The sequence below is a fragment of the Kitasatospora sp. NBC_00070 genome, assembly GCF_045041205.1.
Classification (GTDB): domain Bacteria; phylum Actinomycetota; class Actinomycetes; order Streptomycetales; family Streptomycetaceae; genus Kitasatospora.
Map to the genome: position 1 here is coordinate 5,752,653 of NZ_CP108247.1, position 115,343 is coordinate 5,867,995.

The 115,343-nt window shown below is 73.7% G+C and carries 62 protein-coding genes and 2 pseudogenes (2 of these 64 cut by a window edge); 27 read left to right on the forward strand and 37 right to left on the reverse strand.

Going from position 1 to position 115,343, the window contains the following annotated elements:
- The 11 genes and pseudogenes from OHV05_RS26290 to OHV05_RS26340 all read left to right on the forward strand — a co-directional run.
- Positions 1–529, forward strand: a pseudogene (locus OHV05_RS26290) (type I polyketide synthase); its annotated part reaches 5,507 nt to the left of the window's first position; the annotation flags it as partial.
- Positions 530–794: 265 nt separating this feature from the next.
- Positions 795–2,060: an LLM class flavin-dependent oxidoreductase gene (locus OHV05_RS26295; protein WP_405019835.1), complete on the forward strand. Its 1,266-nt coding sequence runs from the start codon at positions 795–797 to the stop codon at positions 2,058–2,060.
- Between the two features lie 118 nt (positions 2,061–2,178).
- Positions 2,179–2,631: an SRPBCC family protein gene (locus OHV05_RS26300; protein WP_184912946.1), complete on the forward strand. Its 453-nt coding sequence runs from the start codon at positions 2,179–2,181 to the stop codon at positions 2,629–2,631.
- On the forward strand, positions 2,628–4,037 hold the full coding sequence (locus OHV05_RS26305; RefSeq protein ID WP_405019836.1) for an FAD-dependent oxidoreductase: 1,410 nt from the start codon (positions 2,628–2,630) through the stop codon (positions 4,035–4,037). Before OHV05_RS26300 ends, OHV05_RS26305 begins: the two co-directional genes overlap by 4 nt.
- A gap of 106 nt (positions 4,038–4,143) precedes the next feature.
- Positions 4,144–7,365: pseudogene (locus tag OHV05_RS26310) on the forward strand (type I polyketide synthase); the annotation flags it as partial.
- A gap of 87 nt (positions 7,366–7,452) precedes the next feature.
- The gene (locus OHV05_RS26315) at positions 7,453–12,234 is read left to right on the forward strand and encodes a type I polyketide synthase (RefSeq protein ID WP_405021547.1); all 4,782 of its coding nucleotides are present in this window, start codon (positions 7,453–7,455) and stop codon (positions 12,232–12,234) included.
- 43 nt (positions 12,235–12,277) lie between these two features.
- On the forward strand, positions 12,278–27,835 hold the full coding sequence (locus OHV05_RS26320; protein WP_405019837.1) for an SDR family NAD(P)-dependent oxidoreductase: 15,558 nt from the start codon (positions 12,278–12,280) through the stop codon (positions 27,833–27,835).
- Positions 27,836–27,893: 58 nt separating this feature from the next.
- Positions 27,894–28,793 (forward strand): proline iminopeptidase-family hydrolase, encoded by a 900-nt coding sequence (locus tag OHV05_RS26325; protein ID WP_405019838.1) that lies wholly within the window; start codon positions 27,894–27,896, stop codon positions 28,791–28,793.
- A gap of 207 nt (positions 28,794–29,000) precedes the next feature.
- Positions 29,001–30,320 (forward strand): KamA family radical SAM protein, encoded by a 1,320-nt coding sequence (locus tag OHV05_RS26330; RefSeq protein WP_405019839.1) that lies wholly within the window; start codon positions 29,001–29,003, stop codon positions 30,318–30,320.
- Between the two features lie 90 nt (positions 30,321–30,410).
- The gene (locus tag OHV05_RS26335; RefSeq protein ID WP_405019840.1) at positions 30,411–31,667 is read left to right on the forward strand and encodes a pyridoxal phosphate-dependent aminotransferase; all 1,257 of its coding nucleotides are present in this window, start codon (positions 30,411–30,413) and stop codon (positions 31,665–31,667) included.
- Positions 31,668–31,700: 33 nt separating this feature from the next.
- Entirely contained in the window at positions 31,701–32,651 is a 951-nt protein-coding gene (locus OHV05_RS26340) for an ACP S-malonyltransferase (RefSeq protein WP_403046275.1), read from the forward strand.
- A 62-nt stretch (positions 32,652–32,713) separates the two neighbouring features.
- On the opposite strand, the gene OHV05_RS26345 is transcribed toward OHV05_RS26340, so the two are convergent.
- The gene (locus tag OHV05_RS26345; RefSeq protein WP_057230120.1) at positions 32,714–32,962 is read right to left on the reverse strand and encodes an acyl carrier protein; all 249 of its coding nucleotides are present in this window, start codon (positions 32,960–32,962) and stop codon (positions 32,714–32,716) included.
- A 120-nt stretch (positions 32,963–33,082) separates the two neighbouring features.
- On the opposite strand from OHV05_RS26345, the gene OHV05_RS26350 reads away from it, so the two are divergent.
- Positions 33,083–34,663 carry an AMP-binding protein gene (locus tag OHV05_RS26350; protein ID WP_405019841.1) on the forward strand — a complete coding sequence of 527 codons (1,581 nt, stop codon included), beginning with the start codon at positions 33,083–33,085 and terminating at the stop codon, positions 34,661–34,663.
- A gap of 73 nt (positions 34,664–34,736) precedes the next feature.
- Here OHV05_RS26350 and OHV05_RS26355 read toward each other — a convergent pair whose 3' ends face one another.
- Complete coding sequence (locus tag OHV05_RS26355) at positions 34,737–36,260, reverse strand: D-alanine--poly(phosphoribitol) ligase (protein ID WP_405019842.1); 1,524 nt, start codon at positions 36,258–36,260, stop codon at positions 34,737–34,739.
- Positions 36,261–36,693: 433 nt separating this feature from the next.
- Here OHV05_RS26355 and OHV05_RS26360 point away from each other — a divergent pair, with 433 nt between their 5' ends.
- Genes OHV05_RS26360 through mftE form a run of 3 tightly spaced genes read left to right on the forward strand, consistent with a single transcriptional unit; the run spans position 36,694 to position 58,608 of the window.
- Entirely contained in the window at positions 36,694–52,650 is a 15,957-nt protein-coding gene (locus OHV05_RS26360) for an SDR family NAD(P)-dependent oxidoreductase (RefSeq protein ID WP_405021548.1), read from the forward strand.
- Positions 52,651–52,680: 30 nt separating this feature from the next.
- On the forward strand, positions 52,681–57,888 hold the full coding sequence (locus tag OHV05_RS26365) for an SDR family NAD(P)-dependent oxidoreductase (protein WP_405019843.1): 5,208 nt from the start codon (positions 52,681–52,683) through the stop codon (positions 57,886–57,888).
- Positions 57,889–57,891: 3 nt separating this feature from the next.
- Positions 57,892–58,608, forward strand: coding sequence for a mycofactocin biosynthesis peptidyl-dipeptidase MftE (gene mftE / locus OHV05_RS26370; RefSeq protein ID WP_405019844.1), 717 nt, complete (start codon positions 57,892–57,894; stop codon positions 58,606–58,608).
- A 23-nt stretch (positions 58,609–58,631) separates the two neighbouring features.
- Here the strand turns inward: mftE and OHV05_RS26375 are convergent, their stop codons facing one another.
- The 15 genes from OHV05_RS26375 to OHV05_RS26445 all read right to left on the reverse strand — a co-directional run bounded on the left by OHV05_RS26375 (position 58,632) and on the right by OHV05_RS26445 (position 72,795).
- The gene (locus OHV05_RS26375; protein WP_405019845.1) at positions 58,632–59,156 is read right to left on the reverse strand and encodes an ATP-binding protein; all 525 of its coding nucleotides are present in this window, start codon (positions 59,154–59,156) and stop codon (positions 58,632–58,634) included.
- A 364-nt stretch (positions 59,157–59,520) separates the two neighbouring features.
- Positions 59,521–60,297 (reverse strand): hypothetical protein, encoded by a 777-nt coding sequence (locus OHV05_RS26380; protein ID WP_405019846.1) that lies wholly within the window; start codon positions 60,295–60,297, stop codon positions 59,521–59,523.
- A 53-nt stretch (positions 60,298–60,350) separates the two neighbouring features.
- Positions 60,351–60,851 carry a SigE family RNA polymerase sigma factor gene (locus tag OHV05_RS26385; RefSeq protein WP_405019847.1) on the reverse strand — a complete coding sequence of 167 codons (501 nt, stop codon included), beginning with the start codon at positions 60,849–60,851 and terminating at the stop codon, positions 60,351–60,353.
- Positions 60,852–61,017: 166 nt separating this feature from the next.
- Positions 61,018–62,415 carry a mycofactocin biosynthesis glycosyltransferase MftF gene (mftF, locus tag OHV05_RS26390; protein WP_405019848.1) on the reverse strand — a complete coding sequence of 466 codons (1,398 nt, stop codon included), beginning with the start codon at positions 62,413–62,415 and terminating at the stop codon, positions 61,018–61,020.
- Positions 62,412–63,212, reverse strand: a complete 801-nt coding sequence (locus OHV05_RS26395; RefSeq protein ID WP_405019849.1) for a mycofactocin-coupled SDR family oxidoreductase — start codon at positions 63,210–63,212, stop codon at positions 62,412–62,414. Before OHV05_RS26395 ends, mftF begins: the two co-directional genes overlap by 4 nt.
- A complete protein-coding gene (locus OHV05_RS26400; RefSeq protein ID WP_405019850.1) occupies positions 63,206–64,024 on the reverse strand; it encodes a mycofactocin-associated electron transfer flavoprotein beta subunit in 819 nt (272 codons plus the stop codon). The genes OHV05_RS26395 and OHV05_RS26400 overlap by 7 nt, the downstream gene beginning before the upstream one ends.
- A 5-nt stretch (positions 64,025–64,029) precedes the next feature.
- Positions 64,030–64,338: a ferredoxin family protein gene (locus OHV05_RS26405; RefSeq protein WP_403045348.1), complete on the reverse strand. Its 309-nt coding sequence runs from the start codon at positions 64,336–64,338 to the stop codon at positions 64,030–64,032.
- Positions 64,335–65,711: an FAD-dependent oxidoreductase gene (locus tag OHV05_RS26410; RefSeq protein ID WP_405019851.1), complete on the reverse strand. Its 1,377-nt coding sequence runs from the start codon at positions 65,709–65,711 to the stop codon at positions 64,335–64,337. Before OHV05_RS26410 ends, OHV05_RS26405 begins: the two co-directional genes overlap by 4 nt.
- On the reverse strand, positions 65,704–66,642 hold the full coding sequence (locus tag OHV05_RS26415; RefSeq protein ID WP_405019852.1) for a mycofactocin-associated electron transfer flavoprotein alpha subunit: 939 nt from the start codon (positions 66,640–66,642) through the stop codon (positions 65,704–65,706). Before OHV05_RS26415 ends, OHV05_RS26410 begins: the two co-directional genes overlap by 8 nt.
- Entirely contained in the window at positions 66,639–68,597 is a 1,959-nt protein-coding gene (locus OHV05_RS26420; RefSeq protein ID WP_405019853.1) for a mycofactocin system FadH/OYE family oxidoreductase 2, read from the reverse strand. Before OHV05_RS26420 ends, OHV05_RS26415 begins: the two co-directional genes overlap by 4 nt.
- Positions 68,594–70,540, reverse strand: coding sequence for a mycofactocin system FadH/OYE family oxidoreductase 1 (locus OHV05_RS26425; protein ID WP_405019854.1), 1,947 nt, complete (start codon positions 70,538–70,540; stop codon positions 68,594–68,596). The genes OHV05_RS26420 and OHV05_RS26425 overlap by 4 nt, the downstream gene beginning before the upstream one ends.
- Before the next feature lie 3 nt (positions 70,541–70,543).
- A complete protein-coding gene (gene mftC, locus OHV05_RS26430) occupies positions 70,544–71,740 on the reverse strand; it encodes a mycofactocin radical SAM maturase (protein WP_405019855.1) in 1,197 nt (398 codons plus the stop codon).
- Positions 71,741–71,770: 30 nt separating this feature from the next.
- Complete coding sequence (gene mftB / locus OHV05_RS26435; protein ID WP_405019856.1) at positions 71,771–72,040, reverse strand: mycofactocin biosynthesis chaperone MftB; 270 nt, start codon at positions 72,038–72,040, stop codon at positions 71,771–71,773.
- An 11-nt stretch (positions 72,041–72,051) separates the two neighbouring features.
- Positions 72,052–72,162, reverse strand: coding sequence for a mycofactocin precursor MftA (gene mftA, locus OHV05_RS26440; protein WP_403045367.1), 111 nt, complete (start codon positions 72,160–72,162; stop codon positions 72,052–72,054).
- Positions 72,163–72,288: 126 nt separating this feature from the next.
- A complete protein-coding gene (locus OHV05_RS26445) occupies positions 72,289–72,795 on the reverse strand; it encodes a flavin reductase family protein (protein ID WP_403045369.1) in 507 nt (168 codons plus the stop codon).
- 694 nt (positions 72,796–73,489) lie between these two features.
- Here OHV05_RS26445 and OHV05_RS26450 point away from each other — a divergent pair.
- Entirely contained in the window at positions 73,490–74,482 is a 993-nt protein-coding gene (locus OHV05_RS26450) for a LuxR C-terminal-related transcriptional regulator (RefSeq protein ID WP_405019857.1), read from the forward strand.
- Between the two features lie 22 nt (positions 74,483–74,504).
- Here OHV05_RS26450 and OHV05_RS26455 read toward each other — a convergent pair whose 3' ends face one another.
- Genes OHV05_RS26455 through OHV05_RS26490 form a run of 8 tightly spaced genes read right to left on the reverse strand, consistent with a single transcriptional unit; the run spans position 74,505 to position 85,397 of the window.
- Positions 74,505–75,350 (reverse strand): 4'-phosphopantetheinyl transferase family protein, encoded by an 846-nt coding sequence (locus tag OHV05_RS26455; protein ID WP_405019858.1) that lies wholly within the window; start codon positions 75,348–75,350, stop codon positions 74,505–74,507.
- Positions 75,347–75,586, reverse strand: coding sequence for an acyl carrier protein (locus tag OHV05_RS26460; protein ID WP_403045377.1), 240 nt, complete (start codon positions 75,584–75,586; stop codon positions 75,347–75,349). Before OHV05_RS26460 ends, OHV05_RS26455 begins: the two co-directional genes overlap by 4 nt.
- The gene (locus OHV05_RS26465) at positions 75,570–77,483 is read right to left on the reverse strand and encodes an HAD-IIIC family phosphatase (RefSeq protein ID WP_405019859.1); all 1,914 of its coding nucleotides are present in this window, start codon (positions 77,481–77,483) and stop codon (positions 75,570–75,572) included. Before OHV05_RS26465 ends, OHV05_RS26460 begins: the two co-directional genes overlap by 17 nt.
- Before the next feature lie 11 nt (positions 77,484–77,494).
- Positions 77,495–78,517, reverse strand: a complete 1,023-nt coding sequence (locus OHV05_RS26470; protein ID WP_405019860.1) for a 3-oxoacyl-ACP synthase III family protein — start codon at positions 78,515–78,517, stop codon at positions 77,495–77,497.
- Positions 78,514–81,486 (reverse strand): type I polyketide synthase, encoded by a 2,973-nt coding sequence (locus tag OHV05_RS26475; protein WP_405019861.1) that lies wholly within the window; start codon positions 81,484–81,486, stop codon positions 78,514–78,516. The genes OHV05_RS26470 and OHV05_RS26475 overlap by 4 nt, the downstream gene beginning before the upstream one ends.
- Positions 81,486–81,809 (reverse strand): acyl carrier protein, encoded by a 324-nt coding sequence (locus OHV05_RS26480; RefSeq protein ID WP_405019862.1) that lies wholly within the window; start codon positions 81,807–81,809, stop codon positions 81,486–81,488. Before OHV05_RS26480 ends, OHV05_RS26475 begins: the two co-directional genes overlap by 1 nt.
- Positions 81,810–81,837: 28 nt before the next feature.
- Positions 81,838–83,580 (reverse strand): acyl-CoA dehydrogenase family protein, encoded by a 1,743-nt coding sequence (locus OHV05_RS26485; protein ID WP_405019863.1) that lies wholly within the window; start codon positions 83,578–83,580, stop codon positions 81,838–81,840.
- Entirely contained in the window at positions 83,577–85,397 is a 1,821-nt protein-coding gene (locus OHV05_RS26490) for a fatty acyl-AMP ligase (protein ID WP_405019864.1), read from the reverse strand. The genes OHV05_RS26485 and OHV05_RS26490 overlap by 4 nt, the downstream gene beginning before the upstream one ends.
- 249 nt (positions 85,398–85,646) lie before the next feature.
- Between OHV05_RS26490 and OHV05_RS26495 the strand changes: the two genes are divergently transcribed.
- Positions 85,647–88,370: an AAA family ATPase gene (locus OHV05_RS26495; RefSeq protein WP_405019865.1), complete on the forward strand. Its 2,724-nt coding sequence runs from the start codon at positions 85,647–85,649 to the stop codon at positions 88,368–88,370.
- A 194-nt stretch (positions 88,371–88,564) separates the two neighbouring features.
- Complete coding sequence (locus OHV05_RS26500) at positions 88,565–89,521, forward strand: polyprenyl synthetase family protein (protein WP_405019866.1); 957 nt, start codon at positions 88,565–88,567, stop codon at positions 89,519–89,521.
- A gap of 115 nt (positions 89,522–89,636) precedes the next feature.
- Here OHV05_RS26500 and OHV05_RS26505 read toward each other — a convergent pair whose 3' ends face one another.
- The 6 genes from OHV05_RS26505 to OHV05_RS26530 form a co-directional block, all read right to left on the reverse strand.
- Positions 89,637–91,478, reverse strand: coding sequence for an AMP-binding protein (locus OHV05_RS26505; protein ID WP_405019867.1), 1,842 nt, complete (start codon positions 91,476–91,478; stop codon positions 89,637–89,639).
- A complete protein-coding gene (locus OHV05_RS26510) occupies positions 91,475–92,113 on the reverse strand; it encodes a LuxR C-terminal-related transcriptional regulator (protein ID WP_405019868.1) in 639 nt (212 codons plus the stop codon). The genes OHV05_RS26505 and OHV05_RS26510 overlap by 4 nt, the downstream gene beginning before the upstream one ends.
- A gap of 225 nt (positions 92,114–92,338) precedes the next feature.
- Positions 92,339–93,715, reverse strand: coding sequence for an ATP-binding protein (locus tag OHV05_RS26515; RefSeq protein WP_405019869.1), 1,377 nt, complete (start codon positions 93,713–93,715; stop codon positions 92,339–92,341).
- Positions 93,716–93,825: 110 nt separating this feature from the next.
- On the reverse strand, positions 93,826–96,483 hold the full coding sequence (locus OHV05_RS26520; protein WP_405019870.1) for a BTAD domain-containing putative transcriptional regulator: 2,658 nt from the start codon (positions 96,481–96,483) through the stop codon (positions 93,826–93,828).
- A gap of 157 nt (positions 96,484–96,640) precedes the next feature.
- On the reverse strand, positions 96,641–97,627 hold the full coding sequence (locus OHV05_RS26525) for an AfsA-related hotdog domain-containing protein (protein WP_405019871.1): 987 nt from the start codon (positions 97,625–97,627) through the stop codon (positions 96,641–96,643).
- A 232-nt stretch (positions 97,628–97,859) separates the two neighbouring features.
- Positions 97,860–100,463, reverse strand: a complete 2,604-nt coding sequence (locus OHV05_RS26530) for a LuxR C-terminal-related transcriptional regulator (protein ID WP_405019872.1) — start codon at positions 100,461–100,463, stop codon at positions 97,860–97,862.
- Between the two features lie 171 nt (positions 100,464–100,634).
- Here OHV05_RS26530 and OHV05_RS26535 point away from each other — a divergent pair, with 171 nt between their 5' ends.
- Genes OHV05_RS26535 through OHV05_RS26545 form a run of 3 tightly spaced genes read left to right on the forward strand, consistent with a single transcriptional unit; the run spans position 100,635 to position 103,412 of the window.
- Positions 100,635–102,050 carry an MFS transporter gene (locus OHV05_RS26535; RefSeq protein WP_405019873.1) on the forward strand — a complete coding sequence of 472 codons (1,416 nt, stop codon included), beginning with the start codon at positions 100,635–100,637 and terminating at the stop codon, positions 102,048–102,050.
- Between the two features lie 43 nt (positions 102,051–102,093).
- A complete protein-coding gene (locus tag OHV05_RS26540) occupies positions 102,094–102,441 on the forward strand; it encodes a PadR family transcriptional regulator (protein ID WP_405019874.1) in 348 nt (115 codons plus the stop codon).
- Complete coding sequence (locus OHV05_RS26545) at positions 102,438–103,412, forward strand: hypothetical protein (protein ID WP_405019875.1); 975 nt, start codon at positions 102,438–102,440, stop codon at positions 103,410–103,412. The genes OHV05_RS26540 and OHV05_RS26545 overlap by 4 nt, the downstream gene beginning before the upstream one ends.
- 43 nt (positions 103,413–103,455) lie before the next feature.
- Here the strand turns inward: OHV05_RS26545 and OHV05_RS26550 are convergent, their stop codons facing one another.
- From OHV05_RS26550 to OHV05_RS26565, 4 genes are all read right to left on the reverse strand, one after another.
- Positions 103,456–103,911: a universal stress protein gene (locus OHV05_RS26550; protein WP_405019876.1), complete on the reverse strand. Its 456-nt coding sequence runs from the start codon at positions 103,909–103,911 to the stop codon at positions 103,456–103,458.
- Positions 103,912–104,062: 151 nt separating this feature from the next.
- Positions 104,063–105,406 carry a diaminopimelate decarboxylase gene (gene lysA / locus OHV05_RS26555; RefSeq protein WP_405019877.1) on the reverse strand — a complete coding sequence of 448 codons (1,344 nt, stop codon included), beginning with the start codon at positions 105,404–105,406 and terminating at the stop codon, positions 104,063–104,065.
- On the reverse strand, positions 105,403–105,750 hold the full coding sequence (locus OHV05_RS26560) for an Lrp/AsnC ligand binding domain-containing protein (RefSeq protein ID WP_405019878.1): 348 nt from the start codon (positions 105,748–105,750) through the stop codon (positions 105,403–105,405). The genes lysA and OHV05_RS26560 overlap by 4 nt, the downstream gene beginning before the upstream one ends.
- Positions 105,747–106,082: an SseB family protein gene (locus OHV05_RS26565; RefSeq protein WP_405019879.1), complete on the reverse strand. Its 336-nt coding sequence runs from the start codon at positions 106,080–106,082 to the stop codon at positions 105,747–105,749. Before OHV05_RS26565 ends, OHV05_RS26560 begins: the two co-directional genes overlap by 4 nt.
- A 329-nt stretch (positions 106,083–106,411) precedes the next feature.
- On the opposite strand from OHV05_RS26565, the gene OHV05_RS26570 reads away from it, so the two are divergent.
- Positions 106,412–106,954, forward strand: coding sequence for a universal stress protein (locus tag OHV05_RS26570; protein WP_405019880.1), 543 nt, complete (start codon positions 106,412–106,414; stop codon positions 106,952–106,954).
- A 22-nt stretch (positions 106,955–106,976) separates the two neighbouring features.
- Here OHV05_RS26570 and OHV05_RS26575 read toward each other — a convergent pair whose 3' ends face one another.
- Together OHV05_RS26575 and OHV05_RS26580 are read right to left on the reverse strand one after the other, a co-directional pair.
- Positions 106,977–107,777, reverse strand: a complete 801-nt coding sequence (locus OHV05_RS26575; RefSeq protein ID WP_405019881.1) for a hypothetical protein — start codon at positions 107,775–107,777, stop codon at positions 106,977–106,979.
- A 49-nt stretch (positions 107,778–107,826) separates the two neighbouring features.
- Positions 107,827–108,333, reverse strand: a complete 507-nt coding sequence (locus OHV05_RS26580; protein WP_405019882.1) for a SigE family RNA polymerase sigma factor — start codon at positions 108,331–108,333, stop codon at positions 107,827–107,829.
- 230 nt (positions 108,334–108,563) lie between these two features.
- On the opposite strand from OHV05_RS26580, the gene OHV05_RS26585 reads away from it, so the two are divergent.
- The 5 genes from OHV05_RS26585 to kdpB all read left to right on the forward strand — a co-directional run.
- Complete coding sequence (locus OHV05_RS26585; protein ID WP_405019883.1) at positions 108,564–110,417, forward strand: APC family permease; 1,854 nt, start codon at positions 108,564–108,566, stop codon at positions 110,415–110,417.
- 224 nt (positions 110,418–110,641) lie between these two features.
- Complete coding sequence (locus OHV05_RS26590; protein WP_405021549.1) at positions 110,642–112,627, forward strand: APC family permease; 1,986 nt, start codon at positions 110,642–110,644, stop codon at positions 112,625–112,627.
- A gap of 333 nt (positions 112,628–112,960) precedes the next feature.
- The gene (gene kdpF, locus OHV05_RS26595) at positions 112,961–113,050 is read left to right on the forward strand and encodes a K(+)-transporting ATPase subunit F (protein ID WP_057230172.1); all 90 of its coding nucleotides are present in this window, start codon (positions 112,961–112,963) and stop codon (positions 113,048–113,050) included.
- A 2-nt stretch (positions 113,051–113,052) separates the two neighbouring features.
- Positions 113,053–114,714: a potassium-transporting ATPase subunit KdpA gene (gene kdpA / locus OHV05_RS26600; protein WP_405019884.1), complete on the forward strand. Its 1,662-nt coding sequence runs from the start codon at positions 113,053–113,055 to the stop codon at positions 114,712–114,714.
- A protein-coding gene (gene kdpB, locus OHV05_RS26605) for a potassium-transporting ATPase subunit KdpB (RefSeq protein WP_405019885.1) crosses the window boundary here: on the forward strand, positions 114,714–115,343 show its 5' portion. Its footprint extends 1,482 nt past the window's final position; the window shows 630 of its 2,112 coding nt (coding positions 1–630); it begins with the start codon at positions 114,714–114,716; the stop codon falls past the right edge of the window. Before kdpA ends, kdpB begins: the two co-directional genes overlap by 1 nt.

Genomic DNA, 115,343 nt, shown 5'->3' on the forward strand with positions numbered 1-115,343 from the left:
CGCGATCGAGGTGCTGGCGGCGAGCGTGCTGGAGGCGGCCGAGGGCGAGCCGTTCGTGCTGGTCGGCTATTCGGCGGGCGGTCTGCTGGCCCATGTGACGGCCGGCTACCTGGAGTCGGTGCTCGGGCTCGGGGCGGAGGGACTGGTGCTGCTGGACACCTACCGCTCGGACAGCCAGAGCCGGGACGACCTGGACCGGGGCATGGTGGTCAGCATGCTGGAGAAGGAGCACATGTTCGGCCGCTTCGACAGCGCCCGGCTGGCCACCATGGGCCGCTACGTCGAGCTGGTGCCCAAGATCGTGCCGGGCAGGATCGAGGCGCCGGTGCTGTTCGTGCAGTGCCTGGAGGCGTTCTCGGGCCCGGGCGACGTGCCTGCCCAGGTCACGGAGTCGGACGACTGGATGGCGCACCCGTGGGACTCCTCGCAGGACGTCCGGCAGGTCCGGGCCAACCACTTCAGCATGCTGGAGTCCGAGGCGGCCGTGACCGCGGCGGCGATCGAGGACTGGCTCGCCGCGCGCGACTGATCCACTGCTGACCCACCGTCACCGGTCGCGGCCGGCGCCCCGTACGGACTCCATGCGGGCCGCCGGCCGCGTCGCGTCGCGGGGGAAGCCTGGTGGGGGCCGGTAAGGGCGCGGATAGGGGCTCGTAGGGGATCCTGCGAACACCCGTTCCTCCTAGGGTTGATGGTGGCTGATACGAAAGCGAATTGACGGTCAGTCACCACAATCCCTGAACTTCTCAGTCTCCGGCAGCGGCGAGCCACCTGCCGATGAAAAGGAGCCGAGCATGCGCTTCGGACTGCTCTACCTGCAGCAAGTCCCCCGGCCGTGGGCCGAGGACAGCGAGGAGAACGTCCTGCACGAGGCCCTGGAGCAGATCGAACTGGCCGACCGGCTGGGCTTCGACTACGTCTGGGCCTCCGAGCACCACTTCCTCGACGAGTACTCCCACTCCTCCGCCCCCGAGGTGTTCCTGGCCGCTGCGGCCGCCCGTACGGAGCGCATCCGGCTCGCCCACGGCATCGTCTCGCTGCCGCCGGCCGTCAACCACCCCGCCCGCGTCGCCGAGCGGCTGGCGACCCTGGACCTGATCTCCAAGGGCCGGGTCGACTTCGGCTCGGGCCAGGGCAGCACGCAGCACGAGCTGGGTGCCTTCAACATCGACCGGACCACCAAGCGCGAGCAGTGGCGCGAGGCCATCGGCGTGATCACCCGGATGCTCACCGAGGTCCCGTTCACCGGCCACAAGGGCCAGTGGATCGACGTGCCGCCGCGCAACGTGCTGCCGAAGCCGAACCAGAAGCCGCACCCGCCGCTCTGGGTCGCCTGCAGCTCGCCGGAGACGGTCGAGACCGCCGCCCGCAACGGCGTCGGCGCGCTCTCCTTCGCCTTCATGACCGAGGACGAGGCCAAGGAGCGGGTCGCGGCCTACTACGACCTGATCGCCTCCGACGAGTGCGTCCCGGTCGGCAAGGCCGTCAACGCCAACTTCGCGGTGGCGCTGCCCTTCCTCTGTCACGAGGACGAGGAGACCGCCTACGAGCGGGCCATGGGCGGCGTGAACTTCTACGTCAACTCGTTCATGCACTTCTACCTGCAGGGCGAGCACCGCCCCGGCACCACGGTGCTGTCGGAGGAGTTCGGCAAGAAGGCCCCGCTGCCCAAGGAGAACCAGGACCGGATGGACCTGGTGGTCCGCCGCGGCATCGGCACCCCCGAGAAGCTCCGGGAGATGATCCGGGCCCAGGAGGCGGCCGGCGTCGACCAGATCATCTTCCAGGTCCAGCTGGGTGCCAACAAGCACGAGCACATCGTGGAGTCCCTGGAGCTGTTCGCCCGCGAGGTCATGCCGGAGTTCGTCGAGCGCCGCGAGGCGCAGGACCTGGCCAAGGCCGAGCGCCTCGCCGTCCCGGTCAAGGAGGCCCTGGGCCGGATCGAGACCAGCACGGTGGACGTCTCCGACTACCTGATCCGCACCGACATGGAGCTCTTCGGTCCTCCTCAGCAGCCCGCTCCCGACGCCACCCCCACAGCGGCGGAGAACGGCAGCTGATTCCCCGGTCCCCGACGGCCGCCGCTCAACGGCGCGCGGCGGCCGTCGGGGACGCACGTACCAACGGCCCCGGGGGCGGGGGCCGTCCCTGCGCCACTCACAGCTGAGAGGTATTCAGATGTTGCACGCCTTCGACGAGTCGGCCACCATAGCCGGCGATCTCGACGCGATCTGGCGGACGGTGTCCGACGTCGCAGGATGGTCCACCTGGGATCCGCACGTCCTGGAGAGCGGCACCGACACGCCGTTCGAGGTCGGCGGCGGTGGCTGGACCATCTCGCGCATCGTGAAGGGCCGTCGTAGCTACTTCAAGCTGGTCGAGGTCGACCCCGGCCGCGGCTACACCACCGAGTCGCCGATGCCGCTCGGCAAGATGCTGATCATCAACAAGTACGAGCAGGCCGGCCCCGGCCTGGTGAAGCTCAGCCGCCGGGTCGAGGTGCACGGCGGCTTCGCGCCGGTCTACGGCTTCTTCTGGGCGAAGGCGTTCCAGGCGGACACCCGCGCCACCTTCGAGGAGCTGGGCCGCGAGATCAAGCTGCGCGCCACCCGAGTGGAGACGAGCCGATGACCAGAGCGATTGTGATCGGCGGCGGCCTCTCCGGCGTGCTCGCCGCGACGGCCCTCTCCCACCACGTGGACGAGATCACCGTCATCGAGAGCGACAGGTACCCGGACCAGCCCGCCCCCCGTCGCGGCATGCCGCAGGGCCGGCAGAACCACATGCTGACCGCGGGCGGCGCGCACGCCCTCGACCAGCTGCTGCCCGGCACCACGGACCTGCTGTTCGCGGCCGGCGCCCACAAGCTGGCGATGGGCCGCAACATCCTCACCCTGTCCTCCGAGGGCTGGTTCCGCCGGGTCGACGACGACGCCTTCTTCATCGCCTGCAGCCGCAACCTGCTGGACCACGTGGTCCGGCAGCAGGCGCTCACCAACCCCGCCATCACGGTGCTCCAGGAGACCAAGGCCACCGGCCTGGTCGGCACCGCGAGCCGGGTCACCGGGGTCCGGTACGAGAAGGGCACCGAGCCCGAGCAGACCCTCACCGCCGACCTCGTGGTGGACGCGACCGGCAGCCGTTCCAAGACCCCGCAGTGGCTCACCGACCTCGGTGTCGCCGAGCTGTACGAGGAGTTCCTGGACGCCGGTCTGGCCTACGCGGGCCGCCTGTACGAGGCGCCCGCCGACGCGGCCGCCGACTTCCCCGGCGTGCTGATCCAGACCGTCCCGAACACCGGCCGGCCCGGTGCCGGTGCGGCCTTCATGCCGCAGGAGAACGGCCGTTGGATCGTCTCCCTGATCGGCACCGCCGGCGGCCAGCCGCCGACCGGCGAGGACGGCTTCATGGAGTTCGCCCGCAGCGTGGGCCACCCGATCGTCGCCGACCTGATGGCCCGGGCCACCCCGATCGGTGAGATCAAGGGTTCGCGCGGACTGGCCAACCGCCGCCGCTACTTCGAGCGGCTGACGCTCCCCGAGGGCTTCCTCGCCCTCGGCGACGCGGTCACCGTGCTCAGCCCGAACTACGCCTCCGGCATGTCGATGGCGGCCTTCGGCGCCCTGGCGCTGCGGAACCAGCTCAAGTCGCACGGCCTGGAGCCGGGCCTGGGCAAGAAGGTCCAGCAGGACATCGCCAACAAGGTGGCCGGGCCCTGGAAGTCGGCCACCAGCACCGACCGTTGGTTCCCGGGCGTCCGGACCAACATCAAGCTCGGCAAGGGCACCACGGAGCAGAAGATCGCCGTCCGCTGGTCCAGGACCGCCGCCGAGCACCCCGGCCTGCTGAAGGCGACCTACCAGGTCGCCACCCTGCAGACGCCGCAGAACAAGGTGATGACCCTGCCGCTGGTGGGTGCCCTGCTGAAGGGGCCGCAGCTGGCCCCGCTCACCCCGGCCGAGGCCCTCGCGCAGTTCCCGCAGATCGGGAAGCTGCTCGACGCCGTGCCGGCCGACCTCTCCAAGGTCGAGCACTGACGGAGCGTCGGCCCCGGGGCCGACGCTCCGCCGCACCACCTCGCACCACCCGGCTGCACTGATCTTCCGACCACGGACCGCACTAAGGGGATGGCCTTCGGTGAGCACGAGCAACGAGCAGAGGCTTGTCGAGTACCTCAAGCGAACCCTTGCCGAGCTGCGCGATGCCCGCCGGTGCCTCGACGAGGCGGCGCGCAAGCCCGACGACGAGTCGATCGCGATCGTCGGCATGGGGTGCCGCTACCCGGGAGGCGTGACGTCGCCCGAGGGACTGTGGCAGCTGGTGTCCGAAGGGGTAGACGCGGTGTCGGAGTTCCCGGCCGACCGCGGCTGGGACCTCGACGTCTACGACCCGGAGCCCGGAAAGCCGGGGAAGACCTACTCGCGGGAGGGTGGATTCCTCCACGACGCGGGCGAGTTCGACCCCGGCTTCTTCGGGATCTCCCCGAACGAGGCCCTCGCGATGGACTCCCAGCAGCGGCTGCTGCTGGAAGCCTCGTGGGAGGCGATCGAGAGTGCGGGCGTCGACCCGCTGTCGCTGAAGGGCACCCGGACGGGCGTCTTCGGCGGCGTGATGTACCACGACTACGCCCAGGGCCGGGAGCCCGGGACCTCGGCCGCGGGCAGTCTGGTGACCGGCCGGGTGTCCTACACCCTCGGCCTGGAGGGCCCGTCCCTCTCGGTCGACACCGCCTGTTCGTCCTCGCTGGTGGCCCTGCACCTCGCGGTGCAGGCGCTGCGGCGGGGCGACTGCACGCTGGCGCTGGCCGGTGGCGTGACGGTGATGTCCAACCCGGAGATGTTCGTCTTCTTCAGCACCCAGGGCGGCCTGTCCAAGGACGGCCGCTGCCGGTCGTTCGCCGAGGCCACCAACGGCATGACCTGCTCCGAGGGCGCCGGCGTGCTCTTCCTGGAGCGGCTGTCCGACGCCCGGCGGAACGGCCACCCGGTGCTGGCCATCGTGCGCGGCTCGGCGGTCAACCAGGACGGTGCCTCCAGCGGCTTCAGCGCCCCCAACGGCCCCGCGCAGCAGCGGGTGATCCGGCAGGCCCTGTCCGGCTCCGGTCTCACCTCAGCCGACGTGGACGTGGTCGAGGGCCACGGCACGGGCACCGTGCTGGGCGACCCGATCGAGGCGCAGGCGCTGCTGGAGACCTACGGTCAGGGGCGTTCCGAGGACCTGCCGCTGTGGCTCGGCTCGCTGAAGTCCAACCTGGGCCACACCCAGGCGGCGGCCGGGGTCGGCGGCATCATCAAGATGGTCATGGCGATGAAGCACGGCGTGCTGCCGCGCACCCTGCACGTCGACCGGCCGACCACCAAGGTCGACTGGACCTCGGGCGCGGTCCGCCTGCTGACGGAGGCCCAGGAGTGGCCGGAGACCGAGCGTCCGCGCCGGGCCGGCATCTCCTCCTTCGGGCTGAGCGGCACCAACGCGCACGTCATCATCGAGCAGGTTCCCGAGCCCGACCGGGAGGAGCCGGAGACCGAGCCCAGGCCGCTGCCGGCCGTCCCGGTGGTGGTCACCGCGAAGACCGCCGCGGCCCTGCGGGCCCAGGCGGCCCGGCTGGTGCAGCACCTGGAGGCCCGGCCTGAGCTCGCCGTACCCGACCTCGGGCTGTCGCTGCTGACCACGCGTTCGGTCCTGGAGTACCGGGGCCTGGTGGTCGCGGCGGACCGGGCCGAACTGCTGGACGGGCTGCGGGCGCTGGCCGAGGGCGGGGGTGTGTCCGGTCAGGCGAGCGGTGGTCGGACGGCGTTCCTGTTCACGGGTCAGGGGTCGCAGCGGTTGGGGATGGGGCGTGAACTGCACGCCGCCTTCCCGGTGTTCGCTGCCGCCTTTGACGAGGTGTTGGCTGAGCTGGGCGGGTCGCTGCGTGAGGTGGTCTGGGGCTCAGATGCGGACGAGTTGAACCGTACGGTGAACACGCAGAGCGCGCTGTTCGCCTTCGAGGTGGCGCTGTACCGCCTGGTCGAGTCGTGGGGTGTGCGGCCCGACTTCCTGGCCGGTCACTCCGTGGGTGAGATCGCGGCCGCGCACGTGGCCGGGGTGTTCTCGCTCGCGGATGCGGTGAAGCTGGTGTCGGCGCGTGGTCGCCTGATGCAGGAACTGCCTTCGGGCGGTGCGATGGTGGCGATCGAGGCCACCGAGGAGGAGATCCTCCCGCTGCTGTCCGAGGGCGTCAGCATCGCGGCGGTGAACGGTCCGCGTTCGGTGGTGGTCTCGGGTGACGAGGCGACCGTGCTGCGGATCGCCGAGGGCTTCGAGCGGACCAAGCGGCTGAGCGTCTCGCACGCGTTCCACTCGCCGTTGATGGACCCGATGCTGGACGAATTCCGTTCGTTGGTCGGTAAGTTGAGCTTCGCCGAACCGTCGGTCCCGGTGGTGACCGGCGGCACGGTGACCGATCCCGAGTACTGGGTGAGCCATGTCCGGGACGCGGTCCGGTTCGCCGACAACGTCGGCAAGCTGGAGTCCTCGGGTGTCACGCGGTTCCTGGAGATCGGTCCCGACGGCATCCTGACGGGCCTGGCCCAGCAGTCGGTCGGGTCCGAGGACGCGGTGCTGATCGCTACGGTGCGCCGGGACCGTCCGGAGGTCGCCACGCTGGTGGCGGCGCTGGGCCAGCTGCACGTCTCCGGCGGCTCGGTGAAGTGGCCGGCGTTCTTCGCCGACTCGGGCGCCCGGCGGGTCGACCTGCCGACGTACGCCTTCCAGCACAAGCGCTACTGGCTGGAGTCCAGCACCGGTGGCAGCGACTTCGCCGGTCGGGAGGTGGAGCCGGAGGAGGACCCGTTCGAGGTCCTGGTGCTGCGGCAGCGGATCGACGGGCTGCCGGACGGCGACCGGGAGCGGGTGCTGCTGGAGGAGGTCCGGATCCACGTGGCGGCGGTGCTCGGTCATGCCTCGCACGACGAGATCGGGCCCGACCTGGCCTTCCAGGAGCTGGGCTTCGACTCGCTGGCGGCGGTCGAGCTGCGCAAGCGGCTGAGCCGGGTCACCGGCGTACCGCTGCCCGCGACGCTGGTCTTCGACTACCCGAACTCCCGGGCGGTGGCGGAGTTCGTCAACGCCGAGATCGACCCGGCCGGCGGCGCCGCAGTGGCCCCGCTGCTGGGCGAGCTGGACCGGCTCTCCGAGGCGCTCTCGGTGGTCGACCCGGCGGCGGGGGAGCGGGCCAGGATCACCGCCCGCCTGGAGGCCATGCTCCGCAAGTGGAACGACACCCAGGGCAGTTCGGTCGCCGACGAAGAGGACGACCTGCTCGACGAGGCCACCGATGACGAGTTGTTCGCGGTCCTGGACAGCGAACTCGGGATCTCCTGATCCGCACGTACGAACAGCCGGCCGGTTCACGAACAGCTTGAGACCGATTGAGGGCAGATGGGTACCGACGAGAAGCTCCGCGAGTATCTGAAGCGCGCCACCGCGGACCTGCAGCAGACCAAGCGGCACCTCCGCGAGGTGGAGGCCAAGCAGCACGAGCCGATCGCCATCGTGGCGATGAGCTGCCGTTACCCGGGCGGGATCAGCTCGCCCGAGCAGCTGTGGGACCTGGTGGCCTCGGGCACCGACGGGATCTCGCTGTTCCCGGAGAACCGTGGCTGGAACACCGACGAGCTCTACCACCCGGACCCGGCCACGCCGGGCAAGACGTACAGCAAGGAGGGCGGATTCCTCCATGACGCGGGGGAGTTCGACGCCGACTTCTTCCGGATCAGCCCGCGCGAGGCCCGCGAGACGGACCCCCAGCAGCGGCTGATGCTGGAGACCGCCTGGGAGGCCTTCGAGCGCGCGGGCATCGACCCGCTCTCGCTGAAGGGCAGCCGGACCGGCGTCTTCGCCGGGGTGGTCTACCACGACTACTCGGCGGACAGCGGCACCGGCGGCCTGGCCAGCGTCGCGTCCGGCCGGGTCGCGTACGTGCTGGGCCTGGAGGGCCCGGCGATCACCGTCGACACCGCCTGCTCCTCCTCGCTGATCGCGCTGCACTTCGCCATCCAGTCGCTCCGCAACGGCGACTGCACGATGGCGCTCGCGGGCGGGGTCACCGTGATGGCGACGCCGGTCTCCTTCGTCGGTTTCAGCCAGGACCGGGGTCTGGCCCCGGACGGCCGCTGCAAGTCCTTCGCCGGTGCCGCCGACGGCACCACCTGGTCCGAGGGCGTCGGCATGCTGCTGGTCGAGCGGCTCTCGGACGCGCGGCGCAACGGGCACCCGGTGCTCGCGGTGATCCGGGGCTCGGCGGTCAACTCCGACGGTGCCTCGAACGGCCTGACGGCGCCGAACGGTCCGTCCCAGCAGCGGGTCATCCGCGCCGCGCTCGCCGACGCCCGGCTGACGGCCGACGAGGTCGACACCGTCGAGGCGCACGGCACCGGCACCACGCTGGGTGACCCGATCGAGGCGCAGGCGCTGCTGGCGACGTACGGCCAGGACCGTCCGGTCGAACAGCCGCTCTGGCTGGGCTCGTTCAAGTCGAACATCGGTCACACCCAGGCGGCGGCCGGGGTCGGCGGCATCATCAAGATGGTCGAGGCGATGCAGCACGGCGTCCTGCCGAAGACCCTGCACGTCGACGAGCCGTCGCCGAACGTCGACTGGTCGGCCGGAAACATCGAGCTGCTCACCGAGGCCCGGCCGTGGCCGGAGAACGGCCACCCGCGCCGGGCCGGCATCTCCTCCTTCGGGCTCAGCGGCACCAACGCGCACGTCATCGTCGAGGAGCCTCCCGCCGCCCCCGAGAGCGGGTCGACGGCTCCCGAGACGGTGCTGCCGACCGCGCTGGTGCCGGTCAGGGTCTCCGGCCGCAGCGCACAGGCGCTGCGCGGCCAGGCCGCCCGTCTGGTGGAGTACTTGGAGTCCCGGCCCGAGGCTGGTCTGCTGGACCTCGGTTACTCCCTCGCCACCTCGCGCGCCGCCCTGGAGCACCGGGGCGTGGTGGTCGCGGCGGACCGTACGGAGCTGCTCACCGGACTGCGGGCGCTGGCCGAAGGCGAGAAGCCGGCCGGGGTCGTGCAGGGTGTCGCGCAGACCGACGGCCGGACGGCGTTCCTGTTCACGGGGCAGGGGTCGCAGCGGTTGGGGATGGGGCGTGAGCTGCACGCCGCTTTCCCGGTGTTCGCTGCTGCTTTTGACGAGGTGTTGGGTGAGCTGGGCGGTTCGCTGCGTGAGGTGGTCTGGGGCTCGGATGCGGATGAGTTGAACCGGACGGTGAACACGCAGAGTGCGTTGTTCGCGGTTGAGGTGGCGTTGTTCCGTCTGGTGGAGTCGTGGGGTGTGCGGCCTGACTTCGTGTCGGGTCACTCGGTGGGTGAGATCGCGGCCGCTCATGTGGCCGGGGTGCTGTCCCTTGCGGATGCGGTGAAGCTGGTGTCGGCGCGTGGTCGGTTGATGCAGGAACTGCCTTCTGGTGGTGCGATGGTGGCGATCCAGGCCACCGAGGAGGAGATCCTGCCGCTGCTGACCGACCGGGTGAGCATCGCGGCGGTGAACGGTCCGCGTTCGGTGGTGGTGTCGGGTGACGAGGCGACGGTGCTGCGGATCGCGGAGGGTTTCGAGCGGACGAAGCGGTTGAGTGTCTCGCACGCGTTCCACTCGCCGTTGATGGATCCGATGCTGGACGAGTTCCGTTCGGTGGTCGGTGGGTTGGCGTTCAGCCGGCCCAGGATTCCGGTGGTGGCGTCCGGTGACTTCGCGGATCCGGAGTACTGGGTGAGCCACGTCCGGGACGCGGTCCGGTTCGCCGACAACGTCAAGCAGTTGGAGGCGCGGGGCGTCACCACCTTCCTGGAGATCGGTCCCGACGCGGTGCTGACCGCCGCCGGTGCCGACAACCTCGGTGAGGACTCCGACGCCCTCTTCGTCTCCACCCTGCGCCGCGAGCGCGGTGAGGAGCGCGAACTCCTCACCGGCCTCTCCCGCGCCCACGCGCAGGGTGTCGCGGTGGACTGGGCGGCGTACTACGCCGGCCGGGGTGCCGCGCGGATCGACCTGCCCACCTACGCGTTCCAGCGGAAGTTCTACTGGGCCGACAGCATGCCGGTCGAGGCCGCCGCCGCTCCCGCCAGGGCAGCGGACCCGTTGGAGTCGGCGTTCTGGGATGCCGTCGAAGGTACGGAACTCCCGAGCTTCGCCGACCAGTTGGGTGTCGAATCGACGGACCTCGGCAAGGTGCTGCCCGCGATGGCGGCCTGGCGCCGGAACCACCGCGAGCAGGCGCAGGTCGACTCCTGGCGCTACCGGGTGGAGTGGCAGCCGGTGGCCGAGCTGTCGGGCGGACCGCTGTTCGGTGCCTGGCTGGTGGCCGTCCCGGCGGGCCGGCTGACCGACGACCTGGTGGTCGGCGTGCTGGCGGCGGTCGCCGAACGCGGCGCCCACGCCGTGCCGTTCGAGGTCGCCGACGAGGACCGGGCGACGCTGGCCGGACGGCTGGCCGAGGGCGAGCCGGTGCTCGGTGTGCTGTCCCTGCTCGCGCTGGACGACGCCCCGCACTCGGCGCACCCCGAGCTCTCCCGCGGCCTGGCCGCGAGCATCGTGTTCGCTCAGGCGCTCGGCGACGCGGCCCTCGGTGTGCCGCTCTGGGCGGTCACCGCCGGTGCCGTCGCGGTGGACGGCTCGCTGGAGACCGCGGTGCCGTCGCAGACGGCGGTCTGGGGTCTCGGCGCCAGCCTCTCGCTCGACCACCCGGACACCTGGGGCGGACTGGTGGACCTGTCGCCGACCGCCGACCGGTCCGCGTTCGCGCAGCTGCTGGACGCCGTCACGGCGACCGGGGGCGAGGACCAGTTGGCGATCCGTCAGGGCAAGGTGCTCGGCCGCCGGATGGTGCGCTCGCCGCTCGCCGAGCAGTCGGCCGCGCGGGAGCCCTGGCAGCCGCACGGCACGGTCCTGATCACCGGTGGCACCGGTGGTCTCGGTGCCCACGTGGCAAGGGAGCTGGCGGCGACGGGGGCCGAGCACCTGGTGCTCACCAGCCGTCGTGGCCGGGACGCCGCCGGGGTGGAGCAGCTGATCGGCGAACTGACCGCGCTCGGCGCCGAGGTGACGGTCGCGGCCTGCGACGTGGCCGACCGCGCCGCACTCGCCGCACTGCTCGACTCGATCCCCGCCGACCGTCCGCTGACCGCCGTGGTGCACGCCGCCGGGGTGGCCCAGCGGATCGCCCCGCTGGGCGAGTTGACCGTGGCGGAGTTCGCCGAGGTCGGCCGGGCCAAGGTGCTCGGCGCCGCCCACCTGGACGAGCTGCTGGGCGACCAGAAGCTCGACGCCTTCGTGCTCTTCTCCTCGGGCTCCGCCGTCTGGGGCAGCGGTGGCCAGGCCGCGTACGGCAGTGCCAACGCCTTCCTGGACGGGCTGGCCCAGCGCCGGGCGGCGCAGGGCCGTCCGGCCACCGCGATCGCCTGGGGCTCCTGGGACGGCGGCATGGTCGATGCCGAACTCGGCGCCCTGATGCGCCGGATCGGCGCGCCCGCGATGGCGCCGGAGCTGGCGATCACCGCGCTGCGGCGTGCGGTCGGCCAGGACGGGAGCAACGTCGTGGTGGCCGACTTCGACTGGTCGCGGTTCGCCCCGACCTTCACGGTCGCGCGGCCCCGACCGCTGCTGGACGCCATCCCGGAGGTCCGCACCGCGCTGGCCGGTCCGGCGGAGACGGGTGAGGCGGGCGCCGGCTCGGGTCTGGTGGAGCAGCTCGCGGCCCTGTCCGGGCCGGAGCAGAGCCGGACCCTGCTCGACCTGGTCCGAAAGCACGTCGGTGACCTGCTCGGCTACGAGGACCCGGCGACGCTGGAGGCCGGGCGTTCCTTCGAGGATCTCGGCTTCGACTCGGTCGCGGCGGTCGACCTGCGGGAGTCGCTCAGCGCGGCCACCGGCCGGAAGCTGCCCACCTCGATGGTGTTCGACCACTCGACGCCGCTGGCGCTCGCCGAGTACCTGCGCACGGAGCTCGTCCCGGCCGGCGGGACCCCCGCCGTGCCGCTGCTGGCCGAACTCGACCGCTTCGAGGAGGTCGTGAGCGGCCTCTCCGGCGAGGAGATCGAGGCCAGCCACCTCACCTCCCGGCTGCAGGCGCTGCTCGCCCGGCTGAACGAGAGCCTCGGAGCGGGACAGGGCCCGGACGTCGGCGGGCAGTTGGAGAGTGCCTCGGCCGACGACGTATTCGACTTCATTGACAAGGAACTCGGCCTCGCCTGAGCGGGCAACGGGCTTTAGGACCAAAGGACTCGGTGGGACTGAGATGGCGAACGACGACAAGCTCCTCGATTACCTCAAGCGCGTCACTGCCGATCTGCACCAGACCCGGCAGCGGCTCCAGCAGATCGAGAGCGAGGACCTGGAGCCGATCGCGATCGTGGCGATGAGCTGCCGGTATCCCGGTGGGGTGACCTCGCCGGAGGAGCTCTGGCAACTGGTCGCGGAGGGCCGGGACGCGGTGACGCAGTTCCCGGCCGACCGCGGCTGGGTCATCGACCACGACACCGATGCCGACCGGTCCGGGACCAGCTACGTCCGGGAGGGCGGGTTCGTCCACGACGTCGCCGACTTCGACCCCGGCTTCTTCGGCATCAGCCCGCGCGAGGCCCTGACCATGGACCCGCAGCAGCGCCTGATGCTGGAGATCAGCTGGGAGGCGTTCGAGCGGGCGGGCATCAGCCCCGACACCGTGCGCGGTGCGGGCGTCGGCGTCTTCACCGGGTCGGGCATCCAGGACTACGAGGACCTGCTGGACGCCGCGCCCGAGGTGGCCGAGGCGTACATGACCACGGCCAGCGCGTCGTCGGTGATCTCGGGCCGGGTCTCCTACGTGCTCGGCCTGGAGGGCCCGTCCCTCTCGGTCGACACCGCCTGCTCCTCCTCGCTGATCGCGCTGCACCTGGCCGCCGAGGCGCTCCGCCGCAAGGAGTGCACGCTCGCGCTGGCCGGTGGCGTGATGGTGATGTCCACCCCGTCGCCGTTCATCGCCTTCAGCCGTCAGCGCGGCCTGGCCCCGGACGGCCGCTGCAAGGCGTTCTCGGAGTCGGCCGACGGGACCGGCTGGTCCGAGGGCGCCGGCGTGCTGCTGCTGGAGCGGCTGTCGGACGCGCGGCGCAACGGGCACCCGGTGCTCGCGGTGATCCGGGGCAGCGCCATCAACCAGGACGGTGCCTCCAACGGCCTGACCGCTCCGAACGGCCTGGCCCAGCAGAAGGTGATCCGGCAGGCGCTGGCCAACGCCCGGGTCCCCGCCGGTCAGGTCGACCTGGTCGAGGGCCACGGCACCGGCACCACGCTGGGTGACCCGATCGAGGCCCAGGCGCTGCTGGCCACCTACGGCCAGGCCCGGCCCGAGGACCGGCCGCTCTGGCTCGGCTCGATCAAGTCCAACATCGGCCACGCCCAGGCGGCGGCCGGTGTCGGCGGCGTGATGAAGATGGTCATGGCGATCCGCCACGGCCTGATGCCCGAGACACTGCACGTCACCGAGCCGTCCTCGCACGTCGACTGGTCGGCGGGCAACGTCCGGCTGCTGACGGAGGCCCAGGAGTGGCCGGACCACGGCTACCCGCGCCGGGCCGGCGTCTCGGCCTTCGGCGTGAGCGGCACCAACGCGCACGTGATCATCGAGCAGGCCCCCGAGGCGGAGCCCGCCGCCGAGCCGGTGGTGCGGCCCGAGCCCGCGGCCGACGTGCCGGTGCCGTGGCTGCTGTCCGCCCGCAGTGCGGACGCGCTGCGGGACCAGGCCGCCCGGCTCGCCGGACACCTCGGCGGGGCCGACGAGTTCGACCCCCGTGACGTCGCCTTCTCGTTGGCCACCTCGCGGGCGGCGCTGGAGCACCGCGCGGTGGTCCTGGCGGGTGACGGTGCGGCGGCGCTGCGCGGGCTGGCCGCCGTGGCCGAGGGCGGGCAGGCCGCCGGTGTGGTCAAGGGCGTGGTCGGCGACGGCCGGACGGCGTTCCTGTTCACGGGTCAGGGGTCGCAGCGGCTCGGGATGGGGCGTGAACTGCACGCTGCTTTCCCGGTGTTCGCCTCGGCTTTCGACGAGGTGTTGGCGGAGCTGGGCGGTTCGCTGCGTGAGGTGATCTGGGGCGACGATGCCGACGAGTTGAACCGTACGGTCAACACCCAGCGTGCGCTGTTCGCCTTCGAGGTGGCGCTGTACCGGCTGGTGGAGTCCTGGGGTGTGCGGCCGGATCTGCTGGCCGGTCACTCGGTGGGTGAGATCGCCGCTGCACACGTCGCCGGGGTGCTGTCGCTCTCCGATGCGGTGAAGCTGGTGTCCGCCCGTGGGCGGCTGATGCAGGAACTGCCCACCGGCGGTGCGATGGTGGCGATCGAGGCCACCGAGGAGGAGATCCTCCTGCTGCTCACCGACCAGGTGAGCATCGCGGCGGTGAACGGCCCGCGCTCGGTGGTGGTCTCGGGCGACGAGGCGACCGTGCTGCGGATCGCCGAGGGCTTCGAGCGCACCAAGCGGCTGAGCGTCTCGCACGCGTTCCACTCGCCGCTGATGGACCCGATGCTGGCCGAATTCCGCGCCGTGGTCCGGACCTTGCTGTTCACCGAGCCGACGATCCCGGTGGTGGCCAGCGGCAGCGTCACCGACCCCGAGTACTGGGTCAACCACGTCCGCGACGCGGTCCGGTTCGCCGAGAGCGTCCAGTACCTGGAGTCGGTCGGGGTCTCCCGCTTCGTGGAGATCGGCCCCGACGGCATCCTGACCGGGATGGCCCCGCAGTCCACCCAGGCCGAGAGCGCGGTGTTCGTGGCGCTGGCGCGCCGGGACCGCGCCGAGGCGGAGGCGGCGCTGTCCGGGCTGTCCCGGCTGCACACCGCCGGTGTCGGTATCAACTGGTCGGCGTTCTTCGCCGGTTCCGGTGCCGAGCGGATCGACCTGCCCACCTATGCGTTCCAGCACGCCCGCTACTGGATCGACGCCCAGCCCAGTCTCGGGGACGTCACCTCGGCCGGTCTGGACTCGGCCGAACACCCGCTGCTCGGTGCGGCCGTGACGCTGGCCGACACCGACGGTGTGGTGCTGACCGGCCGGCTCTCGATCGGCTCGCAGCGCTGGCTGGCCGACCACGTGGTCGGCGGCTCGGTGCTGTTCCCCGGCACCGGTTTCGTCGAGCTGGCGATCCGGGCCGGCGACCAGGTCAACTGCGACCTGCTGGACGAACTCACCCTGGAGGCGCCGCTGGTGCTGCCCGAGATCGGCGCCGTCCAGGTGCAGGTCGCGGTCGGCCCCGCCGACGACACCGGGGCCCGCAGCGTGACCTTCCACTCCCGCCTGCAGGGCGCGGACGCGGACGTGCCGTGGACCCGGCACGCGACCGGCGTGCTGGTCCCCGGTGCCCGGCGGACCGGCGAGGAGCTGACCCAGTGGCCGCCGACCGGTGCTGTTCCGGTCGAACTGGGCGGTCTGTACGACGGGTTCACGGCCGCCGGGATGGCCTACGGGCCGGTGTTCCAGGGCCTGCAGGCCGTCTGGAAGGTCGGCGACCAGGTCTTCGCCGAGGTCGCCCTGCCCGAGCAGGCGAAGTCCGACGCCGAGCGGCTGGCGCTGCACCCGGCGCTGCTGGACGCCTGCCTGCACGCGGCCGTGTTCACCGGTGCGATCGGTGAGCAGGGCGCCCTGCCGTTCGCCTGGTCCGGTGTCTCGCTGCACGCGGCCGGCGCGGCCGTGGCCCGGGTCCGGCTGACCCCGACCGGCACCGGAGGCGGCCTCGCGCTGGCCGTCGCGGACGGCGAGGGCCGCCCGGTGGCCTCGGTCGACTCGCTGGTGCTGCGGCCGATCTCCGGCGAGCAGCTCGCCGCCGCCCGCTCCGGGGGACAGGACTCGCTGTTCCGCCTGGACTGGGCGCCGGTCACCCTGGACGGCCCGGCCGCCCCGGTGGCGTACGCCGACTGGGCCCTGGTCGCCGACGGTGGCGCGGTCGCCCCGGTGGTGACCCTGGAGATCACCGGCGGCTCGGACGCCGAGGCGGTCCGCACCGCCACCTACCGGACCCTCGAAGTGGTCCAGCGCTGGCTGGCCGAGGACCGGTTCGCCGACGCCCGCCTGCTGGTGGTCACCCGGGGCGCCGTCGCGCTGACGGGTGAGGACGTCACCGACCTGGCCGCCGCAGCCGCTGCGGGCCTGGTGCGCTCGGCCCAGTCCGAGAGCCCCGAGCGCATCCAGCTCGTGGACCTGGACGGGGAGTTGGCCGCGGCGACGGTGGCCGCGATCGTCGCCAGCGGTGAGCCGCAGCTGGTGGTGCGTCAGGGTGTGCTGCGCGCGGCCCGGCTGGCCCGGGTCACGGCGCCCGCCGATGGCGGCGTCGTGCTCGACGGCGAGGGCACCGTCCTGGTCAGCGGTGCCACCGGCGCGCTCGGCGGACTGTTCGTCCGGCACCTGGCCGCCGAGTACGGCGTGCGCAGGCTGCTGCTGGTCAGCCGGCGCGGTGCGGACGCCCCCGGGGCGGCCGAACTGGCGGCTGAGCTGAACGAGTTGGGTGCCGAAGTCGAGTACGCCGCCGTGGACCTGGCGGACCGTCGGGCCACCGCCGAACTGCTCCGGGACCTGCCGCTGACCGCCGTGGTGCACATCGCCGGTGTGCTGGACGACGGCGTGGTCGGCTCGCTCACCCCCGAGCGGATCGACACCGTGCTCCGCCCGAAGGTGGACGCCGCACTCAACCTCCACGAGCTCACCGCCGACCGGGAGTTGGCCGCGTTCGTGCTGTTCTCATCGGCCGCCGGTCTGCTCGGCGCGCCCGGACAGGGCAACTACGCGGCGGCGAACTCCTTCCTCGACGCGCTGGCCGCCCACCGTCGGGCCAACGGCCTGACCGCCCACTCGCTCGCCTGGGGTCTGTGGGACCAGGCCGGCGGCATGGCCGGCAAGCTGGCGAGTGCGGACCGTTCCCGGATCTCCCAGGGCGGCATGTTCGCCCTGTCGGCCGAGGACGGCGTGCTGGCCTTCGACGCCGCGCTGCGCACCGACGAGCCGATCACCGTGCCGACCCGTTTCGACCTCGCCTCCCTCCGGTCGCAGGGCGAGAACCTCGCCGAGGTGTTCCGGGGCCTGGCCCCGGCGACCCGCCGCCGGAAGGCCGGGGCGAAGACCGAGAGCGGCGCGCTGCAACGCAAGCTGGCCTCCCTGCCGGAGGACAAGTGGCCGGGGGCCCTGCTCGACCTGGTGCTCGGTCAGGCCGCCGCCGTGCTGGGCCACCCGGACCCCAAGGCGGTCGACCCGGACCGGCACTTCCAGGACCTCGGCTTCGACTCGCTCACCGCCGTGGAGTTCCGCAACAGCCTCAGCGACGCGGTCGGCCGCCGGCTGCCGGCCACCCTGGTCTTCGACTACCCGACGCCGGTCGCGCTGGCGGCCTATCTGCTGGACGCGGTCCAGGGCGCGAAGGTCGAGATCGCCGCGGTCGCCGCCACGGCCTCGGGGACGGACGACGAGCCGATCGTCATCGTCGGCATGGCCTGCCGGTTCCCGGGCGGTGTCGAGTCGCCGGAGGACCTGTGGCGGCTGGTGGCCGACGGGGTGGACGCGGTCTCGGACTTCCCGGTCAACCGTGGCTGGGACACCGCGCAGGTCTACGACCCGACCGGTGAGCGGGCCAACACCACGTACACCCGCGAGGGCGGCTTCCTGCACGACGCCGACCGGTTCGACCCCGCGTTCTTCGGCATCGCGCCGAACGAGGCGCTGTACATGGACCCGCAGCAGCGCCTGCTGCTCGAGACCTCCTGGGAGGCGTTCGAGCGGGCCGGGATCGACCCGGGCACGCTGAAGGGCAGCTCGACCGGCGTGTTCGCCGGAATGATGTACCACGACTACGCGGCCAACAACAGCACGGGCGCGATCGCCTCCGGCCGGGTGTCCTACGTCTTCGGCCTGGAGGGCCCGGCCGTCACCATCGACACCGCCTGCTCCTCCTCGCTGGTCGCCCTGCACCTGGCGGCGCAGGCGCTCCGTTCGGGCGAGTGCTCGCTCGCGCTGGCCGGTGGTGTGGCCGTGATGTCCACCCCCGAGGTCTTCGTCGAGTTCAGCCGGCAGAAGGGCCTGGCCAAGGACGGCCGGTGCAAGTCCTTCGCGGACGCCACCGACGGCACGGGCTGGTCCGAGGGCGTCGGCATGCTGCTCGTCGAGCGGCTGTCGGACGCGCGGCGCAACGGGCACCCCGTGCTCGCGGTGGTGCGCAGCACGGCGATCAACCAGGACGGTGCCTCGAACGGGCTGACCGCGCCGAACGGTCCGTCCCAGCAGCGGGTGATCCGGCAGGCGCTGGCGAACGCCGGTCTGACGACCGCCGACGTGGACGCGGTGGAGGCGCACGGTACGGGCACCACTCTTGGTGACCCGATCGAGGCGCAGGCGCTGCTGGCGACGTACGGTCAGGACCGTCCGGTGGACCAGCCGTTGTGGCTCGGTTCGATCAAGTCCAACCTGGGCCACACCCAGGCGGCGGCGGGTGCCGGCGGCATCATCAAGATGGTCGAGGCGATCCGCAACGGGGTGCTGCCGAAGACCCTGCACGTGGACGCGCCGACGACGAAGGTGGACTGGACCGAGGGCAACGTCCAGCTGCTGACGGAGAACCGGGACTGGCCGGAGACCGGCCGTCCGCGCCGGGCCGGCATCTCCTCCTTCGGCCTCAGCGGCACCAATGCGCACGTGATCATCGAGCAGGCCCCGGCGGAGGTGGAGCAGCCGGTGACCGTGACGGCCGCCCTCCCGGTGGTGCCGCTGGTGGTCTCGGCGAAGAACCCCGAGGCCCTGCGGGCACAGGCGGCCCGGCTCGCCGAACACCTGGACTCAAGCGCCGAGTTGACCCCGGTCGACCTCGGCTGGTCGCTGGCCACCTCGCGGGCGGTGCTGGAGCACCGGGGCGTCGTGGTCGGCGTCGACCGGGACGAGCTGCTCGCCGGGCTGTGGGCGCTGGCAGATGGGCGGACCAGCCCGGGAGTGGTGAGCGGATCGGGTCGGTCGCGGGGTCGGACGGCGTTCCTGTTCACGGGGCAGGGGTCGCAGCGGTTGGGGATGGGGTGTGAGCTGCACGCCGCCTTCCCGGTGTTCGCCTCGGCTTTCGACGAGGTGCTGGCGGAGCTGGACGGGTCGCTGCGTGAGGTGATCTGGGGCGACGATGCCGACGAGCTGAACCGTACGGTGAACACGCAGAGTGCGCTGTTCGCCTTCGAGGTCGCGCTGTACCGGCTGGTGGAGTCGTGGGGGGTGCGTCCTGACTTCCTGTCGGGTCACTCCGTGGGTGAGATCGCGGCCGCGCATGTGGCTGGTGTGCTGTCCCTTGCGGACGCGGCGAAGCTGGTGTCGGCGCGTGGGCGGTTGATGCAGGAACTGCCTTCTGGCGGTGCGATGGTGGCGATCGAGGCCACCGAGGAGGATGTGCTGCCGCTGCTGACCGACCAGGTGAGCATCGCGGCGGTGAACGGCCCCCGCTCGGTGGTGGTGTCGGGTGACGAGGCGACCGTGCTGCGGATCGCCGAGGGCTTCGAGCGGACCAAGCGGCTGAGTGTCTCGCACGCGTTCCACTCGCCGCTGATGGACCCGATGCTGGACGAGTTCCGCACCGTCGTCAGCGGACTGACCTTCGCCGCGCCGGTGATTCCGGTGGTGGCTTCGGGTTCGTTCGCCGACCCCGAGTACTGGGTGAGTCACGTCCGGGACGCGGTCCGGTTCGCCGACAACGTACGGGAGTTGGAGTCCTCGGGGGTCACGCGGTTCCTGGAGATCGGCCCCGACGGCATCCTGACCGGGCTGGCCCAGCAGAGCGTCGAGTCCGAGGACGCCGTCCTGGTCGCCACCCAGCGCCGGGACCGTTCGGAGGCGGCTACCTTCGTCACCGCGCTCGGGCGGCTGTTCACCGGGGGCGTCGAGCTGGACTGGGCCGCCCGGTTCGCGGGCACCGGTGCCCGCCGGGTCGACCTGCCGACGTACGCCTTCCAGCGGCAGCGCTTCTGGGTCGACACCAACGAGTACCTGGCCGACTCCTGGTTCGGCGGCGACACCACCAACATCTCGTCCGCCGGCCTGCGTTCGGCCGACCACCCGCTGCTCGGCGCCGTCGTCACGCTGCCGGACTCCGGCGGTGCGGTGCTGACCGGGCGGCTGTCGATCGATACCCACGCCTGGATCGCCGACCACGACGTGCTGGGCAACGTCCTGCTGCCGGGCACCGGCTTCGTCGAACTCGCCATCCGGGCGGGCGACCAGGTCGGCTGTGACCTGCTGGAGGAGCTGACGCTCCAGGCACCGCTGATCCTGCCGCCGGGTGCCTCGGTGCAGGTCCAGGTGGCGGTGGGCGAGGCGGACGGTTCGGGTGCCCGGACGGTCACCGTGCACTCCCGCGTCGAGGGCGACGAGGGCGGGGACTGGACGCTGCACGCCGAGGGCGTGCTGACCTCCGGTGCCGCAGCGCCGACGTTCGACTTCTCGGAGTGGCCGCCGGCCGGCGCCACCACCGTCGCCACCGGCGACGCGTACGAGCTGCTGCTCGCCCAGGGCTACGCCTACGGGCCGGTGTTCCAGGGCCTGAAGGCCGCCTGGCAGCGCGGTGACGAGCTGTTCGCCGAGGTGGCCCTGCCGGCCGAGTCGCACGCCGAGGCCGCACGCTTCGGCCTGCACCCGGCCCTGCTGGACGCCGCGATGCACGCCATCCTGCTGGACGCCGGGGACCGTCCCGACGGAGAGCCGGTGCTCCCGTTCTCCTGGAACGGTGTCACCCTGCACGCCGCCGGCGCCAACGAGGTCCGGGTGCGGATCTCGCAGGTCGGCCCCGAGCACAACATCGCCCTCGCCGTCGCCGACGGTGTGGGTGTGCCGGTGCTGTCGGTGCGGTCGGTGGTGGGGCGGCCGGTGTCGTCGGAGCAGTTGTCGGCGGGGCGTGGGGTGGAGTCGCTGTTCCGGGTGGAGTGGCCGGTGCTTCCGGTCGGTTCCGGTACCGGTCCGCTGCCCGCCTGGGACACGTTGACGGCTGATGGTGCGGTGCCCGAGGCGGTGCTGTTGGAGTGCCTGACGCCTGAGGCAGCTGATGTGCCCGGTGGGGTCAGGGAGTTGGCCGGCCGGGTGCTGGGCGTGGTGGGGGAGTGGCTCGGCGACGAGCGCTTCGCCGACTCGCGCCTGGTGGTGTTGACGCGCGGCGGTGTGGTCGCGGTCGACGGTGATGCGGTGGACGTGGTGCAGGCTCCGGTCTGGGGCCTGGTGCGCGCCGCCATCGCCGAGAACCCGGGCCGGTTCGTCCTGGTCGACTGGGACGGCCTGCCGGAGTCGGGCGCCGCGTTGAGCGCGGTGGTGGCTTCGGGTGAGGTGGAGGCCGCGGTTCGGGCCGGCGTGGTGCGGGTACCGCGCTTCGCGAAGGTCGGCGCGGTCGAGGGTGAGCTGCCCTCGGTGGTCGACGGCACGGTGCTGGTGACCGGTGGTACCGGTGGCCTCGGTGCCCTGGTGGCCCGGCACCTGGTGGTCGGGCACGGGGCCCGCAGTCTGGTGCTGACCAGCCGCCGGGGCCTGGAGGCGCCGGGCGCACGGGAGTTGGCGGCCGAACTGGAGGCCCTGGGAGCTGCGGTCGAGATCGCGGCCTGTGACGTGGCGGATCGCGCTTCGGTGCAGACCCTGCTCGCTTCGCTGGAGCGTCCGTTGGTGGGCGTGGTGCATGTCGCGGGTGTGATGGACAACGGTGTGGTCACTTCGGTGACGCCGGAGCGGTTGGATGCGGTGCTGGCGCCGAAGGTGGACGCCGCGTGGCACCTGCACGAGCTGACCGCCGACAGCGAGTTGGCGTTCTTCGTGATGTTCTCGTCGGCCGGTGGCATGGTGCTGGCGGCGGGTCAGGCGAACTACGCGGCGGCGAACGTCTTCCTGGACGCGCTGGCCACCCACCGTCGGGCGGCCGGTCTGCCGGCCACCTCGATGGCGTTCGGCCTCTGGGGCGTCACCACCGGCATGAGCGGTGCCCACTCGCTCGACGACGCCGAGCAGCGGATGGCCAAGCTGGGCCTCCCCGCGCTGCCGCAGGCCGAGGGCCTGGCGCTGTTCGACGCCTCGATCGCGACCGGCGAAGCCGTCCTGGTGCCGCTCCGGATCGACCCCAAGGCCCTTCGCACGCAAGGTGATTCGCTGCACAGCCTGCTGCGCGGACTGGTCCGGGCCCCGGCCCGGCAGACGGCGCGGGCCGGGGCCGGCGGGGGTTCGGCGGTCGGGCAGCAGCTCGCCCGCCTCGACGCCGCCGAGCGCGGCCGGGCCCTGCTGGAGCTGGTCAGGACCGAGGTGGCCGCCGTCCTGGGCCACGCCTCGATCGACGAGGTGGAGCCCGACCGGGCCTTCAAGGAGCTGGGCTTCGACTCGCTCAGCGCGGTCGAGCTGCGCAACCGCCTGAACACGGTGATCGGCATCCGGCTCTCCGCCACCCTGGTCTTCGACTACCCGAGCGCCCAGGCGGTCGCCGACCACATCGGCGAGACCCTGGCCGGTACCGAGGCCGAGTCCGCCTCCCCGGTCGCGGTGGTGACGCCGCTGACCGACGACCCGATCGTCATCGTCGGCATGGCCTGCCGCTACCCGGGCGGCGTGGAGTCGCCGGGCGACCTCTGGCAGCTGGTGCTGGACGGGGTCGACGCGGTGTCGGACTTCCCGACCGACCGTGGCTGGGACCTCGACGCGCTCTACGACCCGGAGCCGGGCAAGCCGGGCCGCACGTACACCCGGACCGGCGGATTCCTGTACGACGCCGCCGACTTCGACGCCGACTTCTTCGGGATCTCCCCGAACGAGGCGGTCACCATCGACCCCCAGCAGCGCCTGCTGCTGGAGGCGTCCTGGGAGGCGATCGAGCACGCGGGCATCGACCCGCTCTCGCTCAAGGGCAGCCGCACCGGCGTCTTCGGCGGCGTGATGTACCACGACTACGGCCTCGGCCCGGAGGCCGCCACGACCAGCGGCGGCAGCCTGGTGACCGGCCGGGTCGCCTACACCCTGGGGCTGGAGGGTCCGGCCGTCACGGTCGACACCGCCTGCTCCTCCTCGCTGGTCGCGCTGCACATGGCGGTTCAGGCACTCCGCTCCGGCGAGGTGTCGCTGGCGCTGGCCGGTGGTGTGGCCGTGATGTCCACCCCGGGCATGTTCATCGACTTCAGCCGGCAGCGCGGGATGGCCAAGGACGGGCGCTGCAAGTCGTTCGCCGAGGCGACCGACGGGACCGGCTGGTCCGAGGGTGTCGGCGTCCTGCTGGTGGAGCGGCTGTCGGACGCGCGGCGCAACGGGCACCCGGTGCTCGCGGTGGTGCGGGGCAGCGCGATCAACCAGGACGGTGCGTCGAACGGCCTGACGGCGCCGAACGGTCCGTCCCAGCAGCGGGTGATCCGGCAGGCGCTGGCGAACGCGGGGCTGACGACGGCCGAGGTCGACGCGGTGGAGGCGCACGGTACGGGTACCACGTTGGGTGACCCGATCGAGGCGCAGGCGCTGCTGGCGACGTACGGTCAGGACCGGCCGGTGGACCAGCCGTTGTGGCTCGGCTCCATCAAGTCCAACCTGGCGCACGCCCAGGCCGCCGCCGGTGTCAGCGGCATCATCAAGATGGTCGAGGCGATCCGCAACGGGGTGCTGCCGAAGACCCTGCACGTGGACGCACCGACCTCCAAGGTGGACTGGACCGAAGGCAACGTCCAGCTGCTGACGGAGCGTCGGGACTGGCCGGAGACCGGCCGTCCGCGCCGGGCCGGCATCTCCTCCTTCGGCCTGAGCGGCACCAACGCCCACGTCATCATCGAGCAGGCCCCGGCGGAGGTGGCCCAGCCGGTCACCGTGGCCGCCGAGCTGCCGGTGGTGCCGCTGGTGGTCTCGGCGAAGAACGTGGACGCGATCCCGGCCCAGGCGGCCCGGCTCGCCGACCACGTCGAGGCCCGGCCCGAACTGGCCCTGGCCGACCTGGGGTTCTCCCTCGCCACCTCGCGGTCCGCGCTGGACCAGCGGGCGGTGGCCGTCGGTGCCGACCGGGCGGAACTGCTCGCCGCACTCCGCGAGCTGGCGGCGGGCGGCGGCAGCGTCAGCCTGGCCCGGCCGGGCGCGCAGGTGGCCTTCCTGTTCACCGGCCAGGGGTCGCAGCGGCTCGGGATGGGGCGTGAACTGCACGCCGCCTTCCCGGTGTTCGCTGCCGCCTTTGACGAGGTGTTGGCGGAGCTGGGCGGTTCGCTGCGTGAGGTGGTCTGGGGCGACGATGCCGACGAGTTGAACCGTACGGTGAACGCGCAGCGTGCGCTGTTCGCCTTCGAGGTCGCGCTGTACCGCCTGGTGCAGTCCTGGGGTGTCCGGCCCGACTTCCTGGCCGGCCACTCCGTCGGTGAGATCGCCGCCGCTCACGTGGCCGGGGTGTTCTCGCTCAAGGACGCGGCCAAGCTGGTGTCGGCCCGTGGCCGCCTGATGCAGGAACTGCCCACCGGCGGTGCGATGGTGGCGATCGAGGCCACCGAGGAGGATGTGCTGCCGCAGCTGACCGACCAGGTGAGCATCGCGGCCGTCAACGGCCCGCGCTCGGTGGTGGTGTCGGGTGACGAGGCGACCGTGCTGCGGATCGCCGAGGGCTTCGAGCGCACCAAGCGCCTGAGTGTCTCGCACGCGTTCCACTCGCCGCTGATGGACCCGATGCTGGACGAGTTCCGCACCGTCGTCAGCGGACTGACCTTCACCGAGCCGAAGACCCCGGTGGTGACCACCGGCAACGTCACGGACCCGGAGTACTGGGTCGGCCACGTCCGCGACGCGGTCCGGTTCGCCGACAACGTGCGGGAGTTGGAGTCGCGCGGGGCCTCCCGGTTCGTGGAGATCGGCCCCGACGGCATCCTCACCGGGCTGGCCCAGCAGAGCGTCGAGTCGGACCGGGCACTGTTCGTCGCGGCCGTCCGCCGGGACCGTCCGGAGAGCACGACGCTGGTCACCGCGCTCGGTCGGCTGCACGCCGCCGGTGTGGCGGTCGACTGGCCGGCCTTCTTCGCCGGCTCGGGCGCCCGCCGGGTGGACCTGCCGACGTACGCCTTCCAGCGGACCCGCTACTGGGTGGACGCGCTGGCCGGTGTGAACGACGTCGCCTCGGTCGGTCAGGACGCCGTCGAGCACCCGCTGCTCGGTGCGGCCGTCGAACTCCCGGACGGTGCGGGCCTGGTGCTCACCGGCCGGCTCGCCACCGGCGCCCAGTCCTGGCTGGCCGACCACGTGGTGGGGGAGACCACGCTCTTCCCCGGCACCGGTTTCGTCGAGCTGGCGATCCGGGCCGGCGACCAGCTGGGCTGCGGGGTGCTGGAGGAACTGACGCTCCAGGCGCCGCTGGTGCTGCCGGAGCGCGGGGGTGTCCAGCTCCAGGTCGCGGTCGGCGCGGCGGACGGGACGGGTGCCCGTCCGGTCACCATCCACTCCCACCTGGAGGGCGACGAGGCGACGGGTTGGACCCTGCACGCCGAGGGTCTGCTCACCGACGAGACCCGGGCACCCTCCTTCGACCTGACCGCCTGGCCGCCGAACGGTGCGACGGCGGTGGACATCGAGGACGGCTACCGGCGACTGCTGGCCATCGGCTTCGGCTACGGCCCGGTGTTCCAGGGCCTGCGGGCGGTCTGGCAGGACGGTGAGTCGATCCTCGCGGAGGTCGCGCTGCCGGTCGAGACGCACACCGAGGCGGCCCGGTTCGGGCTGCACCCGGCGCTGCTGGACGCCTGCCTGCACGCGGCGATCCTCGCCAACGACAGCGCCGACGGGGAGGCCGGCGGCCGGGTGCTGCCGTTCTCCTGGTCGGGCGTCGAGCTCTTCGCGGCCGGTGCGGCCGCCGTCCGGGTCCGGATCTCGCCCACGGGGGAGAACACCGTGGCGCTGGCCATCGCCGACGCCCTCGGCAACCCGCTGGCGTCGGTGCGCTCGCTGGTCTCCCGCCCGGTCTCCGACGCCCAGCTGGCGGCGGGCCGGACGGCCTTCCACGACAGCCTGTTCACGCTGGACTGGACGCCGGTGACCCCGGCCGGACCGGTCGTGCCGGTGTCCGGGGTGGACTGGGAGACAGTCGCCGTCGACGGGTCGGCGGTGTCCGGCACGGTGGTGCTGCGGGTCGACGGCGGTAACGACGCCGAAGCGGTCCGCACCGCCACCCACCGGGTGCTCGCGGTCCTCCAGAGCTGGTCGGCGGAGCAGCGGTTCGCCGCCGCCACGCTGGCGGTGCTCACCCGGGGCGCGGTCGCGCTGCCGGGGGAGGACGTCACCGACCTGGCCGGTGCGGCCGTCTGGGGCCTGGTCCGGGCCGCCCAGCTGAGCAACCCCGAGGGCATCGTGCTCGCCGACCTGGACACCGGGCGGGCCGCGGAGGGCGAGGCGCTCGCCGCCGTCCTGGCCACCGGTGAACCGCAGTCGGTGGTCCGGGGCGGTACGGTCCTGGCGGGCCGGCTGGCCCGGGTGCCGGTCGCCGAGGGCGAGCCGGCCGAGCCGGTCACCCGCTTCGACCGGACCACGGACCGGCCGGTGCTGGTGACCGGGGCGACCGGTCTGCTGGGCCGGCTGGTGGCCCGTCGCCTGGTGACCGAGCACGGGGTCCGCAGCCTGCTGCTGGTCAGCCGGCGCGGCGCCGCCGCCGACGGGATGTCCGAGCTGCGGGCCGAACTGGCCGGGCTGGGCGCCGAGGTGGAGATCGCCGCCTGCGACGTCTCCGACCGGGGTTCGGTGGCCGCGCTGCTGACCGACCGTCGGCTCTCCGGGGTGGTGCACCTCGCGGGTGTGCTGGACGACGGTGCGATCGGCTCGCTGACGCCCGAGCGGATGGACCGGGTGCTGCGCCCGAAGGTGGACGCGGCGCTCAACCTGCACGAGCTGACCAGCGGGATGGGCCTGACCGCCTTCGTGCTCTTCTCCTCGGCGGCCGGCACGCTCGGCAACGCGGGGCAGGGCAACTACGCGGCGGCCAACGCCTTCCTGGACGCGCTGGCCGCGCACCGGCGGGCACACGGCCTGCCCGCCCAGTCGCTGGCCTGGGGCCTGTGGGCCGACGGCGGCATGGCCGGCGAGCTGGCCGAGGCCGACGTCCGGCGGATGGGCAAGGTCGGCATCGGGGCGATCCCGACCGAGCGGGGCCTCGAACTCTTCGACCTGGCAGGGAGCTTGACGGACCCGGCGGTGCTGCCGATCCGGCTCGACCTGCGGACCCTGGCGGAGGCGGGCGACGAACTGCCGCCGGTCTTCCGGGGCCTGGTCAGGGGCCGCCCGCGCCGGGCCGCCGCGGCCGCGGCCGGGGCGGTCTCCGCCGACGGCCTGCTGGCCCGGCTGACCGGCCTGCAGGCGCCCGAGCGGGCCGAGGTGCTGCTCGACCTGGTGCAGACCCAGGCGGCCGTGATCCTCGGTCACGCAGGGGCGCACGCGGTCGAACCCGACCGCGCCTTCAAGGAGTTGGGCTTCGACTCGCTGTCGGCGGTCGAGTTCCGCAACCAGGTCAACGCGGCCACCGGCCTCCGGCTGCCGGCCACGCTGGTCTTCGACTACCCGAACGCCAGGGCGCTGGCCCTGCACCTCGGTGAGGTGCTGGTCCCGGAGACCGGAGCCGACCAGGCCGGTGCCGTCGGCACCGAGGAGGACCGGATCCGCCGCATCCTGCGGGAGATCCCGATCGACCGGCTGCGGATCGCCGGCCTGCTGGACGAACTGCTGGAGCTGGGCGGCGAGTCGGCCGACGGCGAGGGCGGCGCGGAGCAGGACGGCCCGACCGACCAGGACGGCTCGATCGACGGGCTGGACGCCGACAGCCTGATCAGCATGGCCTTCGAGGGCCTCTCCATCGACGACTGAGCGACGACCGGGCAACCGACCGTCGACCGAACGAACACCGAAGGGAATCGGGATAGCGATGGCTCTGGCGCCCAGTGCCAAGGGAAGCGTGCCGTTTCGTGAACACAAGACCTGGTACCGGGTCACCGGAGACCTGAAGTCGGGCAAGCCGGTCGTGGTCGCCGTGCACGGCGGCCCCGGCAGCACCCACGACTATCTGCTGAATCTCGCCGAACTCTCGGCGCAGGGCTGGCCGGTGGTGCACTACGACCAGATCGGAAACGGCGGTTCGACCCATCTGCCGGACCGCGGTGAGGATTTCTGGACCGTCCAGCTGTTCCTCGACGAACTGGACAATCTGCTCGGCGCGTTGGGGATATCCGACAACTACGTGTTGTTCGGCCAGTCCTGGGGCGGGCTGCTGGCGGCGAAGCACGCCGCCGGCCGTCCGGCCGGCCTGCGCGGCCTGGTGGTGGCGAACGCCCCGGCGTCGTACCCGCTCTGGCTGCAGGAGGCCAAGGTGCTGCGCGACCGGCTGCCGCTCGAGGTGAACGACACCCTGCTCAGGCACGAGGCGGCCGGGACCACCGACAGCCAGGAGTACTTCAACGCGATGATGCCGTTCTACCTGCGGCACGTCTGCCGGATGGACCCCTGGCCGAGGGACTTCATGGCCTCCTTCATGGAGGTCTACAACGACCCCACGGTCTACCGGACCATGAACGGGCCGAGCGAGTTCCACGTGATCGGCACCCTGAAGGACTGGGGGGTCACCGACTGCATCGACCGGATCGCGGTGCCCACCCTGCTGATCACCGGCGCCCACGACGAGGCCACCCCGGCGACCGTCCAGCCGTACGCGGACCTCATCCCGGACGTGCGCTGGGAGATCCTCGAGAACTCCAGCCACATGCCGCACCTGGAGGAGCCGGAGAAGTTCCTCGAGGTGCTGAGCAGTTACCTGCACCGGATTCACTGACCCGCAGTCCAGGGGTTGGCGGGCGGGCTAGGGGACGGAACAGGGGGGTCGGCGATTACGGCCCCGGACTAGTCTCCAGAGCTACAGCGAGTCAAGTCCCCGAACCGTCACTGGATTCGCCGGGTTCAAGGTATTCAGGCCGCGTTGCACACCTATGCCGGGGCCCAATCCCCACAGGCGGGCCCATGAGACCGGAGGAATGTCCGAATGTCCCTGCTGACCCTCGAATTTCCGACCACGGAGCGATTCAAAGCATTCGGCCCGAGACACATCGACGAGATCGCCAGCCGCTACGGTCTTCCCGCGCACCTGCAGGAGACCGTCCGGATGATCTCGCAGGTCCTGCCGTTCCGGGTCAACGAGTACGTGCTCTCCTCGCTGATCGACTGGACCAACATCCCGAACGACCCGATCTTCCAACTGGTCTTCCCGCAACCGGGGATGCTGTCGATCGAGGACGAGAAGCGGCTGAGCGTGCTCTCCGGTGACCCGGCGAACAAGCTCCAGCTGCGGGAGACCGTGCAGGACATCCGCTCGCGGCTGAACCCGCACCCGTCCGGGCAGAAGGAGCTCAACGTCCCCCGGCTGGACGGGGTCGAGCTGGCCGGCATGCAGCACAAGTACCGCGAGACGGTGCTCTACTTCCCCGGCCAGGGGCAGACCTGCCACGCGTACTGCACGTACTGCTTCCGCTGGGCGCAGTTCGTCGGCGACGCCGACCTCAAGTTCGCCGCGCCGGACCCGGGCCAGCTCGTCGAGTACCTGAAGGCGCACCCGCAGGTGACCGACGTGCTGGTCACCGGTGGCGACCCGATGGTGATGTCGACCGAGCGGCTGCGCAGCCACCTGGAGCCGCTGCTGGCGATCGACAGCGTCCGGACCATCCGGATCGGCACCAAGTCGGTGGCGTACTGGCCGCAGCGGTTCGTCACCGACCAGGACGCCGACGAGGTGCTCTGGCTGTTCGAGAAGATCGTCGACTCGGGCCGCAACCTCGCGGTGATGGGCCACTTCAGCCACCCGCGCGAGCTGGAGACCGACATCGCCCGGCGGGCGCTGCAACGGATCCGCTCCACCGGTGCGCTGGTCTACGGGCAGGCCCCGCTGATCGGCCGGGTCAACGACGACGCCGACGCCTGGGCCGAGCTGTGGCGCCGGGAGCTCGGGGCCGGCGTGGTGCCCTACTACATGTTCGTGGAGCGGGACACCGGCCCGCACGAGTACTTCAAGGTGCCGCTGGCCCAGGCGGTCGGCATCTTCCAGGCCGCCTACCGTCAACTGCCGGGCCTGGCCCGGACGGTGCGCGGCCCGGTGATGTCCGCCAAGCCCGGCAAGGTCGCGGTGGACGGCATCGAGGACACCCCGCAGGGCAAGTTCTTCCAGCTGCGGCTGCTCCAGGCCCGCGACCCCGAGCTGGTCGGCCGCCCGTTCCGGGCGCACTTCTCGGAGACCGCCTCCTGGGTGGACGAGTTGGTGCTCGCGGACACCACGCCGGCCGACATCCGGGCCGCGGTCCAGGGCACCTGAGCACATCGGGGGAGCGGCGGCGGAACCCTCCTCCCCGTCCGGGCGCACGGCCCGGGCGCGACCGCAGAGAATCAGTGGAAGGAGCTGGCGATGGTCGGCCGGAAAGTGTCACCGAACCTGGACCTCAACAACGACGTGGCGGAGCGCCGGACGCGGGGCGAGTCGATCGTCCACCTGGCCTTCGGCGAGGCGCGGCTGCCGGTCCACCCGGCGCTGAAGGGGCAGTTGGCCGCCAGCTCCGGGGAGAACGCCTACGGGGCGGTGCCCGGCGGCCGGGCGGTCCGGCGGGAGGCGGCGGGCTACTTCAGCCGCCGCAACCTGCCGACCGAACCCGAGCAGGTGGTGGTCGCCCCGGGCAGCAAGCCGCTGCTGATGGCGGTCCAGTTCGTCGTCCCCGGCGACCTGGTGATCCCCAGGCCCGCCTGGAACACCTACAAGCCGCAGGGCCTGTTGGCGGGCAAGCAGGTGTACGAGGTGGACATCCCGGCCGAGTGCGGCGGGGTGCCTGACCCGGTCAAGCTGCGCGAGACCGTCCGGGCCGCCCGCGCGGCCGGCGGCAACCCCCGGCTGGTGGTGCTCACCCTCCCGGACAACCCCACCGGCACCACGGTCTCCCCCGAACTGGTCCGGGAGATCTGCGCGGTGGCGGAGGAGGAGGACCTCTACCTGATCTCCGACGAGATCTACCGGGACGTGGTGCACGACCCCGCCACCCCGGTGCTCAGCCCGGCCGAGGTGCTGCCGGAGCGCACCATCGTCACCAACGGCCTGAGCAAGACCCTGGCGCTCGGCGGCTGGCGGATCGGGGTGGCCAGGTTCCCCGACAACGTCTGGGGCAACAGCGTCCGGGACGGCGTCATCTCGCTGGCCAGCGAGGTCTGGTCGACGCTGGCCATCCCGATGCAGGAGGTCGCCGCGTACGCCTTCTCCGAGCCGCCGGAGGTGCGTGACCGGTTCGCCCGCAGCGCCCGGCTGCACGGGGCGGTGGCCCGGGCGGTGTACCGGATCATGATCGGGGCCGGCGCCACCTGCCGTCCGCCGACCGGCGGGTTCTACGTCTACCCGGACTTCGAGCCCAGGCGCGCGGTGCTGGAGGCCAAGGGCATCACCGACGCCCAGTCGCTGTTCCGGTACCTGTTCGACGAGTTCGGCATCGTGGTGCTGGCGGGCGACAACCTGGGCGACGACGCCGGGGCGCTGCGCTTCAAGGCCGCCACCAGCCTGCTGTACGGCCACACCAGGGAGGAGCAGCAGCTCGCCCTGGACTCCGAGGACCCGCTGTCGCTCCCGCACATCCGGGACGTGCTGACCCGGATCGAGGAGGCCTTCACCAAGCTCGTCGGCTGACCGCTCAACCAACTCTGAAGGGAACAACCCGAGATGAAGGCCGAAGACCGGCCCGGCACCGCGCTGATCTTCCCCGGTATGGGGCCGTCGCAGTTCGCGGACGTGGCGAAGTTCATGCTGCTCAACCCGTTCGCCCGGAAGCTGGTGGCGACCGCCGGGGAGACCCTCGGATACGACCTGCTGGCGCGCTACCGGGCCAGCGAGAGCGACTACTCGGAGTACGCCCAGGTCGCCTTCCTGGTGAACTGCGTCGCCCTGGCCCAGTGGGCCGAGGCCGAGTTGGACACCCGTCCCGAGCTGATCGCCGGGCCGAGCTTCGGCAGCAAGGCGGCCGCCGTGCACTCGGGCTCGCTGGACTTCGCCGAGGCGGTCTGGGCCACCGCCCAGATGGCCCGCTGCGAGGACGAGTACTTCGCGGTCGAGCACCGGGACATCGTCACCCACTCGTTCACCCGTACCCCGGAGGCCAAACTGGCCGAGGTGCTGGCCGAGTTGGACGAGCAGGGGGAGTGGTACGACATCTCCTGCTACATCGACGACGACTTCTGGATGCTCTCGCTGCGGGAGAGCCGGGTGGACTGGCTGCAGACCCGGCTGCGCGGCCTGGGCGGGCTGCCGCTCTACACGATGAACCCGCCGATGCACTCCTCGGCCTTCGGCGCCCTGCGCGACCGGGTCGAGGCGGAGGTGGTGGACCGGCTGACCTTCGCCGACCCGGTGCTGCCGATCGTGGCGGACCAGGACGGCGCGGTGCTCACCACCGGCGCCGGGGTCCGGACGATGATCCTGGACGGCTACGTGAAGCCGGTGCGCTGGCCGGCCGTGGTGGAGACCTTCCGCCGGCTGGGCATCGGCACCGTCCAGGTGTCCGGTCCGGACGGCCTGTTCGGCCGGGTGGGTGCCACCACCCGCAACTTCGAGGTGGTCCCGGTCAACCCGCGGACCGCGATGCAGCCGCGCCGTCGGGTTCCGGCACCGGCGTAAAACGAAATTCCCTCCGGAATCACCAGGATTCCGGAGGGAATTTCGGCCGACGTCCGTGACGGTCAGACAGCCGGAGCACCGAGCTTCGAGATCGCGTTCCACAGGGTTTCTGCGGTGGAGAAGGTCTCGGAGTTCAGGAAGTCGTGGATGAACTCGACCCCGTACGTCTCCTCGAGCGAGGCGAGCAGATCCACGGTGCCCATCGAGTCCAGGCCCAGCTCGCGGAGACTGACGTCGGGCCGCAGTTCGTCACCGGCCTCCAGATACGGCAGGTGCCGACGGATCGTGTTCTCGAACTTCTTGTCCCACATGCTGACTCCGAATGTCGATTCCCGACCTGGGCGGGATTTCCAGGATGTCTTGCGCGTTCGACGATACCCGCGCCGGGAGTGCGGGCCGCAACCCCTTACCACCCCTCTCCTGGAGGCAGAATGAACCTGACCGAAGGGCCTGCGCTGCACGCCCGTTTCCTCCGCGGCCTGGCCCTCTCACCCGACCGCCTGGCGGTCCGGCTGGGAGCCGAGTCGCTGACCTACACCGAGGTGCACCGCCGGGCACTCAGCTGGGCCGGCGCCCTGCTGGCCGGCCCCGGTGAGCCGCCCGAGGTGATCGGGGTGCTGGCCGGCAAGGGGATCGAGGCGTACGTCGCGATCCTGGCCGGCCTCTACACCGGCCGCACCGTGGTGCCGCTGCGCTCGGACTTCCCGGTCGCCCGGACCCGCCGGATGCTCGAGGTGGCCGGGGTGCAGGCCGTGGTGGCCGACCGGTTCGGCCTGGCCAACCTGGTCGAGCTGGCGGCCGAGGGCCTCGACCTGCCGGTGCTCGCCCCGGGCCACGGGGTGGACGAGGCCGGGCGGTTGCGCGGCCTGCCGCTGCGCGGGATCGTCCTGGACGAGCGGGACGCGCTCACCGAGCCCCGCCCGGTCAGCGCCACCGACCGGGCGTACGTGCTTTTCACCTCGGGCTCCACCGGCACCCCCAAGGGCGTGCCGATCAGCCACGGCTCCACCCGGCACTACTTCGACCTGCTGGACCGGCGCTACGACTTCACCGCCGACGACATCTTCTCGCAGACCTTCGACGTCAACTTCGACTGCGCGGTCTTCGACATGTTCTGCGCCTGGGGCGCCGGCGCCACCCTGCTGGCGCTGCCCAACGAGGCGTACCACGACCTGCCCGGCTACCTCACCCAACAGGGCGTGACGGTCTGGTTCTCCACGCCGAGCGCGATCTCGCTGGTGCGCCGCACCCGGGGGCTGAAGCCGGGCTCGCTGCCCGGGCTGCGTTGGAGCCTGTTCGCCGGCGAGGCACTGCGGGCCGCGGACGCCACCGACTGGCAGGACGCCGCGCCGAACTCCACCCTGGAGAACATCTACGGCCCGACCGAACTGACCGTCACCGTCACCGGCTACCGCTGGGACCAGGACACCTCGCCGGAGCTCTGCGTGAACGGGCTCACCCCGATCGGCACCGTGCACGAGGGGCACGACTTCGTGCTGCTCGCGCCGGACGGCGAGCCCTCGCTGACCGAGGGCGAACTCTGCATCACCGGGCCGCAGATGACCACCGGTTACCTCGACCCGGAGGACGACCGGGGCCGGTTCCTGAAGTACCTGGGCCGTCGCTGGTACCGCACCGGCGACCGGGTCCGGCAGCACGGCAACGGGGTGCTGGTCTACCTCGGCCGGCTGGACGCCCAGGTGCAGGTGCAGGGCTGGCGGGTCGAACTGGCCGAGATCGACCACGCGCTGCGGGTCTGCGTCGGGGTGCAGGACGCGGTGGCGGTGACCCGGGAGGGCGCCGGCGGCACCGAGCTGGTGGTGTTCTACGTCGGCGAGAAGTCGCCGCCGGCCGAGCTGGCCCGCCAGCTCCGTGAGGTGCTGCCGCACAGCATGGTGCCCCGGCACTACCGGCACGTCGACGAGTTCCCGCTGAACGCCAACCGCAAGGTGGACCGCGGCCTGCTGGCCCGGCAGGCGGCCGCCGAGCTGACCGCCGTACCGGTGGGCTGAACCCCCACGGCACGGAGTCGGCCCCGAACCCTCAGGAGGTTCGGGGCCGACGGCCGTTGGGGGTGAGGTGCCGTCAGGCGACGCTCGCCGCGAGTACCTTGCGGTCGATCTTGCCGTTCGGGGTGACCGGGAGGCTGTCCACCACGCGCAGCTCGTGCGGGGTCATGTAGGCCGGCAGGGTCTCCTTGCAGAACGCCCGGATCTCGTTCTCGCTGATCTGCTGGCCGTCCTTGGCGGTCACCACGAAGGCGCCGAGCACCGGCTCCTTGTCGGCGCGCGGCAGCACCAGCGCGGCGGCCGCGGTGATCCCGGGGAACTCCAGGATCCGCCGCTCCACCTCGCCCAGCTCGACCCGGTTGCCCCGGATCTGCACCTGGTTGTCGGCCCGGCCGCAGAAGTACAGCTCGCCGTCGGGCCCCTGGTAGGCCAGGTCGCCGGTACGCAGCACCAGTTGACCGGACTTGGGGTTGAGCGGGTCGGGCACCTGGGCCGCCCGGGTGGCCTCCACGTCGTCCCAGTAGCCGGTGAACAGCGACGGGGCGCGCAGGTGGATGTGGCCGACCACGCCGGGCTCGGTGACCGGGTTGCCGTCCTCGTCCACGATGGTCATCTCGGCGCCCGGGTAGGCGAAGCCGATCGACAGCTTCTCCAGGTCGTCGGGGAGCGGGTTGGGCACGTCGGTGAAGGAGGCGGCCATCGACTCGGTGGCGCCGTAGCAGTTGACCAGCCGGGCGTTCGGCCGGGCCCGCTGGAGCAGCCGGAGCTCGGGGAGCGGGAAGTCCTCGCCGCAGAACAGCACCCCGCGCAGCTTCTCCAGCTCGGCCAGGCCCGCGAGTTCGTGCCGCAGCACGCCGCGCCAGATCGACGGCACGCCGTTCACCTGGGTCACCTCGGCCTCGTTCAGGAAGGCCAGGAAGCGCCGCGGCCAGGGCAGCGCGGCCCGCGGCACCGGGACCACGGTGGCCCCGCTGCCCAGCGCCAGGCCGATGTCCAGCAGCGAGAAGTCGAACTGCAGCGGCGAGGTGGTGGCCACCCGGTCCTCGGTGCCGACGATGCCGGCCGTCAGCATGCCCCGGTAGAAGGCCACCACGCCGCGGTGGCTCATCACCACGCCCTTGGGGCGGCCGGTGGTGCCCGAGGTGAAGATCATGTACGCCGGGTCGGTGGCGGACGCCTCCCGGCGGTGCCGCACCCGGGCCACCGGCGGGCGCTCCACGGCCAGCCCGTTCGGGCCGAACCTGGCGGTGCCGACCTCGGCCGGGATGCCCTGCCGGGCGCCGGTCGGGCTCTGCAGGTGCAGGGCCGGTGCGGTGGTCGAGATGATCGAGTGCAGCCGCTTGTCCGGGGTCTCCGGGCTGACCGGGACGAACGCCACCCCGGCCTTGGAGCAGGCCAGGAGCAGCGCGATCGCGTGCCCCGAGGTGTCCGACTCCAGGATCACCCGGTCCCCGATGTCCAGGCCGAGATCCAGCAGGGCGGCGGCGTAGCGGTCGACCCGGTCCGCGAGTTCCCGGTAGGTGGTGGTGACCAGCCCGCCGACCCCGTCGGATTCGACCACGGCGGGTCGTTCCGGAGCGAATGCGACCGGGGCGAGCATGAATTCATGAATTCGCTCGGCAGGCCGCTGCGCGTAATTCTCGGCACTCAAGTTCACGTGAATCAGTCCCCTGTCGGCTAGAGCTATCCAGGGTTTTGGTACCACGGTCGGCCCGCCCCTTGTACACCCGTAATCGCAGTCTGGGGGCCCTAGGGGGCCTTAGGGGCTTGGGTGGGTGTTCGAGTTTCCGTAGTGTGCGTTTCTGTGGCTGCCCGTGCGTGGCCTGCCGGCGAAGACGGATAAAGTGGAGCGTATCTCGATGAGCGAGTCTGGGAGTTTCGTTTCCGGTGACGGGCAGACGCCGGTGGACCGGTCCGAGCTGGTCCGTCGACTGGAGGCGCTGCCGGTTTCCGAGCAGCGCAGGGTGCTGCTGGACCTGGTGGCCGAGCAGACCCGGGCGGTGCTGCGCAGAGTGCGCCCCGGGGTCGAGCCGGTGGTCGAGGCCGACCGCCCGTTCAAGGAGCAGGGCCTCGACTCGCTCGGTCTGGTCGAGGTGCACGCCCGGCTGAACGCGGCCACCGGCCTGGCCCTGCCGGTCACGGCGGGCTTCGACCACCCGACCCCCGCGCTGCTCGCCGAGTACCTGCGGGCCGAGGCGCTGGGTCTGCCGGAGGACGCCGCGGTGTCCACCCTGGCGGCCTACGCGGACGACGAGCCGATCGCCATCGTCGGCGTCGGCATCCGGTTCCCCGGCGAGGTGACCACCCCCGAGGCGCTCTGGCGGATCGTCAGCGAGGGCCGCACCGTCTCCGGTGACTTCCCGGACGACCGTGGCTGGGACCTCGACAACCTCTTCGACCCGGACCCGGACGCACCGGGCCGCAGCTACACCCGCAAGGGTGGATTCCTCTACGACGCCGCCGAGTTCGACGCCGACTTCTTCGGCATCAGCCCGCGCGAGGCGCTCACCATGGACCCGCAGCAGCGGGTCACCCTGGAGGCCGCCTGGGAGGCGCTGGAGCACGCGGGCATCGACCCGACCGGGCTCCGGGGCACCCGGGCCGGCGTCTTCCTCGGGGCCGGCGCGCACGAGTACGGCGTCCGCTCGCACGAGAGCCCCGAGGGCCTGGACGGCTACCTGCTGACCGGCACCGCGCTCTCCATCGCCAGCGGGCGGGTGGCGTACACCCTCGGTCTGGAGGGCCCGGCGCTCACCATCGACACCGCCTGCTCCAGCTCGCTGGTCGCCCTGCACCTGGCCGTCCAGTCGCTGCGCCGGGGCGAGTCCTCGCTCGCGCTGGCCGGTGGTGTGACGCTGATGGGCAGCCCGGCGATCTTCACCGAGTTCAGCCGTCAGCGCGGCCTGGCCGAGGACGGCGTGATCAAGGCGTTCGCCGAGGCCGCCGACGGCACCGCCTTCGGCGAGGGCGTCGGCGTGCTGGTGGTCGAGCGGCTCTCCGACGCCCAGCGGCTCGGCCACCCGGTGCTGGCCGTGGTGCGCGGCACCGGCATCAACCAGGACGGCGCCAGCAACGGCCTGACCGCCCCCAGCGGCGCCGCCCAGCGGCGGCTGATCCGCGACACCCTGGCCACCGCCGGGCTGACGGCGGACCAGGTGGACGCGGTCGAGGCGCACGGCACCGGCACCACCCTCGGCGACCCGATCGAGGCCCAGGCGCTGCTGGCCACCTACGGGCGGGGCCGCCCGGAGGACCGGCCGCTCTGGCTCGGCTCGGTGAAGTCCAACATCGGCCACACCCAGGCCGCCGCCGGTGTGGCGAGCATCGTCAAGGTCATCATGGCGATGCGGCACGGCGTGCTGCCGCGCACCCTGCACGTGGACGCGCCGTCCAGCAGCATCGACTGGTCGGCCGGCGACGTCCGGCTGCTGACCGAGGACCGGGACTGGCCCCGGGACGCCGAGCGTCCCCGGCTGGTCGGCGTCTCCTCGTTCGGCGTCAGCGGCACCAACGCACACGTGATCATCGAGGAGCCGCCGGCCGTCGAGCCCGCCGAGGCCGGTGCCGAGCCCGCCGCGACCCCGCTCCCGGTCACCGTCACGGTCAGCGCCAAGACCGGCCCCGCGCTGCGCGGCCAGGCCGAGCGGCTGCTCGCGCTGGTCGAGGCCGACCCCGAGCTCACCCCGGCCGACCTCGGCCACTCGCTCGCCACCACCCGGGCCACGCTCGCCGAGCGGGCCGTCCTGGTGGCCGAGGACCGCGACGAACTGCTCACCGGCCTGCGGGCGTTGGCGGAGGGCACCGAGATTCCCGGGACGTTCCGGGGCACCGCCCCGGCCGGCCGGACGGCGTTCCTGTTCACCGGCCAGGGCTGCCAGCGACTGGCGATGGGCCGTCAGCTCTACGACACCTATCCGGTCTTCGCCCGGGCCCTCGACCAGGCCATCGGCTACCTTGACCTCCAGCTCGAACTCCCGCTCTGGGACGTGCTGTTCGCCGCCGAGGGATCGCCCGAGGCCGAGCTGCTGCACCAGACCTGCTACGCCCAGGTCGCGCTGTTCGCGGTCGAGGTCGCGCTCTACCGCCTGGTGGAGTCCTGGGGCCTGCGCCCGGACTTCCTGGCCGGCCACTCGGTCGGTGAGATCGCCGCGGCCCACGTGGCCGGGGTGTTCTCGCTGGAGGACGCCGCCACCCTGGTGGCCGCCCGTGGCCGCCTGATGCAGGAACTGCCCACCGGCGGCGCACTGGTGGCGATCCAGGCGAGCGAGGCGGAGATCCTCCCGCTGCTCACCGCGGGCGTCAGCATCGCGGCCGTGAACGGCCCGCGCTCGGTGGTGGTCTCCGGCGAGGAGGACGCCGTCCTGGCGATCGCCGCCCGGTTCGAGCGGACCAAGCGGCTGCGGGTCTCGCACGCCTTCCACTCGCCGCTGATGGAGCCGATGCTGGAGGAGTTCGGCCTGATCGCCGGCATCCTCAGCTACTCCGCCCCGCGCATCCCGATCGTCTCCACCGTCACCGGCCGCCCGGCCACCGCCGAGGAACTGACCTCGCCGGAGTACTGGGTGGGCCACGTCCGGGAGTCGGTCCGCTTCCACGACGCGGTCGAGAGCCTGGCCGCCAACGGCGTCCGCACCTTCCTGGAGCTCGGGCCCGACGCGGTGCTGACCGCGATGGGCCAGGACTGCGTCCCCGAGCAGGCCGCCGACGCGGTCTTCGTCGCCGCCCTGCGGTCCGGCCGGGACGAGGTCAGGGAACTGACCACCGCCGTCGCCCGGGTGCACGCCCGGGGCGGCGCGCTGGACGGCGACACCCCGTACGCGGGTCTCTCCCCGCGCCGGGTCGCGCTGCCCACCTACGCGTTCCAGCACAAGCGCTACTGGCTGACCGCGCCCACCGTGGCCGCCGACGCGGCCGGTCTGGGCCAGGACGTCGTCCAGCACCCGCTGCTGGGTGCGGCGGTCAGCCTGGCCGGGTCGGACACCGTGGTGCTCACCGGCCGGCTCTCGCTGCGGGCCCAGCCCTGGCTGGGTGACCACGTCATCGCGGGCGTGGTGCTGCTGCCCGGCACCGCCTTCGTCGAACTGGCGCTGGCCGCCGGCGACCAGGTCGGCTGCGACCTGGTCGAGGAACTCACGCTGGCCGCCCCGCTGGTGATCCCGGCCGAGGGCGACGTCGCGCTGCAGGTGGTGGTCGGCGTCGCCGACGGCTCCGGCCGGCGCACCGTCGAGTTCTACTCCCGGACCGGGGACGGCCCGTGGGACCGGCACGCCGAGGCCCTCCTCGGCGCCGGCGCCCCGGCCGCCGGGACCGACGAGCTCGCGGTCTGGCCGCCGCAGGGCGCCCGGTCGCTCGACGTCAGCGGTCTGTACGAGCAGATGGCCGGTCAGGGCTACGGCTACGGACCGGCCTTCCGGGCCGTCCGGGCCGCCTGGGAGCTCGGCGGCGAGGTGTACGCCGAGGTCGCCCTCGACCCGGAGGTCCGGGCCGACGGGTTCGGGCTGCACCCCGCGCTGCTGGACGCCGCGCTGCACGCCGCCGACCTGGCCGGACCGGTGCCGGACGGCACCCGGGTGCCGTTCGCCTGGTCCGGGGTCGCGCTGCACTCGGTCGGCGCCACCGCCGTCCGGGTCAGGATCACCCCGAACGGGACCGACGGCCTGGCATTGGCCATCGCCGACCAGGCGGGTCGCCCGGTGGCCCGGGTCGAGTCGCTGGTGCTGCGTCAGGTCTCCGCCGAACAGCTGGAGGCCGGCCGGGCCGGCCGCCGCGAGCCGCTCTACCGGATCGGCTGGCAGCCGCTCGCGCTGCCCGCCGCCGAGGCAGTCCCCGAGGGCTTCGTCCGCCGCCCGGTGATCGCCACCCCCGCCGGCGAACTGCCGGACGTGGTCCGCCTGGTGACCGCCGACGCACTGACCGCCGTCCAGGACTGGCTGGCCGACGAGAGCACCGAGGCCGCCCGGCTGGTGGTGCTCACCCGGAACGCGGTGGTCGCCCGGGACGGCGACCCGATCGACCCGGCCCAGGCCGTGGTCTGGGGTCTGGTCCGCTCGGCCGAGGCCGAGAACCCCGGCCGCTTCGTGCTGGCCGACCTGGACGGCAGCGCCGACTCCGAGCGCGCGCTGTCCGCCGCACTGGCTGCCGGCGAGACCGAACTCGCGCTGCGGGACGGTGAGTTCCTGGTGCCCCGGGTGGCCGCGCTGTCGGCCGACGCGGAGACCGAGGACTCCCCGTGGGACGCCACCGGCACCGTCCTGATCACCGGCGGCACCGGTGGCCTCGGCGGCCACCTGGCCCGCCACCTGGTGGTCAACCACGGCGTCCGGCACCTGCTGCTGACCAGCCGGCGCGGCCCGTCCGCGCCCGGCGCCACCGAGCTGTCGGCCGAACTGACCGAGCTCGGCGTCTCGGTGACCGTGGCGGCGGTGGACGCCGCCGACCGCGCGGCGCTGGCCGCCGTGCTGGCCGAGGTGCCCGCCGAGCACCCGCTGACCGCCGTGGTGCACACCGCCGGTGTGGTGGACGACGGCCTGGTGGGCTCGCTCACCCCGGCCCGGGTGGACCACGTGATGCGCCCCAAGGTGGACGCCACCTGGAACCTGCACGAGCTGACCGAGGATCAAGACCTCAGGGCCTTCGTGCTCTACTCCTCGACCGCCACCGCGCTGGACGGCGCGGGCCAGGGGAACTACGCCGCCGCCAACCTCTTCCTGGACGCGCTGGCGGCCAAGCGCAAGGCCGCCGGACTGCCCGTCACCTCGCTGGCCTGGGGCCTCTGGCTGGGCGGCGCGGGCATGGGCGCCGACCTGGACGAGGCCGCCCTCCAGCGGGCCCGCCGGCTCGGCATGGCGGGGCTGCTCCCGCACGAGAACCTGGCGCTGTTCGACCGCGCGCTGACCACCACCGAGCCGTCCGTCATCCCGGTCCGGATCGACCTGCGGGCGCTCCAGGCCCGTACCGACGGTGTCCCGCAGCTGCTCCGCGGCCTGGTCCGCGCGGTCCCGCGCCGGGCCGCCGCCGGGGTCGGCCGGTCGGCCGACGAGACCCCGCTGGTGCAGCAGCTCGCCGGGCTGGCCGAGGCCGAGCGGGTGGAGACCCTGCTCGACCTGGTCCGCACCCACGCCGCCTCGGTGCTCGGCCACGACAGCGCCGACTCGGTCAGCGCGGGCCGGGCGTTCAACGAGCTCGGCTTCGACTCGCTGGCCGCCGTTGAACTGCGCAACCGCCTCAACGCCGCCACCGGACTGCGGCTGAGCGCCACCCTCACCTTCGACTACCCGAACCCGCGCGCACTCGCCGAGCACATCGCGAGCAAGGTCACCAGCACCCCCGCCACCGCCCCCCGCCGCGAGCGGGCGGCCACCGTGGCCGGCGCCGACGACCCGATCGCGATCGTCTCGATGGCCTGCCGCTACCCGGGCGGGGTCACCTCGCCCGAGGGTCTGTGGCAGCTGGTGGACGAGGGCCGGGACGTCATCGACCGGTTCCCGGCCGACCGCGGCTGGCCCGCCGACCTGTACGATCCGGAGCCCGGCAAGCCCGGCAAGAGCTCCAGCCGGGAGGGCGCCTTCCTGTACGACGCCGCCCAGTTCGACGCGGACTTCTTCGGGATCAGCCCGCGCGAGGCGCAGGCGATGGACCCGCAGCAGCGCCTGCTGCTGGAGGTCTCCTGGGAGACCCTGGAGCGGGCCGGACTCGACCCGCACTCGCTGCGCGGCAGTGACACCGGCGTCTTTGCCGGGGTGATGTACCACGACTGGGGCCTGCGGATGGGCCCGCTCCCCGAGGAGATCGCCGCCTACCACGGCAACGGCAGCCTGGCGAGCGTGGTCTCCGGCCGGGTGGCGTACACCCTCGGCCTGGAGGGCCCGGCGGTCTCGGTCGACACCGCCTGCTCCTCCTCGCTGGTCGCCATGCACTGGGCGATCCAGGCGCTCCGCCAGGGCGAGTGCTCGCTCGCGCTGGCCGGTGGTGTGACCGTGATGTCCACTCCCGACACCTTCATCGACATGAGCCGTCAGCGCGGTCTGGCCGCCGACGGCCGGTGCAAGTCCTTCGGCGCCGGAGCGGACGGCACCGGCTGGGGCGAGGGCGTCGGCATGCTCCTGCTGGAGCGGCTCTCCGACGCCCAGCGCAACGGTCACCAGGTGCTCGGCCTGATCCGGGGCTCGGCGGTCAACTCCGACGGTGCCTCGAACGGCCTGACGGCGCCGAACGGTCCGTCCCAGCAGCGGGTGATCCAGCAGGCGCTGGCCACGGCCGGTCTGACCACCTCGGACGTCGACGCGGTCGAGGGCCACGGCACCGGCACCACGCTGGGTGACCCGATCGAGGCGCAGGCGCTGCTGGCGACCTACGGCCAGGACCGTCCGGCCGAACAGCCGCTCTGGCTCGGCTCGCTCAAGTCCAACATGGGTCACACCCAGGCGGCGGCGGGTGTCGGCGGCATCATCAAGATGGTGGAGGCGATCCGGCACGGCGTCCTGCCGCGCACGCTGCACGCCGAGCAGCCGTCCCCGCAGGTGGACTGGGAGGCCGGTGACATCGAGCTCCTGACGGAGGCCCGGGCCTGGCCGGAGACCGGTCGGGTCCGCCGGGCGGGCGTCTCGTCCTTCGGCATCAGCGGCACCAACGCGCACGTCATCGTCGAGCAGGCTCCCGAGCCGTCGCAGCCGGCCGCCGTCGCGGCCACGCCGGTCGGTGACGCCACCCTCGTCCCGTGGGTGGTCTCGGGCCGGACCGCGCAGGCCCTCAGTGCCCAGGCGGCCGGGCTCCGTTCCTACCTGGAGACCCTGGAGGACGGTGAACTCACCTCGGCCGCGCTGGGGTTGGTCACCGGCCGGGCCGGGCTGGAGCACCGGGCGGTGGCGCTCGGCGCCGACCGCGAGCAGCTCGCCGAGGCGCTGGACGCGCTGGCGGCGGGCGCGGGTGCGGCCGACTTCGTGCGAGAGGGCAAGCTCGCCTTCCTGTTCACGGGGCAGGGGTCGCAGCGGTTGGGGATGGGGCGTGAGCTGCACGCTGCGTTCCCGGTGTTCGCTTCGGCTTTTGACGAGGTGTTGGGTGAGCTGGGCGGTTCGCTGCGTGAGGTGGTCTGGGGCTCGGATGCGGATGAGTTGAACCGGACGGTGAACACGCAGAGTGCGTTGTTCGCGGTTGAGGTGGCGTTGTTCAGGTTGGTGGAGTCGTGGGGGGTGCGGCCTGACTTCGTGTCGGGTCACTCGGTGGGTGAGATCGCGGCTGCGCATGTGGCCGGGGTGCTGTCGCTCGCGGATGCGGTGAAGCTGGTGTCGGCGCGTGGGCGGTTGATGCAGGAGCTGCCGTCGGGTGGTGCGATGGTGGCGATCTCGGCCACCGAGGAGGAGATCCTGCCGCTGCTGACCGGCCGGGTGAGCATCGCGGCGGTGAACGGTCCGCGTTCGGTGGTGGTGTCGGGTGACGAGGCGACGGTGCTGCGGGTCGCTGAGGGTTTCGAGCGGACGAAGCGGTTGAGTGTCTCGCACGCGTTCCACTCGCCGTTGATGGATCCGATGCTGGACGAGTTCCGTTCGGTGGTCGGTGGGTTGGCGTTCAGCCGGCCCAGGATTCCGGTGGTGGCGTCCGGTGACTTCGCGGACCCGGAGTACTGGGTGAGTCACGTCCGTGACGCGGTCCGGTTCGCCGACAACGTCAAGCAGTTGGAGGCGCGGGGCGTCACCACCTTCCTGGAGATCGGCCCTGACGCGGTGCTGACCGCCGCTGGTGCCGACAACCTCGGTGAGGACTCCGACGCCCTCTTCGTCTCCACCCTGCGCCGCGAGCGCGGTGAGGAGCGCGAACTCCTCACCGGCCTCTCCCGCGCCCACGCCCGTGGCGTGGCCGTCGACTGGACCGCGCTGCTGCCCGGGGTGCAGGCCCGTACCGACCTGCCGACCTACGCCTTCCAGCGTCAGCGGTACTGGATCGACCTGGTCGGGGTGGGCTTCGGCGACCTCGGTTCGGCCGGTCTGGAGGCCGTCGACCACCCGATGCTGAGTGCGGCGGTGGTCTCGCCGGACTCCGGCGGTGTGGTGCTGACCGGCAGGCTGTCGCTCGACACCCAGGCGTGGATCGGCGACCACGGTGTGCTGGGCAACCTGCTGCTGCCGGGTACCGGATTCGTCGAGCTGGCGGTCCGGGCCGGTGACCAGGTGGACTGCGGCCGGGTGGAGGAACTCACCCTGGAGGCGCCGCTGATCCTCGCGCCCGGCGGGGCGGTTGCCCTGCAGGTCGTGGTCGGCGCCGCCGACGGCGCCGGCACCCGGTCGGTCTCGGTCTACTCCCGCCCCGAGGGCGGTGCCGACCAGGAGTGGACCCGGCACGCCAACGGTGTGCTGGCGCCCGAGCCGACCGTGCCCGAGTTCGAGCTGACGGCCTGGCCGCCGCCGGGCGCCGACGTGATCGACGTGGCGAACGCCTACCAGCGGCTGACCGACCGGGGCTACGGCTACGGTCCGGTGTTCCAGGGCCTGAAGGCCGCCTGGCGCCGGGGTGACGACGTGTTCGCCGAGGTCGCCCTGCCCGCCCAGTCGCACGCCGAGGCGGCCCGCTTCGGGCTGCACCCGGCGCTGCTGGACACCGCGATGCACGTGGACCTGCTGCTGGACGGGACGGCCGGGGACGAGGGCGAGACGCTGCTCCCGTTCTCCTGGAACGGCGTCTCCCTGCACGCGGCCGGCGCCTCCGCGCTCCGGGTGCACATCCGCCGGGTCCGGGGCGCCGAGGTCTCGGCGATCGGTGTCGCCGACACCTCCGGCCGGCTGGTCGCCACCGTCGAGTCGCTGGTCTCCCGCCCGGTCTCGTCCGAGCAACTCGCGGCGAGCCAGGGCAGGTTGAACGAGATCCTGCACCGCGTCGACTGGCAGCGCAGCGCGCCGCCCGCCGCCGCCCCCGGCACCGTGCCGACGCTGGCCGAGCTGCTGGGCACCGAGGCCGAGGTCCCGGCGGTCGTGCTGCACCGGGTCACGTCGGGCACCGACGCCGACGTCCCGGCCGGAGTCCGGGCGGCCGTCGCCGACGCGCTCGGCGCGGTCCAGAGCTGGCTGGCCGACGAGCGGTTCGACGGCTCGCGGCTGGTCCTGGTGACCGAACACGCCGTGGTGGCGGGGGAGTCCGAGACGATCGCGCTGGCACAGGCCCCGGTCTGGGGTCTGGTCAGGTCGGCCATCGAGGAGAACCCGGGCCGGTTCGCCCTGCTCGACCTGGACGGCTCCGCCGAGTCCGACCGGGCCCTGGCCGCCGCCGCGGCCGCCGGGGAACCGGAGGCCGCCCTGCGGGCCGGACAGCTCCTGGTGCCCCGTCTGGCCAGGCTGGCGGTCGCCGCCGAGCCGTCGCCGGCCTGGGACTCCACCGGCACGGTGCTGATCACCGGCGGGACCACCGGTCTCGGTGCCCTGGTGGCCCGTCACCTGGTGGCCGAGCACGGGGTCCGCCACCTGCTGCTGACCAGCCGACGCGGCGCGGACGCACCCGGTGCGGCCGAACTGACCGCCGAGCTGGTCGGGTTGGGCGCCGAGGTGGCGATCGCCGCCGCCGACGTCGCCGACCGGACGGCGCTGGCCGCCGTGCTGGCCACGGTGCCCGCCGAGCACCCGCTGACGGGTGTGGTGCACGCCGCCGGGGTGATGGACAACGCGCTGGTCGAGTCGCTGACGGTGGACCAGTTCGACCACGTGCTCCGCCCGAAGGCCGACGCCGCCTGGCACCTGCACGAGCTGACCGCTGGTCAGGCCCTCACCGCCTTCGTACTGTTCTCCTCCGCCGGTGGCCAGGTGCTGGCAGCCGGACAGGCCAACTACGCCGCCGCCAACGTCTTCCTGGACGCGCTGGCCACCCACCGCAGGGCGGCGGGTCTGCCCGCCACCGCGCTCGCCTTCGGCATGTGGGCGGTCAACACCGGCCTCGGCGACGTCACCGACGCCGACCTGGACCGGATGAGCCGACTGGGCCTGCCCGCCCTCACCGCCGTTGAGGGCCTGGCGGCCTTCGACACGGCGGTCGGCACCGAGCACCCGCAGCTGGCCGCGCTCCGGATCGACCGGACCGGCGTGCTGGCCCGGGGCGAGGGCATCCCGGCCCTGCTGCGCGGCCTCACCGGCGGCCCGGCCCGGCAGCGCGCCCAGGCCGGCGGCAAGGCCGTCGACGGCAACGCGCTGGCCGAGCGGCTGGCCGGCCTGACCGAGGCCCAACGCGACCGGCACCTGCTGGAGTTGGTCCGCACCCAGGTCGCCGCGGTGCTCGGCCACGCCGAGCTCGACGCGGTCGGCGCCGACCGGGCCTTCAAGGACCTCGGCTTCGACTCGCTCGCCGCCGTCGAACTGCGGAACTCGCTGGGCGGGGCCACCGGCCTGCGCCTGCCCGCCACCCTGGTCTTCGACTTCCCGACCTCCCGCGCGGTGGCCGACTTCCTGAAGACCAAGCTGGCCGGCGACGGCGCGCCCAAGGCCCCGGTGGCCCGCCCGGCCGCCGCGACCGTCGCGGACGAGCCGATCGCGATCGTCTCGATCAGCTGCCGCTTCCCCGGCGGGGTCCGCTCCGCCGAGGACCTCTGGCGACTGGTGGTCGACGGGGTGGACGCGGTCTCGGAGTTCCCGACCGACCGTGGCTGGGACATCGAGTCCATCTACGACCCGGAGCCGGGCCTGGCGGGCAAGACCTACGCCCGCACCGGTGGCTTCCTGCACGACTCCAACGAGTTCGACCCGGAGTTCTTCGGCATCATGCCGCGCGAGGCCCTCGCGATGGACCCGCAGCAGCGCCTGCTGCTCCAGGGCGCCTGGGAGACCTTCGAGTTGGCGGGCATCGACCCGCAGTCGATGCGCGGCAGCCAGACCGGTGTGTACGCCGGTGTGATGTACCACGACTACGGCACCCGCCTCCCGTACGTGCCGGAGGAGCTGACCGGCTACATCGGCAACGGCAGCGCGGCGAGCATCGCCTCCGGCCGGGTCGCCTACACACTGGGCCTGGAGGGTCCGGCCGTCACGGTGGACACCGCCTGCTCCTCCTCGCTGGTCGCGCTGCACATGGCGGTCCAGGCGCTGCGGGCCGGTGAGATCACCATGGCGATCGCGGGTGGTGTCACCGTGATGCCGACGCCGGAGCTGTTCGTCGACTTCAGTCAGCAGCGCGGGCTCTCCGCCGACGGTCGCTGCAAGGCGTTCTCCGGTGCCGCCGACGGCACCGGCTGGTCCGAGGGCATCGGCCTGCTGCTGGTCGAGCGGCTCTCCGACGCGGAGCGCAACGGTCACCCGGTGCTCGCCGTGATCCGGGGCAGCGCGATCAACCAGGACGGCGCCTCGAACGGCCTGACCGCGCCGAACGGTCCCTCGCAGCAGCGGGTGATCCAGAAGGCGCTGGACGCCTCCGGTCTCTCCGCCGCCGACATCGACCTGGTCGAGGGTCACGGCACCGGCACCCGCCTCGGTGACCCGATCGAGGCCCAGGCGCTGCTGGCCACGTACGGCCAGGACCGGCCCGAGGACCGGCCGCTCTGGCTCGGCTCGATCAAGTCCAACATCGGCCACGCCCAGGCGGCGGCCGGGGTCAGCGGTGTGATCAAGATGGCGATGGCGGTCCGCAACGGCCTGATGCCGCGGACCCTGCACGTGGACGAGCCCTCGCCGCAGGTGGACTGGACGGCCGGCGACGTGCGCCTGCTGACCGAGGCCAGGGAGTGGCCGCAGGTCACCGGGCCGCGCCGGGCCGGTGTCTCCTCGTTCGGCCTGAGCGGCACCAACGCGCACCTGATCATCGAGCAGGCCCCCGTGCCCGCCCCGGTGGCCGAGGTGCCGGCCGGCGCCGGGCTCCCGCTGGTGCCGCTGCTGTTCTCCGCGAAGAGCGCGAAGAGCCTGCCCGCCCAGGCGGCCAAGCTGCTGGACCGGATCATCGGGGACCAGGAGCTGAGCCTGCTGGACGTCGGCTTCTCGCTGGCCACCGGCCGGGCCGACCTGGACCACCGGGCCGTGGTGCTGGCCGGGGACCGCGATTCGGCGCTGGTGGCGCTCACCGCGCTGGCCGAGCAGAGCGGACACCCCACCGCCGTCACCGGCGTCGCAGCTCCGGGCGGGCTGACCGCCTTCCTGTTCTCCGGCCAGGGCGCCCAGCGCCTCGGCATGGGACGTGAACTGCACGCCGCCTTCCCGGTGTTCGCGTCGGCCTTCGACGCGGCGCTGGCCGAGCTGGACGGTCACCTGGACCGCCCGCTGCGCGAGGTGGTCTGGGGCGAGGACGCCGAACTGCTGAACCGGACGGTGTACACCCAGACCGCGCTGTTCGCCTACGAGGTCGCACTGTTCCGCCTGGTCGAGTCCTGGGGCCTGCTGCCGGACATCCTGGTCGGCCACTCGGTCGGCGAGCTGGCGGCCGCCCACGTGGCCGGGGTGTTCTCGCTGCCGGACGCGGCCCGGCTGGTCGCGGCCCGGGGCCGGCTGATGCAGCAACTGCCCTCGGGTGGTGCGATGGTGGCGATCCAGGCCACCGAGGAGGAGATCCTCCCGCTGCTCACCGACCGGGTCAGCATCGCGGCCGTCAACGCCCCGCGCTCGGTGGTGGTCTCCGGCGACGAGGCCGAGGTCGAGGCGGTGATCGGCAGCTTCGAGGGTCGCAAGACCAACCGGCTGCGGGTCTCGCACGCCTTCCACTCGCCGCTGATGGAGCCGATGCTGGAGGAGTTCCGGCAGGTCGCCGAGAGCGTCTCGTACCGGATCCCGAGCCTGCGGGTGGTCTCCAACCTGACCGGCACCGAAGCGAGTTCGGTTCAGCTCGGCTCGGCCGACTACTGGGTCCGGCACGTCCGCGAGGCGGTCCGGTTCGCCGACGGGGTCGGCTACCTGGAGCGCGAGGGCGTCACCCGGTACGTCGAGCTCGGCCCGGACGGCGTGCTGACGGCGCTGGCCGGCGGGACGCTCACCGGCGACGGCCACGTGCTGGCCGCCACCGCCCGTAAGGACCGCACCGCCCCCGAGGCGCTGCTCACCGCGATGGCCGAGCTCCAGGTGGCGGGCAACGGCCCGGACTGGGCCGCGTTCTTCGCCGGGCACGGCGCCCGGCGGGTCGACCTGCCGAGCTACGCCTTCGAGAAGCGGCACTACTGGCTGGACGTCCCGGCGCTGCCCGGCGGCGACGTGGCCGGGATCGGCCAGACGCCCGCCGAACACCCGATGCTCAGCGCGGTGGTGGTCTCGCCGGTGGACGGCGGCGTGGTGCTGACCGGCCGGCTGGCGATGGACACCCACCCGTGGCTGGCCGACCACAACGTGCTCGGCACGCTGCTGCTCCCTGGCACCGGCTACGTCGAACTGGCGCTGCGGGCCGGCGAGGAGGTCGGCTGCGACCTGGTCGAGGAGCTGACCATCGAGGCGATCATGCCGCTCACCGCGACCGGCGGCACCGCCGTCCAGGTCGTGGTCGGCGCGGCCGACGCCTCGAACCGGCGCACCCTGGAGGTCTACTCCCGGTTCGAGAACGCGCCGGACTACGTGGACTGGACCCGGCACGTGTCCGGCTTCCTGGCCCCGTCCGAGGCCACCGCGACGGTGCCCGCCGCCTTCGACGTCACCTACGGCTCCTGGCCGCCGGCCGGCGCCGAAGAGGTCGACATCAGCGACGTCTACGACTACCTGACCAGCCAGGGCTACTACTACGGCCCGCGCTTCCGGGGTCTGAAGGCGGTCTGGCGCCGGGGCGAGGACGTCTTCGCCGAGGTCGCCCTGCCGGACGACGTGCGGGAGGAGGCGGCCGGCTTCCGGGTCCACCCGGCGCTGCTGGACGCGGCGTTGAGCGCGACCGACTTCCTCGGCGGCTACCGCCCGCAGGACATCGGCTCCTCGCACCTGCCGTTCGCCTGGACCGGCGTCTCGCTGCACGCCGGCGGCGCCGCCCGGATGCGGGTGAAGCTCAACTCGACCGGCCCCGACGCGGTCCGGCTCGAACTCGCCGACTCCACCGGCCTGCCGGTGGCCACCGTCGAGCAGCTGGTGGTCCGGGCGATCACCCCGGACCGGATCGCCGCCGGTGCGGCGGCCTCCACCGGGCTCAAGCAGCACGACTCGCTGTTCCGGATCGGCTGGAGCCACCTGCCGCTCGGTGCGGCGGGCAGCGCCACCGCGGCCGGCCGGGTGATCGTCGGCGACGCCGCCGGGCTGGACCTCGACCTGCCGGTGTTCGAGAGCCTGACGGCCCTCGGCAGCGCGGCCGGGGCCGGTACGACGACGCCCGAACTGATCCTGCTGCCGGTGCCGTTGGGCACCGGGGAGGTCCCGACGGATGCCCGGGCGGCGCTGGACGGGGTGCTGAGCACCCTTCAGCAGTGGCTGGCCGACGACCGGTTCGCCGACACCCGCCTGATGGTGCTCACCCGGGGCGCGGTCGCGGTCGAGGAGGACGAGCGGATCAACCTCGGCCAGGCCGCGGTCTGGGGCCTGGTCCGATCCGCCCAGCAGGAGAACCCGGGCCGGATCCTGCTGGTGGACCTGGACAGCGGGAACGTGCCGGTCCAGCTCGCCGCCCTGGGCGAGCCGGAGTTGGCGGTACGCGGCGTGGACGTCCGGGTGCCCCGGCTCGCCGGGGTCGCGGAGAGCGGCGTCCCGCCGGTCTCCCCGTGGGACCTGGAGGGCACGGTGCTGATCACCGGTGGCACCAGCGGTCTGGGCGCCCTGGTGGCCCGTCACCTGGTCGCCGAGCACGGGGTCAGGCACCTGCTGCTGACCAGTCGGCGTGGGCTCGCCTCGCCCGAGGCGGCGGCCCTGGCGGCCGAGCTGACCGAGGCGGGGGCGCAGGTCACCGTCGCGGCGGCCGACGCCGCCGACCGGGCGGCCCTGGAGGGCCTGCTGACGGGCGTTCCGACCGCCCACCCGCTGCGCGGTGTGGTGCACGCGGCCGGGGTGATGGACAACGCCCTGGTCGGCTCGCTGACCCCGGCACAGCTGGACAACGTCCTGCGGCCGAAGCTCGAAGCCGGTTGGCACCTGCACGAGTTGACCAAGGAGCTCGACCTCACGGCGTTCGTGCTGTTCTCCTCCTGCGCCGGGCTGCTGGTCGGTACCGGGCAGGCGAACTACGGCGCGGCCAACCGCTTCGTCGACGCCCTCGCCGTCCACCGCCGGGAGCTGGGCCTGCCCGGCACCTCGCTGGCCTTCGGTCTGTGGACCCAGAAGACCGGCCTGGGCGGCGGCGTCACCGAGGCCGACCTGCACCGGATGAACCGGCTCGGGATGCCCGCGATGACCGGCGAGGAGGGTCTCGCGCTGTTCGACGAGGCGCTCGGCCGCAGCGAGGACGCGGTGCTGGTCCCGATCCGGCTGGACGTGCCCGCGCTGGCGGCGGTGGCGGACGAGATCTCGCCGCTCTTCCGCGAGCTGGTGCGCAGTCAGAGCCGGCGCCCGGCCCGCACCACCAAGGCCAAGGTGGCGGCGGTGGAGGCCGAGCCGGCCGGTCAGCTCTCGCTGGAGCAGCGGCTCGCCGGTCTGGGCCGGACCGAGCGGGACCGGTTCCTGCTCGACCTGGTGCGCAACCACGTCGCGGCGGTCCGCCACGACGACCCGGCGGCGATCGACGTCACCCGGGGCTTCACCGAGCTGGGTCTCGACTCGCTGGCCGCGATCGAGCTCCGCAACCGCCTGCAGACCGCCACCGGCCTGCGGCTCCCGGCCACGCTGATGTTCGACTACCCGAACCCCGGCGCGCTGGCCGAGTTCCTGCTCACCGAGCTGCTGCCCGGCATCGCCGACAGCGAGCCGGCGGAGCAGCCGCAGTCGGAGCTGGACGAGGGCGAGTTCCGCCGGGCCCTGGGGGCGCTGCCGCTGGCCGCGCTCCGGGAGGCGGGCCTGCTCGACGCACTGCTGAAGCTGACCGCCCCGGCCACGGCTCCGGCGGACGGCCCGGCCCCGGCGTCGGGAGCGGCCGCACCGGCGGCCGACATCACCACCATGGCCATCGACGACCTGGTGCGGGCCGCGCTCGCCGCCAACTCCAACTGAGACCCGCAGAGCGAAAGGTATCCCCACACCGTGGACGCGTCCGTGGACCAGATAGTCGAGGCACTCCGTAAGTCCATGCTGGACAACGAGCGCCTGCGTCAGCTGAACGGCAGCCTCACCGCGGCGGCCGTCGAACCGATCGCCATCGTCGGGATGGCCTGCCGCTACCCCGGCGGGGTGCAGACCCCGGCGGACCTCTGGCGGCTGGTGGCCGACGGGGTCGACGCCGTGTCGGACTTCCCGGCCGATCGCGGCTGGGACCTCGACGGGGTGTACGACCCGGAGCCCGGCAAGGCCGGCAAGAGCGTCGCCCACGAGGGCGGGTTCCTGCACGACGCAGCCGAGTTCGACCCCGGCTTCTTCGGCATCGCGCCGAACGAGGCGCTCACCATCGACCCGCAGCAGCGCCTGCTGCTGGAGACTTCCTGGGAGGCGATCGAGCACGCGGGCGTCGACCCGCTCTCGCTGAAGGGCAGCCGGACCGGCGTCTACGCCGGGGTGATGTACCACGACTACGGCTTCGGCAGCAGCGACGGCAGCCTGGTGACCGGCCGGGTCGCCTACACCCTGGGCCTGGAGGGCCCGGCCGTCACGGTCGACACCGCCTGCTCCTCCTCGCTGGTCGCGCTGCACATGGCCGTCCAGGCGCTGCGGGCCGGCGAGGTGTCGCTGGCGCTGGCCGGTGGCGTCACCGTGATGACCAACCCGGACATGTTCGTCTACTTCAGCACCCAGCGCGGGCTGGCCAAGGACGGGCGGTGCAAGTCCTTCTCCGAGCACGCGGACGGCACCGGCTGCTCGGAGGGCACCGGCATGCTGCTGTTGGAGCGGCTCTCCGACGCCCAGCGCAACGGGCACCGGATCCTGGCCGTGGTGCGTGGCTCGGCCACCAACCAGGACGGCGCCTCCAGCGGCCTGACCACGCCCAACGGGCCCTCCCAGCAGCGGGTCATCCGGGCCGCGCTGGCCAACGCCCAGCTGACGCCCGCCGACGTGGACACCGTCGAGGCGCACGGCACGGGCACCACGCTCGGTGACCCGATCGAGGCGCAGGCGCTGCTCGCCACGTACGGCAAGGGCCGCTCGGCGGACCAGCCGCTCTGGCTGGGCTCGCTGAAGTCGAACCTGGGTCACACCCAGGCGGCGGCGGGTGTCGGCGGCATCATCAAGATGGTCGAGGCGATCCGGCACGGCGTCCTGCCCAAGTCGCTGCACTCGGCGGACCGCACCTCCAAGGTGGACTGGGAGGCGGGCGGCGTCGAGCTGCTCACCGAGGCCCGGGAGTGGCCGGGGAACGGGCGGGTGCGCCGGGCCGGGGTCTCCTCGTTCGGTCTCAGCGGCACCAACGCGCACGTCATCATCGAGCAGGCCCCGGCCGAGGTGGCCCCGGCCGCCGACGGTGTCCGACTCCCGGACGTGCCCTGGGTGTTCTCCGGCCGGACGGTGGACGCACTGCGCGGCCAGGCGGCCAAGCTGGCCGACCACGTCGAGGCCGACCCCGAGCTCGGGATCGCGGACGTGGGCTGGTCGCTGGCCGTCACCCGCTCCGCCCTGGAGCGGCGGGCCGTGGTGGTCGGCGCGGACCGGGCCGAGCTGATCGCGGGCCTGCGGGCCGTCGCCGAGGGCGCCGAGGTGCCGGGGCAGGCCCGGGCCGGTGCGCAGGTGGCGTTCCTGTTCACGGGGCAGGGGTCGCAGCGGCTGGGGATGGGGCGTGAACTGCACGCTGCGTTCCCGGTGTTCGCTTCGGCTTTTGACGAGGTGTTGGGTGAGCTGGGCGGTTCGCTGCGGGATGTCGTCTGGGGCTCGGATGCGGATGAGTTGAACCGTACGGTGAACGCGCAGAGTGCGCTGTTCGCCTTCGAGGTCGCGCTGTACCGGCTGGTGGAGTCGTGGGGGGTGCGTCCTGACTTCCTGTCGGGTCACTCCGTGGGTGAGATCGCGGCCGCGCATGTGGCCGGGGTGCTGTCCTTGGCGGACGCGGTGAAGCTGGTGTCGGCGCGTGGGCGGCTGATGCAGGAACTGCCTTCCGGTGGTGCGATGGTGGCGATCGAGGCGACCGAGGAGGAGGTGCTGCCGCTGCTGACCGACCGGGTGAGCATCGCGGCGGTGAACGGTCCGCGTTCGGTGGTGGTGTCGGGTGACGAGGCCACCGTCCTGGAGGTCGCGGCCCGCTTCGAGCGCACCAAGCGGCTGAGCGTCTCGCACGCGTTCCACTCGCCGCTGATGCATCCGATGCTGGACGAGTTCCGCGCGGTGGTCCGTGAGTTGACCTTCGCCGAGCCGGTGATTCCGGTGGTGGCCTCGGGTTCCTTCGCCGACCCCGAGTACTGGGTGAGCCACGTCCGGGACGCGGTCCGGTTCGCCGACAACGTCCGGCAGTTGGCCGCCCGGGGTGCCTCCCGGTTCCTGGAGATCGGCCCCGACGGCATCCTGACCGGGCTGGCCCAGCAGAGCGTCGAGTCCGAGGACGCGGTGTTCGTCGCGGCGGCCCGCAAGGACCGATCGGAGAGCACCACCCTGGTCACCGCGCTCGGCCGGCTGCACTCCGCCGGAGTGGCCGTCAGCTGGTCGGCGTTCTTCGCCGACTCGGGCGCCCGCCGGGTGGAGCTGCCGACCTACGCCTTCCAGCGCAACCGCTACTGGGTGGACGCGCTGGCCGGGGGCAGCACCGACGGCGACGTCGCGTCGGTGGGCCAGCAGCGGGTCGAGCACCCGCTGCTCGGGGCGGCGCTCGCGCTCCCCGACACCGAGGGCCTGGTACTCACCGGGCGCCTGTCGCTCGACGGACAGGGCTGGATCGCCGACCACGACGTGCTGGGCAGCATCCTGCTGCCGGGCACCGGCTTCGTCGAACTGGCGACCCGCGCGGCCGAGCAGGCCGGGGCCGACCTGCTGGAGGAACTCACCATCCAGGCACCGCTGATCCTGCCGGAGCGCGGCGGTCTCGCCGTCCAGGTCTCGGTCGGCGCGCCGGACGTGACGGAGCGTCGTTCGCTGCGGATCTACTCGCGGGCCGAGGCCGACGCCCAGGGTCCGTGGACCCTGCACGCCGAGGGTGTGCTCGGCACCGGTGCCCCGGCGCCGGCCTTCGACTTCACCGAGTGGCCGCCCGCCGGCGCCACCGCCGTGGACGTCCAGGACCTCTACTCGGTGCTGCTGGGCCAGGGTTACGCGTACGGGCCGGTGTTCCAGGGCGTCCAGGCGGCCTGGAAGCGTGGTGACGAGGTGTTCGCCACCGTCGCGCTGCCCGCCGGGTCGCACGCCGAGGCCGCCGCCTTCGGCATCCACCCCGCCCTGCTGGACGCGTCCATGCACGCGCTCAGCCTCGGTGAGGGCGGTGAGGACCAGACCCTGCTGCCGTTCTCCTGGGCGGGTGTCACCCTGCACGCGGTGGGCGCCACCGCCGTGCGGGTCCGCCTGGTGCGGCCCACCGACACCACGATCAGCATCGAGCTGGCGGACACCGACGGTGCCCCGGTGGCGACGGTCGAGTCGCTCACCTTCCGTCCGGTCACCCCGGAGCAGCTCGGCACCGGCGGCCCGGCGCAGGCCGGTTCGCTGTTCCAACTGGTCTGGAACCCGCTCCCGTTGACCGCTCTCGGCGCGCCCGACCCGGTGGACTGGGCGAGCCTGGACCCGGACAGCCCGGTGGTGCCGGAGACCGTCCTGCTGGAGATCAGCGCGGCCACCGTCGACCTGCCGGCCGGGACCAGGGTGGCGGCCAACCAGGTGCTCGCGGTGGTCCAGGAGTGGCTGGCCGACGAGCGGTACGCCGACTCGCTGCTGGCCGTCGCCACCCACGGCGGCGTCACGGTGGTCGGCGAGCCCGGCGACCTCACCCAGACCCCGGTCTGGGGTCTGGTCCGCGCCGCGCAGGCCGAACACCCGGGCCGCTTCGTCCTGGTGGACATCGACGACCGGGCCGAGTCCCGGATCGCCCTGGCCGGCGCGCTGGCCACCGGCGAAGCCGAACTGGCCATCCGGGCCGGCGAGGTGCTGGTGCCCCGGCTGACCGCGCTGCCGGTCCCGGCCGAGGCCACCGCCCCCGAGCTGGACCCGGCGGGCACCGTGCTGATCACCGGCGGCACCGGTGGCCTGGGCGCGCTGGTGGCCCGGCACCTGGTGACCGAGTACGGCGTCGGGCACCTGCTGCTGACCAGCCGGCGCGGCCCGGCCGCACCCGGTGCGGCCGAACTGGTCGCCGAGCTCGAGGCATTGGGCGCGGAGGTGACCGTGACCGCCGCCGACGTGGCCGAACGGGCCGCATTGGAGGGCCTGTTGGCCGCCATCCCGGCCGCTCACCCGCTGACCGGCGTGGTGCACGTGGCCGGTGTGGTGCACAACGGCGTGATCGGCTCCTGGACGCCCGAGCTGGTGGACTCCAGTCTCGCGCCCAAGGCCGACGCCGCCTGGTACCTGCACGAGCTGACCGCCGAGCTGGACCTGGCGCTGTTCGTGCTGTTCTCCTCGGCCGGTGGTCTGGTGCTGGCCCAGGGACAGGCCGGGTACGCCGCCGCCAACGTCTTCCTGGACGGGCTGGCCGAGCACCGGCGGCTGGCGGGTCTGCGGGCCACCTCGCTGGCCTGGGGCGCCTGGGCGGTGGACACCGGCATGAGCCAGTACCTCGCCGAGGCCGACCTGCTCCGGATGCGCCGGCAGGGCCTGCCCGCCTTCTCGGCCACCGAGGGCCTGGCGATGCTCGACTCCGCGCTGCGGGTCGGCGACACGGCCGTGGTGGTGCCGGTGCACGTGGACCCGGTCGCCCTGCGTGCCCGGGCCGACGAACTCCCGGCGCTGCTGCGCGGCTTGGTCAAGGCGCCGACCCGTCGGCCGTCCCGCGCCGGGTCGCACCAGGGCGCCGGTCAGACCCTGCCGGAGCAGCTGGCGGGCGTCACCGGTGCCGAGCTGGACCGGGCCGTCCTCCAGGTGGTCAGGACCCACGCCGCCGAGATCCTCGGCCACCCGGGCCCGGACGCGATCGACCCCGACCGGGGCTTCCTGGACATCGGGTTCGACTCGCTCAGCGCGCTCGAACTGCGCAACCGGATGGTCACCGTGGCGGGCCGGAACCTGACGCCGATGCTGGTCTTCGACTACCCGTCGGCCGGCGCGCTCGCGGCCTACCTGCGGGAGCTGCTCTTCGAGACCGAGGAGCAGGGCATCGACGAGGACCTGGTGGACGCCAGCACGGACGAGCTGTTCGACATCCTCGACGCCGAACTCGGCATCTCCGGCTGACCGTTGACCCCCGAACCGGCCCCGTCCCGCTCCGGCCCGCGCCGGCTGGCCGGGCTGACGTGGCCACAGGCGGCACGGCTGGCACCGTACTCGGTGCTGGCCGTGCCGCTCGGCGCGACCGAACAGCACGGCCCGCACCTGCCGTTCACCGTGGACACCGAGGTGGCCGACGCACTGTGCGAACGCCTGGCGGTGGCCCGGGAGTCGGTGGTGGTGGCGCCCGCGCTGCCGTACGGGTCGAGCGGCGAGCACGCCGGCTTCCCCGGCACGCTGTCGATCGGACAGCGGGCACTGGAGCTGCTGCTGGTCGAACTGGTCCGCTCCGCCGACGACTTCGCCGGGGTGGTGCTGGTCTGCGGGCACGGCGGCAACGCCGCCCCGCTGCACCGTGCGGTGGCCCGGCTGCGGGTGGAGGGCCGCCGGGCGCTCGCCTGGTGCCCGTCCGGACCCCCCGACGACAGCCACGCCGGACGCACCGAGACCTCCGCCCTGCTGGCCCTGCGCCCCGAGGCGGTCCGCACCGACCTGGCCGAGCCGGGGAACACCACCGGTCTGGCCGAGCTGCTCCCCGCCCTCCGCACCGGCGGCCTGGCCGCGGTCACCCCGAACGGCGTCCTGGGCGACCCCACCGGAGCCACCGCCCAGGAGGGGCACCGCCTGCTGGACGCCTGGACGGCCACCCTGCTGGCGGCGTACGACGACTGGTCCGCCACGTCCTGACGGCGGTCTGGGGTGGGTGGACCTCAGCTCTTGACGGCCTCTGCGATCTGCAGGGCGGCCTGGGCCGGCGTGAGGTGCGTGGTGTCGACGACCTCGGCCTCGGCGTGCAGCCAGGTGCGGGCCGCCTCGGCGTAGGGCTCGAGGTACTTGAGGCGGAACCAGGAGTTGGGACCGACGACAGTGTCCTCTGCGATGCGCCCGCGGAGGGTGTCCTGGTCGGCGTGCAGGACGAAGTGCCGGACCGGAATGGCGTGTTGGGCGAGGCCCGTGCCGATCTCGCGCCAGTACTGCTCGACCAGGACAGTCATCGGCATCACCAGAGTGCCGCCGGTGTAGTCGAGTACGCGGCGGGCGGTCTCGACGACGAGCTGCCGCCACGGCGGCCAGTGCTGGAAGTTGTCCGTCCCGGGCAGCCCCGGCGTGATGTCCATGAGAGTCTCGCCGACCTTCTCGGCGTCGAACACCCGTGAATCCGGGATCAGGGGCTGCACGAGCGCACTGGTCGTTGTCTTGCCTGCACCGTGGGTACCGTTGAGCCATACGATCATGGGCCCCGATGCTAGCGCTGCGCGAGCGGTGGGAACGGGCGTGGGGTCTTCGAGGACGTGGTCTGTCGTCGATGTCCAGCTTGTTCGCTCGCGCAGGTCGACACGGTGACGGCCTCGGTGAGGTTGTGCAGGAGGTGCCAGGCGGTGGCCCCTTGCTGGGCCGGGACTGGCTGGCAACCGGTGTTCTCTCCTGTGCACGAGAGCGAGACGGAGATGAACCACACCCACAGCAGGGCGGCCACGGGGACGCCGGCCAGCACGGATGCCACGAAGCATCCGGGCAGCTGCCGGCCGGACGTCCTCGGCCGCGCTTCGATCAGTCGGACCGCCGGACGGATTCTCACTCAGGAGAAGCTCCCGCCGGTCACTGGGCGGGCAGGCCCGCCACCACCTGCCGCCAGGCCGGATCGAGGGCGATCGCGGACAGCTCGGGCAGGCCCAGTGGCGGGGCGTTGGTGTAGGACCGCGTTCCGCCCTCCTCGTCCTTGCCCGGATCGTTGTTCGCCGCCACCATCACCTCCGACCCGTCCGGCCACTCCAGCACCGCGCTCCAGTTCTGGTGCCCTGGGGGGTTCGCCAGCTGCCGAACCGTCAGCTGCGTGCCGTCCGGCTGCCGGGTCGCGGTGCAGGTGGGCTTCGCGCAGTTGGTCGTGGAGAGCAGCGGGGTGCGGGAGAAAGTGATGCCGACGCCGCCCCGGCTGGTGCCCTTGGTGACGGCGAAGCCGGCGGCCAGGACCCGGGAAGGCTCACCCGAGGGCCACTGCCCGCCCGGGTCCACCCGGTACGGCGCACTGAGCTGCAGGCCGGACGGAAGCTTCCCCCGCAGCAGCTCCAGCAGCCGCGCCGAGTCGGTCGGCGGCACGGACGGGGTGCTGCTCGGCACCGGGCCGGGCGAGGTGCTCGTCGCGGTCGGCGGGAGCGGAACCGGTCCGGCCTGCGGGCCGAACTGGCTCAGGCCCAGCCCGGTCGTCCCGACCACCAGCACCGCGGCGACAGCCAGTTGGGCCTGCCGGACCCGGCGCAGGTGCCTGCCCCGGCCGGCGGCGCGCTGGACCAGGTCGGGGCTGTGCGGGGAGAACCCCCGCACCGTGAGGTCGAAGGCGTCGTGCAGCTCGTGGTCGGACTGCTGCTCGTGGGACACGGTGCTCTCCGCTCCGTCGTGGGGCGTGGGCTGCGGGTGTGGGTTCGGTGCCGTCATGACCGGCCCAGTTCTGCGAAGTCGTGGCCGAGGACCTGCCGCAGCCGCTCTCTGGCCCGGAGGCTGCGCACCCGCACCGAACCGACGCTCATCCCGGTCAGCTGGGCGGTCTCCTCGACCGAGCGGTCCTCCCAGTAGCGCAGCACCAGCACGGTGCGGTCCTTCGCCGACAGCTGGGCCATCGCCTCCAGCAGTGCCATCCGCAGCGCCGGGTCCTCCACGTGACCGACCGTCTCGGGCAGCGTCCCGGTGGGCGTCTCCCCGGAGCGGCGCAGCCGCCGCTGGGAGATGAAGGTCCGGGTCAGCACCGTGTGCGCGTACCCCACGGGCGCCTCGGAACGGTCGATCCGCCGCCAGGACCGGTACATCTTCGCCAGCGTCTCCTGGACCAGGTCCTCCGCCAGGTGCCAGTCGCCGGTCAGCAGGCACGCCGTGCGGAACAGCTGCCCGCTGTGGGCGTGTGCGAACTCCAAATAGTCCGCGGGTGCTTCCCCCACCAGATGATCCTTCCGATCTCGGTTGTCACAGCACCCACGCCGCAACCCCGGTCGGACGTTACACACCCGGACGAAGAAGCTTTCTCCCCCGTCACTCTTCGACGCCGTCGCCGACCTGGTCGACGTCCGCAGCTGCACGGCCTGCCCCACCCGAAGTGACGGTGAGTCAGTCGGTAGGACGCTGGACCCCGTCGCGCCCCGGCCAGTCGGCCAGGTCGGGCAGCAGCGGGGCGACCGTACGGTGCTGCAGCGCGCCCCACCAGACCCCGGCGCCGTAGGCCAGGTCGTCGGCGATCCGGACCGCAGTCCAGCGGATCGGGTCCATCGGGGGTCGGTCGCGGTACCAGTCCACCGCGTGCCGGGCGAAGGCGGCGGCGAGCAGCGGGCGGCCCGCGCGGGTGGCGGCCAGCAGCGGGACGGCCACCGGCCACCACGAGCGGGTCACCGCGTCACCGAGCAGCCGTCCGGCGCCGAGGTGGCCGCGGGCGGCCAGCTGGAGCGACTCGCGGGCCGGGACACCGAAGGGGGCGAGCTTGCGCGGCAGCAGCGCGGCGGTGCCGGCGGCGATCGCCACCCCGGCCGCCGGGCGGCCGAGGACGAGGGCGGCCCAGGCCGCCGCGCTCCAGAACGAGACCTTCACCGGGGCGACCGCCCGGCCGTGCCGCACGGCCAACGGTGCGGCCGAAGTCCCGTACCCGAAGCGCTGCTTGGCCCAGGCCCGCCAGTCGGGGCGCGGCTCGTGCCGGACCACGGCGCCGGGTTCGTACCGCACCAGTCCGGTGCCCGCTGCGAGCCGCCAGATCAGGTCGACGTCCTCGCCGAACCGCATCCGCTCGTCGAAGCCGCCGAGCTCGCGCAGCGCGGAGGTGCGCAGCACCAGGGCGGCCGACGGCAGGTAGCTGACCCGGCTGCCCGGGCGGACCACGCCGCCGGCCGGCCCGAGGTCGAGCGGGGAGCGGACCTGTTCGTACCGGGCCAGCAGCGAGCTGCCACGGGTGCTGCGAACCCGGGGGGCGACCGCGACCACGGCCGGGTCCTCGAAGTGCCGGAGCAGCGGCTCGAGCCAGCCGGGCTCGGGGGTGACGTCCGCGTCCAGGAAGGCCACCAGCTCCGTACCGGCCTTCCGCCAGCCGGAGTTGCGGGCGGCGGCGGGGCCCCGGGAGTGTTCGTGGCGGACCGCTGCGCCCGGGATCGGCAGCTTCGAACCGTCGTCCACCACCAGCAACTTGGCGGTGTCCGCGACGGCGGCCGACAGCCCGTCCAGGCCGCCCGGCTGGTCCCGGACCGGGACCACCACCGTGACGTCCTGGGCGGTGAGCCGGGCGGACCGGTGCACCGGGTGGGCGATCCCGGCCCGGACCAGCCGGGCGGCGAGGCGGCGGTGGGCGGCGACGGGGGCGACCGGCGCCCCGGCCAGCCAGCCGCCGACCAGGTCGGCGGCCTGGGTGGAGAGCCGGAGCACCCGGTACGGCGAGCCGCCCAGCAGGGTCCGGCCGTCCTCCCAGAGCTGCACGCTCTGATCGGGCGTCAGGTGGAGCTGCGCCGTGCTCGGCGGGGCGCTCATGCGGTGAACCCGCCGTCCGCGTGGACCACCGTGCCGGTGATCGCGGAGGAGTCGGGGTGGCAGAGCCAGCAGACGGCGGCGGCCACCTCGGCCGGGTCGAGCAGTCGCTCGGTCAGCTGGTGCTGCGCGAACTCCTCGACGTCGGCGAGGTCGTAGAGCGCCGCGCTGGCGTCCAGCATCGGGGTGCGGGTCGAGCCGGGGGAGACCGCGGTGGCGGTGACGCCGGTGCCGCGCAGGTCGGTGGCCAGGCCGCGGACCAGGCCCACCACCGCGTGCTTGGCGGCGTTGTAGGCGGCCAGGTGCCAGAGGCCGCGGTGCCCGGCGGCCGAGGCCAGCGCGACGAACCGGCCGGTGCGCGGCTGCGGGCGCCGCAGCAGGGCGGGTACGGCGGCGGCGGCCAGGTTGGCCACGCCGCGTACGCCGATGTCGAGCAGCACGTCCCACTCGGTGTCGGTGGTCTCCCAGAGCGGCCGTCCGCCGGCGATCACGGCCGCCGCCGCCACCGCCGCGTCCAGACCGCCGAACCGGTGCTCGGCCTCCGCGACGGCCGCCCGGAGCGCGGTCACGTCGCGGACGTCGGCGACCACCGGGACGACCGACTCGGGCCAGCGGTCGGCCAGTTCGAGCAGTTGCTGCTTGCTGCCCAGCGGGTAGCCGACGCCGGGCAGGTCCTCGCAGACGTCCACAGCGACCACCCGCCAGCCCTGGTCGGCGAGCCGGGTGACGACGGCGGCCCCGATCCCGCGCGCCGCGCCGGTGACCAGGGCGACTCTGGGGGGCAGATCGGTGTTCAGCACTGGTCGTCCTCCCGGGTGAGGTGAGCGAGATAGCCGTGCTCTCGGAGGTAGCCGAGCAGTTCGTCCACGGCCGCCGCCGGGTCGGCCGGGGTGACCACCCGGGCGGCCGTGCGGGGGCGGTCGGTCTCGGTCAGGGCCCGGATCCGGGTCAGCGGGTCGGCGCCCACCGGGGCGGGCAGCACCAGCGGCCGGGGCCGGTACGGCCGGGCCGGGCCGAGCAGGACCGGCCGGCGGGGCGCCGGCACGGTCACCACGGTGACCGGGATCTCCGCCGTCCGGGCGGCCAGCAGGGCGGGCAGCGCGGCCCGGCGCAGTCGGGCGCTGCCGGGCTCCACCGAACAGACGGCGGGCAGCGGCACCGTCAGCCGTTCGCGCCGGCGGCCGTCGATCCGTCGTACGGCCGTCAACTCGCCGTCCTGACAGCTGAGTTCGGTGAGGCCGAGGGCCTGGGCGGCGCCCAGCCGGGCGGCCAGGAAGGCCGGGGTGGCGCCGGTGCCCCGGCCGGTGGAGCGGCTCCCGCAGAGCAGCAGGGCGGGGACCGCGCCGTGCGCGGCCAGCCCGGCGACCAGCGCACGGGCCTTCGCATCGCTGTCGGCCGGGCCTCGGTGGTCGACCCGGAGCACCCGCTGCACCCCGCAGGCCAGCGCCTGGCGGAGCACCTCCTCCGCGCCGGCCGGGCCGACGGTGACGGCCAGGGTGCGGCCGCCGAGCTCCCCGGCGAGTCGCAGCGCGTGCTCCAGCGCGGCCAGGTCGGCCCCGCCGAGCGGATCGGCGGGGCTCAACGCGGCCACCACGAGCGGCTGTTCGGCCATGTCGGTCAGCCCTTTCGGAACACGACGCCGAGGCCGCCGTCCGGGTAGGTCCAGGAGATCGCGCCCTCGGCGTCGCAGACCTGGTAGCAGGCGCCGCACTCGAAGCACTGCTCGAAGTTGAACAGGATGCCGCCGTCGGCCGTCGGCACGAACAGCTTGGCCGGGCAGACGTGCAGGCAGGACCGGACGGTGCAGGAGTCGCACACGGCGGTGTCGACCGTGATGTGGGCCCGCTCGGAGACCCGGAACTCGGTGCCGCCCATCCGGTCGTCGAAGGAGATCTCGCGGTAGTCCTCAGCCGGCTGACCGGTCATCCGAAGGCCCTCATTCCGGTGATCGCGTCGGCCAGCAGTCGGCGCGGACTGATGCCGTGGGTCCGTACCGCCGTGCGCAGCAGTCGCAGGACGCCCGGCTTGGGGCGGGGGTTGTCCACCTCGAACAGGCCCTGGGCGAGGTCGCAGATCAGCCCCGGGTACTGGCGCTGCATCCGTTCGGAGAGGACCAGTCCGGGGACCTTGCGGAGTTTCCGGTGGTCGGCCAGCACGAAGGACTGCTCGAGCGCCCGGCGGTAGCCCGCCAGACCGGCCTGCGAGGTGTCCCCGACCCCGATCGCGGCGGCGGCCGCGCGGCCCGCGTACATCCCGGCGCCGATCGCGAAGTTGACGCCCTCCAGCCAGATCCCGGCGGCCAGGCACATCCCGGCGGCGTCCCCGGCCACCAGGAAGCCGTCCCCGGCCAGCTCGGGCAGGTGGTCGTAGCCGCCCTCGGGGATCAGGTGCGCGGCGTACTCGACCTGCCGTCCGCCGCGCACCAGCGGGGCGATCGCCGGGTGCGCCTTGAGGTCGGCGAGCAGCTCCTCGGGGCGGACCTTTGCGGCGGCCAGGCCGGGCAGGCCGACCACCACGCCGAGGCTGACCGACTCCAGGTTGGTGTAGAGGAAGCCGCCGCCCGGGATGCCCCGGGTGCAGCCGAGGATCTCGATGTCCTGGCCGTCCCGCCCGGTCAGCCCGAACCGCTGCTCGATGACGTCGCGCGGCAGGGCCAGCGTCTCCTTCACCCCGAGCGTGAGGTGGCGGGCGTTGTCCTGCCGGGGGTGCAGCCCGGCCTCCTTGGCCAGGAAGGAGTTGACGCCGTCACAGGCGATCACCACCCGGGCGGTCAGGTCGCCGTCGGGGCGGTCGGTCCGGACCCCGACCACCGTGCCCGCCGTGGTCCGCAGCAGCCCGGTGGCCACCGTGGCGGGCACCAGGACCGCCCCGGCCGCGACGGCGTGGCCGGCCAGCCAGCCGTCCAGGTCGGAGCGGTGCGCGGTGGCGCCGTTGTAGGGGGCGGTGCCCCAGCGCTGGCTGCGGAAGTCCACGGTCAGGGCCTGATCCGCCGTCATGACCATGGTCGAGCGGCGGGTGACCCAGCGCTCGACCGGCATCTCGTCCCACCACTGCGGCACCAGCTCGTCCAGGATCCGGCCGTAGACCACCCCGCCGTAGACGTTCTTCGAACCAGGGAACGGGCCGCGCTCCAGCAGCGCCACCGAGCAGCCCGCCCGGGCGGCGGCCAGCGCGGCAGCCGACCCGGCCGGGCCCGCGCCGACCACCAGCACGTCGAAGTCGCGCTGCGCCGGCAGCTCCTGACGGAGCACCGAGGCCGAGGCGGGGCCCGCGTACGAGGGAGTGGTGACGTCAGTCACGGGGGGCCTCCGGGGTCAGCCGACGGGCCAGCTCGGCCAGCACGGTCGGGGCGTCGGCGACCACCGCGAGGTCGGCCAGCGCGGTCATCGGGCAGTGCGGGTCGGTGTTCACGCTGACCAGGTGGGCGGGGCGGCCGAGGCCGCCGACGTGCTGGGCGGCGCCGGAGATGCCGAAGGCGAGGTAGAGCTCGGGGGAGACCACCACGCCGGTGGTGCCGATCTGGCGCTCCTCGCCGGTCCAGCCGGCGTCGGTGACCACCCGGGTGGCGCCGACGGCGGCGCCGAGCGCGGTTCCGACCTGCTCCAGCAGGGCGATCGCGGCCTGGCCGGTCAGCTCGCCGGTGCCCAGGCCGGCGCCCGCCGCCACGATCCGGGCGGCCTGGTCGAGCTGCTCCTGCCCGGGCGGCGCGGTGAGCAGCGCGGACTGCTCGGCGTCCGGGCCCACCGACCTGTCCGGCGGCGGGAGTTCGATGATCTCGGGGGACTCGGGCAGCGCCTCGGCGCCGCGCAGGCCGGGCTCCAGGGTGGCGACGAACGGGCCGAGCACGGCGGCGTCCATCAGGGTCCGGCCGTCCGCCCCGATCAGGTCGGCGCCGCCGCTGTGCACCGCGAGGGCGCTGGCCAGCAGCGGCCGGTCCAGGGCGACCGCCAGCCGGGGGGCCAGGTCGCGGCCGTCCGGCGAGGCCGGCAGCAGGACGATCCGACGGTCGGTCAGCAGCGGTGCCAGCGCGGTGGCCAACGGTCCAGGCGGCCGGGTGCCGGTCTCCACCGTCCAGACCCGGGTGGCGGTGGTCAGCAGGCCGGCCGCCGCCTTGGTGTCCTCCCCGGCGAGCAGGACCAGGCCGCCCGCCTCGGCCACCGCCTCGTCGGCCCCGTGCGGCAGGGTGCCGCCCCGGACCAGCAGGACGGCGATCGGCTCGGTGTCGTTCACAGCGCGCTCCCCACTCGGTGTCCCTCGATCACGGCGGCGTGCGCCCGGCGCGGGGCCAGGCAGTCGCCGACCCGGTGGACCTCGAACGGCGCGTCCCGCAGGGCGTGCCAGAGCTCGTCCTGCGGGGACTGGTGCACCGCGCAGACCACCCAGTCGACCACGGTGGTGGCCATCGCCCCGGTGGTGTGGGTGAGCAGGCCGACCTCGACCCGCTCGCCGTCCGGTGCGGTCCCGGCCGACATCACCACCTCGTCGGTGGTCTGCCGGATGCCCTTGGCCTCGGCCCGGACGGTGAAGGTCTCCAGATCGAGGGTGACGCCCAGGTCCTGGCCGACCACCATGCCGGGGGTGGAGATCCGGACCCGGCAGCCCCGGTCGGCGAGCAGCTCGGCGACCGAGGTGGCCTGGTGGAAGCCGAGTTCGTCGACCACCAGCACCTCGCCCTCGGGGGCGGCCCGCCCGGTCAGTACGTCCCGGACGTCCACCACCCTGGTCAGGCCGCCCGCCCAGCGCGGTGGTTGCGGCCGGGCGCCGGTGGCCAGCACCACCGCGTTCGGCAATTCGGCGGCCAGTGACTCCGCGGTGGCCTCCAGGCCGGTCCTGATCTCCACTCCCAGCCGGCGGCACTCGGCCGCCAGGTTGCGCACCACGTCCAGGAACTCGGCCCGCACCGGCACGCTCGCGGCCTCGGCCACCTGCCCGCCGGTGGCCGGCTCGCGTTCGAACAGGGTGACCAGGTGGCCGCGCCGGGCGGCGCTGGCGGCCGCCTGCAGACCGGCCGGACCGCCGCCGACCACCAGCACCCGGCGGCCGCGCCGCCCGGGCATCGGCAGCGGCACCGACTCCCGCCCGGCCCGCGGGTTCTCGATGCAGCCGAGCCAGCGGTTCAGGCCCATCCGGCCCACGCACTCCTGGTTGCAGGACAGGCAGCTGCGGATGTCGGAGGCGCGCCCGGCCCGGGCCTTGGCCAGGAAGTCGGGGTCGGCGATCTGGCCCCGGACCACCCCGACCAGGTCGCAGTGGCCCTCGGCCAGCGCCCGTTCGGCCTGCGCCGGGTCCTTGATCCGGCCCACCCCGATCACCGGCAGGCTGACCGCCCGGCGGATCGCGTTGGAGATGAACAGCGCGTACCCGGCCGGCACCGCCATCGAGGCCTCGATCAGGTACAGCGTCGACGTGGCCACCCCGATCGAGGTGTTGATGTAGTCGACCTGGCCGCTCGCCTCCACCAGCCGGGCCACCTCGACCGCCTCGTCCAGGGTGATGCCGCCCTTGATCAGCTCGTCGCCGCAGAGCCGGACGCCGAGCGCCCGGTCCGGGCCGATCGCCGTCCGGACGGCCGCCACCAGCTCCAGCAGCAGCCGGGCCCGGTTGGCCAGCGGGCCGCCGTACCCGTCGGTGCGCAGGTTGGTGGCGGGGGAGAGGAAGCCGCGCACGATGGAGGAGTGCGAGCACTGCAGCTCGACCCCGTCGAAGCCGCCGGCCACGCAGTTCGCGGCCACCGTGGCGTACCCGGCGACCACCTCGGCGATCTCGGCGGCGTCGATCGCCTTCGGCACCTCGCGGAACAGCGGGTCGGGGACGGCGCTCGGCGCCCAGACCGGCAGCCGGGAGTACATCGCGGACGCCTGCCCGCCGTTGTGGTTGAGCTGGGCCAGGATCGGCACGCCGTGCGCGTGCACCGCCTCGGTGATCCGCCGGTACCCGGCCACCGCCTCCTGGTGGAAGCCGTGGATCAGCTTCTCGTACGGCCAGTCGGTCGGGTGGGTGGAGTGTTCCTCGGTGATGATCAGCCCGGCGCCGCCGGCCGCCCGGGCGGCGTAGTACGCGGCGTGCTGCCCGCTCGGCAGGCCGTCCTCCGCGTAGTTGGTCAGGTGGGCCGAGAAGACCACCCGGTTGGCCAGGGTCAGCGGGCCGACCCGCAGCGGGGAGAACAGGTGGCGGTAGCCGGTCATCGGTGGCTCCCTTCGGGGCCGGCCAGCCGGAGCGCGGCCCGGCGGCCCTCCAGTACGGCCTGGTACACCGTGCGCGGCGCGACGCAGTCGCCGGCCACCGGCAGGTCGGGGCGGTCGGCGGACAGCGAGCGCTCCGGCAGCCGGTGGCCGCAGTCGACCAGCACCGCGCACTCGGCCCGCTCCTTGCGGCCGGTCACCACGTCCTCCAGCAGGGCGTACCCGTCGTGCAGTTCGAGCACCGTGCGGCGCTTGTAGAGGGTCACCCCGGCCTGCTGGAGCCGGGTGTTGGCGGCGGCCAGGTCGCCGGTCAGGGCCAGCTGGGTGCCGACCACCTGATCCTGCGTCACGATCGCGGTGGGCCGGCCGGCCGCCGCGAGCAGCTCGGCGACCGCGACCCCGACGGCGTCGCCGACCGGGTCGAAGACCAGCACCGGGCCCGGGGGCAGGGACCGCGCGGTGGGGTCGGCGGCCAGCTCGGCCGGGCGGACCACGGTGCCGCCGAGCCGGTCGAACCCGTGCGGTCCCGGCACCGAGCCGGTGGCCAGCAGGACCTCCCGGCCGGCGGCCCGGGCGGCGTCGAGCTGCGCCCCGGTCAGCCGGGTACCGGTGGTGGCGGTGACGCCGAGCCGGTCGGTCTCCGCGACCAGCCAGTCGGCCAGCAGGCCGAGCCGCTCCCGGCCCGGCAGCGCGCCGGCGGCCCGCAGCGAGCCGCCCAGCTCGGTGTCCTGTTCGGTGAGTTCCACGGTGTGGCCGCGCAGCGCGAGCACCCGGGCGGCCTCCAGGCCGGCCGGGCCGCCGCCGACCACCAGCACGTCGAGCGGCCGGGCGTCCCGGCCCGCCACCGGCTGGTCCCCGGTCTCGTGGCCGGCCGCCGGTTCGCCGAGGCAGCTGACGATCGGGTTGCGGTTGTCCCGGACCCGGCAGCGCTGGTTGCACAGCACGCAGGGCCTGATCCGCTCGGGGTGACCGGCCCGCAGCAGGGCGACCAGTTCGGGTTCGGCGATCTGTGCCCTGGTCATCTCGACCAGGTCGGCGGCCCCGTCGTCGAGGGCCCACTGGGCTTGGCCGGCCTCGACCACCGAGCCCTGCAGGACGACCGGGACGACGCCCGCCACCGCGGTCCTGACGGTGCGGCAGAGGTCGAGGTTGAAGCCGGGCGGAGTGTGCCCGTCCGGCCGGGTGGCGGAGAGGTTCATCGCGGAGCCCCGGACCACCACCAGGTAGTCCACCAGCGGGGCGAGCCCGGCCGCCAACTCCGCCCCCTGCTCGGGGGTGATCCCGGCCCAGGGGGCGAGTTCGTCGCAGCTCAGCCGTAGTCCGAGCACCCGGTCGGCGCCGATCGCGGCCCTGGTCGCGGCCAGCACCTCGCGCAGCAGCAGGGCCCGGTCGGTGCCGTGCTCGTCGGTGCGCAGGTTGGTCAGGCCGGAGAGGAACTGCCGCAGCAGGCTGTGCTGTCCGGCGTCGATCTCCACCCCGTCCAGCCCGGCGGCCGCGGCCAGCCCGGCAGCCGCCGCGAAGTCCGCGACCAGCGGGCCGAGTTCGGCGGCCTCCAGCTCGGCCGGCAGCTCCCGGCTGACCACGTCGGCCACCCGGGAGGGAGCCCGCAGCACGCGCTGCGAGTACGCCGAGGAGCCCTGCCCGCCCGCGTGCCCGAGACCGGCCAGCACCAGCGTGCCGTACGGGCGGCAGGCCGTCGCCACCGCCCGCCAGCCGTCCGGGCAGTCGGCGGCCAGCGGGGCCCGCTCGTACGGCCAGTCCTCGGCGGTGACGCTCGCGGTCTCGGTGACGATCAGTCCGGCGCCGCCGGCCGCCCGGCGCCGGTAGTAGGCGACGTGCCGGTCGGAGAGCGCCCGGCGGTGGCCCAGGTTGGTCTCGTGCGGACCGAACAGCACCCGGCTGGGCGCGGTCCGGCCCGCGAGCGTGATCGGGTCGGTGAGCAGCATCGGCTACCGTCCGGCGGCGGTGAGGCCGGCCAACGGGCTGGTGTCGCAGGCCCGGTCGGGCAGACCGGCGGCCGGCGGGGCCCAGCCGATCTGCACCGGCACCGGGCCCCGGCCGCGCCGCGAGTGGTCGCCGCTGGGCCGGGGGACGCTGCCGGGCCCGAGCGCCGCCAGCGCGGTCTCGCCGTGGCCCTTGACGCACTCCGGGTCCGGCGCGTCCATCGGCAGGCCGGTGAAGAACTTCGCGGCCATGCAGCCGCCCCGGCAGGAGTCGAAGGCGGAGCAGGACCCGCAGGCGCCGGCGCTCTGCGGCTCGCGCAGCTGGGCGAACAGCGGTGCGTGGCGCCAGACTTCGGCGAATCCACCGGGGGAGCGCACGTTACCGGCCAGGAACTGGTCGTGGATCGCGAACGGGCAGGCGTAGACGTCGCCGACCGGGTCGATCAGGCAGACCACCCGGCCCGCCCCGCACAGGTTGAGGCCGGGCAGCGGGGTCGAGCCCAGCGCGTTGAGGTGGAAGAACGAGTCCCCGGTCAGCACCCGCTCGCCGTTGGCCACCAGCCAGTGGTAGAGGGAGCGCTGCTGCTCGGCGGTGGGGTGCAGCTCGTTCCAGACCTCGGCGCCGCGACCGGCCGGGCGGAGCCGGGTGAGCCGCAGCTGGGCACCGTAGCGGTCGGCGATTTCAGCGAACTCGTCAAGTTGGTCACAATTCTGACGGGTGACCACCACGCTCAGTTTGAAGTCGCGGAAGCCCGCCCCGGCCAGGTTGTCCATCGCGGTGATCGCGGTCCGGTACGAGCCGGCCCCGCGGACCGCGTCGTTGACCTCGGCGGTGGCGCCGTCGATCGAGATCTGTACGTCCACATAGTCACTGCCCGCGAGCAGCCGGGCCCGCTCCGGCGTGATCCGGACCCCATTGGTGGAGAACTTGACCCCGACTTGACGATCCGTCGCGTAGTCGACCAGCTCCCAGAAATCCGGCCGGACGGTCGGTTCGCCACCACCGATGTTCACGTAGAAGACCTGCATGCGCTGCAATTCGTCCAGCACGGACCGGCACTCGGCGGTGCTCAGCTCCCGGGGGTCGCGCCGACCGGAGGAGGACAGGCAGTGCACGCAGGCGAGGTTGCAGGCGTAGGTGAGCTCCCAGGTGAGGCAGATGGGGGCGTCCAGCCCGTGCTGGAACTGGTCGACGAGCTTCATCCGGGTACTCCCTGGTGAGTGGGTGGTCGCTCAGCGCGGCTGGATCGTGCCGGCCTCGGCCAGTCCGGCCAGGGCGGTGAGGTAGGCCCGCCGCTGCTCGGCCGGCACGCCCGCCTGGTCCAGTGCGCCGTGGACATCCGGGTTCGAGATCAGCGCACGCACGGTCTTTACCAACTCGAGAGACTTGAGAAAGGAGAGTCGGCGGGTCGAGAAATCGTAGGCGAGTGCACCGAAAGGCTCGGGTCGCAGGGCGACGCTCGGTGCGCACCGATAGGGCAGGTCCGGATCGAATGACGACACTTTTCCTCGGATCAGTAGACGCCGCACATACCGTCGATGGAGATCTCCTCGACCAGCAGATCCTCTTCCGGGAGGAATTCGAACTCGTCGTCCTCGGAGGGGTCCGGCAGGAATTCCGCCATGATTTTCTCCTCTGTGTGGGCGGCCCGGACATCCCGGCCCTGATGTTCACGCTAATCGCGGGGGAGCCTTGGTCGGCACCCCTGTCCGGTGGCTTAGGGGTGCCCTCCGGGTCGGCCCCGCGGTGCTTACTCCGCCAGGGTGTGGAAGCCCCGGCGGAAATAGACCGCAGGGACTGTTTCGCGCATCCGGACCTCCCTGACCCGGCCGACCAGGATGGTGTGGTCGCCCCCGGGGTGCCGCGCGTAGGCGTCGCACTCCAGCGTCACGGCGGCCGAGTCCAGCACCGGCTGGCCCTTCTCGTTCGGCCTGAAGTCGCTGTCCGAGAACTTGTCCACGCCCCGGGTGGCGAACCGGACCGCGAGGTCGGTGTGCTCCGGCGCGAGCACGTGGATCACCCAGGACTCCGCCGCCAGGAAGGCGGGGTGGCACTGGGCGTTGTCGGCGAGGCAGACCAGCACCAGGGCCGGGTCGGCCGAGAGCGAGCAGAACGAGCTCGCGGTGAAGCCCCACCACCTGCCCTGCCGGTCGGTGGTGGTCACGATGGTGACCCCGCTCGGGAAGGCGGCCAGCGCCTCCCGGAACGTGGTCGGTGCTGCGTCGGTCGGTGCGGCGGCGGTCGCCACGGTGGTCATCCGAGACCTCCCTCGTCTGCGGCCGGACACGCGGCCGAGCTCGACGTTAGGGGTCTCGGTAATCGAACTCGCCCCCTAGCGGACCCCCTTCGGACCCCTGCTGTCCCAGGCGGCCCGGACGCCCGGACGGTCCGGACAGTCGAACGCCCGGGCCGGCGCGACTGCGCGCCCGGCCCGGGCGTGGTGGTACCTGGTGCTGCTCTGGTCGTGCGGTCGGCCACCGCCCCCGGGGTCGTCCGCTCACCGCGTCCGTGCGGATCCGCGGTGTCGCGCCGGAGGGCTAGTGCCAGCCGTCGTCCGGACCTTGCGGGATGACCGTCGGGCTCGGCGACGCGGTGGTGACGGCGGTGACCGTGGCGTCGGACAGGGTGTTCATTCCGCCGTGTCCTATCGCCAGAGAGAAGGTGGGCACCGCCACCGCTACCGCCGCGGCGAGTGTGATGCCCCTGATGGCCATCTTTGTCCTCATGGAAAGCTGCATTTCATCCCCCATACAGAGACTGGCTGACTACTTGCTCAGACTCGTCGCCTTCCGGGTCTGTGCTCTCGGTGGCGACAACGCATAGGCTGCCGACGATCGCATGCCTGTGCCAAGCCGAACCCGATGGCGTAAAGTTGCTTGGCAACAACTTCGCAGGGTTGGGGGGAGACTCGGATGGGCGAGGGGGTGCACGGATACTTGGATTTCGCGGAGTTGGATGATCTGAGTGCTGCTGCGTACGGTCATGCCGTCGAGTTAGGGCGTTTCGACAAGAGTGATATCGCCGGGCGGCTGTCGGTCGACGAGTCCGAACTGGACCGGGTCGAGCAGGTGCTGCTGCTGCTGAAGCTGCTCCAGCCGATGCCCGGACACCCGTCGGTGCTGGTCCCGGTGGGGCCGGACGTGGCGGCGGCGGACTTGGTCGGCGGTGCCGAGAACCAGATCCGCGATCTCCAGCAGGCCGTCACCGACGTCCGCTCCAAGCTGTTGTCGTTGACCCCTCTCTACTTCGAGGGCCGCCGGCTGCGGAACCGGCTGGAGGCCTTCGACGTGGTCAACGACCTGAGCGTGATCCGGTCGATGCTGGACAGTCTGGGCAAGAACTGTCGGCACGAGCTGCTGACCGTCCAACCCGGCGGACCGCGTCCGGCGTTCGTGCTCTCCTCGGCCCGGGACTCGCACGGCCGGATGCTGGAGCGCGGGGTGCACATCAGGACGATCTACCAGCACACCGCCCGCAGTGACCTGGCGACCAAGTCGTTCGTCCGGGACGTCACCGCGCTGGGTGCGGAGTTCAGGACCGCCGACGAGGTGATCGACCGGATCCTGATCTACGACCGGGAGACGGTGGTGCTGGCCCGCCGCACCGAGACCGGCGGGGCGCCCGCCGCGGCGATCGTCCGGGAGTCCACCCTGGTGGAGTTCGTCTGCAAGGTCTTCGAGTACCTCTGGGACGGGGCGACCCCCTTCAACCCGGAGACCGCCAAGGCCGAGGCCATCACCGACGACCTCAAACAGTCGGTGCTGCGGCTGATGGCCAAGGGCTACAAGGACGAGATGGTGGCGCGCCGACTGGGCATGTCGGTGCGCACCTGCCGCCGGCACATCTCCGAGATCACCGAGGAGCTGGAGGCGACCAGCCGGTTCCAGGCCGGCTTCAACGTCGCGATGTCCGGCATCCTGGACCAGTTCAAGGACGAGTTCTGACGCCCGGTCGGCCGACCGGGCGTCAGACACTGTCGCCCAGCGCGTCGGTGATCGCCTCCACGGTGTCCCGGTCGAGCATGCTGGTCAGCTCGGCGTCGTCCAGCTCGCCGAATCCGGCGTCGTAGACGGCGGCGCTGATCCGGTAGCCGTTGCCCAGCAGGAAGGTCCGGAACGCCCACTCCGCCCCGGTGCCGGGGCTGCCGTCCGGCCGGTACACCCGGACCGGCTTGCCGTCCGGGCCGAAGCCGAACTCGGTGAAGCTGAACTGCATGCCCTGGCCGATCGCCTTGCTGTACGCCTCCTTGAGCGTCCAGAGCCGGACCAGGCTGGGGTTGCGCTCCGGCTCGGGCAGCGAGGCCAGCGACACCAGCTCGTACGGGGTGCAGACGTGCCGGCCCAGGCCGCGGCCGTACATCGGCCGGTCGGCCCGCTCGGCGTCGACCCCGATCAGGCCCCGGGTGGTGAGGCCGACCAGCAGCAGGTCGTCGGTGTGGCTCAGGCTGATGTCCACCTGGTCGCAGCCGCGCAGGTACGGCCGCCCGGTCGGCCCGTAGCCGAGCTCCAGGGTGTCCGGGTCGGCCCGCAGCACGGCGGCGCCGGCCCGCTTGAGCAGTACCCGGGACGCGGCGTACCGGTCGCGCACCGAGGGGTGGGCCAGGTCGAGGTAGCGGGACCAGTCCCGGCCGAGCACCGCGCGCAGTTCGTGCGCGGCGGGCAGCTCGGGCTGGAGGTCGCCGAGTTCGGCGTACACCAGGGCGGTGCCGTGCCGGGCCAGGTCGGCCCGGACCAGGTCCCAGGTCTGGTCGCCGGCGACCTCGACGGGCTCGCCGAGTGGGGGCCCGGTAGGGGTGGCTCCGGGGCGGGTCATGCTGCTTCCTCCACGACTGCGTAGATCTCCCGGAGGTTGCGGGCCGCCAGGACGGTGGGGACGGGGAGCCGGCGCCCGGTGCCGGACTCCAGCAGGGTGACGAGTCGGAGCAGGTTCATCGAGTCCCAGCCCGGCAGCGTCGCCAGCTCGGTCTCCGCGTCCTGGTCGGTCAGCTCCAGATCGAGTTCCGTACGGACCAGGCGGAGGAATCCGTCGAGGCTATCGAGCCCAGGCATCTGTCGGCCATCCTAGATCAAGTGTGACATGGACATGAGAAGGGGGTTCCGGTGCGCACTCGAGTCCGTGCCGGAAGAGCACCCCGTCCTCGGTCCGCGCGGTCTCGGTGAACCCGAGCTCCGGGTAGAAGAGCTCCGCGCGGTGGTTCTTGGCGGTCAGGCGGAAGCGGGCCAGGACGGCCGGCAGTCCGGCGGCCCGACCCTCCGTCAGCAGGGCGTTCAGCACCGCCTGTTCGATGCCCCGGGTGAGCACCCGGCAGCTCAGCCAGGCGTTCTCCAGCAGCAGCCCCTCCGGGGTGTGCCGGCCGAGCACCGCGCCGACCAGGCCGTTGCTGCCGAACCGGTCGGCGGCCTGGATCGCCAGCAGCAGCCGGCCGGCGTCCTCGGCCACCGCGGCCGGGTCACCCGGTTGCAGCCGGTGCCCGGTCAGGTTGAACTGGTTGGTCCGCTGGGTGAGTTGGACCAGCCGGGGGTACTCGTGCGGCTCGGCCGGGCCGAGCCGCACCGCCACCCCGAGCTGGTGCAGGAAGTCGGCGTGCGAACCGCTGCGCTCGCGCAGCCGGTGCCGTTCGCCCTCCAGCCGGTACTGCTCCGGTCTGGCCCGGTCCTCGTCGGTCAGCCGGAGCACGTCGAACCAGCCGTCCGCCAGCAGTCGTTCGGTGTGCAGCGCGGGCTCGCCGTCCAACGGCAGTACGGCCACCTCGGGCAGGCCGAACCGGATCTGGGCACGCTCGCCCGGCGAGTCGTCGGCGAACACCAGCGCGTCGGTGCCGATCCCCAGGTTCCTGGCGATCTCGGCCAGATGGCCGTCCTTCGGCAGCCAGTCGGCGTGCACCTGGGCGAAGTCCGGCTCGCGGAGCAGCAGATCGGGGTGCGAGCGGAGCGTCTCCAGCACCGGCTCGCGGTCGTTCTTGCTGCTCACCGCGAGCAGCACGCCCTGCGAGGCGAGCTGGCGGACGGTGCGCTGGAAGCCGCCGAACGCCTCGCCGCGCAGCGTGTCGGCGGCGGCGATGCCGTCCGGCCCGTCCTCGCCGAGCACGCCGTCCCAGAGCGTGTTGTCCAGGTCCAGCACCAGGCACTTGCGGGTCAGCCCGGTCAGCGACCTGGCCAGGTGGCCCACCTCGCGGGCGTACCCGGCCAGCACCGGTGCGGTCCAGCGGACCTGGGCGTAGCAGGCCATCCTGGCGTCCTCGACCGGGCCGGTGCCGGCGGTCAGCGGGTCCAGGTCGAGCACCACCAGCGAGCGGTGGCGCTCGGTCAGCCGGAGCAGCCGGGCGTTGAACTCCCGCCAGACCGCGCCCAGCCGGGCCCGGGAGGCGTGGTCGACCAGCTGCCCGGTGTGCCGGCGCAGCAGCGGCAGGGTGTTCAGCACCAGCAGGCCGGGAGCGATCCGCTCGTGCTCGGCGGCCAGCCCGGCGATCCGCTCCAGCACCCGGTCGGCGGCCTCGGTCAGCTCCTCGACCCGCCAGGGTGAGGGCAGTTCGGCGAACACCGTGTCGGCGTCCAGCAGGCAGAGCGACAGGTCGGGCCGCTCCGGCAGCAGCTGGCCGGCCGGGTCGGTGAGGTCGCGCAGCCAGCCGCCGTGGTCGCCGACCAGCGGGCGCAACAGCAGGCCGTGCCGGGCCAGTTCGGCGGTGAGCGGATCGACCAGGCCGGCCACGGTGGACTGGCCGGTGATCGCGACGGTGACCACCCGGGTGGCCGGATGGTGGTGCAGCACCTCGTCCTGGTCGAGCCCGCCGAGCAGCCGGCCGGCCCGGTCCAGCAGCGCATCCCGGTCGGCCGGACCGGCCTCGTCCAGCAGCTCGGCGAGCAGGGCGGGCACGCGGTGGTACGCCGCGGCCAGCTCCCCGACGGCCCGCAGGCCGCGCAGCCGTTCCATCGGTGTGGTGGTCATCTCCCCGCCTCTCAGACCTTCTCCAGGGCGAAGCCCGCCTTGATCCACTTACTGGACTCCACGGTCACCGCCAGCGCTCGCTGACCAGTCTTCAGGTCCGGTAGCAGACGGGCCAGTTGGAGAAACGGAAGGGCGTTGCCGGTATTCCCGGTCTCGGCCACGCAGCTGACCTCGTGCACACCGGGGACGGCCAGCCGCTCCACGATCCGGGTGGTCATCCGCTCGGAGAGCTGCGGCGGCAGCAGGTGGTCGAGTTCCTCGACCTGCCAGCCGACCTGCTCCAGCAGCTCCCAGAAGATCTCCACGGCCATCACCGGGACCTGCTCCTCGATCGCCTTGTAGTCCTCGCGCAGCAGCGGCCGGTCCTGGTCGCGGTCGGTGAGGCCGTACCAGTCCACGGTCTGGCCGGCCGGGCGGCCCAGGCCGGTCAGGCTGTTCAGCACGGCGCGCACGGCGACCCGCTCGCCGACCGGTTCGGCGGTCAGCACGGCGGCGCCCGCACCGTCGCCGAACAGCAGGTAGTTGACCAGCTCGTCGGTCGGGATCCGGGCCAGCTCGCGGTCGAAGTCCAGGTGCCGGTGGGTCACGTCGCCCCCGATCACCAGCCCGGCCCGGCGGCCCGAGGCGATCAGCGTCCGGCCGAGGTCGAGCGCCTGGACGGCGCCCGAGCAGCCGGCCTGCAGCTGGTAGACCGGCAGGTAGTCCAGGCCGAGCCGGTCGGCCACCTGGCTGGCGGTGGTCGGCAGCAGGGTGTCGGGGGTGGTGGTGGAGAGGATCAGGAACTCGATGTCCGGCGGCTCCAGGGCGGCCGAGTCGAGCGCCTCGGCGGCGGCCTGCGCGCACAGGTCGGCCAGTGACCAGCGGACCTCGCCGGTGCCCAGGTCACGGCCGAAGTGGCGGGACCTGGTGCCGACGAAGATGTCGATCCACTCCTCGCTGACCCCGAGCAGCTTGCCGAGCACGGTGTTGTCCACCGGGTCCCCGGGCAGTGCGGTGCCGACCGAGGCGAGGTAGGCGGTGGCGGCTCCGGTCATGACACCCTCGCCAGGGCGAGTTCGCGCAGGAAGTCCGCCAGCGAGCCCACGGTCCGCAGTGCGGGCAGCAGTTGACGGATCGACACCTCGCCGAGGTGCGGCAGCGCCTCCTGGACCACGTCCTTGAGCTGCATGATCATCACGGAGTCGAATCCCAGGTCCTCGTAGAAGCGGGTCGAAGGCACCACCCGGTCCGGCCGGTACTGGCCGACGGTGACCACGGCCTCGATCACGGCGGCCAGCACCGGGTCGGCCAGCACCGGGTCGACCGGTGCGGTGGCCGGTGCTGCGGCCGGGGCGGGCGCGGGGGCGGCGGGCCGCTCCACCGGCGCCGGGGTGACGGCGCGGTCGTCCCGGCGGCTCCAGTACCGGTTCTCGATGGAGAACACGTACGGGCGGAGCCGCTCCACGGTGCGGTACTCGGCCGGGTAGAGCGCGGCCCACTCCGGGTCGAGACCGGCGCGGTAGAGCGTGGCGACCAGCTCGGCCAGCTGCCGGCCGTCCGCCTCGGGGCCGGGCACCGGGTGCAGGTGCTCGGTGCCCGGGGCCAGCCCGGCCCGGCGGGCCAGCGGGAGCAGGGTGGGCCGGGGGCCGATCTCCACCAGGTGGGTCGGCGCCACCTCGGTGGCCAGTGCGGTCAGCGCGGCGCCGAACAGCACCGGCTCGGTGGCCTGGCCGGCCCAGTACCCGGCGTCCAGCGGCTCGTCGTGCAGCAGCCGGCCGTAGCGGGTGGAGGCCATCGGCAGCCGGGGCGCGGCGGGCCGCAGCCCGTCGGCCAGCGCGCGCAGCCCGGTGGCGACCGGGGTCATCCGGGGGGAGTGGAAGGCCCGGGTGACGTCCAGCCGGCGGGTCCGCAGGCCGCGTCCGGCCAGCCGCTGTTCGGCCCGGTCCAACGCGTCCAGCGGGCCCGAGACGACGCTGTCGGCAGGCGAGTTGACCGCCGCCAGGGTCAGCGTGGGCTCGGCCGCCAGCAGCTCGGCCAGCGCCTCGGGGCCGGCCCCGACCGCGAGCATGCCGCCACCGGCGGGCAGGTTGCGCGTCAACGCGGCGCGGGCGGCGACCAGTTCGGCCGCCTGTGGCAGGTCGAGCGCCCCGGCCGCGACCGCGGCCGCGTACTCGCCCAGGCTGTGGCCGAGCACGGCGGCGGGCTGCACGCCGAGCTCGCCGAGGGTGCGGGTCAGCGCGTAGCCGACCGCGAACAGCGCGGTCTGCGCGTCACCGGTGTCGAACCCGGCCGGGTCGCCGCGCAGGATCAGCTCCCGGGTGGAGCGGCCGGTGTGCCGGGTGAGCGCGGCGTCCGCCTCGCCCAGGAAGTGCCGGTAGGCGGCCGAGTCCCGGTACAGACCGGCGGTCATCGCCGGGTACTGGCTGCCCTGGCCGGTGTAGACGAAGGCCACCACCGGCCTGGTCCAGGAGCGGTGCGCGGGGGTGCCCGCGTCGACGCCGTGCGTGGCGGCCAGCCGGAGCCGCTCGGCCAGTTCGGTGGTGTCACGGGCGGTGACCGCGAAGCGGTAGGGCAGCCCGGTCTTCACCCGGTTGCTGCTGAAGCCGAGCGAGGCCGCCCCGGTGCGCGGCCGCCGGGCGAACGCCTCGGCCTGGTCGGCCAGGTTGCGGCGGAGCGCGTCCGGGGTGTCACCGGTGACGGTGAACACGCCCACCGGCTCGGTCTCGCCGGCCGGGCGGGCGGCCCGGCGCGGGGTGCGCGGCGGTCCGGCCAGCACCATGTGCGCGTTGGTGCCGCCCATCCCGATGCTGCTCACACCGGCCAGGATCTCCCCGGCGGGCAGCCGCATCGGCGACTTCAGCAGGCGCAACCCGCGCTCGGCGAGCCGGAGTTGGGCGTTCTCCCGGTCGGCGTGCCGACTGGCCGGGACAATCCGGTGGTGCAGCGCCAGCGCGACCTTGATCAGCCCGGCGATCCCGGCCGCGCCCTCGGTGTGCCCGATGTTGCCCTTCACCGAGCCCACCGCGCAGGTCTTCTCCCGGGGCACCGCGTGCACCCCGCCGAGCGCCGCGCACTCGATCGCGTCGCCGAGCGCGGTGCCGGTGCCGTGCGCCTCCACGAAGGTGATCTGGTCGGCGGTCACCCCGGCCCGGCGGTAGGCGGCCTCCAGCACCTTCTGCTGGGACCACCGGTTCGGCGCGGTCACCCCGTTGCTGCGACCGTCCTGGTTGACCGCCGAGCCCCGGATCACCGCGTAGATCCGCTGGCCGTCGGCGACCGCGTCCTCCAATCGGCGCAGCACCACCAGGCCGAGGCCGTCGCTGCGCCCGATCCCGTCGGCGTCCGCGCTGAACGGCTTGCACCGCCCGTCCGGGGAGCCGAGGCCGAGCTGGCTGTACATCAGACCGAGGGCGGGGGTGAGCACCAGGTTCACCCCGCCGGCCAGCGCGGTGTCGCACTCGCCGGCCAGCAGCGCGTTGGCGGCCAGGTGCACGGCGACCAGCGAGGAGGAGCAGGCGGTGTCCACCGCCAGGCTCGGGCCGGTCAGGTTGAGGTGGTACGAGATCCGGTTCGCGGTCATCCCGGCCGCGCTGCCGGCGCCCAGCTGCGGGGTGACCCGGGACGGGTCGCCCATCCGGAGCCGGCCCCACTCGCCACCCATCACGCCGATGAACACCCCGGTGTCGGTACCGGCCAGCGCACCGGGCGCCTGTCCGGAGTCCTCCAGCGCCCGCCAGGCGCACTGCAGCAGCAGCCGCTGCTGCGGGTCCATCGCGGCCGCCTCGCGCGGGGAGAGCGCGAAGAAGTCGTTGTCGAAGCCGTCCGCGCCCGCGACGAAGCCGCCCCGGTTGATCCCGGCCCGCGCCGACTCCGGGACACTGTCCGGGAGTTCGTCCGCCTCCCAGCGCTGCGGCGGCACCTCGCCGACGCTCTCGCCGCCGCGCATCAGCAGGTCCCAGTACGCCTCGGCGTCGGGTGCGCCGGGGAAGGCGCAGTCCAGGCCGACGATCGCGATGCCGCTCATCAGAACCGGTCCTCCGGTGACTCGGGTGCCCCGCCCCGGCCGCGCCCGGCGGCCGCCGGGATGGCCGCCGTGAGGTAGCCGACCAGGCTGTCCAGGGTCGGGTGGTCCCAGAGCAGGGTGGGCTCCACCATCAGCCCGAACTCGTCCTCCAGGTCGCCGCAGAGGCTCAGCGCGCCGACCGAGTCCAGGCCGTACTCGGCCAGCGGGACGGTCGGGTCGATGGTCAGCGGGTCGCGGTGCTGGTAGAGCGAGACGCGCTCCAGCAGCCAGTCGCGGGCCGCGGTGGCGGGGTCGGCCGTCTGCCAGGTGGCGGGAGTGGTCATGGCTGGTCTCCTTCGGGTCCGCGGCCGGTCAGCCGGGCAGGGGCGTGTTGTACAGGTCGTAGCTGCGCCGGTCGCTGAACCGCAGTTGGACCTCGTGCAGCAGCCGGGTGTCGCACTCCGGCGGCAGGTCGGCGACCTGGGTGCCGAGCCGCCGGGCCAGCCGGTGCAGGGCCGCCGCCGCCCAGCTCGGGTCGGCCAGGAACGGATCGGCGCCGTCCCGGTTGTGCCACCAGACCCCGAGCACGGCGGCCGCCGCGAGCAGCAGCGCGTACCGGTCGACCAGGGCGAAGCAGGCCGCCCCGCTGGGCGAGGTCCGTTCGGCCGGCTCCAGCGCCAGCACCCGCTGCCGCAGGTCCGCCAACTCCTCGGTGAGCTGCCCGGCCAGGGTGCGCAGCGCCCGCTCGACCGGGGTCCGGCCGCCGATCTGCGCGGCGATCGCCACCAGCGAGCCGCTCAGGCTGTCCCGGCCGCCGGCCAGGCTGAGCGCCTCGTTGCGCAGCGGCGGCAGTTCGCCGCCGAGCTTGAACAGCTCGGCGGGGGCCTCGGGTTCGACCAGCCAGGACCGGGCGGCCAGCCGGGGCAGCTGCGGGATGACGGTCGCCTGGCAGGCGACCGTCCCCGCGTGGCCGAGGCTGAGCACGGGGACGTCCCGGACGTGCTTCTGGAAGATCCCGAAGTTGCCGTCCTTGGTGTAGACCCGGGCGCCGAGCACGATCGACAGGTCGTGCATGGTGTCGTTGAGCACCCGGGGCATCAGGTACTTCAGGGCCGCCGAGTACACGCTGGTCTGCTCCGGCAGCAGGTGCAGCGCGCGGGTCGCGGCGACCGAAAGGCTGTCGAAGAGCAGCAGGTTGACGAAGGCTCCGGTCATCGCCCGGTCGGTCCTGACCGGGTCGAGCCAGGACGACTCGGCGAGCTCGGCACCCCGGTCGTGGTCGAACTGGACGGCGGTGCGCAGGCTGGTGTCCACCGCGGCGAGCGCCGCCGCCGCGATCACCGTCCGGCTGATCTGGAAGGACCGCAGGGCCAGCGTGACGCCGCCGCCGACCGGGCCGAGCAGCGCGCTCTCCGGCACCGGGCACCTGAGGAACTCGACCCCGGTCCACCGGCAGCCGCGCAGCCCGACTGCCAGATGGCGGGGGCCGATGGTGGCCTTCCCGGCGGGCAGCCGGGTCGGGTCGAGCAGCAGGACGGACTGGCTGCGGCTGCCGCCGGTCCGATCGGTCTCGCAGAACAGCACCAGGGCGGCGGCCCGGTCGAGGTTGTTGATCATCGGCTTCTTGCCGCTGAGCAGAAAGGTTTCACCCTGCGTCTGCGCGGTCACCCCGCTGCGGACGTAGTCGTTGCTGTGCGCCGTCTGGTGCTGGGCGATGGCGGCCTTCGCACCGCCGAGCAGCCGGTCCGCGAGCCAGCGCTGCTGCTCCTCGGTGCCGGCCAGCCAGACGTCGGAGGCGGCCATGAAGGTGTGCATCCCGTAGCCCATGCCCAGCCCGACGTCCCGGCGGAACACCGGGCGCATCACCCGGACCAGGGTCTCCAGCGAGTCCAGCCGGCCGCCGAGCCGGACCGGGACGTACTCGGCGTTCAGGCCGACCCGGTCGAGCAGTTCCTCCCCGGCGGCGAACGGCACCGCCGTCCGGTCGGCGGCCAGCAGGGCGCCGTAGCCGGTCGGGTTGGCCGGCTCGGTGGGGTCGCCGAGCAGCTCCTCCAGGGCGGCGATCCTGGCCTCGGCCGACCCCGTCAGGGCGCCGGGCAGCGTGTCCGTACTCACCACGGCCGACCCCCTCCGGCCGGCTCGGCCTCCAGCAGGTCCTCGCCCAGCAGCGCGTCGGTGGCCCGCACCCTGGCCCGCAACGCCGGGTCCAACACCTCGACCTCGCCGCGCAGTTCGCCGGCCAGGAAGAGCTTGCGCATCAGGTTGCGCTGCACCTTCCCGCTGGTGGTGCGGCGGACCACGCCGGGACGGACCAGCAGCACGTTGCCGACCGGGATGCTGAACTCCCGGCTCAGCTCGGTCTGGATCTCGTGCACCAGGGCGCGCAGGTCGAGCCCGGCCGGCAGACCGCCCCGGGCCGCCCGCAACTCGTGCACCAGCACCAGCTGTTCGCGCTCGACGTCGACCGAGAAGGCCGCGCCGACCCCGCCGCCGAGCGCCGGGCTGAGGCCGCGGGCCGCCCACTCGATGTCCTGCGGGTAGATGTTGCGGCCGTTGAGGATGATCACTTCCTTGCTGCGTCCGGTGATGTAGAGCTCGCCCCGGTGCAGGAAGCCGAGGTCGCCGGTGCGCAGGAAGCCGCGCTCGCCGTTCTCCAGACCGGCCCGGAACACCGACTCGGTCTCGGCCGGGCGCCGCCAGTAGCCCTGCGCCACGCTGTCGCCGCGTAGCCAGATCTCGCCGACCGCGCCCTCCGGCTGCTCCAGGCCGACCACCGGCTCGACGATCCGCAGGTCGTAGTCGAGCACCTGACCGCTGCTCACCAGGGTCCGGGTCGGCTGGTCGGCGACCGGCTCGGCCACCTGGTCCAGCTCCAACGCGGCGGCGTCCACCGACAGTTCGGCGAACGGGGTGAGCGGCACACCGCCGGAGACCACCAGGGTGGCCTCGGCCAGCCCGTAGCAGGGGTAGAGCGCCTCGGCCCGCAGCCCGGCCGGGGCGAACCGCTCGGCGAACGCCCGGAGCGTGTCGGCCCGTACCGGCTCGGCCCCGTTCAGCGCCAACCGCCAGTGCGACAGGTCGAGTTCGGCGATCTGCTGGTCGGTCACCCGGCGCAGGCAGAGGTCGTAGCAGAAGTTCGGGCCACCGCCCGCGGTGACCCGGTACTCGTCGATCGCCTGCAGCCAGCGGGCCGGCCGGCGGACGAAGGAGGTCGGCGACATCTGGATCGACATGCTGCCGAGGAACAGCGGGTGCAGCAGGTGGGCGATGAAGCCCATGTCGTGGAAGTGCGGCAGCCAGCCGCCGAACCGGTCCTCGGAGCTGGTCCGGAAGACGTTCTGCAGCGCGCTCTGGTTGGCCAGCAGGTTGCGGTGCGAGACCATCACGCCGCGCGGGTCGGCGACCGAGCCCGAGGTGTACTGCAGGAAGGCCAGGTCCTCCGGGCCGCCGCGGCGCTCCTGCCAGGCGTCGGCGTCGCCCAGCCCGGGGACGTCGCTGGCCAGGCAGGCGACGTTCCGCCGGCCGGTCCTGGACAGCCAGAGCGCGATGTCCGGCGCGCTCGCGGTCTCGGTCAGCACCAGCCGGGCGCCGGTGTCCTGGATCACCGCCGAGGTACGGTCGATCCGCAGGCCCCGCCCCTCGCCGCCCGGCAGCGGCACCGGGACGGCCACCGCCCCGGCGTACAGGCAAGCCACGAACGCCTTCAGGAACTCGGTGGTGGAGGAGTACAGCAGCAGCACCGGTTCGCCCTCGGCGCTCTGGAGTTGCAGCAGCGAGGCGATCCGTCGGGCCTCCCGGTCCAGTTCGCCGTAGGTCAGCCGGTCGGCCCTGGCACCGTCGGCGCCGTCCTGCAGGAAGACGTGGACGTCGCGGTCGGCCAGGTCGGCGGTGCGCGTGCGGACCAGATCGGTGAAGGTGTCGAAGCCAGACATGGGAATCCCCTCGCATCAGCAGCAGGCGCTTCGGCGGGGCCCGGACGACGGGCCCGACATACCGTCAGATCATCCGGTCGACAGCTAAAGGCCCGCTTGCGCGGACGGGAGTAGCTGTCGTGCAACTTCTGGTCACCGGGCCGCGCGCCGGACCGTGCTTAGACTGGATTCCGGTTCGAAGTTGACTACATTCCCGCCGTTCGGCCGAATTCTCGGCGCTCTTTGTCATGCGGGAAAACGGGGGATCCAATGACGCTGATCGACCGTGAAGCAGAACTCGCCGCAATGGATTCAGCACTGGCCGGCACCGCTGCCGGCCAGGCCCGGATCGTCCTGGTCGAAGGGGCGGTGGGGTGCGGGAAGAGCGAACTCGCCGATGCCGTCGCGGATCGGGCCGAGGCCGCCGGGGCCACCGTGCTGCGGGCCCTGGGCTCGGCGGCGGAGCGCGAACTCCCGCTCGGAATCCTGCGCCAGCTGACCGCCTGCACGCCGCCCGGCGTGCTGCCCGAACTCACCGGCGAGCCGGGCCGCGCGAACGTCGGCGCGATGCAGGCCTTCTCCGCCGCCGCCGCCGAACTCGCCGCCATGGCACCGGTGGTGATCGTGGTGGACGACGTGCACCACGCCGACGACCAGTCCTGTGCCTACCTGCTGCACCTGGCCCGCAGCACCCGCTGGGCGCGCATCCTGCTGGTGCTCACCGAGTCGGTGCACGAGCGCGGCGACGACCCGGTGTTCGGCACCGAGCTGCTCCGCCGCCCGAACTTCCAGCGGATCAGGCTGGAGCGGCTGAACGAGGCCGCGGTGGCCCGCCTGGTGGCCGAGCAGCTCGGCCCGGACGCAGCCGGACGGCTGGCCGGCCGGTTCGCCGAGGCCACCGGCGGCAACCCGCTGCTGCTGCGCGCGATGGTCGAGGAGCACCGGGTCACCGGCGCCCAGGAGCCCGAGGTCGGCGGCGCGTACGCGCAGGCCGTACTCACCTGCCTCTACCGCTGCGGCCAGGCGGTCCGCGAACTCGCCGAGGTGCTGGCGGTGTTGGACGAGCTGGCCACCCCCGAGCGCGCCGCCCGGCTGCTCGACCTGCCGCTGGCCACCGTGAACCGCGGCGTCCAGGCACTCAGCGCCGCGGGCATCCTGGACGGCGCACGGTTCCGCTACCCCGCCGCCCGGGCCGCCGTCCTCGAGTGGACGGACGACGCCGCGCGCTCCGAACTGCACCGGCGGGCCGCCGAACTCGCCCACCGGAGTGGGGTGGCCGCCTCCTCGGTGGCCGCCCAGCTGCTCGCCGCCGACCGCACCGACCTGCCCTGGGCGGTGCCGGTGCTGCACGAGGCGGCCGAACAGCTGCTGGCCGACGGCGCGGTCGAACGGGCCTGCGCCTGCCTGGAGCTGGCCGACCGGAGCGGTGCCGACGACGAGCAGCGGGCCCAGTTCCGCACCATGCTGGCCGCGATCGCCGCGCGCTCCGACCCGGGCGCCGCCGAGCGGCACCTGACCGGACCGCTGGAGCTGCTCCGGGCGGGCTCGCTCGCCCCGGCCCGACTGGCCGCGCTGGCCCGGCTGTTGGCCACCCAGGGCCGGATCGACGAGGCGGCCGAGGTGCTGGAGCGGATCACCGCGCAGGACCCCGCCGCCCAGGACGGTCCGCCCAGGCCAGGCCAGGGCGGCCGGTGGGCCGATCCACTGGACGGCCTGTCCGCCTTCCCGCGCTGGGCCGCCGCGCCGCCGGTGGAGCCCGGCGGGGTGCCGAGGCCGGTCAGGTCCGGCTCGCCGACCACGCTCTGGACCATCCCCGAGTACGCCGTCGACGGGTCGTCAGGAGCGGCCGCCGAGCTGTTCCTGCGCGGTGCGACGCTCTCCGAGGCCACCGTGGCCCCGATCGGCCAGGCGGTCCGGGCGCTGCTGCTCACCGAGGGCCCGGCCCGGGCGATGCCCTGGTGCCACCTGTACACGGAGGCGGCGATCCGGGCCGGGGCGCCCGGCTGGCAGGCGGCGTTCACCGCACTGGGCGCCGAAGTCCTGCTCCGGCAGGGCGACCTGATCGGGGCGGAGAGCCGGGCCGCGGCCGCGATGGACCTGCTGCCCGAGCGCGGCGGCAGCGTGTTCGCGGCCGGCGTCTCGGCCACCCTGATCCGGGCCTGCACCGCGATGGGCCGGCACGACGCGGCGGCCCGGGAGCTGGCGCGGCCGCTGCCGGAGGGGCTGGCCGGCAGCTTCCAGGGGCTGGCCCACCTGCGGGCCCGGGGCCAGTACCACCTGGCCACCAACCGATTCCACGCCGCGCTCGGCGACTTCCTGCAGATCGGCCGCACCATGCGCCGGTGGGGGCTGGACCGGCCGCTGCTGCTGCCGTGGCGGATCGGCGCCGCCGAGGCGCTGATCCAGCTCGGCGAGGCGCACCAGGCGGCCCGGTTCATCACCGACCAGCTCGGCTCCAAGGACGCCGCGCACCCCTGGGTGCACGGCATCTCGCTCCGGCTGAAGGCGGCCCTGAGCGAGCCCAAGGAGCGCCAGGTGCTGCTGGCCCGCGCGGTGGACGAGCTGCGCACGGTCGGCGACACCTACGAACTGGTGCTGGCGATGGCCGACTTCGGACAGGTACTGAAGGAGACCGGGGACGGCAACCGGGCCAACATGGTGAACCGGCGGGCCTGGCACCTGGCCGACGAGTGCGGGGCGCACGCCCTGCGCGAGCGGATCCTGCCCGGTCACACCGCGACGCCCGGCGTACCGGAGGGCGGCCGCACCGACGTCGGGTACGCCGAACTCGACGCCCGGCTCAGCGAGTCCGAGAAGCGGGTGGCGATGCTCGCGGTGCACGGACACACCAACCGGGAGATCGCGATGAAGCTCTACATCACGATCAGCACGGTCGAGCAGCACCTCACCCGGGTCTACCGGAAGCTGAACATCACCCGCCGGCAGCAGTTGCCGGTGGACCTGCACCTGCTCGGAGCCGCCGAGCACGCGTGACGGACCCGTCAGGAGCCGGACAGTGGCAAGAGAATGGCAAGAACGCCTCGTGTCCATGTCAGACATGGCCGGGATGGGACGATTCCCGGCCGTGAGGTGGGGAAGTGTGTCCTCCGGGGCCGGATCGCATTGTGGGCGGGCCGCCCGTTCGAGAGGCTTGGTGACAGACCCGAGCCGATCCAGGGAGGCACACCATGGCAACGCCGTTCCAGCTGTCCGACCCGGCCGTGCCCGAACTGCTCCGGGCCCGGATGTTGGACCGGGTGGAGGAACGGCTGCGCGGCCTGCTGGCCACCGAGCACTCCGCCACCCGGGGGGCCGACCCACGGGCCGTCACCCCGATCCGGGCGCTGGCCGACCAGGTCACCGCGGGCGGTGAACGCACCAGGGCCACCCTGCTGCTGACCGGCTACCTGGCGGCCGGCGGCAGCCCGGCCGGCGCCCAGGTGGTCGACGTGGCGGCCGCCCTGGAGCTGCTCGACACCTGCCACCTGATCCGGGGCGACGTCCGCGAGAACGTCCCGCTCCGGCGGGGCATCCCGACCCCGCACGTCGGCCACGCCGCCGAGCACGAGCGGAACGGCTGGCGCGGCGAGTCCCGCCGGTTCGGCGAGGCCACCGCGACCCTGGCGGGCGACCTGGCGGTGGCCTACGCGGACCGGCTGGTGGGCGGCCTGACCGGTCAGGCCCGGGAGATCTGGGACCAGTTGCGGATCGCCCGGGTGCTCGGCGCCCACGCCGAGGCGGCCACCAGGACCGAGTACCTGGACGACCCCTGGCCGCTGGGCTGTCTGGAGGGCTGCACCCCGGGCTGCGCGGCGGGCTGGTACGCGGTCCGCGAGCCGCTGCTGCTCGGCGCCGCGCTGGCCGGGCGGCCGGACCTGACGGACGAGTACGGCGACTACGCGAGCCGGCTGCACGCGGCCTGGCGGCTGCGCGGCTTCCTGGACAGCGGGGCGGCGAGCGACTGGCACGCCCGGATGCTCTGCGAGATCCTGCTCGGCCGGGAGGAGAAGGACCGCACCGAGGACCTCATCATGCGGCTGGTGAACGAGGCGGACCGGGCGGTCGCCGAAGCCCCGCTGCGGTCCGGCTGGCACCGCGAACTGGTGAACCTGGCCGCGCGGTTGGGGCTGGCGAGCACCTGGTGAACGCAGCCGCACTGTAGGCAAGCGCTCAGCCGGGACTCAGCCAGGGGCTCGGGGAACGGCGACGGTTCGTGACTGGCGGGTCAAAGTACGAAGTGCCTGACCGCCTACGTACGGATCACCTGGTTCGAGGCTGGCGTCGCAGTTCCCCGAGCTCCTGAGGGTGTCCCGAGTGCCTGGTGAGCGGTGGCCGGGGCGCTCCCGGGCGGAGCCGGGCGAGCCAGCTCCGGAGTGCCTCGGCCCGCAGGCCGCCGTGCGCGTCCCGGGGCAGCGAACCGGCCAGCTCCAGCCGGGTGGGCAGGAACGCCTCGGCCAGTCCACGGGCCGTCAGGTGCCTGCGCAGCTCGGGCAGTCCGGGCGGATCGGCCCCGGCCGCCGGGACCACCACCGCGCAGGTCAGCTCGCCGTGCTCCGGGTCCGGGTAGCCGACCACGGCGGCCTCCCGGACCGCCGGGTGCGCCAGCAGCGCGTCCTCCAGCTCGGCCACCGGAACGAGGAAGATCGCACCGGTCCGGTGGCCGGCCCACTGCACCACCTGGACGCCGCCGAGGCCGTCGGCCCTGGCCAGGTCGCCGGTGTCCAGCCAGCCCTGGTCCTGCTCCCAGGGCAGCCGGAGCGTCTCGGCGCCGTGCGGCCAGCAGGCCAGGCAGACCGCGGGGCCGCGCACCCGGAGCCGTTCGACGGCCGGGCCGCCCGGGGCCCTGGGCAGCTCCGACAGCGGGGAGAGCTCCAGGCCGGGCAGCGGGCGGCCGTCGCTCTCGGCGCTCCGCTCGGCCGGGGTCTCGCCGCGGGCCACCGTGCCGAGGCCGACCTCGGGCGAACCCCAGACGGCGACCGCCGGTGCGCCGAGCGCGACGGGCAGTTCGGCCAGCAGCCCGGCCGGCGTCCTGGTCCGCCCGCCGGAGAGCAGCAGCCGCAGGGCGGCCGGCCGCCGGGGCGCGCGGCGCTGGGCGGCCAGCACCTCGGCCCAGTACACCGGTGCCGCGTACGCCCGGGTCACCCCGGCCTGCTCCAGCAGGTCGAGGCAGCTGTCCGGGTCCCAGACGTCCTGGAACACCGCCGTGCCGCCGACCGCCACCGGCCAGTACACGCCGAACAGCAGCGAGGCGAGCGAGGTCAGCGGCAGCGCGGAGTAGCTCACCTCGCCCGGCGCCGGGCCGAGGCCGGGCGACTGCTGCTGCGAACGCAGGCCCGCGTACAGGGTGTTGGGGGTGTGCAGGGTCGAGGTGAAGCTGTCGCCCAGGCCCATCACGGTGACCGCCAGTGCGGTCCGGTCCGGGTCGGCCACGAACGGCCCTCCGGGGTCCGGGAGTTGCTCGTGCGGGGTGCGCAGGAAGTACGCGGCGAAGTCCACCGCGCCGGTCGCCGCGGCGTCGCCGAGCACCACCCGGTGCCGCAGCCAGGGCAGCCGGTGGGCCAGCTCGGCCAGTGCCTCGGCGTGGCCGAAGCCCTCCCAGGCGTCCGGCACCACGCAGAGCCGGACCCGCAGGTCGCCGAGCACCCGCTCCAGACCGTGCGCCCGCTGGGTGGGCAGGACCGGTACCGCCACCGCGCCGATCCGCAGGCAGGCCAGGGTCAGCGCGGACGCCTCCCACCAGCTGGGCAGCTGGAAGGCGACCGGATCGCCCGGGCCCAGGCCGAGCGAGCGCAGCGCCCCGGCGAACCGGTCCACGTACCGGGCCAGTTGGCCGTGGTCGAGGGTGACGATCCGGTGCCCGGCCGGGCGGTGGGCGCGGTGCGAGACGATCGCGGGCCGGTCGGGTGCGGTCGCCGCCGTCCGGTACAGGTCGTGCAGGAAGGTCTCGTCGCGCCACCACCCGCCCGCCCGGTGGTCGGCGGCGAGCTCCGGCGGCGGCCCGGCGGCGGCGAACAGGGCGGCCGGGCCGGCCAGCCGGCTCACCGGCGCGGGCCGGTCGGCGGGTGCCGACGGCGTCGGGGGGACGAACCCGGCCCCCGTCATGACCAGCGACCGATCGACCAGGCGACCTGGACCCGGGAGGCGCAGCCGAGCCGCCGCATCACCTGGCGGACGTGGTTGACCACGGTCCACTCGGAGAGCGCCAGCCGGGCCGCGATCTGCCGGTTGGTCAGCCCCTCCGCGACCAGCATCGCCACCTGCAACTGGCGGGCCGTCAGCGGCTGTCCGCCCGCCGGGCCCGGTGCGGCGGCCCGCCGGGCCGGGTCCGGCGCGGCCAGTGCCTCGGCCACGGCGGCGGCCGGGGAGAGCCGCCGCCCCTCCGCCCAGGCGACGGCGAAGCCGTGCGGACGGAGCCGGTCCCGCAGCCCGTCCAGAGCGTCGTCCAGGGCGGCCCGGCGCCGTCCGTCCGGTGCGGTGCCCAGCTCGTCCCGCAGCGTTTCGGCGGCGGCCAGCAGTCCGGCGGCGCGCGGCTGCTGGACCGGGGCGGCCCGCAGCAGATGGAGCGCGAAGTCCTCCAGCGCGGCGGGCAGTTCGGTCCGCTCGCCGACCGTCCCGTAGATCCGCAGGCCCTCCCGCAGGGCCGGGCCGGCCGTGACCGGGTCCTCGGCGCAGTGGGCCAGCACCCCGAGCGCCCCGGCCAGTGCCCGGCCGTCGCCGATCCGCCGGGCGGCGGCCACCGCACGGTCGAGCAGTTCGACGGCCCGCGGCCGCTCGCCCCGGGCCAGCAGGACCCGGGCCAGCTCGGTGCCGGCCTCGACGGCCGCCCCGGCGGCGCCGAGCTGCTCCAGGGTCTCCAGCGCGGGGCCGAGCGCCGCCTCGGCCCCGGCCGGGTCGTCCAGCCGGCCCAGCGCGGCCCCGAGCCGGGCCGCCAGCAGGGCGTTCAGCCTGCGGTCGCCCAGCGGCTAGCCCGCCGCCAGCGCCGCCCGCTGCCTGCGGACCGCCCCGACCGGGTCGCCGAGCGCCGCCGCGAAGGCCCCGGCCAGGTCCAGCAGCCGGGCCCGGACCGGCTCCGGCACCGCCTCGCCGGCCGCCCGGTCGGCCCGGGCCAGCCCCTCACGCAGATGACCCCGGGTCAGCCAGGGCAGCCGGCAGGCGAGCAGCACGGCGGCCGTCGCCTCGGGCTCACCGCGCTCCCGCAGCCGGTCCAGCGCCGCCAGCACGTTGGCGTGTTCGGCCTGGACCACATCGAGCCAGCGGCTCTGCTCGGTGCCGGACAGCCGGGGCTCGGCGACGGCCAGCAGCCGGCGGCACTCCGCCGTCTGCCGGTCCAGCGCGGCCGGCTCCCGGCCCTCCTCGGCCAGCGCGGCCCTGGCGTACGAGCGGACCGGCTCCGGCACGGTGAGCCGGGGCTGTCCCGGCGGGGTGGGCAGCTGGGCCACCAGACCCCGGTCGAGCAGGACGTCCAGCGCGCCGTCGGCCGGTCCGAGCGACTCGGCCGTGGCGGCGGTGAACCCGCCGGGGAAGCAGGCCAGTTGGCCGAGCAGCGCGCGGGACTCCGGGGTCAGCCCCCGGCAGCTCCAGGCGGCCAGCGCGGTCAGCGAGCGGTGCCGCTCGGGGGTGTCGAACGGGCCGCCGCCCAGCGTGACGCCCCGGCGGCGGAGCCGGTCCAGCAGGTCGTCCGGGCTGTGCAGGCGCACCTGACGGGCGGCCAGTTCCAGGGCCAGCGGCAGTCCTTCGAGCAGTCCGCAGAGCTCGGCGACCGCCCGGGCGTTCCCGGCCGTGAGGGCGAAGCCGGGGTTGGCCTCGCGGGCCCGGCGGACGAACAGCTCGACCGAGGCGAGCTCCCGCAGCTCCTCCGGGTCGTCGCCCACCGGCGGCACCGGCAGCGGTGCCACCGGGAAGAGCCGCTCGCCGTAGACCCCCAGCGGCTGCTGACCGGTCGCCAGCACCACCAGCCGGTCGTCCCGGTGCAGCAGGTCGGCGACGGTGGTGCCGAGCGGTGCGCCGTGCTGGTCGCAGCCGTCCAGCAGCAGCAGGTGCCGGCCGTCCGGGCCCGGGGTCCGCACCGCGCCGGCGGCGCTCGCCACGGCCTCGGCCGCCGCAGCCGCGGGCGACCCGGCCTCACTCAGGTCCGCGTACCCGGGCTCGCCGAACAGCTCGGCCAGCTCCGGCCGGACGGCCCGGACCAGACGGCTCTTGCCGACCCCGCCCGGGCCGGTGAGGGTGAGCAGCCGGACCGACGGGTCGCGCAACCGCCCGACCAGCGCCAGCCGTTCCCACTCCCGCCCGACCAGCCCGACGGCCTGCCACGTCCCGACCGCCGCCTGCGTGCGCGTCATGGTCCCCCCTGTCCGAAGTCCACCCTCCAGACTGCCCGCTCCCGCTAAAGGCCGGCTTCAGTGCGTCAGGTCGAGGTGGGACGGGGCGGCTCGGGACAGGCCGGCCCGGGTCAGACCAGCGCGGGGGTGAGCGGCGCGGGGCTGCGCAGGCGCCAGACCCCGGGGCGGATCTCCAGGCAGCCGCCCGGGTCGTCGTCCGGGTCGTGCAGCCGGCGCAGGGCGCGCCTGGCGTGTGCCTCCAGGCGGCGGTCGCGCAGCGACTGGGCGATCTCCAGGCAGTCGGTGAACCGGGACCGGGCCGCGCTCGGCCCGTCCGCCAGCAGCGCGGCCAGCGCCGTCGCCCGCAGCACGTGGTAGCGCTCCCGGGGCAGGCCGGGGGGCAGCCCGTCGAGCGCCGCCGTCAGCAGCGCGGTGGCCTCCGCGACCTCGCCGCCGTCCAGCCAGAGGTCGGCCAGCCCGACCAGTGCCCGGCTCCGCGCGACCTGGTCCCCGGCGGCCTCCGCCACCCGCCGGGCGCCCTCGTAACGGTCCCTGGCCTCGGCCGTCCGCCGGTGCTGCCAGGCGAGGTCGCCGAGCGAGGCGAGCAGCCGGGCCTCGCCGGAGCGGTCGCCGAGCTGCCGGGCGGCGTCCAGGGCCAGGGTGTGGGTCCGCTCCCAGGCCCGCCAGCGGGCGTGCGACTCCAGGTGACCGGTGAGCGCGGTCGCCAGCCGTACGGTCTGCTCCCAGAGCCCGGCCAGGTACGCCTGCCTGACCACCTGGGTGAGCGGTCCGAGCTCCCGGGCGAACCAGTCGGACGGTGCGTCACTGCCGGGGGTGCGGACCATCCGGACGCCGGGCTGACGCGGGTTCAGCACGGCGTCCGCCTCCTCGGTGACCCGGACGTAGGCGTCGCACAGCCGCCTGGTGGCCGCCCGTACGGTGTCCTCGCCCTCCTCCTCGGCGAGCCGTTCGGCGGCCAGTAACCGGAGCAGCTCCGGCAGCCGGTACCGGCCGGGCCGCGACCCCTCGTGGTCGGCGGCCAGCAGGTGGTCGTCGGCCAGCGCGTCCAGCAGCCGGGCGGTGCCGACCGGGGTGCGCCGGTCGTGCGGGTCGAGGCCGAGCACCGCGCTGACCGCCCACGGCTCGAAGTGCGCGGGCAGCAGGGAGAGCAGCCGGAAGGTCCGCCGCTCGTTCCGCCCGGCGTCCTGATAGGCCGACAGCAGCCGTTCCCGGACGTCGAGTCCGCCGATCCGGAGCTCGGACAGCCGGGAGCGCCGGTCGCGCAGCCGGGTGGCCAGCGACTCGGCGGACCAGTGCGGCCGGGCGTTCAGCTGCGCGGTGCCGACCCGGATGGCCAGCGGCAGCCCGCCGCAGAGCTCCAGCAGCTCGGCCACCGCGGCCGGGTGCTCGGCGGCCCGGGCGGGGCCCGCGGCCGCCTCGAACACGGCCAGCGCCGCCGAGGGGTCGAGCACGTCCAGCACCAGCGGGTGCACCCCGTCCAGCCCGGCGGGCAGCCGGCGGCCGGTGACGATCGCGCTGCTGCCCGCCGAGGTGGGCAGCAGCGGACGCAGCTGGGCCTCCGAGCTGACGTTGTCCAGCACCAGCAACAGCCGTCGTCCGGCCAGCAGTTGCTGCAGCGCCTCCTGCAGGTCGGCCGGGTCGGCGCCGACCGGCACCGGGGCGCCCGCCCGGCGCAGCAGCGCCGAGATGGCCGCGGCCGGTTCGAGCCGCCGGCCCGGCTCGGGACGCAGGTCGAGGAAGAGCTGCCCGTGCGGGAAGGCGTCCGCGCTGTGGTGGGCGGCGGCCACCGCGAGGGCGGTCTTGCCCACCCCGGGCTGGCCCGCCAGCGCCACGAAGGCCCCGGGCGGGGCGGCCCGCAACAGCCGGTCGATCTCCGCGAGTTCGCCGTCCCGCCCGGTGAACGCCGGGTCGGCGGGCGGCAGGCCGAGCACCACCGGCGGCTCGGTGGCCGGCCCCCGGACGGCGGCCGCCGGGCCGGTCGGCTCGGGGACGGCCAGCCGCTGGTCACCGGCCAGGATGCGCTGGTGCAGCAGCTGCACCGGTGCGCCCGGTTCGATCGCCAGCTCGTTCACCAGGGTGCGCCGCAGCGCGCCGTACGCCCGGAGCGCCTCGGCCTGCCGGCCGGCCCGGTACAGGGCCAGCATCAGCTGGCCGTGCAGCTCCTCGCGGAGCGGGAACTCCTCGACCAGCGAGCGGAGTTCGGGGATCAGGTCGCGGTGCCGGCCGAGCCGGAGGTCGGCCAGGATGCGCTGCTCGAGGGCGGCGTTCCTGGCCTCCACCAGGCGGACCGCCGCGGCGTCCAGCAGCGGCCCGTGCGGGGTGTCGCCGAGCAGCGGCCCGCGCCAGAGCGCCAGCGCCCGGCCCTGCAGCTCGGCGGCGGCGGCGTGGTCGCCCGACTCCAGCGCCTCCCGGCCGCGCTGGTAGAGGCTCTCGAAGGTGGTCAGGTCGAGCTGGTCGGCGTCGATCCTGATCCGGTAGCCCCGGGGCTGGGTGAGCAGCACGGCGGCGCCGTCCTCGGGGGCGGCCCGCCGGAAGATCTTGCGCAGCTGGGAGACGTAGACCTGGAGGGTGGTGGTCGCGGTGCGCGGCGGGTCGTCCTGCCAGAGCTCGTCGATCAGGCTGTCGACCGAGACCGTCCCGTTCGCGTTGACCAGCAGGGCGCCGAGCACCCCCCGGACCTTCGCCGCGCCCGGCGTGTACGAGACACCCGGCCCGGCCGCCCCCTCGATCTCCAGCGGTCCCAGAATCCTGAACCTCAGTCCGCTCATGCCCACGCCTCGTTTCGCCCGGCGCGTGCCCGGCACGACGCAACTCTCCCGATGATCCGCTCGTTGTGCTCGCTCACTTCCGCCCCCGTGGCCCGGTCCTTGGTGTCGGTGGATCCTCCGACGTCCGGGCCAGGTCGGTCGGAGAACTGGTGGTCGGTCAGAAGTCCTGGACGACGGTGGTGCGGGCTTCGGCCACGGCTCTCCGGTGCTGGGTCAGGGTCAGCGTCACCGGGACGGCGGGCCGTCCGGCCGCGTCCCGGCCGAGCTGGCCGGGCACCACCGCGCAGCGCAGCGGCAGGTCGGTGTCGGCGTAGCCGCTGACGTGGATGTCGGTGGCCACCAGGGTGGACCGGCCGGGCGCGAGGCCGAAGGCCCGGGACGCCGCCAGCAGCGAGGACTGGCGCAGCGATTCGAGCAGCAGCGTGCCGGACACGTGCGGTCCGCCGCCGCTGCCCAGCACCGGGTGGTCGGCGCGGCTCAGCACCCAGGTGCTCAGCTGGCCCCGGGAGCTCTCGGTCGGTTCGCTGATCACCACGTTCTGCGGCGCCGCCCGGCCGACCGCCGCGGCGGACACCGGCCAGGTCGGGCCGTCCGGCTCGTCCGCCAGCTCGGGCGTGGCGCGGACCGCCCAACTGCTGTGCTCCTGATGGCTGCGGTGCAGCACCGGCGGGACGAACACCAGGGCCGCGCTGCCGGTCGCGCACGGCACGTCGTCGATCTGGACGGACAGGTGGAAGTCCAGTCCGCGCGGCACGCCGTGCACCGAGTTGGCCGGGGTGGCCCGGATGTCGGTGGTCATCCTGGCCGGACGGGACTCCACCCGCCAGGCCGTCAGATCGGTCAGCTCCAGGCTGAACCGGTAGAACAGGCCCCGGCGCCGGGCGGGCACCCCGAAGTACTGGTGGCCGACGAACTCGCCGATCTCCCGGATCGCCTCGGTGGTCAACTGGTGGTCGTGGAAGTGGCCGGACCCGTCGTTGAACAGCGGGTGCCGGAGCGGGATCTCACCGGCCAGCACGAACCGTTCCTCGCCGTTGCTGGGCGCGTCGAGCAGGTAGTGGTCCCAGGACGGCGGGCAGTGGATCAGGTGCCGGATGTCGTGGCCCGTGCCCAACTCCGCGGTGGCGGCCCTCTCGCCTCTCATGCGTCCTCCTCTGCTCCGGCGCCGTGCCTCGACCGGGCCGGCTGCCGACCGCCCGTCCGCCAGCGTCGCCGCACCGGCCGGGCGGGGGCCAGCACGACACGGTGGCAGCAAGTTGACTGGCCAGAACTGCGGGTCAGGGCCTCAGCGGCGCTTTAGCGGCCCTCAGGGGACGGGCCGCACAGTGGAGTCCGTCGGCAGCGCCCGGAAATTCCCCCTCCTGGCCGCTTCCGCCCTAGGGCCCGCTCCACGGGTTGCCCCCGATCCGTGGAGCAGGGCCGCCCGGGCCCGCGCCGTGCGCCCCGGAGCCGTCCGGTCCTGGACCGTCCGCGCCGGGGCCCCGGCGCAGCCGGTCGTCCAGTCCGACCAGGTGCGCGACCTGCGCCCGGGAGACGATGCCGAGCTTGCGGAAGATCCGGCTCAGGTAGGTCTCCACCGTCTTCGCACTGACACCCATCCGGCCCGCGATCTGCTGGTTGGTGCACCCCTCGCTGACCAGCCCCGCCACCTGCACCTCCCGCCGGCTGAGCTCGGCCAGCCCCGGCCCCGGTGCCGGCTCCGGCGTCGGTACCTGTGTCGGCCCCGGTCCGGCGGCCGCGCGCACGATGTCGGTCGGCCCGGCGTCGGCGAGCCCGGCGTCGGCGAGTTGGGCGTCCGTCAGCCCGGCGGGCCCGGCACCACCGGGCCGGCCGGCCGGTACGGCAACGGTCGGGGCCGGTACGGCGCCGAGGATCCGCAGCGTCTCCGCCACCCGGCGCTGCCAGAGCCGGCCCAGACCCGCCGCCTCCCGCCCGGCGGCCGCCGCCGCCCGGTGCGCCCCGGGGAGGTCCCGCCCGGCCAGCCTGATCCGGCTGTGCCAGAGCAGCGCGTCCACCGCCAGCGGCGGGCTGTCGAACCGTCGGCCGGCCGCCACCGCCAGCACCGCCCGGTCGGCCGCCCCCGCCAGGTCACCGGCCTCCCAGCGGGCCCGGGACAGCCCGAGCGCGGTGCGGCCGAGCAACTGCCACTGCCCGGTGTCGAGCACCGCCTCGAAGGTCCGGCCGAGCAGGGCCTCGGCCCGGTGCCGCCGCCCGAGGTAGAACTCGGCGTCGGTCAGCCAGCGCACCGACTCCAGCCGGTGCAGCGGCAGTTCCTGCCCCGCCAGCTGTTCGGCGGCCGCCCCCGCCACCTCCGCCGCCTCGGCGAACCGCTCGTCGACGGCGTGCGCGGCGGCCAGCAGGGCCAGGGCGTGCGCCTGGGCGGCCGGGTCGCCCGACCGGACGGCGCGGACGTACCCGTGTTCGGCCCACTGGGCGGCGGTCCGGCCGCCGACCGGGTCGCCGACCTCCAGGGCCAGGGCGGCCCAGGCGAGTTCGACGTCCTCGGCGGCGGCCAGCAGCTCCCGCGCGGCGGCCCACCGGCCCAGCCCGCGCAGCGCCGAGGACTCCGCCTCGGCCGCCGGGCCGCCAGCCGGGGCCCGGCCGCCGTCGGCCGCCCGGGCCCGGGCGTACACCGTCAGGGCCTCCTCGCCCCGGCCGGCCAGCGTCAGTGCCTGCCCCAACCCGAGTGCCTGCTCGGCCTGTTCGGCCGGTGCGCCGGGCCCGGCGGCCCAGCGGCGCAGCCGCCGGACCGCAGCCGCCGGGGCGCGGTGGAGGTCGGCGGTCGCCCCGGCCAGCAGCAGCTGACGGTCCGCCGGCCCGAGCGAGGGTGCCCGCTCCAGCTGGGCCGCCAGCAGCCCGGCCGGGGCGCCGGTCCGGCGGAGCGCGGAGAGCGCCCGCCCGGCCGCCCCGTACTGCCAGCCGGCCCGGCCGCCGCGCAGCAGCAGGGCCCGCACCGCCGGGTGCCGGAACCGGAAGCCGGGGCCGTCCGGCTCCGGCCGGAGCAGCGCCTCGGCCTGCAACTCGTCGATGGACAGCAGCACTTGGGACAGCGGCAGCCCGGCCACCTCGGCCACCGGCTGCGGGGTGACGGCGCCGCCGAGGGTGGCCGCCGCCCAAGCGGTGCGCCAGGCGGGGCCGGAGAGCGGGCCGAAGTCCAGGGCCACCGGGCCGCCCCCCGGGGCCGGCGGTGCGGTCGCCAGCTCGAAGCTGCCGACCGGTTCGCGTTCCGGGCCGGTCGCGGCGCAGGCCCGGAGCAGCCCGGGTACCCCGGCCGCGTCCCGGAGCAGCACCTGACGGTCCACCGGATCGAGCTCGGGCCCGAGCAGCGCGCCCGCCTCGTGCGCCGCCAGCGGTCCCAACTCCAGGTGCTGCCACGGCTGTCCACCGTCGGTGCCACGCAGTACGGCCAGCCGGTTCGCGGCGGGGGAGTCCCGGTGCGCCAGCACGGTCAGCAGCCGGCCCCTGGGCGGGTGCCGCACCAGGTGGTCGAGCAGCTCCAGGGTCAGCGGGTCGGCCCGGTGGGCGTCGTCCAGCACCAGCAGCAACCCGGGGCCGTCCGCCAGCAGTTCCAGCGCACTGCGCACCGCCCGGATCAGCCAGTACTCGTCCCCCGGGGCGACCGCCGCACCCGCGCCGCCCAGCGCCGGGAAAACCCGGCCGAGCCGGAGCGCCAGCGGGGTCGGCAACTCGACCTCGCCGGAGCCGAGCCGGTCGTCCAGCGCGTCCACCACCAGCTCGAACGGCGTGCCGGGGCCGGTCCGCCCGGCCCGGCCGACGGCCACCCGCCAGCCCTCCGCCCCGGCCAGCCCGGCCAGTTCGGCCAGCAGCCGGGTCTTGCCGATCCAGGGCTCGCCGCCGACCGAGACGATCCGCGCCCGGCCGTCCGCGCCGGTGGAGCGGGTGAGGCGCAGGGCCTGTTCCAGCAGCTGCAGTTCCCCCCGTCGCCCCACCAGGGCGTCGCGGTCCGGCTCGGTAGTCATGGCAGGAAGCGTGTCCGGGAAGCCCCGGACACGCCAAGGCTCCGACGCTGTCCGGTACCGGTGTGGCAGCAAGTCACCAGAGCGGTTCGCGCTGTTCGGGGCGCCGGCCGCACCGTGTGGGGGAGAACCCCGACTGGTCCGGGGCGTTTCCGGCCGCCATCCTCGGGAGTCATGGCCATCGAATCCGGGGAACTCGCACCTCCCGTCCAGGGCACGGCCAACGAGCCGTTCCACGTACCCACCGAAGCCCCCGAGAACGCCCCCGAGCGCTCCCGCCGGGTGCGCTGGGGCTACGCCGCCGGCTCCCTGGTGACCGGCACCGTCAACACGCTGCCCGGGCTGCTCCTGCTGCCGTATCTGACCGACACCCTCGGGGTGGGCGCGGCGCTGGCCGGACTGATCGTGCTGCTCCCCAAGGTGTGGAGCGCGGTGCTCAACCCGCTGGCCGGGCGGCTCACCGACCGCACCACCGGACGCTGGGGCGCCCGCCGTCCGTACGTGCTGTTCGGCGGGCTGGCGGTGGCGTTCTTCCTGGCCGTGACCTTCGCCGGGTTCGCGGGCGGCTCGGCCGGGGTCTGGCTGACGGCGGGTGGATTCCTGCTCACCGCAACGGCGTTCGGCTTCTTCCAGGTCCCGTACGCGGCCATCCCGGCCGACATCACGCACCGCACCGAGGACCGGATCAGGCTGGTCGGCGGCCGGGTCGCGGTGATCGGGCTGGCCGCGCTGGTGGCCGGTGCGGTCGGCCCGGCCGTGGTGGAGGCGGCGGGCGGCGGGATCGCCGGACACCGCTGGGCCGGGCTGTTCGGGGCCGGGGTGGTGCTGGTCGGGGCGCTCGCCGCCTTCCTGGGCACCGCGCGGGCCAGGAGCCGGCAGGTGCTGTCGAGCGAGCCCAGTCTGCGCCGCCAGCTCGCGGTCGCCCGGGCCAACGGGCCGTTCCGGGTGCTGTTCGCCTGCGCGGTGGTGCAGACCCTGGCCACCGGCTGCTTCCTGGCCGGCGCACCGTACTTCGCCCGGCACGTGATCGGCGACCCGACCGCCACCGGCGTCGCGGTGGCCGCGTACGTGGCCCCCAACCTGCTCGCCGTCGGCCTCTGGTCCAAGCTGGTGGCCCGGCTGGGCAGCCGGGCCGGCTACACCATCGCGAACCTGCTCTTCCTGGCCGGCTGCCTGACCCTGCTGGCCGCCCCGGCGCTGCCGGTGGCGCTGGCGCTGCTGCTCTGGGGGGTGGCGGGCGCCGGTCACGCCGGGCAGCTGCTCTGCGCGTACGCGATGCTCCCCGAGTACATCGCCCGGGACACCGCCCGGACCGGCCGTCAGCAGGCCGGGGTGTTCTCCGGGGTGTTCGCCACCGGCGAGGTGCTCGGGCTGGCGCTCGGCTCGTTCGCCTACGGGGTGGTGCTCCAGCTGTTCGGCTACGTCTCCTCGGACACCGGCCACGCCGCCGCCCAGTCCGCCGGTGCCGAACTGGGCGTGCTGCTGGGTGTCACCGTGCTCCCGGCCCTGGCCACCGCCGTCCTGCTGTTCCTGCACCTGCGCCGACCCTCCGTCAGCAGCCCCGCAGGGCAGGTGGATCGGCTCGCATAGTGCGACCATCGACATATGGCGACGACAGCCCTATGCTCGGCCCATGACCGAACGTCACATCCAGGAGCCGACCAGGCTCGTGCTCACCGCGCTGGCCGACGCCCCTCGGCACGGCTACGCGATCATCCAGGAGGTGCTGGCCATCTCCGGCGGCCTGAGCCGCCTGAGTACCGGCACCCTCTACACCGCGCTGGACCGGTTGCTCCAGCAGGGCCTGGTCCGGATCGAGGGCGAGGAGGTGGTCAGCGGACGGCTGCGCCGCACCTACGCCCTCACCGACCAGGGCCGGACGCTGCTGGCGGCGGAGGCCGACCGCCTCCGGACGGCGGCCGCCGAGGTGGACCGCCGGCTCGGCGCCGCCCGGCTGCGCCCGAACGGGGCGACTGCGTGAGCGGCCTGACGAACGATCAGAGCACGCCGCCGCCGGGCCACCGGCTGATCCGGCTCTACCCCGCCCGGTACCGGGCGGCCCACGGCGAGGACGTCGCGGCCACCTTCGCGGACACCGTGGAGGGGCAGCCCGCCCGGGTGGTGCGCCGGGAGCGCCGTGACCTGGTCACCCACGCGCTGCGGCTCCGGTTCCGGATCGGCCCGACCGACCCGGCCGGCCGGGTGCTGGCCGGCGCGGCACCGATCCAGCTCGCCCTGGCGGCGGGCGTGGCGCTGTACCGGGCGCTGCCCCAGTTCGACCAGCTGGTCCGGGGCGACCAGGTGCCGTCCCCGATGCGCACCGTGCTCCACGCCTCCTTCGAACTGTCCTGCACCGTCCCGTGGTTGCTCGCCCTCGCGTTCGCACTGCTGGGCCGGTGGCGGACCGCCAGGCTCACGGGGTGGTGGGGCTCGGTGCTGTCCGCCGCTCTGGCCGTACCCGTCTACCGGTCCTTCCTCGACCGCTACCTCCTGGGTGAGATGGCTGCCCTGACGGTGCTGGCCTGCACGGCATTGGTGCTCGCACCGGCCGGCCTGGTGGACGTCACGCAGCGGGGCCGCCGGAGGATGGTCGGTGTCGCCCTCGGGACCGGCATCCCGATGATCGTGTTCGGTCAGTACGGGATCGACCTGATCCCGGTGACCGGGGTGGTCTCGCTCCCCGTGTGGATGAGTGTGGTGGTGGCCGTGGTCCTGCTGGGCGAGCTGTCCGGCAGGCGGCCCGATCCGCTCGTGGCGGTCGGTGTCGCGCTCGCGACGGTGCCCTGGGTGGCGCCGTACCTGCTCGGGGTGTTCGACGGCTGGGTCGGGCCGGGCACGGCGCTGACCGTCGGGGCGGCCTGGCTGACCCCGATCGGTGCGGCCGTGGCGGTGGCCGGTCTGGTGCGCCTGGTGCGCCGGGTCCGGTCGGCCGAACCCTCGGACCCCGCCTGAGGAGCGTCACCTGACCCCGGCCGTCCCCGACCCCGCCTCCGGGTCAGGGACGGCCGGCGGGGACGGCGACCGGCCGGTCCGGGCCCGACAGGAGCTCGGCGGGAGAGACCACCACCACGTCGCAGGCCGCGTGGGTGCGGCAGTACCGGGTGACCGATCCGTGCAGCGCGCGGTCCAGCCTGCCGTGGTGGCTGCCGCCGAGCACCAGCAGGTCGGTCGGCCGGTCGGCGGCCGCGACCAGGGCCCGGCCCGGTTCCGGGCTGTCGAGCACCAAGGGGTGGATCACCAGGTCGTGCGGGTAGCCGCCGAACGCCCGCTCGAAGACCGTGTCCAGCAGGAGGAGCGCCGCGTGCGCCGACTCGGGGAGCGGCGGCCGCCGCCCGTCGTCCGGCGCGGACCGCACCACCACCGGGACCAGGACGGCGTCCTGCCGCCCGGCCTCGGCCACCGCCCGGCGCACGGCCGCGAGGCCGCCCACCGAGGCAGTGACCCCCACCACGACCCGAACGCCGCCCTCAACCATGGCAACCCACGTCCTCTCGCCTCGCCCGTGTCTCCAGTGGACCCCCGAACGGCCCGGCCGGAGCCGGTCCCTGACGTCCGCCCTACGCGCCGGGCGGCGGATTTGACGCCCCCTTGACGGGTCGGTCTCAGTGCGGGAGCTCGCGGCCGTGGAAGTCCTCGACGGTCTCCCGCCGGATCAGCAGCCGGGCCCCGCCGTCCCGGACGGCGGCCACGGCCGGGCGGCCGACCAGGTTGTAGCCGGAGGCCATCGAGAGCTGGTAGGCACCGGCCACCGGGACGGCGAGCAGGTCACCGGGCCGCAGGTCGGCGGGGAGCGGGGCGTCGCGGACCAGGACGTCCCCGGCCTCGCAGTGCCGGCCGACCACGTCCACCGCGCGGACGGCGTTGGTCGCGGTCCGGCCGATCAGGCGGACGCAGTACGGGGAGCCGTAGAGGGCCGGGCGCGGGTTGTCGCTCATGCCGCCGTCGACGGCGGCGAAGACCCGGCCGTCGGTCCCGTGCTTGACGGTCAGCACCCGGTAGACCGCGACCCCGGCGGGGCCGATCACCGCGCGGCCCGGCTCGACCAACAGCCTTGGCACGTCCAGTCGGTGACGTCCGCACAGCTCGGCCAGCCGGGCCGGCACCTGCCGGGCGAAGGCGTCGAGGTCCAGGCCGTCGGCCCCGGGCAGGTAGGGCACGCCGTGCCCGCCGCCGAGGTCCAGCTCGGGCAGCTGGCGGCCGTGCTCGGCGTGGATCTCCGCGAGCAGCGCGACCAGCCGTTCGACCGCGCCGAGGTAGGGCTCGACGGTGTCGATCTGCGAGCCCAGGTGGCAGTGCAACCCGGCCAGTACCAGGCCGGGTTGCTCCAGGATCCGCCGGACGGCCTCGGCCGCGTCCCCGCCCTCGATCGTGAAGCCGAACTTCTGTCCGGCGACCCCGGTGCGGACGGCCTCGTGGTGACCGGCGGCCACCCCGGGGACGACCCGGAGCAGCACGCGCTGCGGCGCGTCGGCGACGGTCAGGGCGGCCAGCCGGGGGATCTCGGCGAGGTTGTCGACGACGATCCGGCCGACCCGCAGGCGCCGGGCCAGCCGCAGCTCCTCGGGGCTCTTGGCGTTGCCGTGCAGCAGGATCCGCTCGGGCGGGAAGCCCGCCGCGGTGGCCAGCCGCAGTTCGCCCTCCGAGCAGACGTCCAGGCCGAGCCCCTCCTCGGCGACCCAGCCGGCCACCGCGCTGCTCAGGAACGCCTTTGCGGCGTACAGCACTTCGGCCCCGGGCAGGGCCGCCCGGTAGGCCCGGCAGCGGGCCCGGACCTCACCCTCGTCCAGCACGTACAGCGGGGTGCCGAACCGGTCCGCGACGTCGGCGAGCGCGACGCCGCCGACGGTCAGTTCCCCGTTCGGCGCCAGCCGGGCGGAGGCCGGCCAGGGGCTGCCGACGACCTGCCCGGCGGCGGGAGCGGCGGGGCGGGCAGAGGTGAGGGTCATGCGACGGTGCTCCTTGCCGGGAGGACGGTGGACGGGGCGGCGGCCGCGGGCAGCAGGGTGCGCAGCACCAGTTCGACCTGGACCCCGGCGGCGCCGGCCCGGCGGAGGGTGGCGACCACCTCGCGCAGCTCCTGCGGATCGCGGCAGGCCAGGTGCAGTTCCAGGTCGGCGTCACCGGCCAGCGCCAGGCCCCACTGGACGGCGGGGATCCGGGCGGCCAGCTGCTCGAAGTCCAGCCGGGCGGGACCGGATCTGACCCGGGCCACCGCCCGCAGCGGCGGCGACCCGGCCGGGTGGGCGGGGGAGGTGACCAGCCGTAGGCCGGGCCCCGGTGCGGGGGTCACCACTGCTGCTGGAGCGCGCGGAGCCGGACGGTGTCGACAGCCCGGTCCGGTCCGACCGGCCCGGCGACCAGCCGGGGGTCGACGACCAGGGCGGTGGCGCCCAGCGGTTCGGCCAGTGCCCGCAGCGCGGCCTCGGCCAGCGGTACCGAGCGCTGGTCGGCCCCGAGCAGCGCGGCCAGCCGGTCGGGGGAGCTGAAGGCGACGGCGCAGCGACTGCCGTCCCGCTGCCGGAACAGCCGCAGGGCGAAGCCCGCACCGGTGGACCGGACCGGGACGTGCAGGACGGTCCGGCGTTCGGCAGGCTCCTGGGGAGCCGGGGTGGTACTGGTCACGACGTGCACTCCAAGGGGAAGGCGGGAGAAGCGCGGCGGGTCGTGGAGCGACTCGGGGCGTTGGGTGGAGAGGTCTCCGACGCTAGCCGGATCATGCGGACGGCAGCCGTTCCTGACGCTTCGTTGACTGACCGTGGGTCAGTTCTGACAGTCCCTTGACGCCGCCAGCCCCCGGACGGCCGAACGCCCCCGGGCCGCTGTCGCGGACCGGGGGCGTCAGAGTCGCGTCAAGCCACCCCGGTGCACCGTCAGGGAAGCGTCAGCGAGCGGCCGTCCCGGCGGCGCACGGGTTTGGCTGTGCGCACCAGCCGAGCGGAGACGGGACGGACATGATGGACGGGTACAGCACCGACGGGCAGCGGGCCGACCGGATCGTCGTCGGTGTCAGCGGATCGCTCGGCAGCCTGGCCGCGCTGCACCGGGCGGTGGACGAGGGCCGCCGGACCGACCGTGAGGTGCTGGCCGTGCTCGCCTGGCTGCCGCAGGGCGGTGAGCACGGCTACCGCCTGGCACCCTGTCCGCCCCTGCTGGCCGCCTGGCAGGAGTGTGCCGAGGCCCGGCTGACCGAGGCCCTCGAAGCCGCCTTCGGCGGGGCGCCCGCAGGTGTGCGGCTGGCCGCGCAGGTGGTCCGGGGCGACACGGGCCCGGCGCTGGTGCACACCGCCGACCAGCCGGGTGACCTGCTGGTCCTGGGGGCCGGTGGCGGCAGTTGGCTACGGCGGGGGCTGCGGCCCTCGGTGACGGCGTACTGCGTCCGGCGGGCCGCCTGCCCGACCCTGGTGGTGCCCAAGCCGGGGCTGCAGCGCGAGCTGGAAGCCCTGCACCGCCGTGGCCCCTGGCACCTGCCGACCGCCCCGGCCCCGGTCAACTGACGCCTGCCGGAACGGGCTCCGATCAGGCGACCGCGCCGAGGATCGGAGCCCAGACGGCACCGGTGAGTGCGGTCACCACCTGCTGCTCGGTGAGCGGGGGGGCGTTCCGGGTCGGCTTCGGAGTGTCCGGGCCGGCGCCGACCGTGCTGTTCCACTCCACCAACTGGAGCTGTGCGCCGGTCGACTTCACCGTCACCGTCACCGTCCAGCGGTTGGGGGTGTCGGCACCGGCCGGCTGTGCGGCCGCGATCCGCTCGGACATCACCAGGGCTCCGCCGGGAAGGCCGGCGCTGCTCGGCAGTTCGCGCAGCGTGCAGGTGTCGCCCGCAGGACGCTTGGGCGTCCGGTCGCAGCTCAGACCGTCGCCGTCCCGGAGCGGCAGCTTGAGCCGCACGGCCGAGACGCCGATGGCGGCGGCGCCCCGGCCGTCGTCGACGACCATTCCGGCGTTGGCGACCATCCCGGCGTTCGGGTCGGAGGGGTTGTTGCTCTGTCCGGTCACCTGGCTGAACCGCCCCCCGGGGAGGGTGGCCTGCAGGGCCGCGATCATCTGGGCGTCGCTGATCGCGGAACGGGGCATCGCCAGCGCCACCATCTCCAGATCGGATCCGCCGGAGCCGATCCCGGTCGACGTGCCGGGGATCGCCAGGCAGGCCGCGGCGACCACGGCGCACGCGCCGATCCCGGCGGCGACGCCGGCGCTGCGCCGCCGCCGACGGCTGCGTCCGCGCGCGACGGCTCCGCTCAGCAGCGCGTCGAGATCGGGTTCGAGGGAGTCGGTCGTGCGGTCCACGGCGTGGGCGAAGTCTGTTTCGAACGGCATGCTGATCTCACCATTTCTGTCGTCGATGGGGACTCTGCGACGGGGTCGCTCAGTGCGACACCAGGTCGGACAGGCTGTCGCCGAGCAGCACCCGCAGCCTGCCGAGCGCCCGGGTGCCCTGGGAGCGGACCGCCCCGCTGCTCAGCTTGAGCATCCGGGCGGTCTCCTCGATGCTGCGGTCCTCCCAGTAGCGCAGCAGCAGCACCGCCCGGTCGCGGGGCGGCAGTTGGCCGAGCCCGTCCAGCAGGGTGAGCCGCAGCGCGGCGTCCGGGCCGGCGGCCGCGTGGTCGGGCAGGCTCCCGACCGGGCGCTCGCCGGTGCTGCGCCGACGGCGCAGGGTCAGGAAGGTGCGGACCAGGACCGTCTGGGCGTAGGCCGCCGGGCTGTCCGCCCTGGCCACCCGGTTCCAGTGCACGTACACCCGGCTGAGGGTCTCCTGGACCAGGTCCTCGGCGAGATGCGTGTCGCCGGCCGCGAGGACGTACGCCGACCGGTACAGCGCCTTCGCTCTGTCGGCCACGAACTCCAGGTACGCGTCCTCCTGTGCTGATTTCACTCGACCCCGCCCTGTCCTGTCGTGCCGTGTTCCCCGTGCATACCCCTGATGACTACGCGGCAGGACGGAGTGTCGCGCGGGCCGGGCGCTTTTCTCGAATACGGGCGCCGGCCCGTCAACGCCCCGTCAGGGAACGGGCCACCGGCGTCAAGGATCCGTACGGGCCGGGCGCCGGCCCGCCGGGCGCCGCCAGGATCAGGGGACCAGTACTCAGCAGGAGGTCCAGTTCGATGTCCGGTGTCACCGCGGCGCAGCAGTCGGCGATTGAGGAGCCCCCTGATACCGGCGCGCGGCCGGAGCCGGAGCGCGACAGGTTGACCGCGCTCGGGGGCCTGGCGGCGCTCTCGCTGGACGCGATGGCGTCGGTGGCGTACGGCCCCGAGTCGATCGTGCTGGTGCTGGCCGCCGCAGGCTCGTACGGCCTCGGCTTCACGCTGCCGGTGACGGTCGCGATCGCGGTGCTGCTGGCCGTGCTGGTCGCCTCCTACCGCCAGGTGATCGCGGCCTTCCCGGACGGCGGCGGCTCGTACGCGGTGGCCAAGGCGCACCTCGGCCGGCGCACCGCGCTGACCGCGGCGGCCTCGCTGGTGATCGACTACATCCTGAACGTCGCGGTCTCGGTGACCGCCGGGGTGGCCGCGCTGACCTCGGCCTTCCCTGCGCTGTACGACCAGCGGGTGTGGCTCTGCCTCGGGGTGCTGGCGCTGGTGACGGCGGTCAACCTGCGGGGGATCGCCGAGTCGGCGCGCTGGTTCATGGCGCCCACCGCCGTGTTCGTGCTCTCGATCCTGGCGATCGTCGTGGTCGGCCTGTTCCGGGACGGCCCGGTGAGCACCGAGGCCGCTGCCGGGCACGCCTCCGCGCTGGCGGGCAACGCCACCGCCGTCGGTGCGCTGCTGCTGCTCAAGGCGTTCGCGGCCGGCTGCTCGGCGCTGACCGGCGTGGAGGCGGTGGCCAACGCCGTCCCCTCGTTCCGGACCCCGCGCGCCAAGCGCGCCCAGCACACCGAGGTCGCGCTCGGCGCCCTGCTCGGTGTGATGCTGATCGGGCTGGCCGTGCTGATCGGCCGGTTCCAGCTCCAGCCGGTGGAGGGCGTCACCGTGCTGGCCCAGCTGGCGGACGCCTCGCTCGGCCACGGCTTCGGCTTCTACGTGGTGCAGTTCGCCACCGTGGTCCTGCTCGGCCTGGCGGCCAACACCTCGTTCGGCGGCCTGCCGGTGCTGATGCGCCTGCTGGCCCGGGACAACCACCTGCCGCACGTCTTCGCGCTGCGCGCCGACCACCAGGTGCACCGGCACGGCGTGCTGTTCCTGGCGCTGGTCTCGGCCGCCCTGCTGGTCGGTTCCGGCGGCGACGTCAACCGCCTGGTGCCGCTGTTCGCGATCGGGGTCTTCGTCGGCTTCACGATCTGTCAGGTCGGCATGGTCAGGCACTGGTACCGCGAGCAGGGCTCCGGTTGGCGCGGCAAGGCGCTGCTGAACGGCTGCGGGGCGCTGCTCACCGGTGTCGCGGCCGTGGTGGTCACGGGGACCAAGTTCACCGAGGGCGCCTGGGGCATCTGCCTGGCGCTGCCGCTGCTGGTGCTGCTCTTCGAACTGGTCCACCGCAGCTACGCCCGGATCGGCACCCGGCTGGAGCTGGGCCGGATCCCCGGTCCGGTCACCCGGCAGCGCTCGCTGGTGGTGGTCCCGGTGCACGCCATCACCCGGCTGACCCGGGACGCGCTGAGCGCCGCCGTCTCGCTCGGCGACGAGGTGCTCGCGGTCACCGTGGTGCACACCGTCCCCGACGCGGAGGACCGTGAGAGCGCCGAGGCGCTTCGCCGCGACTGGGAGCTCTGGCACCCCGGTGTCCCGCTGCTGGAGATCCCCGACGCGCACCGCCGGATCGGCCGCCCGCTGGTGGGTTTCGTCAACGAGCTCGGCTCCGAGCACGCCTACGACCGGATCACCGTCCTGATCCCCGAGGTCGAGCCGACCCGGCTGTGGGAGCGGGCGCTGCAGAACCAGCGCGGTGCGGTCATCGACCGCGCGCTGCGCCGGCACACCGACGCGGTCGTCTGCCGGCTCCGGCTGCGGATGTAATCGGGTGATATGAGCCCTATGAGGCATTCGTTCCGGATATCTTGACGATCCCTTAACGCCTCTCCTGACGGGCCCTTGACGCCCTGGAAGACCCCGCCCGACCTGCGCAAACAGCCGGTCCGGCGGGGTTTTCGGCGCGCTGCGGCCGATCGGTCGCCAGCCTTACGCTCGCCCGTGTGTTCAATCTGCCCCAGGCGCTCAAGCGCCTCGTGATCGGCCGGGCCATGCGCAGCGAGGAGCTGGGCGAGACCCTGCTCCCCAAGCGGCTGGCGCTGCCGATCTTCGCTTCCGACCCGCTCTCCTCCGTCGCGTACGCGACCCAGGAGATCCTGTTGGTGCTCACCGTCGGCGGCACCGCCTTCCTCTACCTCACCCCGTGGATCGCGCTCGCGGTCGTCGCGCTGATGGTGGTCGTGGTGCTGTCGTACCGTCAGGTGGTGCACGCCTACCCCAGCGGCGGCGGGTCCTACGAGGTGGCCTCGAAGAACCTGGGGCCGAACGCCGGCCTGGTGGTGGCGGCCTCGCTGCTGGTCGACTACGTGATGACCGTGGCGGTATCGGTCGCCTCCGGGGTGGCGAACATCATCTCCGCGCTGCCGAGCCTGGCCGACCACCGGGTGATCCTGGCGGTCGGCTTCGTGGCCGTGCTGACGGCGATGAACCTGCGCGGCGTCCGGGAGTCCGGCAACGCCTTCGCCGCACCGACCTACCTGTTCATCGGCGCGATCCTGCTGATGATCGTCACCGGCCTGGTGCGGCTGGCGCTCGGGGACGCCCCCGTCGCGGAGAGTGCCCACTACGGGGTCCGGCCCGAGCACGGCAAGGACGCGCTGGCCGGGGTCGCCCTGCTGATGCTCGGCCTGCGGGCGTTCGCCTCCGGTTGCACCGCGCTGACCGGCGTCGAGGCGATCTCCAACGGGGTGCCCGCGTTCCGCGCGCCGAAGTCGAAGAACGCCGCGAGCACGATGGCCGTGATGGGCATCACCGCGATCGTGATGTTCTCCGGCATCACCGCGCTCGCGCTTATCGCGGACGTCCACATCACCGAGGACGCCTGCCAGTTGACCGGCTACGCCGACTGCGCCACGACGCCGCAGCAGACCGTGATCGCCCAGCTGGCGGCGGCGATCTTCGGCGGCAGCGACAGCATCCTGTTCTACCTGATCCAGGCCGCCACCGCGCTGGTGCTGATCCTGGCGGCGAACACCGCCTTCAACGGCTTCCCACTGCTGGCCTCGATCCTGGCCGAACACCGCTACCTGCCCCGGCAGATGCACACCCGGGGCGACCGGCTGGCCTTCTCCAACGGCATCATCGCCCTCGCGGTGGTGGCCGGCGGGCTGCTCTGGCTCTACGACGCGGACGTCACCGACCTGATCCACCTGTACATCCTGGGTGTCTTCACCTCCTTCACGCTGTCCCAGATCGGCATGGTCCGGCACTGGAACCGCACCCTGGCCACCGAGACGGACGGCACCGTCCGGGGCACCGCCCAACGGGCCCGGGTGATCAACGCGTTGGGCGCCGTGGTCACCGGGCTGGTGCTGGTGATCGTGCTGGCCACCAAGTTCGTCCAGGGCGCCTGGCTGGCGGTGCTCGCGGCGGTGGTGCTGTGGGTGATGATGCGCGGCATCCGGCGCCACTACGACCGGGTGGCCGAGGAGCTGACGGTGGAGGACCCGCGCGAGGAGTCCGCCCGGCCGTCGAACGTGCACGGGATCGTGCTGGTCTCCAAGCTGCACAAGCCGACCCTGCGGGCACTCGGCTACGCCCAGGCGTTCGGGCCGGACACCCTGGAGGCGCTGACGGTCGAGGTGGAGAAGGACTCCACGGCCGAACTGCGGGCGCAGTGGGACGAGTTCGACGTCCAGGTGCCGCTGAAGGTGCTCGACTCGCCGTTCCGGGAGATCACCCGACCGGTGGTCGGGTACGTCCGGAGCGTGCGCCGGGGGAGTCCGCGCGACGTGGTCGCGGTGTTCATCCCCGAGTACGTGGTGGGCCACTGGTGGGAGAACCTGCTGCACAACCAGTCCGCCCTGTGGCTGAAGAGCAGACTGCTCTTCACCCCCGGCGTGATGGTGATCAGCGTCCCCTGGCAGCTCTCCTCCGCGCCCCGGGCCGACCGTCCGGCCCGCCGCGCACCCGGCGCGGTGCGACGTGGCGAACCGGCCAGGCCGGTCAAGAAGGTCCGGGAGCCGGAGCAGGTCTGACGCACCGTCGGGGCCCCCGGACAGCGCCGCTGTCCGGGGGCCCCGACGCGTTTCCGGCCAGGCCCAAGGACCGGGCGCATGAGGTGGGCGTCAAGGCTGCGTCAAGGTCGCGGGCTCACCCGTATGGAGGGCGTCAGGAACCGTCTCAGCGCTCTGACCGGCTGGTTTGCTGACCGAGCCGGTCTGCCACCGGCGCCGTGCGGAGCCCCTGAAGGCATCCATGGCCGGGTCCTGAACCACTCTGGTGGAGCCAATGTCCGATCTGTTCTTCGTCGGGATCACGGTTGCCGTGTTCGCCGTCATCGCCTTGATCGCGCGAGGGGTGGAGAAGCTGTGAGCGCCGAGAACGTCGCAGGTCTCATCGTCGCCGTCGCGCTCGTCGGCTACCTCATCGTGGCGTTGATCTACCCGGAGAAGTTCTGACCATGAGCTCAACACTCACGGGCTGGCTGCAGGCAGTCGCCCTGGTGGGCGCGCTGGCCCTGTGCTACCGCCCGCTCGGCGACCACATCGCCAAGCTCCTCACCACCGGAAAGCACCTCAGAGTCGAACGCGGCCTCTACAAGGTGGTCGGCGTGGACGCCGACGCCGACCAGCGCTGGCCGGTCTACCTGCGGTCGGTGCTGGCCTTCTCGGCCGTCTCGGTCCTCTTCCTCTACGGCCTGATCCGGCTCCAGGGCCACCTGCTGCTCAGCCTGGGCGTTCCCCAGATGGAGGGGCACCAGGCCTGGAACACCGCGATCTCGTTCACCACCAACACCAACTGGCAGTCCTACAGCGGCGAGGCCGCGATGGGCCACCTGGTGCAGATGGCCGGCCTGGCGGTGCAGAACTTCGTCTCGGCGGCCGTCGGCATCGCGGTGATGGCGACCCTGATCCGGGGCTTCACCCGGAACAAGACCGACCGGGTCGGCAACTTCTGGGTCGACCTGACCCGGATCGTGCTGCGCCTGCTGCTGCCGCTGGCGATCGTCTTCGCCCTGGTCCTGGTGGCCGGCGGCACGATCCAGAACTTCCACGGCTTCCACGAGCTGACCACCCTGGCGGGCGACCCGCAGTCGATCCCGGGCGGTCCGGTGGCCTCGCAGGAGGTCATCAAGGAGCTGGGCACCAACGGCGGCGGTTTCTTCAACGCCAACTCCGCGCACCCCTTCGAGAACCCGAACGGCTTCACCAACCTGCTGGAGATCTTCCTGCTGCTGCTGATCCCGTTCGCCCTGCCGCGCACCTTCGGCAGGATGGTCGGCGACAACCGCCAGGGCTACGCGATCGTCGCGGTGATGGGTCTGTTCTGGGTGGCCTCGGCCGCGCTGATCACCTTCTTCGAGGTCCAGCACGCCGGAGTGGCCGCGCAGGCCGCCGGTGCCGGGATGGAGGGCAAGGAGCAGCGCTTCGGCATCGCCGCGTCAAGCCTGTTCGCCGCCTCCACCACGCTCACCTCGACGGGTGCGGTGAACTCGTTCCACGACTCGTACTCGCCGTTCGGCGGCGGTCTGACGATCTTCAACATGATGCTCGGTGAGATCGCGCCCGGCGGTACCGGTTCCGGCCTGTACGGGATGCTGATCCTGGCGGTCGTCGCGGTCTTCGTGGCCGGTCTGATGGTCGGCCGCACGCCCGAGTACCTGGGCAAGAAGCTCGGCGGGCGGGAGATGAAGTTCGCCTCGCTCTACATCCTCACCACGCCCACCCTGGTGCTGGTCGGCACCGGCATCGCGATGGCGCTGCCGGGGGAGCGGGCCGGGATGCTCAACTCCGGTGCGCACGGCTTCTCCGAGGTGCTGTACGCGTTCACCTCGGCCGCCAACAACAACGGCTCCGCGTTCGCCGGTATCACCGTCAACACCGACTGGTACGACACCGCGCTGGGCCTGGCCATGGTGCTCGGGCGGTTCCTGCCGATGGTGTTCGTGCTGGCGCTGGCCGGCGCGCTCGCCCGGCAGCAGCCCGTCCCCGCCACCCCGGGCACCCTGCCCACCCACAAACCGCTGTTCGTGGGCCTGCTGTCGGGAGTGATCCTGATCGTCGTCGGCCTCACCTACTTCCCGGCCCTGGCTCTTGGGCCGATCGCGGAAGGTCTGCACTGATGTCGTCCACCCTTACCCCCGCTCCCGCTCCGGCCGGGCAGCCGCAGGCTCCGCACAGAGTCTCCGGCGGTCTGCTGGACCCGAAGCTGATCGTCGCCTCGCTCCCCGACGCGGTGAAGAAGCTCGACCCCCGGGTGATGGTCAAGAACCCGGTCATGTTCGTGGTCGAGGTCGGCTCGGTGGTCACCACCGTCGCCGCGATCGCCGACCCGTCCGTGTTCGCCTGGGCGATCACCCTCTGGCTCTGGCTCACCACGGTCTTCGCCAACCTGGCCGAGGCCGTCGCCGAGGGCCGCGGCAAGGCCCAGGCCGAGACCCTGCGCCGGACCAAGACCGACGCGGTGGCCCGCCGGCTGGTCGACTGGCCCGCCTCGGGGGCCGAGGAGGAGGTCTCCGGCACCGCGCTGCGGCTCGGCGACCACGTGGTGGTCGAGGCCGGCCAGACCGTCCCCGGTGACGGCGACGTGGTCGAGGGGGTCGCCTCGGTCGACGAGTCCGCGATCACCGGCGAGTCCGCGCCCGTCATCCGCGAGTCCGGCGGCGACCGCTCGGCGGTCACCGGCGGCACCAAGGTGCTCTCCGACCGGATCGTGGTCAAGATCTCCTCGGAGCCCGGCAAGACCTTCATC

What these genes read in the sequence shown, in the direction of transcription:
- OHV05_RS26420 (WP_405019853.1), bottom strand. Translation starts at nt 68,597, where the DNA reads ATGACCGGCTACCGCCACCTGTTCTCCCCGCTGCGGGTCGGCCCGCTG.
- OHV05_RS26355 (WP_405019842.1), bottom strand. Translation starts at nt 36,260, where the DNA reads ATGCTCGCCCCGGTCGCATTCGCTCCGGAACGACCCGCCGTGGTCGAA.
- mftF (WP_405019848.1), bottom strand. Translation starts at nt 62,415, where the DNA reads ATGAGCGCCCCGCCGAGCACGGCGCAGCTCCACCTGACGCCCGATCAG.
- OHV05_RS26330 (WP_405019839.1), top strand. Translation starts at nt 29,001, where the DNA reads ATGTCCCTGCTGACCCTCGAATTTCCGACCACGGAGCGATTCAAAGCA.
- OHV05_RS26445 (WP_403045369.1), bottom strand. Translation starts at nt 72,795, where the DNA reads ATGACCACCGTGGCGACCGCCGCCGCACCGACCGACGCAGCACCGACC.
- OHV05_RS26350 (WP_405019841.1), top strand. Translation starts at nt 33,083, where the DNA reads ATGAACCTGACCGAAGGGCCTGCGCTGCACGCCCGTTTCCTCCGCGGC.
- OHV05_RS26295 (WP_405019835.1), top strand. Translation starts at nt 795, where the DNA reads ATGCGCTTCGGACTGCTCTACCTGCAGCAAGTCCCCCGGCCGTGGGCC.
- kdpA (WP_405019884.1), top strand. Translation starts at nt 113,053, where the DNA reads ATGAGCTCAACACTCACGGGCTGGCTGCAGGCAGTCGCCCTGGTGGGC.
- OHV05_RS26490 (WP_405019864.1), bottom strand. Translation starts at nt 85,397, where the DNA reads ATGTCTGGCTTCGACACCTTCACCGATCTGGTCCGCACGCGCACCGCC.
- OHV05_RS26320 (WP_405019837.1), top strand. Translation starts at nt 12,278, where the DNA reads ATGGCGAACGACGACAAGCTCCTCGATTACCTCAAGCGCGTCACTGCC.
- mftC (WP_405019855.1), bottom strand. Translation starts at nt 71,740, where the DNA reads ATGAAGCTCGTCGACCAGTTCCAGCACGGGCTGGACGCCCCCATCTGC.
- OHV05_RS26400 (WP_405019850.1), bottom strand. Translation starts at nt 64,024, where the DNA reads ATGGCCGAACAGCCGCTCGTGGTGGCCGCGTTGAGCCCCGCCGATCCG.
- OHV05_RS26475 (WP_405019861.1), bottom strand. Translation starts at nt 81,486, where the DNA reads ATGAGCGGCATCGCGATCGTCGGCCTGGACTGCGCCTTCCCCGGCGCA.
- OHV05_RS26505 (WP_405019867.1), bottom strand. Translation starts at nt 91,478, where the DNA reads ATGACGGGGGCCGGGTTCGTCCCCCCGACGCCGTCGGCACCCGCCGAC.
- OHV05_RS26375 (WP_405019845.1), bottom strand. Translation starts at nt 59,156, where the DNA reads ATGATCGTATGGCTCAACGGTACCCACGGTGCAGGCAAGACAACGACC.
- OHV05_RS26335 (WP_405019840.1), top strand. Translation starts at nt 30,411, where the DNA reads ATGGTCGGCCGGAAAGTGTCACCGAACCTGGACCTCAACAACGACGTG.
- OHV05_RS26480 (WP_405019862.1), bottom strand. Translation starts at nt 81,809, where the DNA reads ATGACCACTCCCGCCACCTGGCAGACGGCCGACCCCGCCACCGCGGCC.
- OHV05_RS26585 (WP_405019883.1), top strand. Translation starts at nt 108,564, where the DNA reads ATGTCCGGTGTCACCGCGGCGCAGCAGTCGGCGATTGAGGAGCCCCCT.
- lysA (WP_405019877.1), bottom strand. Translation starts at nt 105,406, where the DNA reads ATGACCCTCACCTCTGCCCGCCCCGCCGCTCCCGCCGCCGGGCAGGTC.
- OHV05_RS26570 (WP_405019880.1), top strand. Translation starts at nt 106,412, where the DNA reads ATGATGGACGGGTACAGCACCGACGGGCAGCGGGCCGACCGGATCGTC.
- OHV05_RS26520 (WP_405019870.1), bottom strand. Translation starts at nt 96,483, where the DNA reads ATGAGCGGACTGAGGTTCAGGATTCTGGGACCGCTGGAGATCGAGGGG.
- OHV05_RS26495 (WP_405019865.1), top strand. Translation starts at nt 85,647, where the DNA reads ATGACGCTGATCGACCGTGAAGCAGAACTCGCCGCAATGGATTCAGCA.
- OHV05_RS26300 (WP_184912946.1), top strand. Translation starts at nt 2,179, where the DNA reads ATGTTGCACGCCTTCGACGAGTCGGCCACCATAGCCGGCGATCTCGAC.
- OHV05_RS26325 (WP_405019838.1), top strand. Translation starts at nt 27,894, where the DNA reads ATGGCTCTGGCGCCCAGTGCCAAGGGAAGCGTGCCGTTTCGTGAACAC.
- OHV05_RS26425 (WP_405019854.1), bottom strand. Translation starts at nt 70,540, where the DNA reads ATGCTGCTCACCGACCCGATCACGCTCGCGGGCCGGACCGCGCCCAGC.
- OHV05_RS26340 (WP_403046275.1), top strand. Translation starts at nt 31,701, where the DNA reads ATGAAGGCCGAAGACCGGCCCGGCACCGCGCTGATCTTCCCCGGTATG.
- OHV05_RS26345 (WP_057230120.1), bottom strand. Translation starts at nt 32,962, where the DNA reads ATGTGGGACAAGAAGTTCGAGAACACGATCCGTCGGCACCTGCCGTAT.
- OHV05_RS26530 (WP_405019872.1), bottom strand. Translation starts at nt 100,463, where the DNA reads ATGACTACCGAGCCGGACCGCGACGCCCTGGTGGGGCGACGGGGGGAA.
- OHV05_RS26500 (WP_405019866.1), top strand. Translation starts at nt 88,565, where the DNA reads ATGGCAACGCCGTTCCAGCTGTCCGACCCGGCCGTGCCCGAACTGCTC.
- OHV05_RS26540 (WP_405019874.1), top strand. Translation starts at nt 102,094, where the DNA reads ATGACCGAACGTCACATCCAGGAGCCGACCAGGCTCGTGCTCACCGCG.
- OHV05_RS26305 (WP_405019836.1), top strand. Translation starts at nt 2,628, where the DNA reads ATGACCAGAGCGATTGTGATCGGCGGCGGCCTCTCCGGCGTGCTCGCC.
- OHV05_RS26460 (WP_403045377.1), bottom strand. Translation starts at nt 75,586, where the DNA reads ATGCCTGGGCTCGATAGCCTCGACGGATTCCTCCGCCTGGTCCGTACG.
- OHV05_RS26405 (WP_403045348.1), bottom strand. Translation starts at nt 64,338, where the DNA reads ATGACCGGTCAGCCGGCTGAGGACTACCGCGAGATCTCCTTCGACGAC.
- OHV05_RS26535 (WP_405019873.1), top strand. Translation starts at nt 100,635, where the DNA reads ATGGCCATCGAATCCGGGGAACTCGCACCTCCCGTCCAGGGCACGGCC.
- OHV05_RS26515 (WP_405019869.1), bottom strand. Translation starts at nt 93,715, where the DNA reads ATGACGCGCACGCAGGCGGCGGTCGGGACGTGGCAGGCCGTCGGGCTG.
- OHV05_RS26465 (WP_405019859.1), bottom strand. Translation starts at nt 77,483, where the DNA reads ATGACCACCACACCGATGGAACGGCTGCGCGGCCTGCGGGCCGTCGGG.
- OHV05_RS26470 (WP_405019860.1), bottom strand. Translation starts at nt 78,517, where the DNA reads ATGACCGGAGCCGCCACCGCCTACCTCGCCTCGGTCGGCACCGCACTG.
- OHV05_RS26575 (WP_405019881.1), bottom strand. Translation starts at nt 107,777, where the DNA reads ATGCCGTTCGAAACAGACTTCGCCCACGCCGTGGACCGCACGACCGAC.
- OHV05_RS26590 (WP_405021549.1), top strand. Translation starts at nt 110,642, where the DNA reads ATGCGCAGCGAGGAGCTGGGCGAGACCCTGCTCCCCAAGCGGCTGGCG.
- OHV05_RS26455 (WP_405019858.1), bottom strand. Translation starts at nt 75,350, where the DNA reads ATGACCCGCCCCGGAGCCACCCCTACCGGGCCCCCACTCGGCGAGCCC.
- OHV05_RS26525 (WP_405019871.1), bottom strand. Translation starts at nt 97,627, where the DNA reads ATGAGAGGCGAGAGGGCCGCCACCGCGGAGTTGGGCACGGGCCACGAC.
- mftA (WP_403045367.1), bottom strand. Translation starts at nt 72,162, where the DNA reads ATGGCGGAATTCCTGCCGGACCCCTCCGAGGACGACGAGTTCGAATTC.